General features: G+C 67.6%; 96 protein-coding genes and 1 riboswitch (2 of these 97 only partly in view). Of the genes, 69 read left to right on the top strand and 27 right to left on the bottom strand.

Annotated features, from left to right (window positions below; all coding sequences use genetic code 11):
* Positions 1-159 carry the 3' portion of a MarR family winged helix-turn-helix transcriptional regulator gene (locus E3O46_RS10930; protein ID WP_134561687.1) on the top strand. Its footprint begins 300 nt before the window's first position, so 159 of the gene's 459 nt are visible here — the last part of the coding sequence; its start codon lies off the left edge, out of view; it ends in the stop codon at positions 157-159.
* A gap of 89 nt (positions 160-248) precedes the next feature.
* On the opposite strand, the gene E3O46_RS10925 is transcribed toward E3O46_RS10930, so the two are convergent.
* Entirely contained in the window at positions 249-1739 is a 1491-nt protein-coding gene (locus E3O46_RS10925) for a helix-turn-helix transcriptional regulator (protein WP_134446713.1), read from the bottom strand.
* A gap of 141 nt (positions 1740-1880) precedes the next feature.
* Here E3O46_RS10925 and aceA point away from each other — a divergent pair, with 141 nt between their 5' ends.
* The 3 genes from aceA to E3O46_RS10910 all read left to right on the top strand — a co-directional run bounded on the left by aceA (position 1881) and on the right by E3O46_RS10910 (position 5632).
* Positions 1881-3212, top strand: a complete 1332-nt coding sequence (gene aceA / locus E3O46_RS10920; protein WP_134558065.1) for an isocitrate lyase — start codon at positions 1881-1883, stop codon at positions 3210-3212.
* Between the two features lie 111 nt (positions 3213-3323).
* Entirely contained in the window at positions 3324-4994 is a 1671-nt protein-coding gene (gene aceB, locus E3O46_RS10915) for a malate synthase A (protein WP_370294671.1), read from the top strand.
* A gap of 104 nt (positions 4995-5098) precedes the next feature.
* On the top strand, positions 5099-5632 hold the full coding sequence (locus E3O46_RS10910; RefSeq protein WP_198413583.1) for a GNAT family N-acetyltransferase: 534 nt from the start codon (positions 5099-5101) through the stop codon (positions 5630-5632).
* 9 nt (positions 5633-5641) lie between these two features.
* Here the strand turns inward: E3O46_RS10910 and E3O46_RS10905 are convergent, their stop codons facing one another.
* Together E3O46_RS10905 and E3O46_RS10900 are read right to left on the bottom strand one after the other, a co-directional pair.
* Positions 5642-7057 carry a cryptochrome/photolyase family protein gene (locus E3O46_RS10905; protein WP_134446717.1) on the bottom strand — a complete coding sequence of 472 codons (1416 nt, stop codon included), beginning with the start codon at positions 7055-7057 and terminating at the stop codon, positions 5642-5644.
* Positions 7054-8061, bottom strand: coding sequence for an NADP-dependent oxidoreductase (locus E3O46_RS10900; protein WP_241975176.1), 1008 nt, complete (start codon positions 8059-8061; stop codon positions 7054-7056). The genes E3O46_RS10905 and E3O46_RS10900 overlap by 4 nt, the downstream gene beginning before the upstream one ends.
* 412 nt (positions 8062-8473) lie before the next feature.
* On the opposite strand from E3O46_RS10900, the gene E3O46_RS10895 reads away from it, so the two are divergent.
* From E3O46_RS10895 to E3O46_RS10875, 5 genes are all read left to right on the top strand, one after another.
* A complete protein-coding gene (locus tag E3O46_RS10895; protein WP_134446719.1) occupies positions 8474-9037 on the top strand; it encodes an alternate-type signal peptide domain-containing protein in 564 nt (187 codons plus the stop codon).
* 203 nt (positions 9038-9240) lie between these two features.
* A complete protein-coding gene (locus E3O46_RS10890; protein ID WP_134558063.1) occupies positions 9241-9732 on the top strand; it encodes a hypothetical protein in 492 nt (163 codons plus the stop codon).
* 3 nt (positions 9733-9735) lie between these two features.
* Positions 9736-11055: an RICIN domain-containing protein gene (locus E3O46_RS10885; RefSeq protein ID WP_134446723.1), complete on the top strand. Its 1320-nt coding sequence runs from the start codon at positions 9736-9738 to the stop codon at positions 11053-11055.
* A gap of 1 nt (position 11056) precedes the next feature.
* Entirely contained in the window at positions 11057-11860 is an 804-nt protein-coding gene (locus E3O46_RS10880; protein WP_134558061.1) for an LPXTG cell wall anchor domain-containing protein, read from the top strand.
* The gene (locus E3O46_RS10875; protein ID WP_134558060.1) at positions 11857-12570 is read left to right on the top strand and encodes a signal peptidase I; all 714 of its coding nucleotides are present in this window, start codon (positions 11857-11859) and stop codon (positions 12568-12570) included. The genes E3O46_RS10880 and E3O46_RS10875 overlap by 4 nt, the downstream gene beginning before the upstream one ends.
* Here E3O46_RS10875 and E3O46_RS10870 read toward each other — a convergent pair.
* A complete protein-coding gene (locus E3O46_RS10870) occupies positions 12530-13126 on the bottom strand; it encodes a YqaJ viral recombinase family protein (protein ID WP_370361370.1) in 597 nt (198 codons plus the stop codon). The genes E3O46_RS10875 and E3O46_RS10870 overlap by 41 nt on opposite strands.
* Positions 13127-13413: 287 nt before the next feature.
* Here E3O46_RS10870 and E3O46_RS10865 point away from each other — a divergent pair, with 287 nt between their 5' ends.
* Positions 13414-14160, top strand: coding sequence for a response regulator transcription factor (locus tag E3O46_RS10865; RefSeq protein ID WP_134446731.1), 747 nt, complete (start codon positions 13414-13416; stop codon positions 14158-14160).
* A complete protein-coding gene (locus E3O46_RS10860) occupies positions 14160-15860 on the top strand; it encodes a sensor histidine kinase (protein WP_134446901.1) in 1701 nt (566 codons plus the stop codon). Before E3O46_RS10865 ends, E3O46_RS10860 begins: the two co-directional genes overlap by 1 nt.
* An 18-nt stretch (positions 15861-15878) precedes the next feature.
* Here E3O46_RS10860 and E3O46_RS10855 read toward each other — a convergent pair whose 3' ends face one another.
* On the bottom strand, positions 15879-16367 hold the full coding sequence (locus tag E3O46_RS10855; RefSeq protein WP_134561685.1) for a MarR family winged helix-turn-helix transcriptional regulator: 489 nt from the start codon (positions 16365-16367) through the stop codon (positions 15879-15881).
* A 2-nt stretch (positions 16368-16369) separates the two neighbouring features.
* On the bottom strand, positions 16370-18127 hold the full coding sequence (locus tag E3O46_RS10850) for an MDR family MFS transporter (protein WP_134561720.1): 1758 nt from the start codon (positions 18125-18127) through the stop codon (positions 16370-16372).
* 418 nt (positions 18128-18545) lie between these two features.
* On the opposite strand from E3O46_RS10850, the gene rplJ reads away from it, so the two are divergent.
* From rplJ to E3O46_RS10830, 4 genes are all read left to right on the top strand, one after another.
* Positions 18546-19067, top strand: coding sequence for a 50S ribosomal protein L10 (gene rplJ, locus E3O46_RS10845; RefSeq protein WP_134446735.1), 522 nt, complete (start codon positions 18546-18548; stop codon positions 19065-19067).
* Between the two features lie 44 nt (positions 19068-19111).
* Complete coding sequence (gene rplL / locus E3O46_RS10840; protein ID WP_134446737.1) at positions 19112-19495, top strand: 50S ribosomal protein L7/L12; 384 nt, start codon at positions 19112-19114, stop codon at positions 19493-19495.
* A 184-nt stretch (positions 19496-19679) separates the two neighbouring features.
* Entirely contained in the window at positions 19680-20195 is a 516-nt protein-coding gene (locus E3O46_RS10835; RefSeq protein ID WP_134561684.1) for a MarR family winged helix-turn-helix transcriptional regulator, read from the top strand.
* Complete coding sequence (locus E3O46_RS10830) at positions 20192-21484, top strand: MFS transporter (protein ID WP_134558057.1); 1293 nt, start codon at positions 20192-20194, stop codon at positions 21482-21484. Before E3O46_RS10835 ends, E3O46_RS10830 begins: the two co-directional genes overlap by 4 nt.
* Here E3O46_RS10830 and E3O46_RS10825 read toward each other — a convergent pair.
* A complete protein-coding gene (locus tag E3O46_RS10825; protein ID WP_134446743.1) occupies positions 21481-22518 on the bottom strand; it encodes a LacI family DNA-binding transcriptional regulator in 1038 nt (345 codons plus the stop codon). The genes E3O46_RS10830 and E3O46_RS10825 overlap by 4 nt on opposite strands.
* Before the next feature lie 365 nt (positions 22519-22883).
* On the opposite strand from E3O46_RS10825, the gene E3O46_RS10820 reads away from it, so the two are divergent.
* The 26 genes from E3O46_RS10820 (at position 22884) to nrdF (ending at position 54350) form a co-directional block, all read left to right on the top strand.
* Positions 22884-24248 (top strand): ABC transporter substrate-binding protein, encoded by a 1365-nt coding sequence (locus E3O46_RS10820; RefSeq protein WP_134446745.1) that lies wholly within the window; start codon positions 22884-22886, stop codon positions 24246-24248.
* Between the two features lie 167 nt (positions 24249-24415).
* Positions 24416-25387: a carbohydrate ABC transporter permease gene (locus tag E3O46_RS10815; protein WP_134446746.1), complete on the top strand. Its 972-nt coding sequence runs from the start codon at positions 24416-24418 to the stop codon at positions 25385-25387.
* Positions 25384-26364 carry a carbohydrate ABC transporter permease gene (locus tag E3O46_RS10810; RefSeq protein ID WP_134446748.1) on the top strand — a complete coding sequence of 327 codons (981 nt, stop codon included), beginning with the start codon at positions 25384-25386 and terminating at the stop codon, positions 26362-26364. Before E3O46_RS10815 ends, E3O46_RS10810 begins: the two co-directional genes overlap by 4 nt.
* A 154-nt stretch (positions 26365-26518) precedes the next feature.
* Positions 26519-28495 carry an ABC transporter ATP-binding protein gene (locus E3O46_RS10805; RefSeq protein WP_134558086.1) on the top strand — a complete coding sequence of 659 codons (1977 nt, stop codon included), beginning with the start codon at positions 26519-26521 and terminating at the stop codon, positions 28493-28495.
* A 150-nt stretch (positions 28496-28645) separates the two neighbouring features.
* Positions 28646-30010, top strand: coding sequence for a cystathionine beta-synthase (locus E3O46_RS10800; RefSeq protein WP_134446750.1), 1365 nt, complete (start codon positions 28646-28648; stop codon positions 30008-30010).
* A 25-nt stretch (positions 30011-30035) separates the two neighbouring features.
* On the top strand, positions 30036-31208 hold the full coding sequence (locus tag E3O46_RS10795) for a cystathionine gamma-synthase (RefSeq protein ID WP_134561683.1): 1173 nt from the start codon (positions 30036-30038) through the stop codon (positions 31206-31208).
* Positions 31209-31312: 104 nt separating this feature from the next.
* On the top strand, positions 31313-32686 hold the full coding sequence (locus E3O46_RS10790; protein WP_134561682.1) for an APC family permease: 1374 nt from the start codon (positions 31313-31315) through the stop codon (positions 32684-32686).
* A complete protein-coding gene (locus E3O46_RS10785) occupies positions 32683-33375 on the top strand; it encodes a cyclase family protein (protein WP_134446756.1) in 693 nt (230 codons plus the stop codon). The genes E3O46_RS10790 and E3O46_RS10785 overlap by 4 nt, the downstream gene beginning before the upstream one ends.
* A gap of 100 nt (positions 33376-33475) precedes the next feature.
* Positions 33476-34498 carry a LacI family DNA-binding transcriptional regulator gene (locus E3O46_RS10780; protein WP_134446758.1) on the top strand — a complete coding sequence of 341 codons (1023 nt, stop codon included), beginning with the start codon at positions 33476-33478 and terminating at the stop codon, positions 34496-34498.
* 192 nt (positions 34499-34690) lie between these two features.
* Positions 34691-34822 (top strand): hypothetical protein, encoded by a 132-nt coding sequence (locus tag E3O46_RS18870; RefSeq protein ID WP_255454105.1) that lies wholly within the window; start codon positions 34691-34693, stop codon positions 34820-34822.
* Positions 34819-35529 (top strand): L-ribulose-5-phosphate 4-epimerase, encoded by a 711-nt coding sequence (locus E3O46_RS10775; RefSeq protein WP_134446760.1) that lies wholly within the window; start codon positions 34819-34821, stop codon positions 35527-35529. Before E3O46_RS18870 ends, E3O46_RS10775 begins: the two co-directional genes overlap by 4 nt.
* A gap of 215 nt (positions 35530-35744) precedes the next feature.
* Positions 35745-36869, top strand: coding sequence for a multiple monosaccharide ABC transporter substrate-binding protein (gene chvE, locus E3O46_RS10770; RefSeq protein ID WP_134446762.1), 1125 nt, complete (start codon positions 35745-35747; stop codon positions 36867-36869).
* Between the two features lie 134 nt (positions 36870-37003).
* Complete coding sequence (gene mmsA / locus E3O46_RS10765; RefSeq protein ID WP_370294730.1) at positions 37004-38524, top strand: multiple monosaccharide ABC transporter ATP-binding protein; 1521 nt, start codon at positions 37004-37006, stop codon at positions 38522-38524.
* Positions 38521-39702: a multiple monosaccharide ABC transporter permease gene (mmsB, locus tag E3O46_RS10760; RefSeq protein ID WP_134561681.1), complete on the top strand. Its 1182-nt coding sequence runs from the start codon at positions 38521-38523 to the stop codon at positions 39700-39702. Before mmsA (E3O46_RS10765) ends, mmsB (E3O46_RS10760) begins: the two co-directional genes overlap by 4 nt.
* 185 nt (positions 39703-39887) lie before the next feature.
* Entirely contained in the window at positions 39888-41474 is a 1587-nt protein-coding gene (gene mmsA, locus E3O46_RS10755) for a multiple monosaccharide ABC transporter ATP-binding protein (RefSeq protein WP_277612974.1), read from the top strand.
* The gene (gene mmsB / locus E3O46_RS10750) at positions 41474-42799 is read left to right on the top strand and encodes a multiple monosaccharide ABC transporter permease (RefSeq protein ID WP_134558054.1); all 1326 of its coding nucleotides are present in this window, start codon (positions 41474-41476) and stop codon (positions 42797-42799) included. The genes mmsA (E3O46_RS10755) and mmsB (E3O46_RS10750) overlap by 1 nt, the downstream gene beginning before the upstream one ends.
* Positions 42800-42891: 92 nt before the next feature.
* Positions 42892-43983, top strand: a complete 1092-nt coding sequence (locus tag E3O46_RS10745; RefSeq protein WP_134558053.1) for a substrate-binding domain-containing protein — start codon at positions 42892-42894, stop codon at positions 43981-43983.
* Between the two features lie 265 nt (positions 43984-44248).
* Complete coding sequence (locus E3O46_RS10740) at positions 44249-45235, top strand: ABC transporter substrate-binding protein (protein WP_134561680.1); 987 nt, start codon at positions 44249-44251, stop codon at positions 45233-45235.
* 118 nt (positions 45236-45353) lie between these two features.
* Positions 45354-46904, top strand: coding sequence for a sugar ABC transporter ATP-binding protein (locus E3O46_RS10735; RefSeq protein WP_134446773.1), 1551 nt, complete (start codon positions 45354-45356; stop codon positions 46902-46904).
* 5 nt (positions 46905-46909) lie between these two features.
* Entirely contained in the window at positions 46910-47950 is a 1041-nt protein-coding gene (locus E3O46_RS10730; protein WP_166791059.1) for an ABC transporter permease, read from the top strand.
* Positions 47947-48966, top strand: coding sequence for a galactofuranose ABC transporter, permease protein YjfF (yjfF, locus tag E3O46_RS10725; RefSeq protein WP_134446775.1), 1020 nt, complete (start codon positions 47947-47949; stop codon positions 48964-48966). The genes E3O46_RS10730 and yjfF overlap by 4 nt, the downstream gene beginning before the upstream one ends.
* A gap of 96 nt (positions 48967-49062) precedes the next feature.
* A complete protein-coding gene (locus tag E3O46_RS10720) occupies positions 49063-50097 on the top strand; it encodes a LacI family DNA-binding transcriptional regulator (RefSeq protein WP_134446777.1) in 1035 nt (344 codons plus the stop codon).
* Positions 50098-50443: 346 nt separating this feature from the next.
* Complete coding sequence (gene nrdH, locus E3O46_RS10715) at positions 50444-50677, top strand: glutaredoxin-like protein NrdH (protein ID WP_134446781.1); 234 nt, start codon at positions 50444-50446, stop codon at positions 50675-50677.
* 54 nt (positions 50678-50731) lie between these two features.
* The gene (gene nrdI, locus E3O46_RS10710; protein WP_134446783.1) at positions 50732-51136 is read left to right on the top strand and encodes a class Ib ribonucleoside-diphosphate reductase assembly flavoprotein NrdI; all 405 of its coding nucleotides are present in this window, start codon (positions 50732-50734) and stop codon (positions 51134-51136) included.
* A gap of 32 nt (positions 51137-51168) precedes the next feature.
* Entirely contained in the window at positions 51169-53274 is a 2106-nt protein-coding gene (gene nrdE, locus E3O46_RS10705) for a class 1b ribonucleoside-diphosphate reductase subunit alpha (RefSeq protein ID WP_134561718.1), read from the top strand.
* Between the two features lie 101 nt (positions 53275-53375).
* Positions 53376-54350, top strand: a complete 975-nt coding sequence (nrdF, locus tag E3O46_RS10700; protein ID WP_134446785.1) for a class 1b ribonucleoside-diphosphate reductase subunit beta — start codon at positions 53376-53378, stop codon at positions 54348-54350.
* A 72-nt stretch (positions 54351-54422) separates the two neighbouring features.
* Here nrdF and E3O46_RS10695 read toward each other — a convergent pair whose 3' ends face one another.
* Positions 54423-55265: a hypothetical protein gene (locus E3O46_RS10695; protein ID WP_134561678.1), complete on the bottom strand. Its 843-nt coding sequence runs from the start codon at positions 55263-55265 to the stop codon at positions 54423-54425.
* Positions 55266-55789: 524 nt separating this feature from the next.
* Here E3O46_RS10695 and E3O46_RS10690 point away from each other — a divergent pair.
* Positions 55790-56608, top strand: coding sequence for a glycoside hydrolase family 25 domain-containing protein (locus E3O46_RS10690; RefSeq protein ID WP_134558050.1), 819 nt, complete (start codon positions 55790-55792; stop codon positions 56606-56608).
* Positions 56609-56737: 129 nt separating this feature from the next.
* On the opposite strand, the gene E3O46_RS10685 is transcribed toward E3O46_RS10690, so the two are convergent.
* Complete coding sequence (locus E3O46_RS10685) at positions 56738-57169, bottom strand: organic hydroperoxide resistance protein (RefSeq protein ID WP_134446791.1); 432 nt, start codon at positions 57167-57169, stop codon at positions 56738-56740.
* An 84-nt stretch (positions 57170-57253) separates the two neighbouring features.
* Here E3O46_RS10685 and E3O46_RS10680 point away from each other — a divergent pair, with 84 nt between their 5' ends.
* On the top strand, positions 57254-57811 hold the full coding sequence (locus E3O46_RS10680; RefSeq protein ID WP_134446793.1) for a MarR family winged helix-turn-helix transcriptional regulator: 558 nt from the start codon (positions 57254-57256) through the stop codon (positions 57809-57811).
* Between the two features lie 14 nt (positions 57812-57825).
* Here E3O46_RS10680 and E3O46_RS10675 read toward each other — a convergent pair whose 3' ends face one another.
* Positions 57826-58710, bottom strand: a complete 885-nt coding sequence (locus tag E3O46_RS10675; RefSeq protein WP_134446795.1) for a hypothetical protein — start codon at positions 58708-58710, stop codon at positions 57826-57828.
* Between the two features lie 157 nt (positions 58711-58867).
* Here E3O46_RS10675 and E3O46_RS10670 point away from each other — a divergent pair, with 157 nt between their 5' ends.
* Positions 58868-59344, top strand: a complete 477-nt coding sequence (locus tag E3O46_RS10670; RefSeq protein ID WP_134446797.1) for a universal stress protein — start codon at positions 58868-58870, stop codon at positions 59342-59344.
* Between the two features lie 7 nt (positions 59345-59351).
* Here E3O46_RS10670 and E3O46_RS10665 read toward each other — a convergent pair whose 3' ends face one another.
* On the bottom strand, positions 59352-60434 hold the full coding sequence (locus E3O46_RS10665) for a LacI family DNA-binding transcriptional regulator (RefSeq protein WP_134446799.1): 1083 nt from the start codon (positions 60432-60434) through the stop codon (positions 59352-59354).
* Positions 60435-60580: 146 nt separating this feature from the next.
* Between E3O46_RS10665 and E3O46_RS10660 the strand changes: the two genes are divergently transcribed.
* Genes E3O46_RS10660 through E3O46_RS10650 form a run of 3 tightly spaced genes read left to right on the top strand, consistent with a single transcriptional unit; the run spans position 60581 to position 63471 of the window.
* On the top strand, positions 60581-61591 hold the full coding sequence (locus E3O46_RS10660; protein WP_134561677.1) for a substrate-binding domain-containing protein: 1011 nt from the start codon (positions 60581-60583) through the stop codon (positions 61589-61591).
* 42 nt (positions 61592-61633) lie between these two features.
* Positions 61634-62698, top strand: coding sequence for an ABC transporter permease (locus E3O46_RS10655; protein ID WP_134561676.1), 1065 nt, complete (start codon positions 61634-61636; stop codon positions 62696-62698).
* Positions 62698-63471: an ATP-binding cassette domain-containing protein gene (locus E3O46_RS10650; protein ID WP_134446805.1), complete on the top strand. Its 774-nt coding sequence runs from the start codon at positions 62698-62700 to the stop codon at positions 63469-63471. The genes E3O46_RS10655 and E3O46_RS10650 overlap by 1 nt, the downstream gene beginning before the upstream one ends.
* A 117-nt stretch (positions 63472-63588) precedes the next feature.
* Here the strand turns inward: E3O46_RS10650 and E3O46_RS10645 are convergent, their stop codons facing one another.
* Positions 63589-65931: a putative bifunctional diguanylate cyclase/phosphodiesterase gene (locus E3O46_RS10645; RefSeq protein ID WP_134561675.1), complete on the bottom strand. Its 2343-nt coding sequence runs from the start codon at positions 65929-65931 to the stop codon at positions 63589-63591.
* A gap of 19 nt (positions 65932-65950) precedes the next feature.
* Positions 65951-66024: riboswitch (cyclic di-GMP riboswitch) on the bottom strand.
* A gap of 97 nt (positions 66025-66121) precedes the next feature.
* Here E3O46_RS10645 and E3O46_RS10640 point away from each other — a divergent pair.
* Positions 66122-68386, top strand: a complete 2265-nt coding sequence (locus E3O46_RS10640; RefSeq protein WP_134561674.1) for a HelD family protein — start codon at positions 66122-66124, stop codon at positions 68384-68386.
* A gap of 148 nt (positions 68387-68534) precedes the next feature.
* Here E3O46_RS10640 and E3O46_RS10635 read toward each other — a convergent pair whose 3' ends face one another.
* From E3O46_RS10635 to E3O46_RS10600, 8 genes are all read right to left on the bottom strand, one after another.
* Positions 68535-68894: a CHY zinc finger protein gene (locus tag E3O46_RS10635; protein ID WP_241987388.1), complete on the bottom strand. Its 360-nt coding sequence runs from the start codon at positions 68892-68894 to the stop codon at positions 68535-68537.
* 10 nt (positions 68895-68904) lie between these two features.
* Positions 68905-69792 (bottom strand): DsbA family protein, encoded by an 888-nt coding sequence (locus E3O46_RS10630; RefSeq protein ID WP_134446811.1) that lies wholly within the window; start codon positions 69790-69792, stop codon positions 68905-68907.
* 103 nt (positions 69793-69895) lie between these two features.
* A complete protein-coding gene (locus E3O46_RS10625; protein ID WP_134561673.1) occupies positions 69896-71281 on the bottom strand; it encodes a GNAT family N-acetyltransferase in 1386 nt (461 codons plus the stop codon).
* 33 nt (positions 71282-71314) lie between these two features.
* Complete coding sequence (locus tag E3O46_RS10620; RefSeq protein WP_134561672.1) at positions 71315-71950, bottom strand: LacI family DNA-binding transcriptional regulator; 636 nt, start codon at positions 71948-71950, stop codon at positions 71315-71317.
* 202 nt (positions 71951-72152) lie between these two features.
* Positions 72153-73658 carry an arabinosylfuranosidase ArfA gene (gene arfA / locus E3O46_RS10615; RefSeq protein WP_134561671.1) on the bottom strand — a complete coding sequence of 502 codons (1506 nt, stop codon included), beginning with the start codon at positions 73656-73658 and terminating at the stop codon, positions 72153-72155.
* Between the two features lie 48 nt (positions 73659-73706).
* On the bottom strand, positions 73707-74627 hold the full coding sequence (locus E3O46_RS10610; protein WP_134446819.1) for a carbohydrate ABC transporter permease: 921 nt from the start codon (positions 74625-74627) through the stop codon (positions 73707-73709).
* A complete protein-coding gene (locus E3O46_RS10605) occupies positions 74624-75583 on the bottom strand; it encodes a carbohydrate ABC transporter permease (protein WP_134446821.1) in 960 nt (319 codons plus the stop codon). The genes E3O46_RS10610 and E3O46_RS10605 overlap by 4 nt, the downstream gene beginning before the upstream one ends.
* A gap of 65 nt (positions 75584-75648) precedes the next feature.
* Entirely contained in the window at positions 75649-76962 is a 1314-nt protein-coding gene (locus E3O46_RS10600; protein WP_166787286.1) for an ABC transporter substrate-binding protein, read from the bottom strand.
* Positions 76963-77230: 268 nt separating this feature from the next.
* On the opposite strand from E3O46_RS10600, the gene E3O46_RS10595 reads away from it, so the two are divergent.
* Together E3O46_RS10595 and E3O46_RS10590 are read left to right on the top strand one after the other, a co-directional pair.
* Complete coding sequence (locus E3O46_RS10595; RefSeq protein ID WP_134561670.1) at positions 77231-78289, top strand: LacI family DNA-binding transcriptional regulator; 1059 nt, start codon at positions 77231-77233, stop codon at positions 78287-78289.
* Positions 78286-79233: an aldose 1-epimerase family protein gene (locus E3O46_RS10590; RefSeq protein WP_134558042.1), complete on the top strand. Its 948-nt coding sequence runs from the start codon at positions 78286-78288 to the stop codon at positions 79231-79233. Before E3O46_RS10595 ends, E3O46_RS10590 begins: the two co-directional genes overlap by 4 nt.
* Positions 79234-79265: 32 nt before the next feature.
* Here the strand turns inward: E3O46_RS10590 and E3O46_RS10585 are convergent, their stop codons facing one another.
* The 6 genes from E3O46_RS10585 to E3O46_RS10560 all read right to left on the bottom strand — a co-directional run bounded on the left by E3O46_RS10585 (position 79266) and on the right by E3O46_RS10560 (position 87688).
* Positions 79266-80774, bottom strand: a complete 1509-nt coding sequence (locus E3O46_RS10585) for a xylulokinase (RefSeq protein WP_134561669.1) — start codon at positions 80772-80774, stop codon at positions 79266-79268.
* Positions 80775-80914: 140 nt separating this feature from the next.
* On the bottom strand, positions 80915-82108 hold the full coding sequence (gene xylA / locus E3O46_RS10580; RefSeq protein WP_134446831.1) for a xylose isomerase: 1194 nt from the start codon (positions 82106-82108) through the stop codon (positions 80915-80917).
* 127 nt (positions 82109-82235) lie between these two features.
* On the bottom strand, positions 82236-84632 hold the full coding sequence (locus tag E3O46_RS10575; RefSeq protein ID WP_134561668.1) for a beta-xylosidase/alpha-l-arabinosidase: 2397 nt from the start codon (positions 84630-84632) through the stop codon (positions 82236-82238).
* A 2-nt stretch (positions 84633-84634) separates the two neighbouring features.
* On the bottom strand, positions 84635-85453 hold the full coding sequence (locus tag E3O46_RS10570; protein WP_134561667.1) for a carbohydrate ABC transporter permease: 819 nt from the start codon (positions 85451-85453) through the stop codon (positions 84635-84637).
* Positions 85453-86370 (bottom strand): carbohydrate ABC transporter permease, encoded by a 918-nt coding sequence (locus E3O46_RS10565; RefSeq protein WP_134558039.1) that lies wholly within the window; start codon positions 86368-86370, stop codon positions 85453-85455. The genes E3O46_RS10570 and E3O46_RS10565 overlap by 1 nt, the downstream gene beginning before the upstream one ends.
* A 10-nt stretch (positions 86371-86380) precedes the next feature.
* Positions 86381-87688, bottom strand: a complete 1308-nt coding sequence (locus E3O46_RS10560; RefSeq protein ID WP_134561666.1) for an ABC transporter substrate-binding protein — start codon at positions 87686-87688, stop codon at positions 86381-86383.
* Positions 87689-87823: 135 nt separating this feature from the next.
* Between E3O46_RS10560 and E3O46_RS10555 the strand changes: the two genes are divergently transcribed.
* Positions 87824-88852, top strand: a complete 1029-nt coding sequence (locus tag E3O46_RS10555) for a LacI family DNA-binding transcriptional regulator (RefSeq protein WP_134446841.1) — start codon at positions 87824-87826, stop codon at positions 88850-88852.
* Positions 88853-88945: 93 nt separating this feature from the next.
* Here the strand turns inward: E3O46_RS10555 and E3O46_RS10550 are convergent, their stop codons facing one another.
* Positions 88946-90535 carry a glycoside hydrolase family 43 protein gene (locus E3O46_RS10550; RefSeq protein WP_241987387.1) on the bottom strand — a complete coding sequence of 530 codons (1590 nt, stop codon included), beginning with the start codon at positions 90533-90535 and terminating at the stop codon, positions 88946-88948.
* 158 nt (positions 90536-90693) lie between these two features.
* On the opposite strand from E3O46_RS10550, the gene E3O46_RS10545 reads away from it, so the two are divergent.
* The 18 genes from E3O46_RS10545 to E3O46_RS10460 form a co-directional block, all read left to right on the top strand.
* Positions 90694-91728 carry a LacI family DNA-binding transcriptional regulator gene (locus E3O46_RS10545; protein ID WP_134446845.1) on the top strand — a complete coding sequence of 345 codons (1035 nt, stop codon included), beginning with the start codon at positions 90694-90696 and terminating at the stop codon, positions 91726-91728.
* Between the two features lie 138 nt (positions 91729-91866).
* Complete coding sequence (locus E3O46_RS10540) at positions 91867-93150, top strand: sensor domain-containing diguanylate cyclase (protein ID WP_134561664.1); 1284 nt, start codon at positions 91867-91869, stop codon at positions 93148-93150.
* A gap of 334 nt (positions 93151-93484) precedes the next feature.
* Positions 93485-94777, top strand: coding sequence for an extracellular solute-binding protein (locus E3O46_RS10535; RefSeq protein ID WP_134446913.1), 1293 nt, complete (start codon positions 93485-93487; stop codon positions 94775-94777).
* A 116-nt stretch (positions 94778-94893) separates the two neighbouring features.
* On the top strand, positions 94894-95895 hold the full coding sequence (locus E3O46_RS10530; RefSeq protein ID WP_134561663.1) for a carbohydrate ABC transporter permease: 1002 nt from the start codon (positions 94894-94896) through the stop codon (positions 95893-95895).
* 2 nt (positions 95896-95897) lie between these two features.
* Positions 95898-96806 (top strand): carbohydrate ABC transporter permease, encoded by a 909-nt coding sequence (locus tag E3O46_RS10525; protein WP_134446850.1) that lies wholly within the window; start codon positions 95898-95900, stop codon positions 96804-96806.
* Complete coding sequence (gene yicI, locus E3O46_RS10520) at positions 96806-99160, top strand: alpha-xylosidase (RefSeq protein ID WP_134561662.1); 2355 nt, start codon at positions 96806-96808, stop codon at positions 99158-99160. Before E3O46_RS10525 ends, yicI begins: the two co-directional genes overlap by 1 nt.
* Positions 99157-100602 carry a GH1 family beta-glucosidase gene (locus tag E3O46_RS10515; protein WP_134561661.1) on the top strand — a complete coding sequence of 482 codons (1446 nt, stop codon included), beginning with the start codon at positions 99157-99159 and terminating at the stop codon, positions 100600-100602. The genes yicI and E3O46_RS10515 overlap by 4 nt, the downstream gene beginning before the upstream one ends.
* Positions 100603-100958: 356 nt before the next feature.
* Entirely contained in the window at positions 100959-102080 is a 1122-nt protein-coding gene (chvE, locus tag E3O46_RS10510; RefSeq protein ID WP_134446856.1) for a multiple monosaccharide ABC transporter substrate-binding protein, read from the top strand.
* Between the two features lie 117 nt (positions 102081-102197).
* A complete protein-coding gene (mmsA, locus tag E3O46_RS10505) occupies positions 102198-103727 on the top strand; it encodes a multiple monosaccharide ABC transporter ATP-binding protein (RefSeq protein ID WP_134561660.1) in 1530 nt (509 codons plus the stop codon).
* A 6-nt stretch (positions 103728-103733) separates the two neighbouring features.
* Positions 103734-104921: a multiple monosaccharide ABC transporter permease gene (gene mmsB, locus E3O46_RS10500; protein ID WP_134446860.1), complete on the top strand. Its 1188-nt coding sequence runs from the start codon at positions 103734-103736 to the stop codon at positions 104919-104921.
* A gap of 54 nt (positions 104922-104975) precedes the next feature.
* Positions 104976-106154 (top strand): ROK family transcriptional regulator, encoded by a 1179-nt coding sequence (locus tag E3O46_RS10495; RefSeq protein WP_134561659.1) that lies wholly within the window; start codon positions 104976-104978, stop codon positions 106152-106154.
* Between the two features lie 182 nt (positions 106155-106336).
* Positions 106337-107596 (top strand): multidrug effflux MFS transporter, encoded by a 1260-nt coding sequence (locus tag E3O46_RS10490; RefSeq protein ID WP_241984983.1) that lies wholly within the window; start codon positions 106337-106339, stop codon positions 107594-107596.
* Positions 107597-107747: 151 nt separating this feature from the next.
* Positions 107748-109004, top strand: a complete 1257-nt coding sequence (locus E3O46_RS10485) for a multidrug effflux MFS transporter (RefSeq protein WP_241975172.1) — start codon at positions 107748-107750, stop codon at positions 109002-109004.
* Between the two features lie 137 nt (positions 109005-109141).
* Positions 109142-109888 (top strand): phosphatase PAP2 family protein, encoded by a 747-nt coding sequence (locus tag E3O46_RS10480; protein WP_134561658.1) that lies wholly within the window; start codon positions 109142-109144, stop codon positions 109886-109888.
* A gap of 108 nt (positions 109889-109996) precedes the next feature.
* Complete coding sequence (locus E3O46_RS10475) at positions 109997-111298, top strand: saccharopine dehydrogenase family protein (RefSeq protein WP_134561657.1); 1302 nt, start codon at positions 109997-109999, stop codon at positions 111296-111298.
* Positions 111295-112719 carry an NAD(P)/FAD-dependent oxidoreductase gene (locus E3O46_RS10470; RefSeq protein WP_134561656.1) on the top strand — a complete coding sequence of 475 codons (1425 nt, stop codon included), beginning with the start codon at positions 111295-111297 and terminating at the stop codon, positions 112717-112719. Before E3O46_RS10475 ends, E3O46_RS10470 begins: the two co-directional genes overlap by 4 nt.
* A 97-nt stretch (positions 112720-112816) precedes the next feature.
* Positions 112817-113674, top strand: coding sequence for a GNAT family N-acetyltransferase (locus E3O46_RS10465; RefSeq protein WP_134561655.1), 858 nt, complete (start codon positions 112817-112819; stop codon positions 113672-113674).
* 164 nt (positions 113675-113838) lie between these two features.
* A protein-coding gene (locus tag E3O46_RS10460; RefSeq protein WP_134561654.1) for a helicase HerA-like domain-containing protein crosses the window boundary here: on the top strand, positions 113839-115343 show its 5' portion. It continues 403 nt past the right edge of the window; the window shows 1505 of its 1908 coding nt (coding positions 1-1505); the start codon lies at positions 113839-113841; its stop codon lies beyond the right edge, outside the window.

Raw genomic sequence — 115343 nt, 5'->3', positions numbered from 1 at the left:
ACCGAGCTCACCGCGACCGGCCAGGCCCTGCTCGCGGATGTCCGCCCCCTCTACGACGACACACTCGCGACAGCCCTCGCCGAGGCCGAGGCAAAACCCGAACTGGCCCCGCTCGTCGAGGCCCTGCACCGCGTCCCCGACACCGTCCCCGTGGCATAGCTCCTGCAGATTCCGGAAGACCGGATGCCCGGCCCCGGAATTCCGCGGAACTGGCCGAGCTGGAAATCAGCAGGACGATCGGCATCCGCTCAGAGGCTGGGGGAGTGGGATTCCAGGAACTGGTAGACCTCGGTCTGGTCGACGCCGGGGAAGGTGCCGGTCGGGAGGGCGGCGAGCAGGCTCGTCGGGGTACGCGCGGCCGGCCAGGCCTGGCCCGCCCAGCGCTCGGCGAGTTCGTCGGGGGCGCTGCGGCAGCAGCTCTCGTCCGGGCAACGGGAGACGGCCCGGTTGTTCGTCTCGCGGCCGAGGAACCACTTCGTCTCCGAGAACGGCACGCCGACGCTCACCGAGTACTCACCTTCCTTCGCCTTCGCGATGCGGGAGGTGCACCAGAAGGTGCCGGACGGGGTGTCGGTGTACTGGTACCAGGGGCTGAACCGGTCGGCGACGTCGAAGACCGTGCGAGCGGTCCAGCTGCGGCAGACCGTCGTCCCTTCGACGGCGCCGAGGGCGTCGCTCGGGAACCGCACGGAGTCGTTCTCGTATGCCTTGATGATCGTGCCGGACTCGTGCACCTTCATGAAGTGCACCGGGATGCCGAGCCGGGCCGTCGCGAGGTTCGTGAACCGGTGCGCGGCCGTCTCGTAGGACACCGCGAAGGCGTCGCGGAGATCCTCCATCGAGATGTTGCGCTGCGCCTTGGCCTCGGTCAGAAGTTTCACGGCGTCGTCCTCCGGCAGCAGGATCGCCGCCGTCAGGTAGTTGGTCTCGACCCGCTGCCGGAGAAATTCCGCATAACTTGTCGGCTCCTCGTGCCCGCAGAGTGCGCTCGCGAAGGCCTGGAGGATCGGCGAGCGAGTGTCCCGGGATGCGCTCTGCTCGATCGGCAGGTAGATACGGCCGTTTCGCTTGTCGGTGACCGATCGCGTCGAGTGAGGCAGGTCCGCGACGTAGTGCAGGGAATAGCCGAGGTGCGCGGCCATGTCGGCGACGACCCGCTGCGGCACCGGCCCGCCCCGGTGGCCGACCGCGCCCAGCAGCCCGGCCGCCTGGGCCTCGAGCTCGGGGAAATAGTTGTCCCGCGCGCGCATGATGCCGCGCAGTTCCGCGTTGGCCCGCCGCGCCTCCTCTGGCGTCGCCGCCCGCTCCCGGTGCAGACGCTCGATCTCGTGGTGCAGGGTGAGGATCGTCTGCAGCGCCTCATCGCTCGTTGACCGGCCAATCCGGATGTGCGGCAGCCCGAGGGCGGTGAAGACCGGCCCCCGCTGGGCCCGTTCCACGGCGATCTCGAGGGCGGCACGCTCCGAGGGCGCCTCCGTCTTGAGCAGCTCGTCGACGGTCGTGCCGAGCGCGGTCGCGATCGTGCGCAGCATCGACAGGCGCGGCTCGCGTTTGCCGTTCTCGATCATCGACACCTGCGACGGCGCCCGCCCGACGGCGGCGGCGAGGGTGTCGAGGGTCATCCTGCGGGAACCCCGCAGTTCACGGATGCGCCGGCCGAGAGTCAGGGCGTCGATCCCGTGCTCGTCGGGTTCCGGCTGGGACAGGGCGGTGCGCAGGGAGGGATCGGCGGTGATCATCGCACCATGTTCACACGGTGCAGAACTTCACGCAAGCAGAAGAACTTCATTTCTTCTGTCATTCCAGGAGGGGTTCGGGTCGCTCAACCACCGCAGAGTAGGTGTCACAGGCAAGCAATGACGCAAACCCAAGGAGACAGCATGACCGAGAACGCAGCCCGCCCCGGCGACCAGACCCAGACCGCCGCCGAACTCGCCCTCGAGTGGGCGGCCGACGCACGCTGGAACGGTATCCGCCGCGACTACACCGCGGAGGATGTCATCAGCCTTCGCGGCTCGGTCCGCGAGGACCGCACTCTCGCCCGCCGCGGCGCCGAGAACCTCTGGAAACTCATCCACCAGAACGGCACGGCGGAGAACCCCGAGTGGGTGCGCGCCCTCGGCGCCCTCACCGGCAACCAGGCCGTGCAGCAGGTGCGCGCCGGCCTCAAGGCGATCTACCTCTCCGGATGGCAGGTCGCCGCCGACGCCAACCTGTCCGGCCAGACCTACCCCGACCAGTCGCTCTACCCCGCGAACTCCGTCCCCTCGGTCGTGCGCCGCATCAACAACGCGCTGCTCCGTGCCGACCAGATCGAGTCGAGCGAAGCAGCCGCGAACGGCGGAACCGGCACCGGCATCGACTGGCTCGCGCCGATCGTCGCCGACGCCGAGGCCGGCTTCGGCGGCCCGCTCAACGCCTACGAGCTCATGCAGTCGATGATCGAGGCCGGAGCGGCCGGCGTGCACTGGGAAGACCAGCTCGCGAGCGAGAAGAAGTGCGGCCACATGGGCGGCAAGGTCCTCGTCCCGACCGGCCAGCACATCCGCACCCTGAACGCCGCCCGTCTCGCAGCGGATGTCGCCGGCGTGCCGACGATCATCATCGCGCGCACCGACTCCCTCGCCGCCACGCTCATCACGAGCGACATCGACGAGCGCGACCAGGAGTTCCTCACCGGCGGGCGCACCGCGGAGGGCTTCTACGACACCCAGAACGGCATCGACGTCGTCATCGCCCGCGGTCTCGCATACGCGCCGTACGCCGACCTGCTCTGGGTCGAGAGCTCGGAGCCCGACCTCGAGCTCGCGCAGCGCTTCGCCGCCGAGATCCACGCGCAGTTCCCCGGCAAGAAGCTCGCATACAACTGCTCGCCCTCGTTCAACTGGAAGTCGCACCTCGACGACGCCCAGATCGAGGCGTTCCAGCGCGAGCTCGCGAAGGCAGGCTACGCCTTCCAGTTCATCACCCTCGCCGGCTTCCACGCCCTCAACCACTCGATGTTCACCCTGGCCAAGGACTACTCCGAACGCCAGATGAGCGCATACGTCGAACTCCAGGAGGCCGAATTCGCCTCCGAGGCAGACGGCTACACCGCCACCCGCCACCAGCGGGAGGTCGGCACCGGCTACTTCGACAAGATCGCCACCGCGCTCAACCCCAACAGCGCGACGCTCGCCCTCGTCGGTTCCACAGAGGCCGAGCAGTTCTAACCCGATTTACGCCCTGACCCGTCTCACCCCGAGCGGATGCGGCCACCCGGCCGGCCGCATCCGCTCACCGCCCCGAACACCTCGACCTCACCCTCCAGAAGGAGAAACCCCATGAATTCCCCCCTGGCGACGACCGACACGGTCGCCCCGACCACGAACACCGGCAGCTTCGCCATGATCCAGCCGCACCTCGAGGTCACCGGAGACCTCGGTGCCCGCTACGACGAGATCCTCACGCCCGCTGCGCTCGACTTCGTCTCCGAGCTGCACGACCGCTTCGCGGGCACCCGCCACGACCTGCTCGCGACCAGGCTACGGAAGCGCGTTGACGCCGCCAACGGGCGCGACCCCGGCTTCCTCACCGAAACGGCGCACATCCGTCGCGACCCGAGCTGGCGCGTCGCCGGCGCGGGCCCCGGCCTCGAAGACCGCCGCGTCGAGATCACCGGCCCGACGGACCGGAAGATGGCCATCAACGCGCTCAACTCCGGTGCCAAGGTCTGGCTCGCCGACCAGGAGGACGCCACGAGCCCCACCTGGGCCAACGTCATCGAGGGCCAGATCACCCTGTTCGACACCGTCCGCGGGCAGCTCGACTTCACGAGCGCAGAGGGCAAGGAGTACACCGTCACGGGAGACGCGACCGGCGCGACCCCGACGATCGTGATGCGCCCGCGCGGCTGGCACCTCGTCGAGAAGAACATCAGCTTCGTCGACCGGGCGAACCGCACGATGAGCGCCTCCGGCAGCCTCGTCGACTTCGGACTGTACTTCTTCCACAACGCCCAGCGCCTGATCGAGGGCGGCAGCGGACCGTACTTCTACCTGCCGAAGCTCGAGAGCCACCTCGAGGCCCGGCTCTGGGACGACATCTTCAGCCACTCCGAGGACGCGCTCGGCCTGCCGTACGGCACGATCCGCGCGACCGTGCTGATCGAGACGATCCAGGCCGCCTTCGAGATGGAGGAGATCCTCTACGAACTCCGCGACCACTGCGCGGGCCTCAACGCCGGCCGCTGGGACTACATCTTCAGCATCATCAAGACCTTCCGCGCCCGCGGGCGCCGGTTCGTCTTCCCCGACCGCAAGCAGATCACGATGACCGTGCCCTTCATGCGCGCGTACACCGAGCTGCTCGTCTCGACCTGCCACGGCCGCGGCGCGTATGCCATCGGCGGCATGAGCGCCTTCATCCCGAACCGGCGCGACCCGCTTGTCACGGAACGGGCACTCGAGCAGGTTGCTGCGGACAAGAAGCGCGAAGCCGGCGACGGTTTCGACGGCACCTGGGTCGCCCACCCCGACCTGATCCCGACCGCCCAGGCCGAGTTCGATGCGGTGCTCGGCGACCGGCCGAACCAGCTCGACCGCACCCGCGACGACGTCAGCGTGACCGCCGCGGAACTGCTCGACGTCGCATCCGTCGGCGGGCAGATCACCACCGCCGGCGTGCGCGACAACATCACGATCGGGCTGCGTTACATCGAGTCCTGGCTGCGCGGCGTGGGGGCCGCGGCGATCGACAACCTGATGGAGGACGCCGCGACCGCGGAGATCTCCCGCTCGCAGGTGTGGCAGTGGATCCACGACAACTCGGTCACCGCCGAGGGCGTGCGCATCGACGGACCGTGGGTGGACGGCCTGGTCGCCGAGGTGTTCGCCGGCCTGCCCCGCACTCCCGGTGACCGCTTCGACGACGCGTTGTCGGTCTTCCGCACCTCGGCGCTCGAGCCCGAGTTCCCGACCTTCCTCACCGTCGGCGCATACGCCCGCTACCTGTAGCGGTCCGTCCCACCTCCGCGAAAGCGGGTGAATCGTCGTTCTGACCGCTGGTTAGCGACGTTTCACCCGCTTTCGCGGGCCGACGGGGTCGGTAGGGTGGGGACGTGATATCGATACGAACGGCGGGGGCGGCGGATGCCGGGGTGCTCGCCGAACTCGCGGCTGCGACCTTCGCGCTCGCGTGCCCTCCTCACACGACCCACGAGGCGATCGCGGCCTTCGTGCGCGACGTTCTCTCGGAGTCGAACTTCGACGCCTACCTCGCCGACCGCGGGCGGATGCTGTTCCTCGCCGAAGACCCGGAGACCGGTCTTCCCCTCGGCTACACCATGCTGATCTTCGGCGAGCCCGGTGACCCTGAGGTGCTCGCGGCCATCGGCATCCGCCCGACCGTCGAGCTCAGCAAGTGTTACCTGCGCGCCGAAAGCCACGGGCGTGGAGCGGCCGCAGCGCTCATGACGGCGACACTCGACGCCGCGCGGGATCGCGGCGCGCGGGGCGCCTGGCTCGGGGTGAACCAGGAGAATGCCCGGGCCATCCGTTTCTACGGGAAGCACGGCTTCGCGCGGGTCGGCACCAAGCACTTCCTGGTCGGCGACCGGTTCGAGGACGACTTCGTCCTCGAACGCGCCCTCTGACCCGGCGGCTCAGGCCGAGGGAACCGGGGCGGGCGCCTTCGCGGCCTTGACGTACTCGTAGGCGGCCAGAGCCGCGCGCCGGGTCTCGCCGAGGTCGACGAGCGGAGCGGGGTAGGCAGCCGTGCCGATTTCGGGCACGTACTCGCGGATGTACTCCCCGTGCGGGTCGAACCGCGCCGCCTGCAGTTCGGGGTTGAACACCCGGAAGTAGGGTGCAGCGTCCGCGCCCGATCCGGCGACCCACTGCCAGCCGAACGGGTTGCTCGCGCCGTCGGCATCGACGAGGGTATCCCAGAACCAGCGCTCGCCCACGCGCCAGTCCACCAATAGATTCTTGGTGAGGAATGAAGCGGTGACCATGCGTACCCGGTTGTGCATACTCCCGGTCTGCCACAGTTCGCGCATCCCGGCGTCGACGAGCGGAATGCCGGTGCGGCCCTGTTGCCACGCCTCGAGCACGCGGTCATCGAGCGGGGGCCACGGGAAGCGGTCGAACTCGCGCTTGAGATTCTCGGTCGCAAGCTCGGGTGCGTGGAAGAGCACGTGATAGCTGAACTCCCGCCAGCCGAGTTCGGTGAGGAACCGCTGCGCGCTCGACGCGGTGGCGGCATCCGCCCCGCGGAGCACCCGCTGGGTGGCGTGCCAGACCTGGAACGGGCTCACTTCGCCCCAGCGAAGCCGCGGCGACAGGCGGCTCGTCGCGGTCTGGGCGGGGGCGTCCCGTTCGTCTGCGTAGCGCGCGAGCGACTCACGCAGGAACGTGTCGAGCGCCTCGGCGGCGAAAGCCTCGCCCGGCTGCCAGGCGGCACGGAGCCCGGCGGCCCAGTCCGGGCGGGTGGGCAGGAGGCCCCAGTCCTCGAGCCGGTCAGAGGGCAGTGTTCCCGACCCGTCGTCGATCGATTCCGGCGCCGGGTATGGCTCGCGCGGGGGCGGCCCGGCGACGCACGCCCGCCAGAACGGCGTGAACACCGAGTACGGGTTGCCCTGTCCCGTGCGGATCGTCCACGGCTCGAACAGCAGCGAACCGGCGAAGCTCCGGGCCTCGACGCCGTCGGCGTGCAGCCCGGCCTTGATCGCGGTATCGACCGCGCGCTCCGCAGCCCCGTAACGGCGGTTCCAGAACACGGCCCCGGCTCCCGTGGATGCCGCAAGCGTGCCGATCACATCGGCCGCCGGTCCGCGCCGGAGCAGCAGGCTCCCGCCGAGTGCCTTCAGTGATTCGCCAAGCGCATGGAGGCTGCCGTGCAGCCACCAGCAGGACGCCCCGCCGAGCGGCCGGACACCCGGGGAGTCCTCGTCGAGCACGTAGACCGCGACAATCGGCAGCCCGCGTTCGACGGCCGCGTGCAGTGCCGGGTTGTCGGCGAGGCGGAGGTCGTCGCGGAACCAGACGATCGTCGGCCCGGTGCCCGAGGCTGGGCTCACGCGCCCGTTCCCGAGACTCCGACATCGGAGATGCGGAGCACGATCTTGCCGCGGGTGTGGCCCTCTTCGATCAGGCGGTGAGCGGCCGGGCCTTCCGCGAGTTCGAAGACGTGGTCGATGTGGGGCCGCACCGCGCCGTCGTCGATCATCTTCGTGATCCAGTCCAGGGCATCCGCGTCGGCAGCGACCTTGAATCCGGTTGCCCGCACGCCGGCGGCCTCGGCGTCCGCCTGCAGGGTCGGCCAGCTGCCGCTCGGCGCATTGACGAGCACCCCGTCGGGCCGGAGGATGCGGAGCGACCGCGTGCCGGTGTCGTCGTGCACATTGCCGATCAGGTCGATCACGGAGTCGACGTCGGCGAGCACCTCGTCGAAGCGGATGCTCGTGTAGTCGATGACCTCGTCGGCGCCGAGCTGGCGCAGGAACTCGGCGTTGCGGGGCGAGCCGGTCGTGATCACGTACGCGCCGAAGGCCTTGGCGATCTGGACCGCGAAGTGGCCGACGCCGCCGCTGCCGGCGTGGATCAGCATCCGCTCGCCCGGGGTCACCTCGGCGATGTCGACGACCATTTCCCACGCGGTCAGCGCAGCGACAGGCACGGCGGCGGCTTCGATGTGGCTCAGCGTCGACGGTTTGCGGGCGACGCTCATGCTCGAGACGGCGACGTACTCGGCGTAGCTGCCCGTCGTGCGGGGGAAGCGGGTCATGCCGTAGACCTCGTCACCGGGCTGCAGAGGGAAGGCCTCGTACGGCGAGCTCACCACGATTCCGCTGAAGTCGTAGCCGAGCACGGCGGGGAATGCCGGGATTGCCGCCGCCACGCCAGAGCCGGCCCGGGTCTTCGCGTCGATCGGGTTGACGCCCGCGGCGACGACCCGCACGATGAGCTCGTCGAGTACGGGGATCGGCGTCGGCACGGTGTCCAGGTGTAATTCCCCGGCCGCGCCGGTGCGGTCGATGACGAGGGCACGCATGGTCGGGGGCACGTTCGTTGCATTTCCCATGAGTCCATTGTCTCCCGGCGGGCACCGGGTGGACAGCCTGAGAAACCGTCGGCCACCGGCCGGATTCGGTTAGCTACGTGACTCGATCTGGGGGTGCGAAAACGACGGATGTGCCTCACCTTGGGGGCTTGGAGGTCTGGATTTGCCCTGTCGCGCCGTCGTAGTCTGTCCACATAAAGGGGGACCGAAGTCCTCATTTAGGGGGACCGTTCGAGTCGAGCTCCACCGGGTGACCGGCGTGGCTTTGGCCTGTATTCGGTGACCCGTTGCCCGAGTGGAGTTTCGCGCCGCACCCGAAGTGGCGCGATCCTTCCCACCCGGGCAACGAACGAACTGTCCTTCCCACATTGGTCGGCCGAATCTCGGCCTGCAACTACCCTGATGCCCGTCGCGGCGTCGAAAAGGATCCATCATGAACAAGCTTCTCAAAGGCTCCCTCGCTGGCGCGGTCGGCGTGGCGCTCCTCCTCGGCGGTGCGGGCACCTTCGCCTCGTGGAACTCGACGGTGACCGCTGGTGGCGCTGCGACGATCGCGGCCGGCACCTTGTCCGTTACCGAGCCGACGCCCGCCGCGCCCGGAACCTGGACGAGCACGGTGGGAACGAACGCGCCGGTCCCGATCACGAGCATCGCGGCATACAAGGCAGTCCCCGGTGATGTTCTCACCTACACCAAGGTGCTCAACATTTCAGCCACAGGCGACAACCTGAAGGCGACGCTGTCCCTGAGTGGGGCCGCGATCACTGCGACGTCGTCGAGCACATTCGACACGAAGCTGGCGACGGCACTGAGCAGCAGCGCCGCCCTCACCGCCAACTTGACCGCCGTTACCGGTGGATACTCGGTCGTCAAGGGAGCGACAACCGTGACGGTCACAGCGACCATCACCTGGCCATTCGGCACCTCCGTCGACAACTCCGCCCAGGGCGGTTCCGTAAATCTCAGCAACTTCTCGGTCCTCCTGACCCAGATCTAGTCGGTCCCGCCGGTGCGTCTGGTCTCGGCCAGACGCACCGGCTTCCTAGCCTCAGAAACACTGTTGGTCGATGAATTGGGGTGCACATGTTTCCCCTCCAAACGTCTTCCCGCATGGTTCGGATCCAGTCAGTCCTTCGAAAAGGCCTGCGAGCCGCGACGCGTGTCCCCTCTTTTCGGACCATCGTCTCGACCGCGGTCTCTGTGGCGGCCGCGATCTGCCTTGCGGTCCTCGGCGCTGGTGGCTCATACGCATACCTCAATGCGAGTGCCCCGGTGTCTGCGGCCACGACCATCAAATCCGGCACCGCGACCCTGACCGTGTCCACTCTCACCCTGCCGACCAGCGTGCTCTACCCGGGCGTCACGGTCAGTGCCCCGGTCACCGTCACCAACGTCGGTAACGTTCCGCTCGCACTCCGGATCGCCGGATTCACTCCGCCGGTTCCGGCGACGACCCTCTCGGCGTCCCTGAGCATCGGCCTCTTCGTCGGTACCTGCCCGGTCGCGCCTGCCCCGACCTGGACCGCAGTCCTCAACACCACCCCGGTCGTCACGAGTCTGGGCAAGACCCTCCCCGTCGGCGGGTCCACCACCCTCTGCGTCTCCGTCACCCTGCCGCTGTCCGCCCCTGCCACGGCCCAGGGCCTCTCCGCCGCGAACTTCGGCATCGTCATCGACGGAATCCAGGCCTGAGCCATGTCCACCGTGCAGCGCCGCGCTCCTCGCATCCGTTCGCCCAAACGGATGCTGGCGCTCGCGTTCACCCTCTTCCTTACCCTGGCAGGCACGAGCGTCGCCCAGGCGAGCTGGACCGCGCCGGGGGTGACCGCAATCGCGTCCGTCACGGCCGGCAGCCTGGCCGTCACGCAGACCGGTTTCGACACGCTCGCCGTCCTGTATGACTCGAGCACGCTGTCGGTCACCAAGGTCGTGACCGTTACGAACAAGGGGAACATCCCTGCGCCGTACACGCTGACGCTGACGGCTCCCGCGACGACACTCGCGACCGGCGTCGACCTGCAGACCTGGCCCGTCGCCTCGGCGGCGTCCTGCTCGACCGGGGCGACCTCTACCAGTCCCACCGGCCAGCACTGGACCTCGGCACTGACCTTCTCCGGCAGCGGCGCGACCGCGCTCGCCGTGGGAACGTCCGCATACTTCTGCGTGCGCAGCACGATCACGCAGGCGCAACGCTTCGCACTCGTCGGTATCTCCGCAGTGCCGACCGTCACCCTCACCTCGAGCGTCGGCAACTGGGCGATCGCCCCGCTCGCCATCTACGCGACCCAGACGGTCGCGAACACCCTGACACCCGGCGCGCCCACTGCAACCACGACGGACCACACGGCGACCCTGACCTGGGCCAAACCCGCCGACACAGCAGCCATCATCACCTACCAGGTCTTCCGCAACGGGACCCTGATCGGGACGACGACGGCGCCCACGGTGACCTACACCGACACCGGGCTCGACGTCGGCACGGCGTACAGCTACACGGTCAGGGCCCTCGATGCGGCCGGCGATGCCTCGCCCCTGTCCACAGCTGCAGTCATCGCGACCGCCGGCCCCAATTCCGGGGCCTGGTACAAGGTCAAGAATGCGACGACCGGACTCTGCATCGACGGCGAGAACCAGTCGACGGCGGCCGGAACTGCGATGATCAGCTTCGGCTGCAAGTCGACCGGTTTCGACAACCAGTCCTGGAACTTCTCGAACCCTGCCGGTGTGTCTGCGGTGAAGGCGAAGTACGCCCCTCAGCTCTTCTGGGATACCGGCAGGGGCGCCGCCGCCGGCCTCGCCGCACAACTCCAGAATGCCGGGACCTCGAACCAGAGCTGGCGCATCACGGCCGTCGGGGCTGTTGGAAGCGGTACCTACCGCTTCGTGAACGACAGCGGCCAGTGTCTCGACGTCAGCGGGCAGACCACCGCAACGAACAACATCCAGCTGGAGCAACAGCCGTGCGGTGTTCTCGGGCTGGCCAGCCAGACCTTCACCATGACGTGGGTGGGCTGACATGCGCCCGAACCCGATCCGGGGTCGCCGGGTCGCGGCATCCGCCCTCGGAATCGCTGCGCTCGCCATGTCACTCGCCGTTTCGGGCGTCGCAGCGCCGGCAAGCGCCTCGGCTGGCGCCACTCCGATCGCCCCCGTCGACCTGCTCCTCAGCACCGATGGCGTGACGTTCGCGACGACGCTCAACGCCGGCCTCTTCGACGGCCTCGGCCTGCTCGTCCCGCGCGGCAGCCAGCAGGCCGCCCTCTGGGTGCGCAACCCGACCGCCGCGCCAGCCGAGGTGCGGGTGAGCGCGCACGACGTGCTGCTCCCGTCCGGCGGATACGCCGATCACATCACTCTCGCCGCGTGGAACTCCGGAACCGGCGACACCCTCACCCGCACCCTCCGCAGGCTCGATAGCTGCGCGATCGTCGTGCCCTCGCAGCCGATCGCGGCAGGCGGCACGATGAAACTCGTCGTCACGTTCACCATGGCGGATGTCTCCGGCACTGTCGACCAGGGAGCGAGCGCGAGCCTGGGCTTGCTCGTGGCGATGCGGGATGCCGTTGCCGGCCCGTTCGCGGCGTCTCCGTGTGACGATCCGGGAACGGTCGTGCCGGCATTTCCCGGCGCTCCGCCGACGCCGTTGACCCCGACCGCCACGACTCCGACGGCGTACCCGGCAGTCGTCGGCAGCGGAATCCTCGCGCACACCGGCGTCGAACCGCCCGCACCCGTGCTGGTCGTCGGCGGCCTGTTGCTCGGGATCGGCATCTTTCTCCTGCTCGCCCGCCGTCGCCGCCCTGAGGAGGACCGCGAATGACCAGCACCCAGCTTCAGTCTGCACCGGAACACTCGCCGGCACCCGCGGCATCCGTGCCCGGTGCGGCCGCGAACGAGGCCCCTGCGCCCGTCGACCCGCCCGACAAGAGCCTGCTGCACTACCTCGGGCTCGCGGTCAGCGGAGCGATCCTGCTCCTCGTGGTCGCCCTCGCGCTGCTGCTGATCGTGGTCCCCAAGGTCACGGGGTCGACCCCGCTCACCGTGCTGACCAGTTCGATGGAACCCACCCTGCCGCCCGGAACGCTCATCATCGTGCGCCCGGTCACCCCGGACGAGATCCGCATCGGCGACGTCGTCACATACCAGATCCGCTCGGGGGAGCCGGGCGTCATCACCCACCGGGTCACCGCGATCAGCTCGAGCTCCGAAGGCGGACGCACCTTCACCTTCAAGGGCGACAACAACAGCGTCGCCGATGCAGACCAGGTGCTTCCGGTACAGATCCAGGGGCGCCTCTGGTACTCCGTGCCGTGGGTCGGCTGGGTCAACAACGCCGTCAACGGCCAGAGCCGCAGCTGGATCGTGCCCATCGTCGCCGGGCTGCTGTTCGCCTACATGGGATACATGTTCGCGAGCGGCGCCGTGTCCGCGCTGCGCAAGCGCCGCCGCGCGGCCGCCGCCGTGGCCGCCGGGGCCGCGAGGATCGCGTCTACGCCCGAGCCTGCTGCGCCCGGGTCGCCATTGCGTTGAGCACGTCGATCAACTGGTTCGCGTAACCGACCAGGATCGCGATCTGGTCCTCGTCGCGTTCGATCCAGCGGCATTCCGGCTGCGACCGGATCGGCACGAAGTCCCGGTGCTGCTCCCAGACCAGCAGCGTGCGATCGGCGCCGAGTACGTACTGCTGCCACCAGACCTGCCGCATATAGGAGCGCGGGATGCTGCGCCACGCCTTGTTCGTCGTCTTGATCTCCGAGAGTTCGAGCGTCCGGGCATCCGTGCCCACGCCGTCGGGGGTCGCGAGGTGGCGGCGGTGGCCGGCGGCATGGAACAGGGTCGTGCTCGGTTCGATGCCGTAGTTGTCGAGTACCCAGGACGCGATCACGGGCTCGCGAGCGCGACCGTGGTCGGTGTAGGTGTTGCCGCCGAAGTTGCTGCCGTTCATCTTGTCGTTGGCCGCGTTCTGCACCGATTTGGGAGTGGCGAGCTTGGCGACATCCGTGGCCGTGATGCCCTGGTTGCGGGCGCGCATCCAGGCCGCCCAGTCCGTTGAGTCGGCGACGATGCGCAGCAGGTGCGGGGCGATCGCCGGCGCAGCGACTGCTGCGGTGACGGCGGCGACGGATGCTGCGGCTGCCGAGGAGACCGTGAGTGACCCTGCCGGCTCAAAAAGCGGGAGCAGGGTATCGGTCACCCTCCCCATTGTGCCAGCCGCGACCGCCGTTCCCGCCCAACCGATCCGTCGAATTGGTTGGGCGCGGGGTGCGAACGATGGGGCGGCAGGGGAGGGGCAGAGCGGGCGCGAACCCCATTCACAGGAGCGCCAAGGTCCCCGCATAGGCTTTTCATAGAAAGCTCGCGATACTGAGATCTATGAGCACACGTGAAACAGACCACTCGACCCGCGGGCCGCGTCTCCACAAGGCCGACGGAAGCCCCATTCGAGTGCTCGTCGTCGACGACGAACCCACGCTCACGGATTTGCTCTCGATGGCCCTCCGTTACGAGGGCTGGGAGGTGCGCACCGCAGGCGAGGGACGCCAGGCGCTGACCATCGCCCGCGAGTTCCGGCCGGATGCGATCGTGCTCGACATCATGCTTCCCGACATCGACGGCCTCCAGGTGCTGCAGCGCGTGCGCGCCGACGGCTATGAGACTCCCGTTCTCTTTCTGACCGCGAAGGATTCCCTCGACGACCGCATCGCCGGCCTCACCGCGGGCGGCGATGACTACGTCACCAAGCCGTTCAGCCTCGAAGAGGTCGTCGCCCGGCTGCGCGGCCTGATCCGCCGCTCGACCCTGGCCGTGTCGGACTCCGTCGACCCGCGCATCTCGGTCGGTGACCTCACCCTCGACGAGGACAGCTACGAAGTCTCCCGGGCCGGCGACGCCATCGAGCTCACCGCGACCGAATTCGAACTGCTCCGTTTCCTGATGCGCAACCCACGCCGCGTGCTGAGCAAGGCCCAGATCCTCGACCGGGTCTGGAGCTATGACTTCGGCGGCAAGTCCTCCGTCGTCGAGATCTACATTTCGTACCTGCGCAAGAAGATCGATGCGGGACGCGAGCCGATGATCCACACCGTGCGCGGTGCGGGGTACATGCTGAAAACCGCGTGATGACGCCGACCGACCGGCCGGATTCGCTCGACCCGGCTGACGCGGCTGACCCGACCCACGCGGCTGACGCGGCTGGCGTGGCTGACGTGGCCGACGTTGCCGACCGGACTGACCCGTTCGACCCGGCCGGCTCGCCCGCACGACCCGGCCCGCAGCATCCGTCACGTCGACCGCAGTGGGTCGGCCGCCCGCGGTGGCTGCGGCGTCCGCTCTGGCTGCGACCCGGACGCGCCCCCTGGACCCTGCGCCGCCGGCTCGTGCTCGCCGTCGTCGGCCTGCTCGCCCTCGTGAGCATCTCGATCGGTGTCGTGAGCGTCACCGTGCTGCGCGCCAACCTGCTCGCGGGCCTCGACCAGCAGGTGAGCTCCGCCGCCGAACGGTCGCACTCGATGCTCGAGGGCCGCCGCGACAACGACCTCGGCGCCGCGCTGCCGGTGTTCGTGCCCTCCGCGAGCGTCATCCTCAACGGCCCCGGCCAGCCGGGCACTCTCGCCCTCGTCTTCTACGATTCCACCCTCACAGCCGGCTACACCGACGACACCGGCACGATCGTCGCACTCACGGCCCACCAGGTCGACCTCCTCGTGCAGAAGGCCGATATCCTCGCGAGCCAGACCGGTACCGCGCAGCCCGTCACCGTCGACCTCGGCGGCGATGTCGGCAACTACCGGATCCTCGCAAGTTCGAGCCGCACCGGCACCCTCTCGATCGTCGGCCTCCCGCTCAGCACGGTCGACGGCACCGCGACGCAGCTCGCCATGATCATCGGCGTCGTCTCCCTCGTCGGCATCATCGTCGTCGCGATCCTCGCGATGTGGATCGTGCGCCTCGCACTTCGCCCGCTGCAGCGCGTCACGGCAACGGCCGCCCGCGTCTCGGAGCTCCCGCTCGACCGCGGCGAGGTCAGCCTCGTCGACCGGGTCCCCGCCGCGGACACCGACCCCCGCACCGAGGTCGGCCAGGTCGGCTCCGCGCTCAACCGCATGCTCGACCACGTCGACCTCGCCCTCGAGACCCGGCAGGCGAGCGAGAACAAGGTACGGCAGTTCGTCGCGGATGCGAGTCACGAGCTCCGCACGCCCCTCGCCTCGATCCGGGGTTACTCCGAGCTCACCCGGCGCTCCGGCCAGGAGCTGCCGCCGGACGCCCTGCATGCCCTCAGCCGGATCGAATCCGAGTCGGTTCGGATGACCGGGCTCGTCGAGGACCTTCTGTTGCTCGCCCGCCTCGACGAGGGCCGCGAACTCGAACACGGCACCGTCGACCTCACGAGCCTGCTCGTCGACGTCGTCAGCGATGCGCACGCGGCCGGCCGAGACCGGGTGCTCAACCTCGAGCTTCCCGATGAGCCGATCCAGGCCATTGGCGACACGCCCCGGTTGCACCAGGTCTTCACCAACCTGCTCGCGAACGCGCGCATCCACACCCCGCCGGACACGACCGTCGAGGTCGCGCTGTCCGAGCAGGACGGCCGTGCGATCGTGACCGTGACGGATGACGGCCCCGGCATCCCGGCGAACCTGCAGACGACCCTCTTCGAGCGTTTCGCCCGCGGCGACAGCTCGCGGTTCCGCGGAACCGGAAGTACCGGACTCGGCCTCGCCATCGTCCAGGCTGTCGTGACCGCGCACCAGGGAGAGGTCACGGTGTCGAGCCGGCCGGGCCGCACCGAGTTCCGAGTGTCGCTCCCGCTCGCCTGACCCGCGGCGTGGCGCGGGCTACGGGGTGTTGAGCTGGGCGAGGAGCGTGGCGAGCTGGTGCAGGTCGTCCGTCGGCCAATCGCTCAGGCGCTTGTGCACGATCGCGGTCTCACCGTTCCGTACGGCGTCGAGTTTGGCCCGTGCCAGGTCTGTGACGGCGAGGAACCGGGCGCGGCCGTCGTCCGGGTCGACTTCCGTGCGCACGAGACCGAGTTCGCAGAGCTGCTTCGCCTGGCGGCTGATCACGCTCTTGTCCACGTAGAGCGCAGCGGCGACCGCGCTCGAGTGCGTCGGCCCGTAGCGCTCGATGTGGCGCAGGAGCTTGAACGCGAACGGCTGCAGCGACGCGTCGATGAAGAGCGCGGCATCCCGCATGCTCGCCCGGATCAACCCGGCGAGCACGCTCAGCTGCTCCTCGACCTCGGCGATCGCCGTCGCCGACTCAGCGCCCGGTGCGTGCTCCCGCTCGTCGGTGTGCGTGGACGCTGTCGGAGTCCCCTGGATCATGGTCACAGACTACTGACTCTGTGCGCGCCGGGCTGGTCGTCCCGCGGCAGGTGAATCACCCCGGTCGGGTTGTTGAGCCCGGCGGGGGCGAGGCCGGCGGATGCCGCGCTCACCTCGATCAGGATGTCTTCCATCTCCTCGACCTCGGTTTCGCGCTCGGCAGCGCGCCCGGCTTTGTCCTCTGCGGCGCGCTCCGCGGCAGTCACGCCGGTGTGCCCGGCCGACGTGCCGTCCCCGGAACCTTCGCGGGCCCTGGCAATGCCCGTCTTCCGGCCGAGGGACGCGTTCGGCAGCAGGGTGACCATCACGAGGGTGATCACGGCGAGCGGGATGCCGAGAAGGAAGACCGTGCCGACGCCGGACCCGTACGCGGATTCGACGAGGGTGCGCACCGCGGCCGGGAGGTCCGCGATGCGCGGGATGGCGCCGGAGCCGAGCGCGCTCGCCGCGGCCATCTTGTCGGCGGCGCTGAGCGCGCCGACGCCGTCGGTGATGTGCTGCGCGACCGCCGTGCCGAGCACGGAGCCGAGCACCGAGACGCCGATCGTTCCACCGAGGCTGCGGAAGAAGGTGACGCTGCTCGTGGCGACGCCGAGGTGCCTGACCTCGATCGAGTTCTGCACGACGAGCACGAGGTTCTGCATCAGCATGCCGAGGCCGGAGCCGAGCACGAACATGTAGACGCCGACGAGCACGAGATCGGTCCGGTAGTCGAGGGTCCCGAGGAACAGCAAGCCGACGATCACGAGCGCTCCGCCCGAGACCATGATCGCCTTCCACTTGCCCGTGCGGCTGATCAGGGTGCCGAACGTGACCGAACAGATCAGGTAGCCGCCCATCATCGGGATGGTCAGCAGGCCGGACTGGGTCGGCGTGGCTCCCCGGGCGAGCTGCATGTACTGGCTGAGGAAGACGGAGGTGCCGAACATGGACACGCCGACCGAGATGCTCGCGATCACCGCGAGGGTGAAGGTGCGGTTCTTGAACAGGGTGAGCGGGATGATCGGCTCGCTGACCTTGAACTCCACGAACACCGCGGCGACGAGCAGCACGACAGCGCCGCCGACCATCAGGAACGAGGGCACGGATGCCCACTCGAACTGGGTGCCGGCGATGGTCACCCAGATCATCAGGAGCGACATGCCCGCAGTGATGAGGATCGCGCCGAGGTAGTCGATCTTGACGACCCGCTTGACCCTGGCCGGGAGGTGCAGGGTGCGCTGCAGCAGGATGATCGCAAGGATCGCGACGGGCAGTGCGATAAAGAAGTTCCAGCGCCAGCCGAAGGCGTCCGTCACGACACCGCCGAGGAGCGGACCGCCCACGGTGCCGAGGGCGAGGACCGCGCCGAAGAGACCGGCATAGCGGCCGCGGTCACGGGGGCTGATGATGTCGGCCATGATGATCTGGCTGAGCGCGGCGAGGCCGCCGGCGCCGAGGCCCTGCAGCACCCGGAAGCTGATCAGGGTGCCGGTGTTCTGCGAGAAGCCCGCGAGTGCGGAACCGAGGACGAACACCACGAGGGAGAGCTGGATGAGCAGCTTGCGGTCGAAGAGGTCGGCGAACTTGCCCCAGATCGGCGTGCTCACGGTCGTCGCGAGCAGGGTCGCCGTGACGACCCAGGTGTATGCGGACTGGTCACCGTGCAGGTCGGAGAGGATGAGCGGCAGCGACGTGCTGACGACGGTCCCGGCGAGGATCGAGACGAACATGCCCATCAGCAGGCCGGAGAGGGCCTCGAGTACCTGCCGCTTCGACATCGGCGTGTCCGAGTCGCGGTGGGGGAGGGGCTGCCGGTCCTGCGGGTTCTGCGGTGGAGCGGTACGAACGGATGAAACGCGAGACATGAAACTCCTGGGGCGTGTAATTGACAAGCATCAACTATATCTCGATAGTGGACTCAGGTCAACTACCTATGCCGTTCCGCTCACGGGCTGAGGGGCGGATGCCGCGATTTGCGCCCGCCAGCGGCATCCGTTACAGTGAACGAAGCCAAAGACCGCCGGTTGTCGCTGCCCAGTAATGGACGGTGACCGAAGGTTCACTCATGTGAACAGCCCGCGCAGGAATCGAAGTTCAGTTTCAGTTCGCAAGGACTGCTCAGCTCCGGCGCTTGCGCTGGGGCTTTTTTCATGTCTGCGCCCCGGGCTACCGGCACATGAAACCAAGAGGAGCGCCATGGCGAACAAGGAAGCAACGGTCGCCGAGCTGACGGAGAAATTCCAGAGCTCGACCGCCGTTCTGCTCACCGAGTACCGCGGTCTCACTGTTGCGCAGCTCAAGACGCTGCGCGTTTCCATCAGTGCGGACGCCACGTACGCCGTGGTAAAGAACACGCTCACCAAGATTGCGGCCAACAACGCCGGCATCACGTCGTTTGACGACGAACTCGCCGGCCCGTCCGCCATCGCCTTCGTGCACGGAGACCCCGTCGCCGTCGCGAAGACCCTGCGTGCCTTTACCAAGGCAAACCCTCTCCTGGTAGTGAAGGGTGGTTACTTCGACGGTAGCCCGCTCACTGCCGAAGAGGTAGGCAAGCTCGCCGACCTCGAGTCCCGTGAAGTGCTGCTGGCCAAGCTGGCCGGCGCGTTCAAGGCCTCGCTGTTCGGAGCCGCATATCTGTTCAACGCACCGCTTTCGAAGGCTGTTCGCACCATCGAAGCACTGCGTGAGAAGCAGGAGTCCGCGAACCAGGCATAGGCCTGCTAGCGGTGAGTAACTAAGAAACTATAGGGAGAATAATCATGGCAAAGCTTTCCACCGAAGAATTGCTCGAACAGTTCAAGGGCCTGACCCTCATCGAGCTTTCCGAGTTCGTCAAGGCGTTCGAGGAGACCTTCGAGGTCACCGCAGCAGCCCCCGTCGCCGTCGCCGGTGCCGCTGGCCCCGCCGCCGCCGTTGAAGAGGTCGAAGAGCAGAGCGCCTTCGACGTCATCCTCGAGTCCGTTGGCGACAAGAAGATCCAGGTCATCAAGGTTGTGCGCGAGCTCACCAGCCTGGGCCTCGGCGAGGCCAAGGCCGTTGTCGATGGCGCGCCGAAGGCCGTCCTCGAGGGCGTCACGAAGGAAGCCGCCGAAAAGGGCAAGGCTTCCCTCGAGGCCGCCGGCGCCACCGTCACCCTCAAGTAGTCGGGCCCCCCAGGGGGTTCACTCGAGGTCGACAGGCGTCAGCCGTTCGATTCGCAACACGCCGAGGGCGTCGCATCCACTGGATGCGGCGCCCTCTGCTGTTTAATCCGACCGAACCCGGGCGCGGGCCGATGTCCATAGCCGGGCTATGGACATAGATAGCCAAGCTATGTACAGTGGGGGAATGCCTTCTGACCTTCCCGCACTCCTCGGTGACCTGATCACCGTGAACCACCGGCTCACCCGGGTCGCCGCCCACGCCGCGGACAGCCGGGAGTCGCCGGCCGTCTGGCGCACCCTGAGCGTGCTCCGCCAGCTCGGCCCGATCCGCCTCGGCGAGATCGCCGCCCGCAGCCGCATCTCGCAGCCGACCGCGACCAAGCTCGTCGCACACCTCGTCGAACGCGGCTGGGCCGCCCGTCTCGCCGACCCGCTCGACGCCCGCGTCACGAGCACCGTGATCACTGCTGCCGGCAACGCAGCGCTCTCCGCCTGGCGCAGCGAACTCGCCGAAGCCCTCCTGCCGATGTTCGACGGGCTGGCGGATGCCGAGCTCGCCACGATCCGCAACGCCGTCGACATCCTGCGCGAACGCCTCGACGGCAGCGAGGTGCCCGTGGAGCGGGTGCCCACCGCGGCCGTCACTACGGCACGTGTGCCTGCGTCTGAGCCTGGCCGTCCGGCCGGAGCCCGCGCATGAGCCGCGTGACCGCGCTGGCGGAACACGGAACCCCTGCCGCAACCGACGTGCAGGGACGACGGGAAGGCGCCGGCAGCATCCTGCACCAGCCGACCGCGGTCTGGGCCGTCGCCTTCGCGTGCGTGATCGCGTTCATGGGCATCGGCCTCGTCGACCCGATCCTGCCTGCGATCGCCCGCGACCTCGCCGCGAGCCCGACCCAGACCGAGATGCTCTTCACGAGCTACCTCGTGATCACCGGGATCGCGATGTTCTTCACGAGCTGGCTGTCCAGCAGGATCGGCGCCAAGCGCACCCTGCTGATCGGCCTCGCGCTCATCATCGTGTTCGCGCTCGCCGCCGGCCTGTCGCAGAACGTCGAGACCATCATCGGCTTCCGCGCCGGCTGGGGCCTCGGCAACGCCCTCTTCATCTCGACCGCGCTCGCGACCATCGTCGGCGCGGCATCCGGAGGCACGTCCTCGGCGATCATCCTCTACGAGGCGGCCCTCGGGCTCGGCATCGCGATCGGCCCGCTCATCGGCGGGCTGCTCGGCAGCATCAGCTGGCGAGGGCCCTTCTTCGGCAGTACGGCGCTGATGGCGATCGGCTTCGTGGCGATCATCGTGATGCTGAAGAAGGAGCCGCAGAAGCCCGCGCCGATCCGGCTGTCAGCACCCTTCCGGGCGCTCGCCCGGCCGGGGCTCGGCATCCTCGCGAGCGCGGCCCTGTTCTACAACATCGGCTTCTTCGTGCTGCTCGCGTACACGCCGTTCGCGCTCGTGCCGCTCGGCCTGGGCAGTGCGATCACCCTCGGCCTGGTCTTCTTCGGCTGGGGCATCTCGCTCGCCGTCACCTCGGTCTGGGTCGCCCCGCTCCTGACCAGGCGGATGCGCCGCAGCCGGGTGCTCTGGCTCGTGCTGCCCCTGCTCGCCCTCGACCTCGCGGCAGCGGGCGTGCTGATCGGCTCGGCCACCGGTGTCGTCACGTGCGTCATCGTCGGCGGGCTGCTGCTCGGCGTGCTCAACACCGTGCTCACCGAATCCGTGATGGAGGCGACCGACCTGCCGCGCCCGGTAGCGTCCTCGGCCTATTCGGGCGTGCGGTTCCTCGGCGGGGCGATCGCGCCGCCTGCCGCAACCCTGCTCGCGGAGTTCTTCGGGCCGGCGGTCCCGTTCTACGCCGGGGCGGCATCCGTCCTCGTGGCCGTCGCGATTCTCGTGCTCGGCCACCGCCACCTCGCCCGTGCTGACGGTGCGATGGAGGACGAGCTCGAAGAGGCAGAGGCGATCGGCGCCGGAGACAGCTAACTGCGTGGCCGGTGCGGGCCGCTCGTGCTCGACCGGATCACGAGGTTCGTCGGCAGCACCGTGAGGTATCCGTCTTCCTCGAGCCTCGCGTCCGCGTCCGTCGGGCGCGCGAGTTCGGTCAGGAGCGCGCTCACGGCGAGGCGTCCCTGCCTGCGTGGATGCTGCTCCAGGGTCGTGAGGCGGAACATGTCCGCGTACGGATGCCCGTCGATGCCGATCACGGACAGCTCGGCCGGCACCTGGATGCCGAGTTCCCGCGCCGCGACGATGACGCCGATGGCGATTTCGTCGCTCGCGGCGAAGATCGCGGTCGGACGGGTACGCGGGTCGCCGAGCACGGACAACCCCACCTCGTAGCCGCCGGGCATGCTGAATTCGCAGGGGTAGAAGCATCGGTCCGTCGAGCGGCCTGCGTCGCGCATGGCGGAGTAGAAGCCACTCAGGCGCTGGCTGTGCACCCGGAAGTCCATCTCGTCGATCGGATCTCCGCCGACGTGCACGACGTCGACGTGGCCGAGGCCGAGCAGGTGTTCGGTCGCGAGCCGCGCTGTCGCGACATCGTCGATCGCGATCGTGTGCACGTCCCTGATCGGCCCGCCGATGCCGATCAACGGCCTCCCGAGGCGGTGAAGTCGATCGACCTCCGCCTCGCTCAAGGCGACGCCGACAGAGATGACCCCGTCGAACCGCTTGCGAGCGAGGAAGTACTCGAAGACGCTGTCGCGTTCGGCGGACGCTGCCGGGAGGTTGTAGAGCGTCATGTCGTAGCCCTCTGCGAGCAGGGCCTGTTCCAGGCTCTCGAGCACCTCGGAGAAGAACCACCGGCTGATGAACGGGATGATCACGCCGACGTTCTTCGTGCGCCCGGTCACGAGGCTCGCGGCGTTCGGCGAGGCGACGTAGCCGATCTCCCTCGCGGCCGCGACGACCCGGAGCCGCGTCGCCTCCGAAACGTAACCGCGACCGCTGAGTGCGCGGGATGCCGTCGCTTTTGCAACGCCTGCGAGGCGTGCCACGTCGGCGATTGCGCTCACGACTCGTCCTCCTTTGGATCGGTAACGAAAGAGTAGCGCTCCTTTCGCTGTTACTGGAACCGGTTCCAGCAGAAAAGGCTGAACTGTGACACTTTTAATGCCCGCGTGTGCGTGGTCGCGCGATCATCGCCGGAATCTTTGCGATTTCGTGACAAAGATTGTCTTGCCAATCCCGCTGACCTCCCGTAGTTTGTGATGTGGAACCGGTTCCTTACTTACGAAGGCAGGGGAATCGGATACCCGGCACGATCCCGTATTGCAGTTCTTGATTCCCGCAGTACATTCCCGCAACACAGTCCCGCATCACATTTCGGTACGTGAACCGCATAGCTCGCGTACCCGCATCACTCAATGAGGAGAAACGCATGAGCGTGAAGCAGCACCGCCGGCTCTACCTGCCGCTGGCCACCGCGGCCGTGGTCGGACTCGCCCTGACCGGATGCACAGGCGACATCGCCGCATCCAGTTCGTCGTCGTCCAACTGTGCCGACTACGCGTCCTACGGGACGTTCAAGGACAGCCCCGAGGTCAAGATCGGTGGCACCATCCAGGACGTCGAGGCCGATCGCCTCGTCAATTCCTGGGCCGACTTCCAGTCCTGCACGGGCATCAAGGTCACCTACCAGGGCACGAAGGAATTCGAAGCCCAGATCGCGGTGCTCGCCGAGGGTGGCAACGCTCCCGACATCGGCATCATCCCGCAGCCGGGCCTCTTCAACAAGCTCGCTGCTGCCGGCTTCCTCAAGAAGGCGCCGGCCGCCGTCGAGGCGAACGTCGACAAGTGGTGGTCGAAGGACTGGAAGGGCTACGGCACCGCAGCTGACGGCACCTTCTACGCCGCCCCGCTGATGGCGAGCGTCAAGGGCTACGTCTGGTACTCGCCTGCGGAATTCAAGGCCAAGGGCTACGAAATCCCGAAGACCCTCGATGAACTGACCGCACTCACCGCGAAGATCGCGGCCGACGGCGACCACAAGCCGTGGTGTGCCGGTGTCGGATCAGGTGACGCAACCGGCTGGCCGGGAACCGACTGGGTCGAGGACTACGTGCTTCGCCAGGCCGGCGCGGACACCTACGACAAGTGGGTCACGCACAAGATCCCGTTCAACGACCCCGCCATCGTGAAGGCGTTCGACTCCGTCGGTGCGATCCTCAAGAACCCGGACGACGTCAACGGTGGTCTCGGCGATGTCTCGTCGATCATCTCCACGCAGTTCGGCGACGCGGGCCTCCCGATCCTCGACGGTAAGTGCTCCCTGCACCACCAGGCCTCGTTCTACGAGGGCTTCTGGAAGAAGGCGGACGGCTCCGCGGTGACGGTTTCCCCCACGGGCGATGTCTACGCGTTCCTGCTTCCCCCGGTCAAGGCCGGCGGCGACCAGGCGGTCACCGGTGGCGGCGAGCTCGTCGGAGCCTTCAAGACGAGCGACGCGATCACCGCGACGCTCACCTACCTGTCCAGTGACACCTGGGCGAACAACCGGGTCAAGGAGGGCGGCGTGATCAGCGCCAACACCGGCCTCGACCCCGCGAACGCCTCGAGCGACCTGCTCAAGCAGAGCATCACCATCCTGCAGGACCCGAAGACGGTGTTCCGTTTCGACGGTTCCGACCTGATGCCCGGTGCCGTCGGCACCGACTCGTTCTGGAAGGGCATCGTGTCCTGGCTGAGCGGCGACAGCAGCCAGAAGGTCACGGACACCATTGAGGCGAGCTGGCCGAAGAGCTAGTTCCCCGGGGCATCCGCTAGCGGATGCCCCAACCGGGGCGGGGCCTGCCGAGAAGTCGGCGGGCCCCGCCACCCGCCTCCCGCACGACCGCACCACCTGCACCACCCACAAGACCTCCACGCGACCCCTCGCACGACCGCTTCGCGCACGATTGAAGGGACCGGCCAATGACGACCGCAGACTTACTCGGAAAGATAATCCAGGTAGTGGGGGCACTGGCAGCGTTCGCGCTTGTCATCGGTCTCCTGCTTTTCCTGATAGACAGGGCGCCCAAACGCGGGCGCGACTATTGGCAGCTGACTTTCTTCATCGCGCCCGCCCTCCTCCTGCTGCTTGCCGGTTTGATCTACCCGGCATTCCGCACCTCCCTCCTGGCGTTCACCAACAGTTCGGGTGCCTATGTCGGCGCCGAGAACTTCGTCTGGATGTTCACCCAGCCGGCTGCTTTGATCACCCTGGGCAACACCCTGATCTGGGTTGTCGTCGTGCCGACGATCTCAACGGCCATCGGCCTCGGCTACGCGGTCTTCATCGACAAGTCCCGGGGAGAGAAATACTTCAAGGCCCTCGTCTTCATGCCGATGGCGATCTCCTTCGTCGGTGCCGGAATCATCTGGCGCTTCATCTACGACTACAAGTCGGGAGGAAGCGACCAGATCGGCCTCCTGAACCAGATCGTGGTCTGGCTCGGCGGCCAGCCGGTGCAGTGGCTCCAGACCTCGCCGATCAACACCTTCCTCCTGATCATCGTGATGATCTGGATCCAGACCGGATTCGCCATGGTCATCCTCTCTGCAGCCATCAAGGGGGTCCCGACCGAGCAGATCGAGGCCGCCGAACTCGACGGAACCAACGCCTGGCAGCGGTTCACCAACGTGACGATCCCCGGCATCCGCGGCTCGCTCGTCGTCGTGATCACGACTATCTCGATCGCCACCCTCAAAGTCTTCGACATCGTGCGCACGATGACCGCCGGTAACTTCAACACGAGCGTCATCGCCAACGAGATGTACACGCAGGCATTCCGAGCCGGTGAGCAGGGCCGTGGCGCTGCGCTCGCGATCGTGCTGTTCCTGATGGTGCTGCCGATTGTCATCTACAACGTACGAATCATGCGCAAGCAGAGGGAGATCCGATGAGCGACAACGTAGTCGACCTGCCCATCGTCGGCACCAAGAAGAATGCCCTCGAGGTCGTCACCGTCGGCACCAAGTCGGCCAGGGTGAAACGGCGCCTCACGTCGCGCACGGCGACGGTCGTGTCGCTCGTCATCGCGATCCTGTGGACGCTGCCGACCTTCGGCCTGTTCGTGTCCTCCTTCCGGCCCGCCGGGCTGATCACCACGACGGGGTGGTGGACCATCCTGCAGAACCCGGGCTTCACGCTCGACAACTACAAGGAGGTGCTGCTCTCCACCTCGCAGTCCTCCCCGCAGCTCGGCGCGTACTTCGTGAACTCCCTCGCGATCGCGATCCCCGCCACGATCTTCCCCCTCGTGATCGCCTCGATGGCCGCGTACGCCTTTGCCTGGATCAAGTTCAAGGGCAGTGGCGCACTCTTCGTGCTCGTGTTCGCACTGCAGATCGTGCCCCTGCAGCTCGCGCTGATCCCGCTGCTCCAGATGTTCACCGCGATCCTGAAGCCCGGGCAGGAGGCGCTGCACCAGCTGATCCCGATGATCCCGGCGCAGAACTACCTGCCGGTCTGGATCGCGCACACGATCTTCGCGCTGCCGCTGGCGATCTTCCTGCTGCACAACTTCATCTCCGAGATCCCGAGCGAGGTCATCGAGGCAGCCCGTGTCGACGGCGCCAGCCACGGCCAGGTCTTCTTCCGGATCGTGCTGCCGCTCGCGGTGCCCGCGCTCGCGTCCTTCGCGATCTTCCAGTTCCTCTGGGTCTGGAACGACCTGCTCGTCGCCCTGATCTTCTCGGGCGGCACGCCGGATGTCGCCCCGCTCACGCAGCGCCTGGCCGAACTCACCGGTACCCGAGGGCAGGACTGGCAGCGCCTCACGGCCGCGGCCTTCGTGTCCCTGATCGTGCCGCTCATCGTGTTCTTCAGCCTGCAGCGTTACTTCGTGCGCGGCCTGCTGGCCGGCTCGACGAAGGGCTGACCAGGCCCGGGCATCCGCTCGAACAACACCTGTGCCCGTAACGGACACCTGTGCCCCGCGCAACGGGAACAGGTGTCCGGAGCGGGCACAGTTGCGTGCCCTGCAGGCGAGCGGATGCCGCTGCGGCGACGTTTAGGCTGGCTTCATGAGTGCAATGCACGGCCACGGTGGCGGGTCGGCCCCCTCCGGCCGGCCTGGACAGTACGGACGCCCGCGCGGGCGGATCAGCGGCGGTGACCCCGTCGCCCAGCGCGCCGAGAACGCCGAAGCACCGCGGATACCGAACCTCCTCGGCAGGATTGCCGCGCTGTTCGCGCCGCACCGCACCGCGCTCACTGTCACCGTCGTGCTCGTGATCATCAGCGCCGCGCTCTCGGTGGTCCCGCCTCTGCTCGTGCAGCGCGCATTCGACGAGGGCCTGTTCCCGCCGGGGGGAGAGCCCAACCTGCCCCGCCTCGCGACCCTCGTCGGGCTCATGATCGCGATCTACCTCGGTTCCCAGCTGCTCGGGGTGTGGCAGACCTGGCTCACCGCGAGTGTCGGCAACACCGTGATGGGCGCCCTGCGCGTGCGACTGTTCACTCACCTGCAGGCCATGGAGCTGAGCTTCTTCACCCGCACCAAGACCGGGATCATCCAGTCGCGGCTGCAGAACGACGTCGGCGGCGTCGCGAGCGTGCTCACGAACACCATCTCGAGCCTGCTCGGCAACGCCGTCACCGTGATCGCCGCGTTCGTCGCGATGCTCCTGCTCGACTGGCAGCTCACGATCGTCGCCCTGATCCTGATGCCGATCCTCGTGATCGCCCAGCGCCGCGTCGGCCAGGTCCGCGCCCGGATCGCGGCGAAGACCCAGGAATCGCTCTCCGACATGACCGCGATCACGCAGGAGACTCTGAGCGTCTCCGGGATTCTGCTCTCCAAGAGCTTCACCAGGCAGCAGGCCGAGATCGGCCGCTACTCGGACGAGAACGACAACCAGGTACGACTGCAGGTCAGCCAGCAGATGAGCGGCCAGTGGTTCTTCGCCATGGTCAGTATTTTCCTCTCGAGCATCCCCGCGATCGTCTACCTGGTCGCCGGCCTGCTGATGAGCAACGGTTCCGCCGACATCACCGCAGGCACGATCGTCGCGTTCACGACCGTGCAGTCCCGGCTGCTGTTCCCCCTGCTCGGCCTGATGCGGGTCGCACTCGACCTGCAGACCTCGAGCGCCCTCTTCGCGCGGATCTTCCAGTACCTCGACCTCGTCCCGGCGATCCAGGATTCCCCGGAGGCTCTCGCGGTGCCCGAGACCGGCCCCGCCACCGGTCGCGTCGAATTCGATGCCGTCACGTTCGCCTATCCGGATGCCGCCGGTGAGTCCCGGCCCACCCTCGACCAGGTCTCGTTCACGATCGAGCCCGGCCAGTTCGCCGCGTTCGTCGGGCCGTCCGGCGCCGGGAAGACGACCGTCTCCTACCTGATCCCCCGCTTCTACGAGGCGACGGAAGGGCGAGTCCTGTTCGGCGGCATCGACGTGCGCGATCTCGCCCAGCAGTCCCTCGTCTCCCACATCGGCATTGTGAGCCAGGAGACCTACCTCTTCCACGCGACGATCGCCGAGAACCTCCGCTATGCGAAACCGGATGCCACGGCGGACGAACTCGAGGCCGCCGCCCGGTCCGCGAGCATCCACGACACGATCGCGTCCTTCCCCGCCGGCTACGACACGGTCGTCGGCGAGCGCGGGTACCGGCTCTCCGGCGGCGAAAAGCAGCGTATCGCCATCGCCAGGGTGCTCCTGAAGAACCCGGAAGTGCTCATCCTCGACGAGGCGACGAGCGCCCTCGACGCCATCTCCGAGCGCGTCGTGCAGGCGGCACTCGACACCGCGTCCCGCGGCCGCACCACGATCGCGATCGCCCACCGACTCTCGACGATCGTCGCGGCCGACGTGATCTTCGTCGTCGACGGCGGCCGGATCGTCGAGAGCGGGACCCACGGCGGCCTGCTCGACGCGAACGGCGTCTACGCGCGGCTCTACTCCGAGCAGGTCGCGAGCCCGGGCGCCGTCTCGGGTGCTGTCCCGGCCGTGGCACCGAGCGCCCCTGTGATTCCGCCCCGCCCGCTCACCGACGAGCGGTACTAGAGTTGGAGGGTGCTCGTCCGTCTGAAGTGTCCGTGTTGTCCGGGTCGCTGACCGACCCCTGACGCCCCACCCCGATCACTCCTCGCCCGTCCCGTGCGTGAGCCCCAGGCCGCGCGGTGACATTCACGACACCTCGACGAAGGATCTTCCATGAAGATTGCAGACACCATCCTCGACCTCATCGGCAACACGCCGCTGGTCAAACTCAACAAGGTCACCGAGGGGATCGGCGCGACCGTGCTGGTCAAACTCGAGTACTTCAACCCGGGCGGCTCCGCGAAGGACCGGATCGCCACCCGAATCATCGATGCCGCCGAACGTGACGGCCTGCTGCTGCCCGGCGGAACCATCGTCGAACCCACGTCCGGCAACACCGGCGTCGGCCTCGCCCTCGTCGCGCAGCAGCGCGGCTACCGGTGCGTGTTCGTGCTGCCGGACAAGGTCGGCGAGGACAAGCGCAACGTGCTCACCGCGTACGGCGCCGAGGTCGTCGTGACCCCGACATCCGTCGCGCCCGACGACCCGGAGTCGTACTACAGCGTCTCCGACCGGCTCGCCAGGGAGATCCCCGGCGCCTTCAAGCCCAACCAGTACGCCAATCCGAACGGGCCGCTCAGCCACTACGAGTCGACAGGTCCGGAGATCTGGCGCGACACCGACGGCACCGTCACCCACTTCGTCGCGGGCGTCGGCACCGGCGGAACGATCACCGGCACCGGGCGGTACCTCCGCGAGGTCTCCGGCGACACGGTGCGCATCATCGGCGCGGACCCGGAAGGCTCGGTCTACTCCGGCGGCACCGGCAGGCCCTACCTCGTTGAAGGCGTCGGCGAGGACTTCTGGCCTGCGGCGTACGACCCCGCCGTCGTGCACGAGGTCATCGCCGTCTCCGACGCCGAATCCTTCGCCATGACCAGGCGCCTCGCACTCGAAGAGGGCATCCTCGTCGGCGGTTCGAGCGGCATGGCCGTGGTCGCGGCCCTTCGCGCCGCGGCGACCCTCCCGGCCGACGCCGTCGTCGTCGTGCTGCTGCCCGACGGCGGTCGCGGCTACCTCGGCAAGATCTTCAACGACAAGTGGATGCGCAGCTACGGCTTCAGCAACGCCCCGGCCGGGCACACCGTGGCAGACCTCCTCGAGAGCAAGACCGGCACCCTGCCTGCCTTCGTCTACGTGCACCCGATCGACACCGTGCGCGACGCGATCGAGGCCATGACGGTGTCGAGCGTCTCCCAGCTGCTCGTGTTGACCGCCAAGCCACCGGTCGTGATGGGCGAGGTGCTCGGCGCGATCGACGAGCGCCACTTGATGGAGCTCGTCTTCTCCGGCGAGGCGAAACTCACCGACAAGATCAGCGCCTACGTCGGCGATTCCCTGCCGATGATCGGCGTCAACGAACCCGTCGCGTCCGCCCGTGCCGCCTTCGCCCACGACGATGCCCTCCTCGTCACCGCCGATGGCAAGCCCCTCGGCGTCATCACCCGCCACGACCTCCTCACCTACCTCAGCGCCTGAGCGCCCACCACCAAAGGACCCACGGATGCCCAGCACCCCGAACTTCGACACCCTCGCCATCCACGCCGGACAGGAATTCGACCCGACGACCGGAGCCGTCATCCCGCCGATCTACCTGACCTCGACCTATGTGCAGGAGAGCATCGGCCATCTGCGCGGCGGCTACGAATACAGCCGCGGCGGGAACCCGACGCGCACCGTGCTCGAGACCCTGCTCGCCGCCCTCGAGGGTGGCGCGCACGGCCTGTCGTTCGCGAGCGGCCTCGCCGCGGAGGACACCATCCTGCGTGCCCTGCTCGCACCCGGCGATCATATCGTGCTCGGCAACGACGTCTACGGCGGAACGCACCGCCTGATCAACACGGTGCACGGCGCGGTCGGCATCCGCAACACGACCGTCGACCTGTCCGATCTCGCCGCCGTCGAGGCCGCGATCATTCCCGCTGAAACGAAGATCCTCTGGGTCGAGACGCCGAGCAACCCCCTCATGAAGATCAGCGACATCGAGGCGCTCGCCACGCTCGGGCACCGTTTCGGCGTCACCGTGATCGTCGACAACACGTTTGCGAGCCCCGCCCTGCAGCATCCGCTGGCGTTCGGCGCCGACGTCGTCGTGCACTCGACCACCAAGTACCTCGGCGGTCACTCCGACGTGCTCGGCGGGGCCCTCGTGATCAATGACGATGCGCTCTACCAGAAGGCGCAGTTCCTGCAGTTCGCCACAGGACCCGTCTCCGCACCCCTCGACGCCTGGCTCACCGTGCGCGGCATCAAGACCCTCTCGGTGCGGATGGACCGGCACTGCTCCAACGCGCAGGCGATCGCCGAACACCTCGACGGCCATCCAGCCCTCGAAGCCGTCTACTTCCCCGGCCTGCCGAACCACCCCGGCCACGAGCTCGCCAAACGCCAGATGAGCGGCTTCGGCGGCATGCTCTCGATCGCGTTCGCCGGCGGGGCCGCCGCTGCCCGCGCCTTCGCCGAGTCCACGAAGCTCTTCCAGCTCGCCGAGTCCCTCGGTGGCGTCGAGTCCCTCGTGAACTACCCCGCCGAGATGACGCACGCCTCGGTGCGTGGAACGGAACTCGAGGTCGCAGACAACATCATCCGCCTCTCCGTCGGTATCGAGGACAAGGCCGACCTGATCGCCGACCTCGACGCTGCCCTCGCCGCCGTCGCCCACCTCACCCGCCCCTAACGGATTCGGCTGCGGCCGGTGCGGGCCGCAAGTTGGCAGGAATTCGACGGAGTGTGTCACGTCTGCCATTTCGCCGGGGCATGGTCGTCCGGCAGCATAGGACCATGACCCAGCCGACGGATGCCCCCGTGAGCCCCGCCCCCACCGGCTCCGGGAGTCTGGGCCTGCTGCAGGGCACCGCGCTGTACATCGCCGCGGTCCTCGGCACCGGGATCCTGGTGCTGCCCGGACTCACGGCCGCTGCGGCAGGGCCGGCCTCCCTGCTCGCGGTTCTGATCGTCTTCGTGCTGTCCATCCCGCTCGCGGGCACGTTCGCCGCCCTCGCCGCCCGATACCCGGACCCCGGCGGCGTGGCGAGCTACGTCCGCACGGCCCTCGGCCAGACGTGGGCGCGGATGACCGGCTACTGGTTCTTCTTCGGCGTCGGCTTCGGCGCCCCGGTCGTCGCCATGCTCGGCGCGGAATACGTCGTCGCGATCCTCGGGGTGGAGCAGGCCGCCGTACCGATCGTCGCCCTCCTGATCCTTGTTCCACCGTTCGTGTCCAACTACCTCGGTGTCCGGGTCTCCGGAGCCGTTCAGCTCATCCTCACCGGAGCGCTGCTCGTCATCGTCATCGGGGTCGTCACCGTCGCCTTCCCCGCCGCAGAGCCCGGAAACTTCCAGCCGTTCCTGACTCACGGCTGGACCGGCGTCGGCGCCGCCGTCAGCCTGTTCGTCTGGGCCTTCGCCGGCTGGGAGGTCGGCACCCACATCGCGGGGGAGTTCCGCAATCCCCGCCGCGTCATCCCGGCGGCGACGGCGATCGCGCTCGTGGTCGTGGGCGCGGCCTACCTCGCGCTGCAGTACGTGACGGTCGCCGTCCTCGGCGGCGCTGCGGGAACGGGCGCCGTCCCCCTGCTCGCCCTCGTCGCCCAGGCGCCCGGCGGCGTCGGCCCGGTCTCGGTCGCGGTGATCGCAGCGATCGTCGCCCTCGGGGTGCTCAACGTGTACCTGGGCGCGTTCGCCAAGCTCGGCGCCTCGCTCGGTCGCGACGGCGATCTCCCGCTCTGGCTCGCCCGCGGCGTCGAATCGGGCGGCGTCCCGCGCCGCAGCCTCTCCGTGGTCGCCGTGCTCACCGGTGGGTACTTCACGATCATGGTGACGCAGCACCTGCCCCTGTCGGTCTTCATCCTGATCCACACGAGCTCCATGGTCGCGATCTACACTCTCGGCATGATCGCCGCCGTGCGCCTCCTGGACCGCTACAGCCTCGGCTGGTGGCTCGCAGCGGTCAGCGTGGCCCTCACCGGCGCGCTGCTCGTGCTCGCGGGCCCGAACCTCCTCGTTCCCGCCGTGCTCGCCCTCGTCGCCGTCGTCATCGGCCGGGTCAAGAAGCGCCGGACGAACCCCCTGCGCTCCCGTACACCCGAACATTCGCCCGGAAGCGCTCGCTCAACACGTCCCCGCCCAACCCGAACCGCCCAGGAGAACACATGACCGTCGCCCGTGCCCGCCTGATCGATCTCAGCCACACCATCCGGGCGGGCCTCGTGACGTACCCGGGGCTGCCGGCTCCCGTGATCGAGCCCTTCCTCACCCGTGCCGCCTCGCGCTCGGCCTACGCGCCCGGCACCGAATTCACCATGGACGTGATCACCCTGATCGGCAACACGGGCACGTATCTCGACAGTCCGTACCACCGGTACGAGGGTGGAACGGATCTCGCCGGCCTCGACCTCGATACCCTCGTCGACCTCCCCGCCGAGGTATTCCATCTGACGGATGCTGCGGCCCGTGGCATTCCCGCAGCGGCATTCGCCGAGCGAGGCTCCGGCCTGGCCGGTTCGGCCGTGTTGATCCACACCGGCTGGGACCGCCACTTCGGCACCCCGGAGTACAGGGCGGGGGCTCCCTTCCTGGCCGAAGACGCCGTCGGGTTCCTCGTCGGTGCCGGCGTCGCCCTCGTCGGGATCGACTCGCTCAACATCGACGACACCGAGGGGAGTGGGGAGAGGCCCGCCCATTCGGCCCTGCTCGCTGCCGGCATCCACGTCGTCGAGCACCTCACCGGGCTGGGGGACGTACCGGCCTCCGGCGGGACGTTCTCGGCGGTACCTCCGAAGATCGAGGGCTTCGGCACTTTCCCGGTGCGGGCATTCGCGCGGGTACCCGGCCCGGTCGGCTGAGGCCGGATTCCCGCTATGTGACGGTCACATCGCGCCTCCCCGGCGGTGCATACTGGGGGTGCGTAATTTCTTTGTGACCGTGCTCATAGACGAGGCCCCGATGACTGCTGAACTGCCCACTGGTCGGGCTCCCAGCATCCGGGACGTTGCACGCCTCGCCGGAGTCTCGCATCAGACGGTGTCGCGAGTACTCAACAATCACCCGAGCATCCGAGATTCGACCAAGGCCCGCGTGCTGCAGGTGATCGAGGAGCTCCAATACCGACCCAACCGGGCGGCCAGGGCGCTGTCGAGGGGGCGATCGCGCACGATCGGCGTGCTGTCGGCCTCCGGGGCCCAGTACGGCCCCGCGAGCAGCATCGCCGCGATCCAGGATGCGGCGCGGGAGGCGGGCTATTACGTCAACACCGCGAACCTGACCTCGGTCGACACTGTCTCGATCGAAGCGGCACTCGACCACCTGATGTACCAGTCGGTCGAGGGGATCGTGGTCATCGCCCCCCAGGTCCGCGTCTTCGACGTCCTCGAACAGCTCTCGATCGAGGTGCCGTATGTCACACTCCAGTCGACGGGCCGGCCCAATGACCACGCACTCTCCGTCGACCAGATCCACGGTGCACGACTGGCCACACGGCATCTCATCGACCTCGGGCACCGGCGCATCTTCCACCTCGCCGGGCCGCAGGACTGGATCGAGGCCGAGGCGCGGATGCGCGGGTTCCTGGAGGAAATGGGGGCGATGGACGTGCCGACGACCGCCCCGATCCTCGGGGACTGGACGGCGGACTTCGGCTATCACGCCGGGCGCGAACTGTTGCGGCAACGCGACTTCACCGCCATTTTCTCCTCGAACGACCAGATGGCGCTCGGGATCATGCACGCGGTCAGGGATGCGGGGCTCGACATCCCACGGGATGTGAGCATCGTCGGGTTCGACGATATTCCGGAGGCGCCACACTTCTGGCCGCCGCTCACGACCGTGCGCCAGGACTTCGCGGAACTGGGCCGCCGGTGCATCGCCCTCCTGCTCGGCACCATCGCCGGTGACGACCCGGACAAGTTCCGCGCACCGATCATTCCCGAGCTCATCGTCCGTGGCTCCACAGGGCCCCCTGCCTTCTGAATCCGGCGCGTTTCGGGTGGTTACCAAAACGCAACCAGCCACTTTTTCGCCCTGACTTGACAAGGACGCCCACTGCGGGCGTAGTGTGAGCACAGCGATTGTGACCGTTCACATTTCGTGACAATGTAAGTACGCACGTGAGTACGCAGACGGCCATGGCCTCAGCACCGCATGACAAAGGAGTCGAATTTCGTGATCGAGAACGCACAGGCCGCGCCCGCAGCCGACGCATCCGCCGAGATCTCTGTCATCGGAGGCGATCGCCGACCGAACGCCCTCACGCGCGGTGCGGGTATCTCCACCGGTACGGTGGCGTTCGCATGAGCACCTACGGACCCCAGATCGAGGTCGCGATCGCTCGCATCCGCGCCGATGTCGCCGACCTCCACGCCGAACTCACCCGCAACGGCCTCGTGGTCTGGACCGGCGGCAACGTCTCCGGCCGCGTCCCGGGCGCAGACCTCTTCGTGATCAAGCCGAGCGGCGTCGACTACGCCGACCTCGCCCCGGAGAACATGATCCTGTGCGACCTCGACGGCGCAGTGATCCCCGGCACCCCCGGCTCGGACCGTTCCCCGTCGAGCGACACCGCCGCCCACGCCTACGTCTACCGCAACATGCCCGAGATCGGCGGTGTCGTGCACACGCACTCCACCTACGCGACCGCCTGGGCCGCCCGCGGTGAGGAGATCCCCTGCGTGATCACGGCCATGGCCGACGAGTTCGGCGGCCCGATCCCGATCGGCACCTTCGCGATCATCGGTGACGACACGATCGGCCGCGGCATCGTCGCGGCCCTCACGGGACACCGGTCCCGGGCCGTCCTGATGCAGAACCACGGCCCCTTCACGATCGGCAAGGACGCCAGGGACGCGGTCAAGGCCGCGGTCATGGTCGAAGACGTCGCCCGCACCGTGCACATCGCCCGCCAGGGCGGAGCACTCATCCCGATCCCGCAGGCCGCGATCGACTCCCTCTACAACCGCTATCAGAACGTCTACGGACAAGCGCCGCAAGGAGCACTGAAGTGATGCCCGCTCTCTCCACCACTCTCGACCCCCACGATTTCGCCGCGATTGCTCGCACCGAGCTTCTCGTGACCGATAAGACCACCACCCTTCGGGATTTCACCCGCTAGGTGCGTTGGAACCAGGCCTACTACCGACTGGCACAAGGCCTGTAATCACATAGCAGCACCAATACAACTGCCATCAGAGTTGATAACAGATCCACGAAAGGTAATTCAGTGAAGACAAGTAAGGTCCTCGCAGGCATCGCTGCCATTGGACTCGCACTCTCCCTCGCTGCCTGCTCCGGCGGGCGTGGCGACACAGCCACCACCACCGCTGCAGCGGGCGCCAACGCCGGTGCACTTGTCGGCGTCGCAATGCCCACCAAGTCCAGCGAGCGCTGGATCAAGGACGGCGACGCTGTCAAGGCCTCCCTCGAGAAGCTCGGCTACAAGGTCGACCTCGAATACGGCGAAGACAAGATCCCCACCCAGGTCCAGCAGATCAGCAACATGCTGACGAAGGGCGCGAAGATCCTCATCATCGCGTCGATCGACGGCACCGCGCTCAGCGACCAGCTTGACCAGGCCGCAGCGGCCGGCGTCAAGGTCATCGCGTACGACCGCCTGATCAACGGCAACAAGAACGTCGACTACTACACCACGTTCGACAACAACGAGGTCGGCGTGCTGCAGGCCACGAGCCTGCTCACCGGACTCGGCGTGCTGGACAAGGACGGCAAGGACACCGGCAAGACCGGCCCGTTCAACGTCGAACTCTTCGGCGGCAGCCCCGACGACAACAACGCCACGTTCTTCTTCAACGGCGCCATCTCCGTCCTGCAGCCGTACATCGACAAGGGCGTCATCGTCGTCAAGAGCGGCCAGGTCAGCTTCACCCAGGTCGCCACCCTGCGTTGGGACCCGGCGACCGCCCAGAAGCGGATGCAGAACCTCATCGCGAGCACCTACTCCGACGGCTCCAAGGTCGACGGCGTGCTCTCCCCGTATGACGGTCTCTCCATCGGCATCATCTCGGCTCTGACGAGCTCGGGATACGCCACCGACAAGCTCCCGATCATCACCGGTCAGGACTCCGAGGCCGCTTCGGTCAAGTCGATCATCGCCGGCCAGCAGTACTCCTCCATCTACAAGGACACGCGCCAGCTCGGCGACGAGGCCGTGAAGATGGCTGACGACCTGCTCAACGGCAAGACCCCCGAGGTCAACGACACGAAGAGCTACAACAACAAGGTCAAGGTCGTCCCGACCTTCCTGTTCGCTCCGCAGGTCGTTACCAAGGACAACTACAAGGCCCTGCTCGTCGACACCGGTTACTACACCGAGGCCGACCTCAAGTAGGTTCTTCGCTCCACCGGCAGTGGCGGCGGGTCACCCCGCCGCCACTGCCAGCACCGAAAGCACCAGCACCACAACCACCACCCACCCTCTCTCCACCGGAAGAAGAAGTAACGGTGACAACGAATATTCTCGAGATGCGCAGCATCACGAAAACCTTTCCCGGAGTGAAAGCCCTCCAGGACGTTTCCCTCGCGGTGAAGCGAGGCCACATCCACGCGATTTGCGGTGAAAACGGTGCAGGAAAGTCCACCTTGATGAAGGTGCTCTCCGGCGTCTACCCGCACGGCACATACGAGGGCGAGATCGTCTTCGAAAATGAGCCGGTCGCCTTTAAATCCATCAATGACTCCGAGGCCTCAGGCGTCGTCATCATCCACCAGGAGCTGGCGCTGAGCCCGTTCCTCTCCATCGCCGAGAACATCTTCCTCGGCAACGAGCAGCAGAACAACGGCTGGATCGACTGGAACAAGACCAACATGGAGGCAGCCAAGCTGCTCGCCAGGGTCGGTCTCAAGGACAACCCGATCACCAAGATCCGCGACATCGGCGTCGGCAAGCAGCAGCTCGTGGAAATCGCGAAGGCCCTGTCCAAGGAGGTCAAACTCCTGATCCTGGACGAGCCGACCGCAGCACTCAACGACGAGGACTCCGCGCACCTGCTCGACCTGATGAAGCACCTCAAGGGCCAGGGCGTCACCTCGATCATGATCAGCCACAAGCTGAACGAGATCAAGGCCATCGCCGACGAGGTCACCATCATCCGTGACGGCAAGCTCATCGAGACGCTCGACATGCACACCGATGACATCTCCGAGGAGCGCATCATCAAGGGCATGGTCGGCCGCGACCTCGGCAGCCGCTACCCCGACCACACGCCGAACATCGGTGAGGAACTCCTCCGGGTCGAAGACTGGAACGTCTACCACCCGCTCGACCACCAGCGCCGGGTTGTCAAGGACGCGAACATCACCGTCAGGGCCGGCGAGATCGTCGGCATCGCCGGGCTGATGGGCGCGGGCAGGACCGAGCTCGCGATGAGCGTCTTCGGCCACAGCTACGGGCACAACATCTCCGGCACCGTGTACAAGAACGGCGTCAAGATCAACACGAGCACGGTAGCGAACGCCATCGATCACGGCCTGGCGTACGCAACCGAGGATCGCAAGCGGTACGGTCTCAACCTGATCGAGGACATCAAACGCAACATCTCCACGGTGGGCATGCACAAGATCGCCAAGCGCGGCTGGGTGGACTCCAACCAGGAGATCGTCGTCGCAGAGGGCTACCGCAAGAGCATGAACATCAAGGCTCCGACGGTTGAGGCCCTCGCCGGGAAGCTCTCCGGCGGAAACCAGCAGAAGGTCGTGCTGTCCAAGTGGATGTTCTCCGACCCGGATGTCCTCATCCTCGACGAGCCCACCCGCGGCATCGACGTCGGCGCCAAGTATGAGATCTACGGAATCATCAACCGCCTCGCCGACGCAGGCAAGGGCGTCATCGTGATCTCGTCCGAACTGCCGGAACTGATCGGCATCTGCGACCGGATCTACACCATCTTCGAAGGCCGGATCACGGCGGACGTCGCCCGCGGGCAGACGACGGCCGAATTCCTTATGCAAAACATGACCCAGGAAAGGGACAAGGACAAGCGATGAGCGTGTTCAGATCTTCACTTAATTACCTCGCCGGCCAGCTGCGGCAAATCGGCCTGTTCATCGCCCTGATCGCGATCGTGATCTTCTTCCAGGTGGCCACCAACGGCATCACCCTGAAGCCGATCAACGTCACGAACCTGATCGTGCAGAACAGCTACATCCTGATCCTCGCCGTCGGCATGGTCATGGTCATCATCGCCGGCCACATCGACCTCTCGGTCGGTTCGGTCGTCGCCTTCGTCGGCGCCATGTCCGGCGTGATGATCACGCAGTGGAATGTGCCGTGGTGGCTCGCGATCATCCTGTGCCTCGGTGTCGGCGCCCTCGTGGGAATGTGGCAGGGCTTCTGGATCGCCTACTTCGGGATACCGGCCTTCATCGTGACCTTGGCCGGTATGCTCACCTTCCGTGGGCTCACCCAGATAGCACTGCAGAACAAGCAGATCTCGCCGTTCCCCGACGAATTCCGCGCCCTCGGCAGCGGATTCCTCCCCGACCTCGGCGGCGGAACCAGTGCTGTCGAACCGCTGACCCTCGGTATCGGCATCATTGCGACGCTCTTCCTGGTGCTCAAGGGCATCCGCCAGCGCCGTGCCCGCGCGAAGTACGACGTCGAAGACGAGCCGTTCGCCTGGTTCCTCACCAAGCTGGTGTTCACCGCAGCGATGATCCTCGGCATCACGTACCTGCTCGCGAGCTACCGTGGCACGCCCATCGTCCTGATCGTCCTCGGCGTCCTGATCGTCGTCTACGCATCCGTGATGTCGAACAGCGTCTTCGGCCGCCACATCTACGCCATCGGTGGCAACCTGAACGCCGCTGCACTGTCGGGCATCAAGACCAAGCGCGTCACCTTCATGCTCTTCGTGAACATGGGCGTCATCTCGGCACTCGCCGGGCTCGTCTTCACCGCCCAGCTCAACCTCGCCAACCCGAAGGCCGGTGACGGCTTCGAACTCGACGCCATCGCCGCCGTCTTCATCGGTGGCGCCGCGGTCACCGGTGGTATCGGTACCGTCACCGGCGCCATCATCGGTGGTTTCATCATCGGGCTGCTGAACAACGGCATGTCGATCCTCGGTGTCGGAACGGAGTACCAGCAGCTCATCAAGGGCCTGGTGCTGCTCGGTGCCGTCGCGTTCGACGTGTACAACAAGCGTCGCTCCGGCGGTCGCTGACCCGCACAAACACGCGAGAGCGGGCCGGTCGTCTTCGGACGACCGGCCCGCTTTTTTGCGCCTGCGATCTGCCTTTTGTGTATCCGATCAGCCGTTACCCAAGCGTGACACGTCGCGGCAGCAGGGAGCCTGTTGCTCGCGGCCACTGCCGGTTACTATCTGTGGCATCTGGCGCAAGGAGCACAATGATGTCCACCCAGCACGTCATGAACGACGAGCCCGTCCGCGCGGACGGGCCGGTCATTCTGGAAATGCGATCGATCACGAAGGAGTTCCCCGGGGTCAAGGCCCTGTCCGACGTGTCCCTCACCGTGAAGGCAGGGGAGATCCACGCCATCTGCGGTGAGAACGGCGCAGGCAAATCCACCCTCATGAAAGTGCTCTCCGGGGTGTACCCGTACGGGACCTATGACGGCGACATCGTCTACCAGGGCAGGACCGTGCATTTCCGGGACATCCGCTCGAGCGAGGAAGCCGGGATCGCGATCATCCACCAGGAACTCGCGCTGATCCCCGAGCTGTCCATCACCGAGAACATCTTCCTCGGCAACGAGCCGACCCGGTGGGGCGCGATCGACTGGATCACGGCCAAGAAGACCGCCCTCGAACTGCTCGCGCGGGTCGGGCTCCGCGAAGATCCGGACACCCTGATCAAGAACATCGGCGTCGGCAAGCAGCAACTCGTGGAGATCGCCAAGGCGCTCAGTAAGTCGGTCAAGCTCCTGATCCTCGACGAGCCGACCGCGGCGCTCAACGAGGCAGACTCGCAGCACCTGCTCGACCTGATCCGGGGTCTCAAAGGCAAGGGGATCACGTCGATCATGATCTCCCACAAGCTCAACGAGATCGAACAGGTCGCCGACTCCATCACGATCATCCGTGACGGGAAGACGATCGAGACCCTCGACGCCGTGCGGGACGGGGTCAACGAGGACCGCATCATCCGCGGCATGGTCGGCAGGAGCCTCGAGAGCCGCTTCCCCGACCATGTCCCGAGGATCGGAGAGGTGTTCTTCGAGGTCAGGGACTGGAACGTGCAGCATCCGCAGGTCACGGAGCGGATGGTGGTCAAGAACTCGAGCCTCACCGTGCGGCGCGGGGAGATCGTCGGCATCGCCGGGCTCATGGGAGCCGGCCGCACCGAACTCGCGATGAGTATTTTCGGCCGGTCCTACGGCACCTTCCTCTCCGGACGGATGTTCAAGGACGGCAAGGAGATCGAACTGAGGAACGTGGCAGAGGCCATCGACCACGGACTCGCCTATGTGAGTGAAGACCGCAAGGCGCTCGGCCTCAACCTGCTCGACGACGTGAAGCGTTTGATCGTGTCCGCGAAGCTCTCCAAGATCTCGGCCGGTCCCGTCGTCAACGACGGCAAGGAGTACTCGATCGCGGAGGGCTACCGCACGAGCCTCCGGATCAAGACGCCGACGGTCGATTCCGGGGTCAGCAAGCTCTCCGGCGGCAACCAGCAGAAGGTCGTCCTCGCCAAGTGGATGTTCACGGACCCCGACCTGCTCATCCTCGACGAACCCACCCGGGGCATCGACGTCGGCGCCAAGTACGAGATCTACGGCATCATCCAGAACCTCGCGGCGCAGGGGAAGGGCGTCATCCTGATCTCCTCGGAACTCCCTGAGCTCCTGGGGCTCGCCGACCGCATCTACACGGTCTTCGAGGGTGCGATCACGGACTGCATCCCCGCGGCGGAGGCCGACCCGGAGACCCTGATGAAGAGCATGACGAGCGCCAGAAAGAAGGTTCGCAGCTGATGACTACCGAGACCACGACCACGAGCGAGGCGCGCAGCGCGCGGAAGCTGTTCGGCGGGGGAAACCTGCGTCAGTTCGGCATCCTCTTCAGCCTGATCGCGATCATCCTGCTCTTCCAGTACCTCACCAACGGCCTGACCCTGTCCTCAGGCAACCTGATCAACCTCGTCAGCCAGTACTCGTACATCCTGATCCTCGCCATCGGGATGGTGATCGTGATCATCGCCGGGCACATCGACCTGTCCGTCGGGTCCGTCGCCGCGTTCGTGGGCATCGTCGTCGCAACCTCGATGAAGGACTGGAACCTGCCCTGGCCTCTCGCCATCCTCTTCGGCCTCTTCGTGGGCATGCTGATCGGGGCGTGGCAGGGTTGGTGGGTCGCCTTCGTCGGAGTGCCGGCCTTCATCGTCACCCTCGCCGGCATGCTCATCTTCCGCGGCGGCAACCAGCTGATCGGCAACGCGAACACGGTGCCCGTCCCCCCTGGCTTCACCACCATCGGCTCCGGGTATCTTCCGGAGGTGGGGCCGTACACCGGGTACAACAACCTCACCCTCCTGCTCGGGCTCATCATTGTGATCGCCGTGATCTGGCGGGAGATCCGGGCGCGCCGCGTGCAGCGGATCATGGGTTCGACGCCGTCCCCGCTCTGGGCGAGCGTCGTCAAGGTCGTGCTGCTCAATGCGGTCGTCGTCTACGCGTCCTTCCTCTTCGCGGGCGGCCGCACCGGAACGAGCTTCCCGGTCTCCGGGATCATCCTCGGGGTGCTCGTGCTCGTGTACTCGTTCGTCACCCGGAACACGATCTTCGGCCGTCACGTCTACGCGGTCGGCGGAAACAAGCTCGCCGCCGAACTCTCCGGCGTCAAGTCCCGCCGGATCAACTTCCTCGTGATGATGAACATGTCGATCCTGGCCGCCCTCGCCGGCATGATCTTCGTCGCCCGCTCGGTCGCTTCCGGACCGCAGGACGGGCTGAGCTGGGAGCTCGACGCCATCGCCGCCGTCTTCATCGGCGGTGCGGCGGTCTCCGGCGGAATCGGCACGGTCACGGGCTCCATCATCGGCGGTCTCGTGATGGCCGTGCTCAACAACGGGCTCCAGCTCCTCGGTGTCGGAAGCGACCGGGTGCAGATCATCAAGGGTCTCGTGCTTCTCCTCGCCGTGGGGGTGGATGTCTGGAACAAGAAACAGGGCCGGCCGTCGATCCTCGGGTTCATGACCCGGAACCGGAAGACCACCCCGGCTCCGGACGAAGCGCCGATGGTCGTCCCCGACTCCGGGACGCCGGACACGGCCAGACCGCCGGCGAGCATGCCCTCCTGATCCGCGGCATCCGCATGACCTCTCCCGATCTCGCTCCACACCCTGCACAGCACAATCCCTGCTCCACCACATTGAGTAGAAAGCGATCGAACATGCGAAAACTCCTTGCGACTACAGCGCTCGCCGCCGTAGCCCTGATGGCACTCTCCGGGTGTTCCACCCGCACCGACACCACGGGCGGTTCCACAGCGGCCGCCGGATTCCCGGCGGACTCGGTGATCGGCGTCGCGCTTCCCTCGAAGACCTCTGAGAACTGGGTCCTCGCCGGAGGCCTCTTCGAAGACGGCCTCAAGACGGCCGGGTTCAAGGGCGACGTGCAGTACGCCGGCGCCTCGACGACGGTCAAAGACCAGCAGGACCAGATCTCGGCGATGGTCACCAACGGCGCCAAGGTCATCATCATCGGCGCGGCAGACGGCGGCCAGCTCGGCACCCAGGTGAAGGCGGCGAAGGACGCGGGTGCGACGGTCATCGCCTACGACCGGCTGATCCTCAACACGCCGGACGTGGACTACTACGTGGCGTACGACAACTTCAAGGTCGGTGAGCTCCAGGGCCAGGCCCTCCTCGATGGGCTCGCTTCCCGGAAGGCAGCCGGGCCGTACAACATCGAGCTCTTCTCCGGTTCCTCCGACGATGCCAACTCCGCGGTCTTCTTCAACGGCGCGATGAGCATCCTCCAGCCGAAGATCGACGACGGCACCCTCGTCGTCGCCTCCGGCCAGACCGACATCAAGCAGACGGCGACCGCCGGCTGGAAGGCCGAGAACGCGCAGAGCCGGATGGACTCGCTCCTGACCAGCACCTACGGGGACAAGGCCCTCGATGGCGTGCTCTCCCCGAACGACACCCTGGCGCGGGCGATCATCACCTCGGTGAAGGCAGCAGGCAAGCCCATCCCGATCGTGACCGGCCAGGACTCCGAGGTGGAGTCGGTCAAGTCGATCATGGCCGGTGAGCAGTACTCCACGATCAACAAGGACACCCGCCTGCTCGTCGCCCAGGCCATCAAGATGGCGCAGGCGTTGCAGAAGGGCGAGGCCGTCGACGTGAACGACACCAAGTCGTACGACAACGGCGTCAAGATCGTTCCCGCCTACCTGTTGCCTCCGGTCATCGTGACGAAGGCCAACGCGGCAGAGGCCTACGCGAACGATCCCAAGCTCTCGCCGCTCACCAAGTAACAGATATCGCATCATCCGGCGGAGCCGGCCCCGGCCAGGGGTCGGCTCCGCTTGCATGAGGGGCCTCGGTTATGAGCGTTCACAATCGCCGAACGGATGCCGGGGATCCCCGCTTCACAGGAGATAGAAAAGATATCGGGAGGGCTTGTGAACGCGCGCTTGTGAGCGCTAACATTTCGACATCGACCAGAACGACCTGGTCGCCCGGCACCGAGACACGCAGCAGAATGTTCCGCCGGGACGCTAAACAAGGAGGTTTAGTCACATGATCAGGAAGATGATCGGAGCGGTCGCCGTCGGCGCCTTTCTCCTGGCCCTCACGGGATGTTCCACTGCCGCAGACACCAGCTCGACGGGCGCTGCGAAGGCGCCGGGCGACATCGTCGTCGGCTTCGCCCAGGTCGGCGCGGAGAGCGGCTGGCGGACCGCGAACACGAAGGACATCCAGGATGCGTTCGCCGCGTCCGGAATGCAGCTCAAGTTCTCGGATGCGCAACAGAAGCAGGAGAACCAGATCAAGGCCATCCGCTCGTACATCACCCAGGGCGTCGACGTCATCGCGTTCTCTCCCGTCGTAGAGACCGGCTGGGACGCGGTCCTGAAGGAAGCAAAGGACGCCGGGATTCCGGTCGTCCTCACGGACCGTGCCGTCGACTCGAAGGACGACAGCCTCTACGTGAGCTTCCTCGGTTCCGACTTCATCAAGGAAGGCGAGAAGGCCGGCCAGTGGGTCGTCGACGAGTACAAGAACCAGACAGATCCCGTCAAGATCATCCAGCTCGAGGGCACGACGGGCGCGGCTCCCGCCATCGACCGTGCGGAGGGCTTCGCGGACGTCATCAAGGCCGATCCGAAGTTCCAGATCGTCGCATCGCAGACCGGCGACTTCACGAGGGCGGGCGGAAAGCAGGTCACCGAGGCGCTCCTGAAGTCCAACCCGGACGCCACCCTGATCTTCGCCCACAACGACGACATGGGCCTCGGCGCGATCGAGGCCGTCGAAGCGGCGGGCAAGGTGCCGGGGAAGGACATCAAGATCGTCACCATCGACGCGGTGAAGGACGGCATGCAGGCGCTCTCCGACGGCAAGATCAACTTCATCGTCGAGTGCTCTCCGCTTCTCGGCAAGCAGCTGGTCGACATCGTCAAGAAGGTCGTCGCGGGGGAGAGCGTCGAGAAGCGCATCCTGACGGAGGAGACGACCTTCACCCAGGAGCAGGCGACTGCCGCATTTCCCACCCGTCAGTACTGAGCGGATCCGGTACCGCTTCGCCGGTCTCCGGCGGCTCGAATCGGCAGGCCATCCGGCCGGCCGGTCCCTGCCGCCGGGAGCCGGCATCCGCTCGCACGACGATGAAGAGAGAACGTGAATGAACGCACAGGCCCCCGTCGTCGAGATGACGAACATCTCGATCTCCTTCCCCGGCGTCAAGGCCCTCGACGGGGTGAACTTCCGGATGTTCCCCGGCGAGGTGCACTCGCTGCTCGGGGAGAACGGTGCAGGCAAGTCGACCCTGATCAAGGCGCTGACCGGTGTCTATGCGATCGACAGCGGCCCGGCCGACAGTGGCGAGATCCTGCTCGCCGGCAACCGGGTCTCGTTCGCGGGCCCCGCCCAGGCCCAGAATGCCGGGATCAGCACCGTCTATCAGGAGGTGAACCTGCTCGGAAACCTGAGCGTCGCTGAGAACATCATGCTCGGTCGGGAACCCCGCCGGTTCGGCGGCATCGATTGGCGGGCCACCCGGCGTCGGGCTGTGGAACTCCTCCGCGGCCTGCACCTCGACATCGATCCCGGTTCACTGCTCGGTTCGCACTCGCTCGCTGTCCAGCAGCTCGTCGCGATCGCCAGGGCCATCGACGTCAACGCGAAGGTCCTGATCCTCGACGAGCCGACGTCGAGCCTCGACGCCGACGAAGTCGCCGAACTCTTCCGGGTGATCCGCGAGCTCAAGGCCGAGGGCGTCGCGATCCTCTTCGTCTCCCACTTCCTCGACCAGGTCTATGAGATCTCGGACCGCCTCACGGTACTTCGGAACGGCAAACTCGTCGGCGAATACCGCACGGCAGAGATCCTGCGCCTCGACCTCGTGCAGAAGATGATCGGCAAGGAACTCGCGATCCTCGACGCCCTCGAGCGGCGGATCGTCGAGCCGGGAGGCGGGGAAGACGACGAAGTGCCCCTTCTGGCCGCGACGGCGCTCGGGCGCAAGGGGTCCATCGCGCCGGTCGACCTCCGGGTCTACACCGGCGAGGTCGTCGGGCTCGCCGGTCTCCTGGGCTCCGGGCGCACCGAGCTCGCCAGGATCCTCTCCGGCATCGACCGACCGGACTCCGGGGAACTGGTGATCGACGGCACGCCGCACCGGTTCCGAACTCCTCGTTCCGCCCTCGCGCGGGGAGTCGCCTACTCCTCGGAGAACCGCCGCGCCGAGGGCATCGTCGAGGACCTCACCGTGCGGGACAACATCGTGCTCGCGCTGCAGGCCGACCGCGGCTGGTTCCATCCGATCTCTCGGAAGCGCCGCGACGAGCTCGCGGTCAGCTACATCCAGGCCCTGAACATCCGGCCGGCCAACCCGGACGCCATCGTCAGGAACCTCTCCGGAGGCAACCAGCAGAAGGTGTTGCTGGCCAGGTGGCTCGCCGTCGCGCCGCGGCTGCTGATCCTCGATGAACCGACAAGGGGCATCGATGTGGGCGCGAAGGCCGAGATCCAGAAACTCGTGGTCAACCTCGCCGAAAACGGGATGTCGGTGCTGTTCATCTCGGCGGAACTCGAGGAGGTGCTGCGCCTCAGCAGCAGGATCGCGATCATGAGGGACCGCAGGCTCGTCGCCGACATCGTCAATGACGACCTGACCGTTGACAGCCTCCTGGCCATCATCGCCGACGGTGAACTGACGGCGGTGGAACGATGAACCGGATGTTCTCGAGCCGCTTGTTCTGGCCGGTGGTGATGCTGCTCGTCCTGTTCACCATCAACCTCGTCGCCTTCCCCGGCTTCTTCAGCCTCGAGGTCAAGAACGGGCACCTCTTCGGCAGCCTCGTGGACATCGCCCGCAACGGCGCGCCGACCCTCATCATCGCGGTCGGAATGACTCTCGTCATCGCGACGCGTGGGATCGACCTCTCCGTGGGCGCCGTGTGCGCGATCGCCGGTGCCGTGGCCTGCTCGATCATCCTCGGTTCCCCGGAACCGGGCAGCATCGGCACGGTCGCGGTCGCCGTGATCGCCGCGCTCCTGATCGCCCTCGTCCTCGGCCTGTGGAACGGGTTCCTGGTCGCCGTGCTCGGGATCCAGCCCATCATCGCGACCCTGATCCTGATGACCGCCGGGCGCGGCGCGGCGATGCTCATCACGGAGGGCCAGATCCTCACCGTGAACAGTCCTCCCTTCAAGGTCATCGGGTCCGGATTCGTCCTCGGCATCCCGGTTTCCGTCGTCATCGCGGCCGTCATCTTTGCCGCAGCCGCCCTGCTCACCCGGCGCACGGCCCTCGGGCTCCTGATCGAATCGGTCGGAATCAATCCGGAGGCGAGCAGGCAGGCCGGCGTCCGGTCGCGGGGCCTCTTGATCACCGTGTACACCTTCTCGGCATTCGCGGCCGCCATCGCCGGCCTCATCCTGACCTCGAACCAGACGGCGGCCGATGCCAACAACACCGGCCTCTTCATCGAACTGGATGCGATCCTCGCGGTGGTGATCGGAGGAACCTCTCTCGCAGGCGGCCGGTACTCACTCCTCGGCACCCTCGTCGGCGCCCTCGTCATCCAGACCCTCGTCACAACGGTGTACACGGTCGGCATCCCACCCATCGCGACGATGGTCTTCAAGGCCGCGGTCGTGACGGCCGTCTGCCTGCTGCAGTCGCCAACGACGAACGCCACGTTCGGCCGCTGGCGCCGGTCACTCGGCCGGGGACGTCCGGGCACCCGAACCGCCGAAAGGGCGTCCGTCTCATGAGCATCGACACCTCCTCCGCGCCCGTCGACGCGGGCCGCCGACTGCTCGGCCGGGTCTCGTCCGCGTTCACGAGCCCGAAGTACGGCCCCGTCCTCGTGACCCTCGTGCTGCTCATCGCCATCTTCGCGATCGGTGGCAGCCGCTATCGTGGCTTCGTTTCCGGGCCCGTGATCCTCAACCTGTTCGTCGACAACGCCTACCTGATCGTGCTGGCGGTCGGGATGACGTTCGTGATCCTGACCGGGGGCATCGACCTGTCGGTCGGGGCCGTCCTCGCCCTGTCGACCATGATCGCCGCGAGCCTGCTCCAGTCCGGCTGGTCTGCCTCGGTCGTGATCCCGCTCATCCTCGTGCTGACATCGGTGCTCGGACTCCTGGTCGGACTCATGATTCACATCTTCAAGATCCAGCCGTTCATCGCGACCCTCGCCGCGATGTTCCTCGCCAGGGGACTCTGCTACGTGATCAGCAAGGACTCGATCTCGATCACCGACCCGGTCTTCGTCAGCCTCGCGCAGACCAGGATCTCGTTCGGCGGTCGCATGAGCATCACGGCGAGCGTCGTGATCGCCCTTCTTGTGGTCCTGGTCGCGTTCCTCGTGCTGCACTACTCCCGGCTGGGCCGCACCGTCTACGCGATCGGCGGCGGGGAACAGTCGGGCATGCTGATGGGACTGCCGGTGGCCAGGACCAAGGTGCTCGTCTACGTGATCAGCGGATTCTGCTCCGGCCTTGCCGGGGTGCTCTTCACCTTCTATACGCTTTCGGGATACAGCCTCACGGCGGTCGGCACCGAACTCGACGCGATCGCCGCGGTCGTGATCGGCGGGACCCTGCTCACGGGTGGGTACGGCTTCGTGCTCGGCTCTGTGCTCGGCGTGCTCGTGCTCGGCACGATCCAGACGATCATCACCTTCGAAGGCACCCTCAGCTCGTGGTGGACCCGGATCTTCATCGGCGGGCTCCTCCTCGTCTTCATCGTCCTTCAGAAGGTCCTGACGGCACGCCGTCGATAACGCGTCCGGCGAGAGCGTGTCGGCCACGGCACCCGCGCGTGAGCCAGAATAAGGGGACAGAGAGACGATGCGTTGAACACGCATCGGTGGGAGCCAATGAGCCTGGTGAGCAAGGACGATGAGAAGGCGCGCGTCGCCAACATCTTCGACGTCGCGCGGCTGGCCGGCGTCTCGCACCAGACGGTCTCCCGGGTGCTCAACGACCTTCCCAATGTGCGCCCCGCGACACGGGAACGTGTCGAGAACGCGATCAAGCAGCTCCGCTACCGGCCGTCACCCGCTGCGCGCGCCCTCGTCACCCGCCGCTCCCGGACGATCGGCCTGATCACAACAGGAGGACCGGACTACGGACCCTCGAGCACCGTCCTGCGGTTCAACGAGGCGGCGAGGGACGCCCGGTACGCGGTGAGCATGGCGAGCATGCTCGAGTCGGACCCGGAGTCGTTGCGTTCCGCCGTTGAGCTCCTCCTGCGGCAGAACGTCGAGGCGATCGTGCTGATCGCGGCGCACCGCAGCGCCCTCGAGGCCGTCAGGGGCATCGAACTCGGGGTGCCCCTCATCGCGGTGGAGTCGAGCGGCCGCGGCGGATTCCACCGGGTCGGCGTCGACAACTACCGCGGTGCGCGGATCGCCGTCACGCACCTCGCCGAACTCGGCCACACCAATATCGTGCACCTCGCCGGACCGGCCGACTCCGTCGACGCCATCGAACGAGCCAGGGGCTGGCGTGACGAACTGGGCGACCGCGGCCTCATCGCGAGGGAACCGCTGATCGGCGACTGGTCGCCTGCGAGCGGGTTCCGCCTCGGCATGGACCTGATCGAATCCGGCGCCTATGGCGACTTCACGGCCGTGTTCGCCGGCAACGACCAGATGGCACTCGGACTCATCCACGCCCTCGTCCGCAACGGACTCGCCGTGCCGGACCGCGTGAGCGTCATCGGGTTCGACGATATCCCCGAGGCCGCGTTCTTCTCCCCGACACTGACGACCATGCGCCAGGACTTCGACGAACTCGGCCGCAACATCCTGAGCACCCTCCTCGCCGTGCTCGAGGACGAGGAGGCGCCCGACCTGCCGAGCTCGGTCCCTGAACTCGTCGTCCGCGAGTCGTCCGCCCCGCGCGCCTAGCCGCTCCCGGCGGCGACACGCCCGCGGTGAGTTATCCACAGAGGTGCGAATGCTGATTCTGCAGGATGTGGATAACCCGGCGATTTCCGCGGGAAAGCGGGCCTCCGAATGCGCCAGCCTGTTGACAACATCACGAATGTCGGTGGATAACTACATAATTGTAATTACCGCATGTAGTGGCCATTCCCATTGGGAGGCACTACATGTAGTATTGATCTCCAGCACAGCAACGCCGCAACACCCGTGACATCCCGCGTTTCGCAGGGCCGCATCGCACTTGCACAGTCGTACTGGCGCACTCACTTCTGAACCACTACTCTTCTGAACCACGAGAAAGGCCTTCCACATGGCAATCACGGTTTACACCAAGCCCTCCTGCGTGCAGTGCACAGCCACCTACCGGGCCCTCGACAACAAGGGCATCGAGTACGAAGTGCTCGACCTCTCCGTCGACGAGAACGCCCTCGAGGCCGTCAAAGCACTCGGCTACCTGCAGGCGCCCGTCGTCATCACCGACGAGGACCACTGGTCCGGCTTCCGCCCGGACAAGATCAACGAACTCGCCGCACGTCTCGCCTGAGCGGTCTGCGCTACGGGACTGAAGCACGCGGTTCGAGAGTGAGGCCGGCATCCAATGGCTGAGATCGTCTATTTCTCCAGCACCTCGGGGAACACCCAGAGGTTCGTGGAGAAACTCGGCCGGCCTGCCGCACGCATCCCGTTGTACGCGCGCGACGAGCCGCTCCGGGCGACGGAGCCCTATGTGCTCGTCGTGCCGACCTATGGCGGCGGCGAGGCCAGGGGAGCTGTGCCGAAGCAGGTCATCCGCTTCCTGAACGACGAGCACAACCGGTCGCTCATCCGCGGCGTGATCGGCGCGGGCAACATGAACTTCGGCACGGCATTCTGCATCGCGGGGGACATCATCGCGGCCAAGTGCAACGTGCCGCATATGTATCGATTTGAAGTATTGGGAACTCCGGATGATGTGCGCATCGTTCACGACGGATTGGAATCATTTTGGAAGCAACAGCCGTGAAAGTAGCCCCGCACGCGCAGGTCGCGCTGGCGATGGACTATCACTCCCTCAATGCCATGCTCAACCTCTATGGGCCGAACGGGGAAATCCAGTTCGATAAGGACAGGGAGGCGGCCCGTGAGTTCTTCCTGCAGCACGTCAACCAGAACACGGTGTTCTTCCACTCCCTCCGGGAACGCCTCGACTACCTGGTCGAGAAGGAATACTACGAGCAGGCCGTGCTCGACCAGTACTCCTTCGAATTCATCACGAGGCTCAACGACCTCGCGTACTCGAAGAAGTTCCGCTTCCAGACCTTCCTCGGTGCGTTCAAGTACTACACGTCGTACACGCTCAAGACCTTCGACGGCAACCGGTACCTCGAGCGTTTCGAAGACCGCGTCGTCATGACCGCACTCGGCCTCGCCCAGGGCGACGAGAAGCTCGCGACCGGCCTCGTCGAGGAGATCATCGCCGGCCGTTTCCAGCCCGCAACGCCGACGTTCCTGAACTCGGGCAAGGCGCAGCGCGGCGAACTCGTCTCCTGCTTCCTGCTCCGCATCGAAGACAACATGGAGTCGATCGCCCGCGGCATCAACTCCTCGCTCCAGCTCTCCAAGCGCGGCGGCGGCGTCGCGCTGCTGCTCAGCAACATCCGTGAGTCCGGCGCCCCGATCAAGCAGATCGAGAACCAGTCGAGCGGCATCATCCCCGTGATGAAGCTCCTCGAAGACTCCTTCAGCTACGCGAACCAGCTCGGTGCCCGCCAGGGTGCCGGCGCCGTGTACCTGCACGCGCACCACCCCGACATCATGCGCTTCCTCGACACCAAGCGTGAGAACGCCGACGAGAAGGTGCGGATCAAGACCCTGTCGCTCGGCGTCGTCATCCCCGACATCACCTTCGAGCTCGCCAAGAAGGACGAGGACATGTACCTGTTCTCGCCCTACGACGTCGAGCGCGTCTACGGTGTGCCCTTCGCCGACATCTCCGTGAGCGAGAAGTACCACGAGATGGTCGACGACCCGCGGATCAAGAAGTCCAAGATGAAGGCGCGCGACTTCTTCCAGACCCTCGCGGAGATCCAGTTCGAGTCCGGCTACCCGTACATCATGTTCGAGGACACCGTCAACGCGGCGAACCCGATCAAGGGCCGCATCAACATGTCGAACCTGTGCTCGGAGATCCTCCAGGTCAACACACCGACCACGTACAACGAAGACCTGTCCTACGACACCATCGGCAAGGACATCTCCTGCAACCTCGGGTCGATGAACATCGCCCTGTCGATGGACTCGCCGGACTTCGGCAAGACCGTCGAAACCGCGATCCGTGGCCTCAACTCGGTCTCCGAGCAGAGCCACATCGCCTCGGTTCGTTCGATCGAAGACGGCAACGACAAGTCGCACGCGATCGGCCTCGGCCAGATGAACCTGCACGGCTACCTCGCCCGCGAGCGGGTGTACTACGGCAGCGAAGAAGCGATCGACTTCACGAACATCTACTTCTACACGGTGCTGTTCCACGCCCTCCGCGCCTCGAACACCCTCGCCATCGAACGCGGCCACGCGTTCGCCGGCTTCGAGGACTCGACGTATGCCTCCGGCGCATTCTTCGACAAGTACACCGACCAGGCGTGGGTCCCGTCCACCGCCCGCGGCGCCGAGCTGTTCGAGAAGGCCGGGGTGCGCATCCCGACCCAGGCCGACTGGGCCGAGCTGAAGGCATCCGTCATCGAACACGGCATCTACAACCAGAACCTGCAGGCCGTGCCGCCGACCGGGTCGATCTCCTACATCAACAACTCGACCTCGTCGATCCACCCGATCGCCTCGAAAATCGAGATCCGCAAGGAAGGCAAGCTCGGCCGCGTCTACTACCCGGCCCCGTTCATGACGAACGACAACCTGGACTTCTACCAGGACGCCTACGAGATCGGTGCGGAGAAGATCATCGACACCTACGCCGCGGCAACGCAGCACGTCGACCAGGGTCTCTCGCTCACGCTCTTCTTCAAGGACACCGCGACGACCCGCGACATCAACAAGGCGCAGATCTACGCGTGGCGCAAGGACATCAAGACCATCTACTACATCCGTCTCCGCCAGATGGCCCTCGAGGGGACCGAGGTCGACGGCTGCGTCTCGTGCATGCTCTAAGCACAGCACCGCTTCATCTACTGTGGATGCTGTAATCACAGTGCACGCTGACTCGTCCGATACCGGCCGAAGACTGAGACATGCCGAAAAAGGAACACGAAATGATTGACAAGCTCAAGCTCATCTCGCATGTCGATGCGATCAACTGGAACAAGATCGAAGATGAGAAAGACGTCGACGTCTGGAACCGGCTGACCAACAACTTCTGGCTGCCGGAGAAGATCCCGCTGTCGAACGACGTGCAGTCCTGGAACCAGCTCACCCCGGTCGAGCAGCAGCTCACCCTGCGCGTGTTCACCGGCCTGACCCTGCTCGACACGATCCAGGGCACCGTCGGCGCCGTCTCGCTGATCCCCGACTCGATCACCCCGCACGAAGAGGCCGTCTACACGAACATCGCGTTCATGGAGTCCGTGCACGCCAAGAGCTACTCGTCGATCTTCTCCACCCTGAGCAACACCAAGGACATCGACGAGGCGTTCCGCTGGTCGACGGAGAACGTCAACCTGCAGCGCAAGGCCTCGATCGTGATGGACTACTACCAGGGCGACGACCCGCTCAAGCGCAAGGTCGCCTCGGTGCTGCTCGAGTCGTTCCTGTTCTACTCGGGCTTCTACCTGCCGATGTGGTTCTCCAGCCGCGCCCGCCTGACCAACACGGCCGACCTCATCCGCCTGATCATCCGTGACGAAGCGGTGCACGGCTACTACATCGGCTACAAGTTCCAGAAGGGCCTCGAGGCGGCGACGCAGGAGCGTCGCGACGAGATCAAGGACTACGCGTTCAACCTCGTCTTCGAGCTCTACGAGAACGAGGTGCAGTACACCCAGGACCTCTACGACACCGTCGGCCTGACCGAGGACGTCAAGAAGTTCCTGCACTACAACGCCAACAAGGCCCTGATGAACCTCGGCTACGAGGCCATCTTCCCCAAGGAGGTGTGCGACGTGAACCCGGCGATCCTGTCCGCGCTCTCGCCGAACGCCGACGAGAACCACGACTTCTTCTCCGGGTCGGGCTCCTCGTACGTGATCGGCAAGGCCGTCAACACGGAAGACGCCGACTGGGACTTCTAGCCCTGGACCGGTAGGACGGCGGAAGGCCGGGAGCGCACTGCGCCCCCGGCCTTCCTCGTTCGTTCCGGCCGGCTAGTGGGCGGCCGTGGCGTCGGCGTGGCCCGAAGCGTCGTGCCCCGTGTCCTGCGCTGCGCCGTGTGCCAGGTGCTTGGCGATCTTCTGGATCTCCGGGCCGTAGGTCCCGGTCCCGGCGTCGGTGGCGATCTGCTGGGCAGCGGCATCCTGCTGCTCCGCCGGCAGTGCCTTGAGCGCGGTCAGGGCGCTCTGCAGCTCGACCGGGAGCTTGTCGAACAGGGCGGGGTTGTCGACAAGGCTCAGGGCGAGCTTGGTGACGGCGGGACCCGCGTCCGTGGTGTCCGTCGCGGTGTCGGCGCCGGCGCCGGGGGTGCCGGCGTCGAGGCTGCCCTCGAGCGCTGCGTGCAGGGCGGCGCGCAGCGGATGCTCCGGGTCAGCCTGGATCGCAACGGCGAGCGCCTGCGCCTGCTCGCCATAGTTCCCGGCGAGAGCCGACGTGGCGATGAATTCGGCGGCGGCGGTGCGGTCCCCGTCCGAGGCCTGCGTGAGGGTGGTCAGGTCGGCCTGCAGATTCGCAGGCAGGCTCGCAAAGAGCTCGGCGTGATCGGAGATCGTCGCGGCGACCTTCTGGGCCTTCTCGCCGAAGTCCCGTCCGTGCGCGAGGTCCCCGCGCAGCTCGTGCGCGACGGAGCTGAAGAACGAGGCGCCCGGGGTAGCGGGGGCGGATGCCGACGGGGTCGACGGGGTGCCCGGTTCGGCGGTTCCGCCCAACGGGCTGGCCGTTGCTCCCTGCATGCCGGTGCCGAGCAGGGCACCCGCGGCGAGCACGGAGGCGGCGCCGATCGTGAGGCGCTTCTTTCGAGAGGTGGCGGTAGCCGAGGAGTTCTTGTTCTGGGTCACAGTTATTCCTTTCGATTGCGTGCGGCCGACGGTGGGTGCAATCCAGGGCGGGCCCGGATGGCGAACCGATGCCGGCAGCACGTGGCGAGTCTAGGCAGCCGGGTCGGCCAGACCCTCCGTGTCTGCTGGGTGCCCGGCCCGGGAGACGGATGAGTGCTGCCAGGACTTCCCGCCCGATGCCGGCCGTCGTCCGGCAGGCATCCAGGGTCAGGTTGCCGCTCTCACCGGGCGTTTCCGGGGCCGGTCCAAGCGCGCGACTCTCCGTGGATGGCGACACCGGGTCCGGTCCCGGCGGTGCAGGAATTACGCTCTCGGCTCAGTCGGCGGCCGCAGCGTGTCCCTCGTTGGGGGACTAGTGCTCAACGTGAGGATGTGTCACCATAGACAGAATATCTCATTGCCTGGTTCCACCCGTTGAGTCTGACGAACAGTCAGCTCCGGCGACGTACGCGCGACACTGAAGTGATTTGACACTGGAGTTACCGGGTTCAGCACCACGATCTGGTACTTCGGAGTCCCCTTAAATGAACAAGAATCACCTGGCGGCAGCGCTTGCGCTTTCGCTGGCTATACTCGGCCTCATCGCCCCCACGAACGTTTCTTCCGCCCAGGCGGCGACGCCGTCGTCCGTCAAGGTCGTCGACTCCGCGAACATCATCACGGACCCGGCCTGGTTCACACAGGCGTACAACGAGGGTATCCGTCTCTACGTGATGCACTCGACCGCGTGGGGCAGCTGCGCCCCCTGGGAGCACACACAGGCCCAGCTGAAGATGGCGCTCGACGCCGGCCTCAAGATCGCCGTCTACACCCGGGATGCGACGTGCTGGCAGGGCGGGATCGCCGCGGCCGGCCCGTACCAGTCGCAACTGCAGTTCTTCGCCCTCGACGTCGAGACCGGCAGCTCGCCGGTCACCCGCGCGATGGTCGACGGGGTGCGTGCGATGGGTGTGCGGCCGGTGATCTACAGCGGTTCGGGGATGTGGCCGAGCATCATGAACAACAGCGGCGCCTTCGCCGACGTGCCGCTCTGGGACACCAATGCCGGTGCAGTGAACTACAGCGGCTGGCTCGCCGACACGGGCGCGCCCGCTGCGGTGTCATACGGCGGCTGGAACACCGCCGCGAATCCGCGGATCGGCGTGCAGCAGAAGTTCGAGCACAACCTGAACGGCGTCCTCGTCGACCTGAACTCGTTCGACGCGACCTTCCTCGGCCTCGGTGCCACGGCGCCCGTGGCGCCCGTGGTCGTGGCGCCTGCGCCGACGCCGACGGCCACTCTCACCCCGACTCCGACTCCCACGCCGGCGCCGGCGAAGGTTCGGATCCACCACCGGCGCTGACGCGCGCATCCGCTCGCCCGCCGGACCGAGCGCGGGCGTTCCGCCGCCACGCGGGTGGTCGACCACCCGCGCAACGGCGGAAGACCCGCGCTCGGCGATGCGCTCGGGGCGCGGGGGTGCGGCGGGGGGTCAGTCCTCGTCGGGGATGACGACGAGAGTCACCGGGATGTTTCCGCGCGTGGCGCGGGAGTACGGGCAGACCTGGTGGGCCGCCTCGAGCATCTCCTGGGCGACGACGGGGTCGACGCCGGGCAGCTGGGCCTCGATCGTGACCTCGAAGTCGAAGCCGGTGGCCATTCCGCCGACGAGGTGCACCTCGAGCGAGACGGCGGAGTCGGTGACGTTGACCTTGCGCTGGCGGGCGACGCCCTTGAGCGCGTTGTGGAAGCACGCCGCCCAGCCGCTCGCGAAGAGCTGCTCGGGGTTCGTGCCCGCGCCGCCGTCGCCGCCCATTTCGGCCGGAATGGACAGGTCGAGGTCGAGCTTGTTGTCGCTCGTGACGACCTTGCCCGTTCGTCCGCCCCAGGAAGTGGCGGATGCGGTGTAGACGGCGGTGCTCATTGTGTCTTCTTTCGTGGTGGGCGGGGCAGACTGGGGGTGGCCCTTGTGGAAGTGCTTCGTATTCGAAACAACTAGGAGCGAGTCGTGAGTATTCCCCCATCGGGCGGTGCGAATCCGGGCGATCCTGAGCGGATCGGCGCGGCCCCGAGTGTGTCGCCCGCGGAGATGCGCGCCTGGGCGGCCATCGTCGAGACCGCGAACATCGTGCAGTTCGCCGCAGACCGCCAGTTGCGGGATGCCGTGGGCCTGACCCTTGCCCAGTTCGAGATCCTGCTCCGGCTCCTCGAGGCGCCAGAGGGGCGGTTGCGGATGACCGACATCGCGGACGCGCTGACGGTGTCCCGCAGCGGGCTCACTTACCAGGTCGCCCGGCTCGAGGCCCTCGGGCTCGTGGAGCGACGCCCGTCACCCGGCGACGAACGTTCCGTCATCGCGCACATCACCGCAGCGGGCCGGGCGGCACTCGCCGCCGGCGGACCGGGATACGTCACGCTCGTGCGTGAGATGCTCTTCGACCGCATCGGGCCGGAGGAACTCGCGACGGTCACCGAGATCCTCGGCGACGTGCGCGCGCAGCTGCGGTCACGTCCGAAGCGGTCGGCGTTCCGGCGTTCCCGCGGCGCTGCCGCTGCGGGGGATTGACCTCCCGGCGCCGCTCACGCCGTCGGGATCAGCTCGGTGCGGGGGCACGGCTGCCCGCCGACGAGATTGAGGCAGGAGGCGAACACGGAGGGGTACGGTTCACTCAGCGAGGATCCGAACCAGGTGTTGTAGAACAGCCAGAAATTCAGGTTTCCGTGCGTCGAGCATCCGCCGCCGTCGCCGTTCGTGTCGGCGAGTGCCGCGGCATCCGGCTGGTACGGGGTGTAGTTGTACAGGTTCGCCGTGGCCTGGTTGCGGATCTGAACCGTAGCCGCGCCGCACGCGGCGTCTGGGTTGTACGCGACGCTGACCGCGCCGACCTTGTAGGCGCGTTCGGGCTCCTGGGTGTACTGCCGGAACTGCCACGCGGCCCGGTAGACCTGGTTGAAGAAGCCGAAGTACTCCGCGGCGCAGTCGGCGGTATCCGGGCAGCCGTAGCCCGTCGCCCGCAGGTAGCCGGATGCGCTGGGCCGGGTCAGCAGGGACTGTTCCTTCTGCAGCAGCACGAGGAGAACCCGCGGGCTGATCGTGCAGGCCTCGGCGACCTTCTCGATGATCGTGCTCGCACGCTCGTTCGGCTCGCCCGCGTACGCAGCGCAGTGTCCGGGGCCCTGCGCGGGTTCGGACACGGTCGACTCGCGGTACTCCCAGAGGCACGGCGACTCGTCGCGTCGCACACAGTTCCGGCCTTCCAGGAAGGACTGCACCTCGTCGGTCGTCATCGCATTGGGGTTGAAGAAGTTGTAGTCACTGATCAGGGCGCCGGCGTCGAAGACGGCGGGATCGGAGGGCGCCGTCCGCGGCACGACGACCGAGCGCACGAGGAAGCCGCCGGCCACGATCGCGGCGACCGTCGCGACGGCGATGAGGATTCGTCGCTGGGAGGCGCGGAGAGGCATGACTCCACCCTAACCGGGCCCGGCAAACGATCGGGGCCGGAGAGGTGCCAGCGCCAGGGCTGACGCGGGGCTGACGGTGCGGGCTGGCCGCGACGGTTCTTCTCGCGGTCGGGGGTGTTTTCCGTCGCGCCCCCTTTGCCGGGAGTAGCGTGGGAGCATGTCAGGCATCGATGCAGACCAGTCTCCAGCTCCCACCGGCAGTATCGTCGTCGGGCACGACGGCTCCGACTATGCGAACCATGCGCTCGCGGTCGCCCTCGACCTCGCCGGGCCGCTCGGCGCATCCGTCGTCGTCGTCCGGGCCTGGTCGATCGACACCGCTCCACGCCCGGCCGACTGGAAGTTCGGCTACGTTTCGCCCCTCACCGACTACGCCGGCGCGGTACGGGAGAAGCTCGAGGCCGATGCCGGGCCGATCGCGGCGCAGCATCCGGGAGTGCCCGTCGAGTACCGGGCGGCGTACGCGACGCCGCTCAGCTGCCTGATCAGCGTTTCCCGCGGCGCACGGATGCTGGTGGTCGGCTCCCGCGGGCGCGGCGGCCTCGCCGGGATGCTGCTCGGGTCGGTCAGTGAACAGTGTGTGCGACACGCGGACTGCCCTGTGCTCGTGGTGCGGCCCGGCGTACCGGCCTGAGCGGCCCCTAGCGTCCGGCCGCGGGGCTCCTGAGGTCGGCGACCGACGCCCGGGGGATGAGTTCCGTCGGGAGTTGGATGTCCTCGACCGGCTGACCCGGTGACTCGATCTCGGCCACGAGCCGTTCGACGGCGAGCTCTCCGAGTTGCTCGACCGGGCGCGCGACGACGGTGATCCCCGGGACCATGTATGCCGCCCACGGGCTGTCGTCGACCGTGACCAGAGACACTTCGCGTCCGATCGCGAGCCCCCGCGAACCCGCGACCTTGAGCACGGACAGCGCCATGTCGTTGTTGGAGGTGAAGATGACCGTGGGTGGGGAGGCCAGGTCGAGCATCTCTGCGACCGCGGCCTCCGATGACTCGGGGACGTCTTCGCTGAAATGCCAGACCTGGTCTTCGGGAGGGATGCCCGCGTCGGCCGCTCCGGCGGCGAAACCATCGGCACGGTCCCTGACGCTCGAGATCAGTGCGGGGGGCCGTGCGGTGGTCTGGCCTGCGATGTTCGCGGCCGTGATCAGGAAGCCGAGCCGGGCGTGCCCGAGGCCGACGGCATTGCGGACCGCCTCCCGCGTGCCGGTGAAGTCGTCAGTCGTGACCGTGGTGACGCCGAGATCGTCCAGGCGACGGTCGGCGAGCACGAGCGGGCGTCCGCCCAGGTTTCCGGCCTCGAGGTGCTCGCTGTGGCCGATTGCGGAGGGGAACACGATGAGGCCGTCGACCTGCTTCTCGAGCAGGGTTTCGATGGCCCCTCGCTCTACGTCCGGGTCCTCGTCGGTGTTGCTGATCAGGACCTGGTACCCGCGTTTTCGCGCGGCATCGACGATGGACTTGGTGGCGCGGTCGAAGAATGCGTTCGTGAAGTCTGCGATGACCACGAGTCCGATCGTGCTGGTCGACCCGGCGCGCATGGCCCTGGCGAGTTCATTGGGGCGGTAGCCGATCTCGTCTGCTGCGCGACGGACGCGTTCCACGGTGGCTGCGGACGTGCGCCCATACCCGGAGAGGGCCCGGGAGGCGGTGGCGCGGGAGACGCCGGCGTGCTCTGCGACGTCGATGATCGTCGGAGCGTGACTTCGTCGTTCAACCATGAACAATCCTCGTAATCGAAACGTTACCGAACAGGCTTGCGCCGCGGTGCTGTGTGCTGCAATCTTATACAAGTTTGCGAGAACGATCTCGCAAACGGCGTGTGCAGTCGCAATTGCAGTGCACCTATGTGTCAAAGGAGACCTCCATGAAGCGTTCGTTCCGAGCGATCACCACCGTCGGCGTCGTAGCCGCATTCGCCATGTCATTGGCCGCGTGCTCGACAACCGCGAGCACGGGAAGCGCGACCACGGCGACCGAAAAGAAGGACATCACCATCGCCTTCGTGATGGGCGCAGAGTCCGACCCGTTCTTCCAGGCCATGAAGGTCGGCGCCGAGGAGGAGGCCAAGGCCCAGGGCGTCAAGCTCATCTGGCAGGGCGACCCGGCCAAGTACTCCGCCGAAACGCAGATCCCGATCGTCGACGCCGTGCTCGCCCAGCAGCCCACCGGCCTCGTGCTCGTCCCGACCGACCCGAAGGCCCTGCAGGCCTCGGTTGCCAAGGCCACAGCGGCCGGCATCCCCGTCGTCAACGTCGACACCCACGTCTCCGACCTCAAGGACGTCGTCAGCTTCATCACCGGCGACAACGCCGACGGCGGTTCCAAGGCCGCCGACGCGCTCGCGACCCAGATCGGCTACAAGTCCGGCGGCTCGTACAAGGTCGTCGTCGGACTCACCAGTGCCACCGCCACGACCAACGTGAGCCGCCTCGACGGCTTCAAGGCCCAGGTCGCCGCGAAGTACCCCGGCGTGGAAATCGTCGACGTCGCCTACTCCGAGTCCAACCCGGAGACGGCTGCCACGAACGTGAGCAACTGGCTGACCAAGTACCCGGACCTGAACGGCATCTTCGCGATCGACGGCACGAACGCCTCCGGCGCGGCCGCCGCGCTCGAGTCGAAGGGCCTCAGCGGCAAGATCGGCCTCGTCGGCTACGACGCATACCCGGACAACGTCGCCAAGATCAAGTCGGGCATCTTCACTGCCCTCGTCGCCCAGGACCCGGCCGCCGAGGCTCGCCTGGCCATCAAGACCCTCGTCGAATTCATCAACACCGGCAAGACGGCGACCGAGCACGAGGTCGTCATCCCCAACGTCGTCCTCGACTCCAAGACCTCTGACGCTGACTTCGCCAAGTACACCTACGTCAAGTAACTGACGCTTCCCGTACTTCACGAAAAGAGCCAGGGAGTCATCATGACCAACAGCAATCAAACCACTGCGCGGAAACCGGGCGTTCCGGCGGAACAGAAGCCGGTTCCGCTCGCTCTCACGGCGCGGATCAGCACCCTCGCGTCGAACCAGAGCACCATCCTGATCGGCGTGATGGTCCTCCTCGTCGTCGTCTTCTCGGTGCTGGAGCCCAAGTTCTTCTCCGCACTGACCGCCAGCAACATCCTCACAGACTGGGGATCGGTCGTCCTGATTGCAGTTGGCCAGACCTTCGTCGTGATCAGCGGTGGAATCGACCTCTCGGTCGGGGCCGTCATCGGTCTCAGCGGAGTCGTGTCGGCCTGGACGATGGCGAACGTCCTCAAGGTCGACCAGACGGTGTCCGGCTCGGACGCGTCGGGCCCGCTCCTCATCGGCACCCTGGTGTCGGTGGGAGTGGGGCTCCTCGTGGGCCTGACCAACGCCTTCCTGATCAACAAGCTCCGGATCGTCCCGTTCATCGCGACCCTGTCGACGATGGGGGCCGCCCTCGGGCTCTCCGTGATCATCTCGAGCGGGCAGCCCATCGGCTCGGCCAACAACTTCGACCTCATCGCCGCGATGGACCCGAAGGTGAACCCGTTGTCGTGGGCCTTGATCGTCGTGATCGTCGTGGTGACCATCGCCGGCCTGTTCCTGCACAAGGCGCGGTTCGGCCTCTACACCTACGCGATCGGCTCGAACACCTTCGCTGCCCGCGGCGCGGGCATCAACGTCGAACGACACCTGACGTTGGTCTACGCGCTCTCCGGGGCCCTGGCGGGCCTCGCCGGGATGTACGTCTACCTGCGCCTCGGTGCCGGCTCGCCGTCATCGGGAACGGGGCGTGAACTCGACGCCATCGCCGCGGTCGTCATCGGCGGCGCATCCCTGATGGGGGGCATCGGCCGGATCTGGGGCACCGTGCTCGGTGCGCTCATCCTCTTCACGGTGCAGTCCGGCCTGATCATGGTCGGCGTCGCACCCGACTGGAAGAAGGTCGTCGTGGCCATCCTGATCGCCGCGGCCGTCGCTGCGCAGACGCTGCAGAGCAAGAACGGAAGAAAATAATGACCGGCGAAGTGATCTACGAAGTCAAGAACGTCTCCAAGCGCTACGGGTCGGTCGTCGCCCTCGATGGTGCGAGCCTCAAGCTGCACGCCGGCGAGGTGCTCGGCCTGGTCGGCGACAACGGCGCGGGCAAGTCGACGCTCGTCAAGGTCCTCTCGGGGGCTCACCAGCCCAACGGCGGGAAGATCTACCTCGACGGCGTCGAGCGCACCTGGGGTTCGCCCCGGGAGGCGCTCGAGGCCGGCGTCGAAACCCTCTACCAGGACTCGGGGCTCGCCCCGCACCTGACGGTGTCGCAGAACGTGTTCCTCGGCCGGGAGAAGACCGTCAAGGGAATCTTCGGCACGATGGGCTTCCTGGCCCGCAAGGAGATGGAGCACGACGCCCACGAGGACCTCGAGCGCGTCGGGATCGCCGTTCCGGCATCCGACCGCCCGGTGTCCCAGCTTTCCGGCGGTCAGCGCCAGGCCGTGGCGATCGGCCGCGCCGTGGCGTGGGCGCGCCGTGTGATCATCCTCGACGAGCCGACCAACCACCTCGGTGCACGGCAGGCCGGCGAGGTGCTGCATGTCATCAAGGCCGCGAAGGCGAAGGGGCTCGGCGTGATCTTCATCTCGCACACCCTGCCTCATGTGCTCGAGGTCACCGACCGGGTCGTCGTGCTGCGGCTCGGCAAGATCGTCATGGATGCCCCCACCTCGGAATTCGACGGGGATCGCCTGATCGGTGTGCTCACCGGAACCATCCAGACGGTCAGGGTCGAGGGCGACTGACCCGCCGGTCGGACGCTCCGGGAAGCAAACGAAGCAGCCCCCTGGCGGCGCACTGCAGACACTCGCAGTGCTCCGCCCGGGGGCCGTCTTCGTGTCCTGAGACCGTGCGCGCTGGTCTCAGACGCTCGTGCGGAGCAAACCCCCGACATCCGTTTCCGCCCCGCCCGCTGCGGCGCGATTGGCCTCCAGCCAGGCGGTCAGGTCGGCGGCGGACAGGGGACGCGAATAGAGGTAGCCCTGCACCCCACCCGTGCCGAGGGCCTCGAGGAGACGTTGCTGGTCAAGCCGCTCAACGCCCTCTGCGACCGTCGCGACGCCGAGCTGGGCGCACAGCCGAACGATCGCCTCGATGACGGAGCGGTCGAAGGGATTGGACACCGCGCCGGCGACGAAACTCATGTCGATCTTCACGATGTCGACGGGGAGCGCGCGCAATGACGTCAGGGAGGCATAGCCCGTGCCGAAGTCGTCGATTGCGATCCCGACGCCGAGCGCTCCGATCGCGCGGAGGCGACCGATCGCGGCGGGGGAGTCCAGTACGACGGTCTCGGTGAGTTCGATGATGAGATCCTTCGCGAGGGTCCCGGTGTCGGCCAGGCAGCCGATGATCGAGTCGACGAACCCCTCGCAGTCGAGCTCGTGGGCCGAAACGTTCACGTGCACGGCCATCGGCGCTCCAGGATTGGCCGTCCGCCATGCCGCGGCGTCGAGGCAGGCGCGTCGCATCACGAAAGCGCCGATACCGATGATCGCTCCGGTCCGCTCGGCGATGTCGATGAAGTCGCCGGGGAAGAGCAGGCCGCGTTCCGGGTGTTGCCAGCGGACGAGGGCCTCGACGGCGGTGCACTGCAGCCCGGGGAGATCGAGGATGGGCTGGTAGTGCACGACGAGCTCGTCGGCGGCCGCCGCGGCCGCGAGCTGCCATTCGAAGGTGACCCTGGGATTGTCCACGCGGAGGAGGCCAGGCTCGAAGACCTGGACGCGGTTCTTGCCATTGGCCTTCGCCGCGTACATCGCCACGTCCGCCTGGTGCACCAGATCCTCGATGTCGATCCCTGCTGCTGCTGTGGCGATGCCGATGCTGACGCCGACCTGCGCGGTGTTCCGCTCGAGGGTCACCGGTTCGGCAATCGACCTGCCCAGGGCTGTGGCGATGCAGAGGGCATCGGAATCACTCTTGCCGGCCAGGATGATGGCGAACTCGTCGCCACCGAGCCTGGCGCAGATGGCATTGCTCCCGGTGTTTGACCGCATCCGCTCGGCGACCTCGATGAGGAGTTCGTTTCCGGCCCGGTGTCCGAGAAGGTCGTTGACGTCCTTGAAATCGTCGAGATCGAGGAAGAAGATGTGGACGCCGCTGGCATCGTCTACCGTGCCCAGGATCGCGGTGAGCTTGGCCATGAACGACGCACGGTTGTTGAGACCGGTAAGCGGGTCCGAACTGACCTGGACCGTGAGCTCCCCCTGGACCGTACTGTTGCGGAGGGCGAGCGAGACCTGGTTGGAGAGCGCCCGGACCGAAACGAGGGCCTCCGCCGGGATCGTGCCGGGGGCTCCCACAAGAATCCACGTATTCGCCTGGGCATTCGAGGCGAGGCAGGCCCACGCCAGGGGGGTGCCGACGGCTGCATCGAGTGGGAGGGAGTCGACGTCGGTCGCGCTGGCGTCTTTTCCATTGGAGGCAGACGTGATGACGGTGCCGGGCAGTTGCGCAGGCAGCGAGTCGAACTGGCCGGTCGCGCCGTCGACGCGCAGGACAGGGCCGTCGCGCATGACCCGCAGGACGCGCAGTCCGGGGGTGGCGAGGCAGAGTTCCTGCGTCGCAGCCCAGCCGATGACCAAGATATCCGCCTCGTCGATGACTCCGAGGAGCAGGGTTCCAGTCGCCGAAAGCTCACGGTCGCGTCGCATCGACTGTTCGCGGGAGACCAGCACCATGCTCAGTTGCCGCACGATCACGACGGTGAGGAACAGGGTCGGAATAGTGCCGAGCACCACCACCGGTGGCGTCATCGCTGCGGACCCGTTGACCGGAACCCACAGCACGACCGTGATGACGAGTGCAAGCGAATACAGCGAGCAGCGGATGAATGACCTCGCCGTGGAACCGTAGAGTCCGCGCAACCAGATGGCCCCGAACATGACCCCGAGGACGATCATCGGGTCGGGCAGTGTCAGTGCGAGCGCCACGAACGCGACGAAGTCGATCAGGTCGAGTGCGAGCGGAATCCTTCTGAGGATGAACGCGGAACACCACGAGGCGATCAGGGCGACCGCGGCCGTGAGCGCGACCAGGAGAACTCCGTTGGTGTCCGAGGCGACGATGATCGGAACGGTGAGCAGAACTGAGGCCACCGCGAACCACGTGAAGAGCCACCGGGTGCCCTCCGTCATGCAATCCGGGCGGCGGAACGGATTCCATAGCGCGGTGAAGAAGTGGTGTTGTTGTATCGCGGTCATGCGAGGCCGGGTCCTGTCAGTGTGTAGGCCGGCGAACCCGAAGGTCCCGTGCCTTTGCGACCCCGCCTTTCGACGGGTGTGCCTGTATGAGACCGCAATATTTGAAGCGTTTTCACACAGGGCCAGCCTAGCCTCCGCGTTGGGGGGGGCCTGGCCGGAAGGAGCACCCATCCGTGTCGGGTAAACTCGAATGTCGGATTTGAGGGGTGTTTCGGTGGTCGACCTGGAGCTTGAACGGGAACAGAACTACGTGGCAACGCTGTACGCGCGTCTGGACGCGCTGCAGCGGGAGGCCGAGGACCAGCTGACGGCGGTGCGGTTGCTCGACGTCGGCGGAAATCATCAGACCCGCTCCGAGCGGGACACCTTTGCGCGCCTCTACGAGGACCGGATCGTGCAGTTGCGGGAGATCGACGACCGGCTGGCGTTCGGCCGGCTCGAACTGGCCGCGGACGACGCGAGCGGCGACTCCGTGTTCCGCTACATCGGCAGGGTCGGGCTGCGCGACGAAGACTTGCAGCCGATGCTGCTCGACTGGCGGGTGCCGCAGGCGAGCGCGTTCTACCAGGCGACGGCCGCGACCCCGCTGGGAGCCAGGGCCAGGCGCCACCTGCAGTCCAGGGGGCGGACCATCATCCGGATCGAGGACGAGATCCTCGACGCCGAACGCCTCGGCGGAGAACCCTCAGAACATCAGGGGGAGGGAGCGTTGCTCTCCGCGCTGACCGCCCAGCGCACCGGGCACATGCCCGACATCGTCGCGACCATCCAGGCGGAACAGGACCGGATCATCCGCTCTGACCTCGCCGGAGTGCTCGTCGTCCAGGGCGGGCCGGGCACGGGGAAGACCGCCGTCGCGCTGCACCGTGCGGCGTACCTGCTCTACACGCATCGCCATCGCCTGAAGCACAACGGGGTGCTCATCGTGGGGCCGTCCCGCTCGTTCCTGCAGTACATCGAGGCGGTGCTGCCGTCGCTCGGCGAGACCGGGGTGGTTCTCTCAAGCGTGGGGCAGCTGTACCCGGGCGTCGAGGCGACCCGCGAGGACGTCCCCGCCGTCGCGGCGCTCAAGGGCCAGGCTTTCATGGCCGCGCTCATCGCCCATGCGGTGCGCTCCCGGCAGCGGATCCCGGTGGGGACCCGTCAGCTCGAGGTCAACGGCGACAAGATCACCCTGGCCCCGCAGCTCGTGGCGAACGCGATCGCCAAGGCGCGCGAGGGCGGCAAGCCGCACAACCTCGCGAGGGTCACCTTCGTGAAGACCGCGATCGGCGCGCTCGCGCGCGACTGGCTGCGCCAGCTGCAGCAGGGCGGCGCCTCGATGGACGAGTCCGACCTGCCGATGCTGCGCGAAGACCTGCGGCTCGCCCAGGACGTGCGCGTCGCGCTCAACACCGCGTGGCTGCCGCTCACCCCCGAGAAGCTCGTGCAGGATCTCTACGCACGCCCGCAATGGCTCGCCGAGCTCACCCCGGGCTGGAGTGCGGAGCAGAGGGCGCTCCTGCACCGGGCCAGGGACGCCGAGTTCACGATCGCCGATATCCCGCTGCTCGATGAGGCGGCCGAGCACCTCGGCGAGTACAACGTCGTCGACGCCGTCCAGAAGCGCGAGCAGAAGGAACAGCGCAAACGCGACATCGAGAATGCCGAACTCGCAATCGCGAACATGGACGTGAAGGGTCTCGTCAACGCGCGCGCCCTGGCAGACAACTTCGCCGAGCTCGGCGACCGGGCCACGACCGCCGAGCGTGCGGCCGTCGACCGCACCTGGACATACGGCCACGTCGTCGTCGACGAGGCGCAGGAACTCTCGCCGATGCAGTGGCGGCTGCTGCTGCGCCGGGGGCCGCGCCGGTCGTTCACGGTCGTCGGCGATATCGCGCAGGCCGCATCCGCCTCAGCATCCGGCAGCTGGAAGGAGGCGCTCGCGCCCATCCTCGACGCCTCCCTCGAGGCCGGGCGCTGGCGCCTCGAGGAACTGACCGTGAACTATCGCACACCCCGCCAGATCGCGACCGCCGCCGAGGAGATGGCGATCGCGCACGGGCTGCCGGTGACGCCCTCGCGGGCGGTTCGCGCGAGTGAGTGGCCGATAACCGTCGAAGCGGATGTCGCGGCAGCGGTTCACCGCGAGCGCGCGCTGCGTGCGGGCGGTACCCTCGCCGTGATCGCTGCCGATGCGGCGCTTGAGGCCGTCGGGGCGGAGCTCTCGGCGGAGTTCGGGGACCGTGTAGGTCTCGGCGCCCTCGGGCTCGGCAGGGAGATCGCACTCCTTGGGCCTCGCGACGCGAAGGGCCTCGAGTTCGACGCCGTGATCGTCGTGGATCCCGCAGGCATCGTGGCCGCCTCGGAGCGCGGGGCCGGATCGCTGTACGTCGCCATGACCCGCGCGACGCAGCGTCTCTACCTCGTCGCCGACCTGAACTCCGCGCTGCCCGCCGGCCTCACCCGCTGACCCTCGCCCGCTGAGCCTCACCTTCGCGCGGCTCGTGAAGTTCCGCGAGAGTGCACTTTTGGCCCTTAAACCACGGGTTTAAGGGCCAAAAGTGCGCTCTCGCGGAAGGGACGGGACGGGACCGCGCCGGGCGGGCGAGGCGGCGGGGTCAGGGGCTGGGAGCCTCGAAGTAGAGGTGGGCGTGCGCCCGGCATCCGTCGTTGAAGGGCGCCGCGCAGTGCGGGCAGCGTGTCGCGGCACGGTAGTCGGTGATGCTCAGGGTTCGGCGGCAGGCTCCGCAGAGGATCGCCTGCTCCGCCCAGAGCGCGACCGGCCACTGCCGCGCGGCATGATCGGCCGCGGCGGCGTGGCAGAGGTGGCAGGGGTAGAACCGGCGGCAGCAGTAGAACCGGATCGCGACGACATCCGCCGCCGTGTTGTAGTGAACGCACCGCGTCTCGTCGTCGACGGTCTCGCCGAACACCTCGAGGTCGGTCGTGCCCAGCTGTTTTCGGCCCGGTGGCTGCACCAGCGGCCGCCTACTTCTTGGCGGCTGCGGTGACCTGGTCCTGGACGAAGGTGGAGAACACCGTCGCGTCGGTCAGGGAGCCGGTGTAGGCGACGCCGTTGACGAGCACGGTCGGGGTTCCGGCGACCTTGGTGAGGGTCGTCGAGTTGGGCAGCGGGCCGGCGAGGGCGCGCTTGGTCGCATTGCCGACCCAGGACTTGAAGGCACCGTCAGTGATGCACTTCGTGATGCCGGCGTCCGTGGCTCCCGCGGTCGTGACCAGGCTCACAAGTTCCTGATCCGTCAGGCCGGCGGTGCTCTCAGCGGGTTGCTGGGCGAACAGGGCGGCGTTGACGGCCGGGAATGCGGCGGGCTGGTAGTTGGCCACGCACACGGCGGCGTTCGCTGCCCGGGTCGAGTACTTCGTCCCGGCCGAGTTGGCGTCGAGGATGGAGATCGGGTGGTACTCGAGCGTCGCGTTGCCCGCGGTGACCCAGGAGTTGATCGCGGTGCCGTTGGTGGTCTCGAACTGGCCGCAATAGGGGCACAGGTAATCGGCGTAGACGACGATGTTCGCAGTGCTCGTGAGCTTGGTCTGGTCGGTCGCGACCGGCGTGGCGTCCGCGGCGAGGGCGGCCGTCGGGACGGCGGTGATGGTCGTTCCGTCGCCGGTGAGCAGGACCCCATCGCTGGCCATGTTCAGCGGGCCGGCGGCCGCGGGGCCGTTGCTGTTCACGATGACGAGGGCGACGACGACGGCGATCGCAACCAGTCCGGCACCGATGCCGCCTCGCAGGAACAGCTTGTTTCGCTTGTCCTTCTTCTGCTGGGCTTCACGCATCAAGCGGGCGCTCTCCCGTGCCGCATCGCGGCGGTCCTTCTTCGGGGGCGTGCCTTTGCCGGGGAGGTTGCTGTTCATAGACCCTGTACACCGTTTCGTCGCGAGTGACTTATCGAATCTAGGTTAGGCCGTCCACCTCCACGCCCCGTGCCATCGGGCTGGGAGCCAGCTGTGAGGAGGGTTAGAACCAGGTGCTGAGGTGCGGCGGCTGCCCTGAGCGGAATGCGGCGTCGACCTGCGTCGCGGCATCCTCCGTGTGCTCGGTGACTCTGCCGGCGCGGCTCAGCACGACGGCGCTCGGGCCGCCCAGGTACAGGGCGGAGAGGGCGGCGACCGAGAGGCTGAGGTGGGCCGCTCCCGCCGGGGTGGCCTCGGCCGCGGCGAGCGGATGCGCCGAGCCGGCACCGTCTGGAGAGACAGTGAGCAGGAACTCGCCCCCTGCGATGCCGAGGTCGTCGGAGACATCGAGGAGGAAGACGCCGGGTGCGGCGTATCGGCGGTGCTCGAGTGCGGCAGGCACGTCGAGGAGGCGCAGCCAGAGGTGGTCGCGTTCGGCGGAGGCGCGCACGGCCCGCGGGTTCTCGAGCTGCCAGACGAGGGGCTCCGCGGTACTCCGGAGCGGGGCGGAGACCTCTCCGATGAGGTCGAGGTCGAGCAGGAAGCGCCAGAGTGCTGTGTATGCCGCGTCGGTCGCCGCGACCAGGTCGACGACGTCGAGCCGACCAGGGTAGGCGTCGCCCTCGAGCGTGACGCTGTAGACCGCGAATCCCTTCGGTCGGCCGGTCGGGTCGTCGAAGCGCACCGTCTGCCGCGTCGGGGTGGCGGCGGTCGTCGGGGTCGGGGCTGCCGCCTCGGACGGCTCGGCCAACGCGGGGGTCGTGAGTCCGAGGATCTGGTCCCAGAGGCTGTCGCGACGGTCGACGTCACCGGCGCCGCGCCTTCTGGCGGCTTCGAAGATCGCCGGGGCGTCGTGGCGCAGCGATTCGGGGGAGACGAAGTGCAGCCGCCCCATGTCCGTCGGGGCTGCCGGGGCCGGCCGGGCGTCGCCGGTGGTGATGGTGATGCTTGCCTGGTGCGCGGCCGGCCCGAACCCGTATCGCGCGTAGATAGTGGCCTCCGACACGGTGAGCATGGCGAGTGGCAGGCCGAGCCCGTGCGCGGTGCGGAGCTCGGCGGTGAGCAGGGCGCGGGCGAGGCCTCTGCGGCGGTGCGTCGGCGAGACGGTGACCGAGCTGATCGCCCAGGCGGGCAGCGTGCCGCCGCCGGGGACGCTCAGGCCCATCGGCCAGGACCGCACCGTCGCGACCGGGGTGAGCGGATCGGCAGCGGTCGCGTCGAGGACGGCCGTCACGCGATCCCCTGCGGTGTTCGCCAGGCGGCGGACAAGTTCGTTGTCGTCGGGCGCGCCCTCGTGGAAGCCGCGCGCTGTCGCGCGGTGCCAGTATCGCCGGGCCTCGGTGTCTGCGGCGTCGATCAGGCGCAGTTCGAGGCCGCCGATCGCGAGCACGGCCGCCGATTCCTCGTCGATGGGCGTGCGTGCGAAGTCGGGTGCCGTGTAGTCGTTCACGGCCCTACTGTACTGGCCGGGGACCGGCCGGAGTCAGCTCGCGACGGTCGCGGCTGGCGTCCCGGGCCCGGGGACCGGAGGGACGAGCGCTCGTGCGACGGCCGCGCGGCCGACGGCGGCGAGGGACTCCGGCCCCGCCTCGGAGCCGATCTCGCCGCGTGGCACGGTCGCGAAGCCGAGGGAACGCTCGCCGAGTACGATCACCCGGCCACCGCCGGCCTCGAAGGAGCGCAGCTCGTCCGTGAGCGGAGTGCCGTCCGTGTCATCGGGGGACGGCGGTCCGGCGAGGATCAGGATCCGGGGGCGCTGCCCGCGCAGGGATCGGACGAGTGCGAGTTCACGGTCGGGGTCGCCGGCCGTGACGGTCACCGTGACGGTGAGTCCGGCATCCGCTGCCGCGTCGATCACGCCGGATGCCAGGAATGCGTCGCGCGGGTCCGCGATGTCGGTGACGACAAGGGCGACCGTCCGGGTGCTTCCCGTGGCAACGGCCTGCGCCGAGAGGTTGGGAGTGTAGCCGAGCTGGGCGGCGGCCGTGAAGACCCGGTCGCGGTAGTCCCCGTTGACGGTGCGGGTGCTGCCGTTCAGGGCACGCGACGCGGTGGCGAGGGACACGCCAGCCGCGGTGGCCACGTCGAGCAGGGTGGGTAGCCTGGATGACGGACTCATCGGTCCATCCCCTTCCTGGGGACTGGCGGGCCGGTTCGCGGTTCGGGTCGCGGTTCGGCAGGTGCTTGTCATTGTGGCACGCCGGGCGCGGGGAAGGCGTGTGCGGGCCTGAGACTCTCCTGCGGAACCGGGAATTCCCCCCGGTTGCGGGGCGACCGGGGGGAATTCTGCCTGCCGGCAGTGGCTGCCGGGCGTTCGGAACCTAGTTCAGCGCGAGTGCCGACCAGGAGACCGGCGGCAGGATGACGGTGAGGACCCCTTCGGTGAGCAGCACGCCGTCGAGGGGCTTCAGGCCGACCCGATTCTGGTCGGCGAGTGTGTTCCTGGCGTAGGCATCCGCATCGTGCAGGGTGACCGCTTCGGTGAGGAGCGTCGCGTCGAGGCCGGAGACGTCGATCGACACCTCGATCGACTCCGTCTGGCTGCGGTTCACGAGGAAGACGGCGGATGCGCCCGTCTCGGCATCGAAGGTCGCGACGGCGTCGACGAGGGGCGCTGCACCGTAGAGGGCCGTGTCATAGGTCCCGGCATCGATCCGGGGCTTCAGCACGACGCCGCGGGCGAGCCTCGAGGTCACCGAGAACGGGAAGAACGTGGTCTGGCGCCAGCTCGCCCCGCCCGGCTCGGTCATGATCGGCGCGATGACGTTGACGAGCTGTGCGAGAGAAGCGGATCCGACCCTGTCGTGGTTCTGCAGGAGCGTGATCAGCAGGTTGCCGAGCACGACGGCGTCGGCGACGGAGTAGACGTCCTCGAGCTGCCGCGGCGCGTGGCGCCACTCCTCGTTGACCTCCTCCGAGGCCTGGTGCTCGTCGAGGTACCAGATGTTCCACTCGTCGAAGGAGAGCTGGATGGTCTTCTCGCTGCGGAGCTTGTACTTGACGTGGTCCGCCGTGGCCTTCACCGTCTCGATGAAATAGGTCATCTCGAGGGAGGACGCGAGGTACGAAGCGAGGTCTCCCTTGCGCTCCTGGTAATAGGCGTGGCAGGAGACGTAGTCGACGTACTCGTAGCTGTGCTCGAGCACGACCCGCTCCCACTCCCCGAAGGTCGGCATCGCAGAACCGGAGGAGCCGCAGACGACGAGCTCGAGGCCCTTGTCCGCGGTCTTCATGGCGGATGCGGTGCGAGCCGCGATCTTCCCGTAGTCGTCGGCAGACATATGGCCGATCTGCCAGGGTCCGTCCATCTCGTTGCCGAGGCACCACATCCGGATGTCGTACGGCTCGACCGCGCCGTTCCGGATTCGTTGCTCGCTGAGCGCGGTCCCGTCGGGCTGGTTGGCGTATTCGAGAAGGTCGAGGGCGGCGTCGATGCCGCGGGTGCCGAGGTTGACGGCCATCATCAGCTCGGAGTCCGTCAGGGCGCACCAGCGGGCGAACTCCTCGAGGCCGACCTGGTTGCTCTCGAGCGAGTGCCAGGCGAGGTCTCGGCGCACCGGTCGGTCCGCGCGCGGTCCGACGCCGTCCTCCCACTTGTACCCGGAGACGAAGTTGCCGCCGGGGTAGCGGATGGTCGTCGAGCCGAGCTCCTTGACGAGGTCGACGACGTCGAGCCGGAACCCGTCGGCGTTGGCGGTCGGGTGGCCGGGTTCATAGATGCCGTCATACACGCACCGGCCGAGATGTTCGACGAAGGAACCGAAGATCCGGCGGTTGATGGGTGCCACGACGGCTGAGCGGTCGATGACGATTGTTGCCTGTGTCACGCGAGGAAAGTCCTTTGGAATCGAGATGAGTGGAAGAGGTGCGGATGCTTACTTGACGCTGCCGAGGGAGAGCCCGCCCTGCCAGTACTTCTGCAGCGTGAGGAAGGCGATGATGAGCGGGATCACGGAGACCAGTGCTCCGACGATGACGATGGTCCAGAGCGACTGCCCGCCGGTGTTGACGCCGGCCTGGGTCTGCAGGGCGCCGAGCCCGACGGTGACGGGGAACAGGTTCGGGTTGGAGAACATCACGAGCGGCAGGAAATAGTTGTTCCAGGTGCCGACGACGCTGAGCAGCAGCACGGTGACGAGGGCCGGGCGGAGCAGGGGGAGTGCGACGCGGAAGAAGATCCGCAACTCGCCGGCCCCGTCCATCCTTGCGGCGTCGATCATCTCGTCCGGGATCGCATCCTGGGTGTAGACCCGCATCAGGTAAACGCCGAAGGGATTGAGCATGGACGGCAGGATCACCGCCCACATCGTGTTCGTCAGGTGGGTCGCGCTGAACATCACGAACATCGGGATGACGAGGGCCGTCGCGGGGACCATGACCGAACCGAGCACCAGGGCGAAGAACGGGGTGCGCCCGGCGAAGCGGTACTGCGCGAAGCCGTAGCCGGCGAGCACCGAGATGACGGTCGCGCCGATGCCGCCGGTGAGGGCGTAGAGGAACGAGTTGCCGAGCCAGTGCCAGTACAGCCCGTTCGAGTACGTGAACAACAGCTGGATGTTGTCGATCAGGTTGAACTTCCCGAACCAGAGCGGGCTGGTGTCGCCGCTGAAGAGCGTCGCCTGGTCCTTGGTGCTCGCGACGATGAGCCACCAGAACGGAAGCGCGAAATAGAGGATGAGGCCGACGAGGACGAGGTGCGGCAGGACGCGACGCCCGCCGGCCCGGCTGGCCTCGCGGGAGGCATGGGACCGCCGCTTCTCCGGTCGCGGTGAGGTGGTCGAAACGAGCACGGTCATGAGTTCAGTCCGCTCTTTTTACGGGTGAAGTGCAGGAAGATATAGGAGCCCACGAAGACGACGAGCCCGAGGGCGAACGAGATCGCCGAGGCGTAGTTGAATTGCGAATAGGAGAACGCGAGCGTGTATGCGTAGATGTTCGGCGTGTACGAGGCGGTGATCGATCCCGACGCCATGCTCCGCAGGATCTGGGGCTCCGTGAAGAACTGCAGGGTTCCGATCAGGGCGAAGACCAGGATCAGGACGAGCGAGGACGAGATCATCGGGATCTTGATCCGGAGCGCGGTCTGCCAGGCGTTGGCGCCGTCGATCTTGGCCGCCTCATAGATCGAGGTGTCGATGCCCTGGAGCGCCGCGTAGATGATGATCATGTAGTAGCCGGCCCACTGCCAGGTCACGACGTTCACGAGGCTGCCGAAGATGTTGTCCGGCGACAGCAACTGCGGCGCGTTGAGGCCGAACCAGCCGGCGACCTCTGCGGCGGGGCCGAAGCTCGGGCTGTAGAGGAAGCCCCACATCAGGGCGCCGATCACGGCGGGAACCGCGTAGGGAACGAAGATCATCAGCCGTGAGAACTTGGAGAACCGGCTCGTGATCGAGTCGAGCAGCAGGGCAGCGCCGAGCGAGACGAGCATCTGGATCGGGATCAGGATGATCGAAAACCGCACGACGAGCCAGACACCCTCGAGGAAGAGAGGATCGGTGAAGGCCTTGGCGTAGTTGTCGAGGCCGACCCAGTGCGTGCCCGTTGCCACGGTCTTGTTCTGCAGACTGAGGATGAAGGCGTAGACGAGGGGCGTGAGGAGGAAGAGCACCAGGAAGACGGCGAAGGGGGCCACGAAGAGCCACCCCCAGCGTGCACGCCGGGCGCTGACGCCCGATCCGAGCCGGCCGGGTTTTTTCAGGAAAGCACGGTCCGGGGTGACGGAGCGTCTCTCGATGGTTGAGGACAACATTGTTCCTTTCCAGGGGCCGGGTGGTCGGCCGGTGCGTGAGCCCGGCCGACCACCGTGGGTCCGGGTTATTTGACCGTGTACCCCTGTGAGGTCGCGTACTCCGTGACGGCCTTCTGGTACGTCGCGAGGGCATCCGCCGGCGTGGCGGCACCGCTCGAGACCGAGTTGACGGCCTCGGTGAGCTTGTCGTACGCGAGGTTCTGGAACGGGCTGACCTGGAAGCCGCTGTAGTCGTTCGCGGCGGCGAGGAAGACGTCCTTGTTGATCTGCTGGCCGCCGAAGAAGTCGTAGGCGCGATCGGTGAAGTACGAGGAGGTCAGGATCGGCTTCCAGAGCGGGAAGAGTGCGGCCTTTTCAATGCCGAGCTTCCAGGCCTCTTCGGTTCCGAAGATGTCCTTCGCGACGGTCGCGGCGGCATCCTTGTCCTTGGCCTGGCTCGTCACAGAGAAGGCCGATCCGCCGATGTTGACCTGCTTGGGCGTTTCGCCTGCCCACTGCGGGATCGGGGCAGCCTGCCAGACGGCACCGCTCTCGGCGCCGGTGAACCCGGCGAGGTAGCCGGGCAGCCAGGCCGCCGCGATCGTCGAAGCGTATGTGCCGTCGACGAGGTGCGTGTTGTAGTCGGTCGTCGACGCGTCCTCTGTGCCGACAAGGCCCTTGGAGACCAGGTCCTGCCAGTAGGTGAGGACCTTGAGGCTCGCGGCGTCGTTCAGGTCGACCGTGACGTTCGTTCCGTCGACGGTATAGGGAATCGAGCCGGCCTGCGCGAAGAGCGCCTGCTGGTATGCCCGGCCATTGCCGGCGAAGTCGGTGATCATCGAGGTCGATCCGGCATCCTTGAGGGCCTGCGCGGCGGCCGCGTATTCTTCCCAGGTCGTCGGAACCGCGATGCCGTACTTGTCGAAGATGTCCTTGCGATAGAGCATGCCGACCGGTCCGCCGTCGACGGGGATGGCGTAGACGCCTGCCCCGCTGGACTCGTCGGCCCAGGCGCCCTCGGAGTAGTTCTGCTTGATGTCGGCCGTGTAACTCGTCAGGTCGGCGAGGGCGTCCCGCGGGATGTAGCTCTGCACGACCTCGGTCTCGAGCATGATGACATCGGGAGCACCCGAGCCGGCCTCGATGGCCGTCGAGAACTTGGTGTACTCGTCATTGCCCGCACCGACGTTGGTCCAGCAGACCTGCACCTTGTCATGCGTGTTGTTGAACAGGTCGACGACCGATTCGAATTCGGGATACCACGCCCAGACGTTGACCACGGTTGCGGCAGAGTTGACGATCTTGTTTTGGCAGCTTGCTTCGGCCGCCCCGGTTGAGCAGCCGCTGAGCGTTGCGGCGAGCATGATGGCGACGCCCCCCGTTGCCAGAATCTTTTTCACTTGTGTTGGTCCATTCCCGGTGTGCAGACACCCTTGTCTCGGTATTGGCGACGGGATCCGCTGAGCCGATCGCATCGTTTACATCGTTGTAAGTAAACGATGTAACTAGATTCTGTCGAGGCGGACATCGATTTGTCAAGCGGTCTGACCCAGATCGTCACAGGCTGCCGTGATCAGGCCGGATCCCGCCCACCGCCTGCCATACAACGTTGTACTATGCGAGGAGACGAACGCTGCTGCGAACGTCGCCCGAATCGGAAGGGGCTCCATGGCGGCAACACTGCACGATGTGGCACAAATCGCCGGAGTCTCGATCAAGACCGTCTCCAACGTGATCAACGATCACCCCCACATTCGCCCCGCCACCAAACAGCGGGTGCTCGAGGCCATCGCCGAGCTCGACTACCACCCCAATCTCTCGGCACGCAGCCTGCGTTCCGGACGGACGGGCATGATCGGCCTCGCCCTCCCCGAGTTGTCCCTGAGCTACTTCGCCGAGCTCGCGGATGCCGTGATCCGCTCGGCGGAGCGCCATGGCGTCACCGTCCTGATCGAACAGACCGGGGGAGACCGGGACCGGGAGATCGGCCTGCTCTCGAGCCCCCGGCGCCAGCTCACCGACGGCCTGATCTTCAGCCCTCTCGGCATGGGCAACGACGACGCGGACTTCCTGCGGGTCGGCTACCCGCTCGTGCTGCTCGGGGAGCGGATCTTCAAAGGGCCGACCGACCACGTCACGATGCGCAACGTCGATGCCGCGAGGGCGGCGACCGAACACCTGATCCGGCGGGGACGGCGCCGGATCGCGGTGGTCGGTGCGCACGAGGGCGAAGTGATCGGCTCGGCCGGCCTGCGCCTGCGCGGGTACCGGGAGGCCCTCGAGGCCGCCGGAATTCCCTTCGACCCCGCCCTGATCGGGTTCACGACCCTGTGGCACCGCTCGAACGGCGCCACAGCGACGCGGGAGCTGCTCGCCTCCGGCGTGGAGTTCGACGCCGTGTTCGGACTCAACGACACCCTGGCCCTCGGCGCCATGCGCGTGCTCCAGCAGGCTGGGCTGCGCATCCCGGAGGACGTGGCGCTGATGGGCTTCGACGATCTCGACGAGACCCGGTACAGCCTTCCGACGCTCTCGACGGTCGATCCCGGGAGGGCAGAGATCGCCGAGACCGCCGTGCGGGTGCTGCTCGAACGGATCAATGCCACCGCCCCGGAGGCGCCGAGAGAGTTCCTGGCCGACTTCCGGGTGATCGAGCGTGAGTCCTCGGGATCGCGCGAACCGGTGACCGTGCCCGGGGCATCCGAAGAGCGAGGACAGGAATCATGACGAGCGAGACCACGACGGCGGGACCCAACCCTGCGCCGAGCGGCGAGCAGTACGAGATCGCGGGACACGGCTACCGCGCGGTCGTGACCGAGATCGGCGCGTGCCTGCGCCTGCTGCAGTACGAGGGGCGCGACCTGGTCGTGAGCTTTGACCGGGACGAGGCCATGGTCGGCTTCCGGGGCGCTCTCGCGGCACCCTGGCCCAACCGGATCGCGGACGGTCGCTACCCGGTAGACGGAGTGGCCGTGCACGTGCCGGTCAACGAGCCGTCGCGGGACTGCGCGCTGCACGGGCTCGTGTTCGACCGGGCCTGGCGGCTGCTCGCGCAGGCTCCCGGCGAGGTCGTGCTCGGACTCAGGCTGCCCGCCGGTCCCGGCTATCCTTTCCAGCTCGACTTCACGGCCCGGTACGCGCTCGCCGCGGATGGACTGACGACCACGATCGAGGTGTGCAACTCCGGAGCGGGCACCGCGCCGTATGGCGTGTGCCCGCATCCGTACCTGCGCGCGGGGGATTCCCCGCTGGACAGCTGGACGCTCAGGCTTCCGGCCGACCGGTTCCTCGAGGTCACACCGGACCGGCTGCTGCCGGTCGGAGTCGTCGACGTCGCGGCCGGCGACGGTGCCTTCGACTTCCGGGAGCCCCGGGTGCTGGGTGCGACGGAGATCGATCACGCGTTCACGGGCATCATCCAGGACTCCGGCGGGCGCGCGACACTCGAACTGCGGGAGGCCGACGGACGCGGTGTGGCCATGAGCTTCGGGCCGGAATGCCCGTGGCTGCAGGTGCACACCGCGGACCTGCCGCTCCCAGGGGTCACCCGGCTCGGCCTCGCGGTGGAGCCGATGACGTGCCCTCCTGACGCGTTCAACTCCGGCATCGACCTCGTTCGTCTGGCGCCAGGAGACACCCACGAGGCGAGCTGGCGGATCAGCGCGCTCTGACCCGGCAGGCGGGGTGGGTCGGAGCAGGTGGGTCAGACGCGGTGGGCGGCGTACTGCGAGCGGATCACGGGGCGGAAGTCGATCGCCGGCTCCGCCGCGAGCGAGATGCGCCACTCCGGTCGCGCTCCCGTCAGCGCCCACGCCGCCTGCACGGCTGCGCCGTCGGCGACATACTCGCCAGGGGCCGGAACGACGACGGGGTTGTCGAAGAGCTGCGCCGCGATGCCGCGGACGGCCGGGTTCTGCGCCGCGCCGCCGATCAGGAGCACCCGGGAGACGACGACACCCTGGCCGCGCACGGCCTCGAGGCCGTCGGCGAGCCCGCAGAGCAGGCCTTCGATCGCCGCGCGGGCGAGGTTCGGCCGGGTGGTCGAGGCGAGGGTGAGCCCGAAGAGGGTCGCGGTCGCGTTGGGCAGGTTCGGGGTGCGCTCGCCTTCGAAATAGGGCTGGAGCACGAGGCCGTTCGCGCCGGCCTCCGCCTCGAGGGCGAGTCGGCCGAGCTCGTCGTGGTCCACGCCGAGGAGTCCGCGCACCGCGTCGAGCACGCGCGCGGCGTTGAGCGTCGCGACGAGCGGAAGGAAGAGCCCGCTCGCGTCGGCGAACCCCGCGACCGTGCCCGTGGCATCCGTTGCCGGGGTCGCGGTCACCGCGAAGACGGTGCCGCTCGTGCCGATCGATACGATGACGTCGCCGTCGCCCGCTCCGAGGCCGAGGGCGGCGCCCGCGTTGTCGCCGGCGCCGACGCCGACGACGATGCCGGCGGGTACCCAATTCGACGGGGATTCCAGGTCGGTGAACGATGCACTGGTCGTCTCAGGTGTCGAATCGGCACGATCTCCGTCGAATTCGTCAGGGGAGGCGAGGCTGAGTGCGACCGTCTCTCCGGCGATCTCACCCGGGCCGAGCACGCGCGGCAGCACGGCCGCGTGCCCGAGGGCGCGCTCGAAGAGGTCGAGGTCGTACTCGCCCGTGATCGGCGACCAGTAGCCGGTGCCGCTCACATCGGAGCGGTCCGTGGTCAGCGCCGTCAGGTCGGGGCCGAGAGGGCTCTCGTCGGCCGGGCCGAAGCCGCGCAGCCGCCAGGTGAGCCAGTCATGGGGGAGCGCGACCGCGGCGACGCGCGCGGCGTTGCCCGGTTCGGCGTCGCGCAGCCAGCGCAGCTTCGTCGCTGTGAACGACGCGACCGGCACGAGGCCGGTGCGCTGGGCGTATTCGGCGGCGCCGACCTCGTCGATCAGCTCTGCGGCTGCGGGGGCGCTACGGGTGTCGTTCCAGAGCAGAGCCGGGCGGATAACGCGGCCGTCGATGTCGAGGACGACCATGCCGTGCTGCTGGGCCGCGATCGAGATCGCTGCGACATCGCCCAGTCCGCCGGCGTCGGCGACGGCGGCCTGCAGGGCCTCCCACCACTTCTGTGGGTCGACCTCGGTCCCCTCCGGATGCACGGCGCGACCGCTGCGAACGAGCGCACCGGTTTCCGTGTCACGAACGACGACCTTGCAACTTTGGGTCGAGGAATCGACTCCGGCAACCAGTGACATGACTACATTCTCCGCTTCGAGAGGGGGTGGGGTGCGAGTGAGGACGTGCGGGCGCGGCGTGCGCGAACGCGCCCCGGCCGGTTTGTCCCGCCCCCCAGATGAGCGTGACACGCCGGCCGGGGCGCGCAGGTGATGCTGTGCTAGTTGCGGGCGCCGAGCAGGTGCTCGAGGGCCAGCTGCTGCAGGCGAACGAAGCCGAAGCCCTTGCCGCCGAAGTACGCGTCGGTGTCGAAGTCTTCGTAGGAGGCGCGGTCGGCGAGCAGGTCGTCGTAGGTCTCGCCTTCGCCGAGGGTCGGCAGCGCGAGGTCGGGCACCTTGGCCGCGGCGAGCATCTGCTGCACCTCGGGGTCGGCGCGGAAGGACGCGGCGCGTTCCTTGAGCAGCAGGTACGTCTGGATGTTGGCCCTGGCGGAGTCCCAGACGCCCGTGATGTCCTCGGTGCGGCTCGGCTTGTAGTCGAAGTGGCGAGGGCCCTCGTAGGTCTGGCCACCGTTCGGGCCGCCGTTTTCGAGCAGGTCGACGAGAGCGAAGGCGTTGTGCAGGTCGCCGTGGCCGAAGACGAGGTCCTGGTCGTACTTGATGCCGCGCTGGCCGTTGAGGTCGATGTGGAAGAGCTTGCCCTGGTACAGCGCCTGGGCGATGCCGGCGGCGAAGTTGAGCCCGGCCATCTGCTCGTGGCCGACCTCGGGGTTCACGCCGACCAATTCGGGGCGCTCGAGGGTCGTGATGAACGCCATCGCGTGACCGATCGTCGGCAGCAGGATGTCGCCGCGGGGTTCGTTCGGCTTGGGCTCGATCGCGAAGCGAATGTCGTAGCCCTTGTCGGTGACGTAGTCGCCGAGCAGGTTGACGGCTTCGCGGTAGCGGGAGAGGGCCGAGCGGATGTCCTTGGCCGAGTCGTACTCCGCGCCTTCGCGCCCGCCCCACATCACGAAGGTCTTCGCGCCGAGTTCGGCCGCGAGGTCGAGGTTGCGCAGCACCTTGCGGAGGGCGAAGCGGCGGACGCTGCGGTCGTTCGAGGTGAAGCCGCCGTCCTTGAAGACGGGCTCGCTGAACAGGTTCGTCGTGATCATCGGAATGATCAGGCCGGTGTCTGCACACGCCTGCTTGACGCGGTCGATCTGCGACTGGCGCTTCTCTTCCGTGCAGCCGAACGGGAACAGGTCGTTGTCGTGGAAGGTCAGGCCGTACGCCCCGATTTTCGCCAGGTTCTCCACGGCGTCGACGACGTCGAGCGGCGGACGAGTCGGCCCACCGAAGGGGTCAGCGCCGTTGTAGCCGATGGTCCAGAGGCCAAAGGAGAATTTGTCTGCGGGGGTGGGCGTGATGGCCATGAGGTTCCTTGTCTGTCAGCGACGTTGATGATTTGTTGTATCTATAAACATATTAGGGGAAAAGCGGATGCCGCGCTACCGTCATCCGGCAATCGGTGCGACCGGAACGGGCCGGTCGGGCGGGGCTTCAGCGCGGGGCGACGGTCGCCGCGGCCACGAGGGCGCGGGTGTGGTCGACGGTGCGCACGGGCCCGGTGAGCCGCAGGTTGAGGGGTGCGGCGACGAGCGCGCTCGAGTGCCCGAGCCGCAGCTCGAGAGCACCGGGTTCGACGATGCGGTCGCCGTCCCTGCCCGTGAACGCGGACAGGTCGGCGTGCACCGTGAACTCGACGCGTGCGCTCGCACCCGCATCCAGCTCGACCCGCGCGTAGCCGATCAGCCGGTTCACCGGGCGCACGACCGAGGCGACCGGGTCGTGCAGGTAGAGCTGCACCACGTCGGCCCCTGCGAGGGCACCCGCGTTCGTGACCGTGAGCGTGACCGTCGTTGCGGCATCCGTGGTCATCGAGGCCGCGCCGATCGCGGCATCGGTCCACTCGAATCGGCTGTAGCCGAGACCGTGGCCGAAGGGGAAGCGTGCGGTCGGGTCGAGGTTGGAGACCTCGTTCCGGCTCCCGAGCGGCGCGGCGAGGTACCCGCCTGGCTGGCCGCCCGCGTGGTTCGGTACGCTCACGGGCAGCCGGCCGGACGGGTTGACCCGGCCGCTGATCACGCCCGCGAGTGCCCCGGCGCCCTCCTCGCCGGGGAAGAACGACTGCAACACGGCCGCTGACCGTTCGGGTGCATCGTGCAGGAAGTAAGGGCGTCCGGCGACGAGCACGGTCACGACGGGGGTTCCGCTCGTGAGGACCGCGTCGAGCAGCCGCCACTGCCGACCGGGCAGTTCGAGCGACTCGGCGTCGCAGCCCTCCCCGCTGGTCCCGCGCCCGAACAGTCCGGGCCGGTCGCCGAGCACGATGATCACGAGGTCGGCGTCGGCTGCGGCACGTGCCGCTGGCGCGATGCCGGCCTCGTCGGTCCCATCGACGGTGACGCCGGGCGAGTATGTCACGGTCGCCAGGGGGTACTCAGTGCGAACTGCTTCGAGCACGGTGCGGATTTCGATTCCGATCGGCACCTCGGGGTGCAGGGTGCCGACGTGGCCGGGGAACGAATAGCAGCCGAGCAGGTTGAGCGCGTCGTCGGCATTGGGGCCGACGACCGCGATCCGCAGCGGTGAGCCGGTGGATGCCGGCGCGAGCGGCAGCAGGCCGTCGTTCGTCAGCAGCACAACCGATTGTTCGGCGATCCGGCGCGCGACGCTCCGGCTCGCGGCGGGATCAAGATCGACCCGCCCGCGCACGGCCTCGACGTCGGCGAGGTCGGTCTCGGTCCAGCCGGCCGGGAGCGGCGACCAGTCGGCGTCGAGCAGGCCGAGGTCGAGCTTCTGCAGCAGCACGCGCCGGGCTGCGCGGTCGATGTAGCCGGTCGGGAGCCGGCCGGCCTCGATCTCGGCGAGGAGCGGTTCCGCGAAGGTCTTGACGGTCGGCAGCTCAACGTCGACGCCGGCGCGGAGGGCCTGCACCGCGGCATCCCCCCAGGTCTCGGCGATCGCGTGCAGGGTCTTCAGGAAGGCGATGCCGAAGTAGTCGGCGACGACCGTTCCGGTGAAGCCCCAGGTGTCGCGGAGGAGCCCGGTGAGCAGGGTCGGGTCTGCGGCGGTCGGCACGCCGTCGATGTCGGTGTACGCGTGCATCACGGAGCGGACCCCGCTCTCGCGCACCGCCATTTCGAACGGCGGGACGAGCACGTCGTTGAATTCGCGGCGGCCGATCGAGACGGGGGCGAGGTTGCGGCCGGCCTTCGATGCGGAGTAACCGATGAAGTGTTTGAGGGTCGCGACGATGCCGGCGGACTCGAGACCGCGCACATAGGCGGTCGCGATGGTGCCGACGAGGATCGGGTCCTCTCCGATGGTCTCCTCGACGCGGCCCCAGCGGGCGTCGCGTACGACGTCGAGAACGGGGGCGAGGCCCTGGTGCACCCCGACGGAGCGCATGCTCGCGCCGATCCGGCCCGACATCTCCTGCACGAGGCCGGGGTTGAAGGTCGCGCCCCAGGCCAGCGGCACCGGGTATGCGGTCGCGCCCCACGCGGTGAAGCCGGCGAGGCACTCCTCGTGGGCGAGGGCGGGGATGCCGAAGCGGCCGGCCGCGACGATGCGACGCTGGCTGCGCGCGAGGGAGACGACGCCGACGGCGGCGTCGACGGGCCCGGAGCCGAACGGCCGGGTCAGCTGGCCGAGGCCGTGCGGCAGGAGGGCGTCGAGGTCGAGGACGTCCTCCATGTCGTGCTGGTACGGGGCGACGCCGCCGCCGTCGTTGGAGGCGCCGACCCAGACTCCGTAGAGCTGGGCGACCTTCTCGCGCAGGGTCATCGCGGCGAGGAGGGTGTCGACGCGCTCGGCGGGGGAGCGCGCGGTGTCCTGCCAGGCGTGCGGCGCTGCATCCACCGAGGAAGGGGCTGGGGAGAGTGTGTCGGTCATGATTACTTGCCTCCGACGCCCATGAGGCCCTGAACAAGGGCGCGCCGGGCGAATAGGTACACGAAGAGAACCGGGAGTATCGAGAGCAGCACGGCCGCCATCAGCCCCGGAATGTTGACACCGTACTGCGACTGGAAGTCGAACAGTCCGAGGGTGATCACCTTGGTCGAGGCCGACTGGGTCAGGATCAGGGGGAAAAGGAAGCCGTTCCAGGCCTGCAGCGCGGAGAAGACGATGATCGTCGAGATGCCGCTCTTGGAGAGGGGAAGCACGAGCTGGAAGAAGCTGCGCATCGGCGTCGCACCGTCCATGGCCATGGCCTCGTAGAGCTCCGGGGTGATGTCGCGCATGCTGCCGGTCAGGATCAGGGTGCAGATCGGCAGGCAGAACGCCGCCGTCGGCAGGATGATGCCGATCAGGCTGTCGTAGAGCCCGGCGACCGAGATCAGGTAGAAGATCGGCACGATGACGGCCTGGGCCGGGATCGCGAGTCCGAGCAGGAAGGTGCGGAAGATCAGCGAGATGCCCCGGCTGCGGCTGCGGACGACCGCGTAGGAGAGCGGTGGGACGACGAGCACGACGATCGCGACGACGCTCACCGTGACGATGACGGTGTTCCACACGTAGGTGAGGAACCCGCCCGTGACGAGGGCGCCGAAATTGTCGAGGGTGAACGAGCTCGGCAGAGACAACGGGCCGGCGGATGCGTAGCCCTGCTGCGTCTGGATCGTCGCCGTGACCATGACGTAGATCGGGACGAGGACGATCAGGAGCCAGATGATGCTGCCGGCCCCGGCGAAGTAATTCGGTCTGGGCTTCATCAGATGCCTTCCTGGGCGCTGTTCATCTTGTCGTAGCCGGTCGCCCTGACCATGATGAGCGAGATGGCCGTCGCGATGACCACGAGGACGAGCGCGATCGCGCTGCCGACGCCGAAGTCGAAGGACTGGAACGCCTTCCGGTACATGTAGTACGGCGTGATGGTGGTGTCGGTGCCCGGCCCGCCCTTGGTCAGGATGAGCACGGTGTCGAAGGTGGTGAGGCCGCCGACGACCATCAGGATGCCGGAGGTCACGATGGTGTTGCGCAGCTGCGGCAGGGTGATGCTGAAGAACTTGCGCATCGTGCCTGCGCCGTCGATCTCGGCGGCCTGGTAGAGCACGGGCGGGACCGACCGGGCAGCGCCCTGGTAGAGCAGGGTGTGCAGCGGGGTGAACTGCCACGCGCCGACGAAGGTCAGCACGGCGATCGCGCCGGCCTGGCTGCCGAGCAGGTTGCCGTCGCCGCCGAAGATCCCGGCCAGCTGGCCGGGGATGCCGAAGTTCGGGTCGAGCAGGGCCCGCCAGAGCACCGAGACGGCCGCGGAGGAGAGCAGCAGCGGGATGAAGTAGATCGCGGAGAGGACGGCGCGGTTCTTCTGCTGTCCCGCAGCCCAGACGCCGAGCAGGATGCTGAGCGGGGTCTGGATGACGACGCCGAGCAGGGTGAGCAGGGCGCTCAGCCAGAGGCTCTGCATCATGACCTTGTCGCCGAGGAGCTTGTTCCAGTTGTCGAGCCCGTTGAACTCGGGAGAGCCGAGGCCGCTCCAGCTCGTGAAGGACATCACCGCGACGCCGATGAGGGGGACGATCGCGAAGAGGGCGAAGAAGATTGTGGCGGGGAGGGCCCAGGCGAAGCCCGGGCGGCCCACGTTGGGGCCGCCCGAGTGCCGTGAGCGCCCGGTGGTTGGACGCTTCATGGTCAGTTACCTAGAGTGCCTGCATCGCGGAGATGAAGCCGGCGACGTCGAGCTTGCCGGTGAAGAACTGCGAGACCGCGGTCTTCATGTCGGCGGATGCCGACTGGGGGTAAGCCTGGTCCCAGGAGAGCTGGAACGCGGGTGCGTCCTTGACCAGGTTGAACTGGAAGGTCGCGTATGCCGGGTCGGCGGCCTGGTCGAGGAACTTCTCGGTCGTGGTCGTCGTGGGGAGGTTGCCGATGCCGAGCTGGGCCTGGACGAACTCGTCGGAGTACATCAGCTTCAGGAAGTCGCGGGCGGTGTCCGGGTAGCGGGTGGCCTTGATGACCGAGTAGTAGTTGTTCGTGTTGCCGACGAGGTCGGCGCCGTCACCCTTGCCATCGGCGATCGACGGGAAGCCGGTGTAGCCGAGGTTGGCTTCGGTCCACGCCTTGTCCGCGGTCTGCTGGGTGGAGTACTCCCACGAGCCCATGAGCTCGAAGGCGGCCTTGCCGGTGCGGAGCAGAGCGGGCGAGCCGCCGTCGACGAAGCTCACGGAGTCGAAGTTGGTGCCGAAGGCGCCCGCGTCGATGAGGGACTTGAGCTTGGTGAGTGCTGCCTTGCCGTCGGCGGAGTCCCAGACGGTGGTGTCGCCGCCGATGGCCTTCGTGAGGAGGTCGGGGCCGGCGACACGGTCGAAGAGGTACTCGAACCACATCAGGGTCGGCCACTGGTCGGCGCCGCCGAGGGCGATCGGGGTGATGCCCTTCGCCGTGAGGACCTTGACGTCGGCGAGCAGGTCGTCCCACGTCTTCGGGGCGGTGATTCCCGCATCCGTCAGGACCTGCTTGTTGTTGAACAGGATGACCGGCTGGGTGCCGCGCATCGGGATGCCGTACGGCACGCCGTCGATCGCGGCGGCGTTGAAGACCGAGGGCAGGAAGCTCGACTCGAGGGCCGGGTCCGACTTGATCATGTCGGTGAGGGGGAGGAGGAGGTTGGCCTTCACGAACGGCTGGATGCTGCCGCCGCCCCAGTTGAAGAAGACGTCGGGCGCCGCGTCGGTGCTGATGATCGTCTGGAGCTTCTGCTGGTAATTGGCGCCGGGGATCCTGTCGAGGATGACCTGGACCTTGGAGGTGGCGTTGAATTTGTCGACCATGGCCTGCTCGACGGTGTTGCCCGCGTCTCCGTAGACGGCGACGTGGATGACATTCTCCGGACGGTTGCTGTTGGCTGTGCTGCCTGATGCGCCGGAGCACGCGGAGAGCGTGACTCCCAACGCGATTACTGCGGATGCGGCGACGGCTCGTTTGAGCCACCTGCTCGTGTTCGACATTGAACGCCTCTCGAAAGTTTCGGCGAAGTTGCCGAAAGTGATTAGGATGACTGGAGTCTATGGCGCAGGGTTTGTTGCGTCAAGCGACAAACCAAACGGATGCACGGAGCCGAGGCTTCGGGGAAGAATGAGGCCATGTCGATCGTCGAAGAAAGCCGGGAGAGTCCGGACCGCGTGACCCTGTCGGCGATCGCCGCGCTCGCGGCCGTGTCGCTCTCCACCGTGTCCAAGGTGCTCAACGGCCGCGGCGACGTCGCCCCGGCGACGCGCACCCGGGTCGAAGAGCTGCTCTCCCGCAACGGGTACAGCCGCCGCGGCGACGCCGCAGCTTCCGCGCCGTTGCTCGAGCTCGTCTTCCACGAGCTCGAGAGCGTCTGGGCGATCGAGATCATCCGCGGGGTCGAGCGCGTCGCGCGGGCGAACGGGCTCAGCATCGTCCTCACCGAGAGCGGCGACAGGCACGCGCCGTCCGTGGAATGGATCGACGGCGTGATCGCCCGCAATCCGGTCGGCGTGATCCTGGTCTTCTCGGACCTCTCAGGGGAGCAGAAGCAGAAGCTCGCGACCCGCGGTATCCCCTTCGTGGTCGTCGACCCGGCGGGGGAGCCGACCCCGGACGTTCCCTCGATCGGCTCGGCGAACTGGTCGGGCGGCCTCGCGGCGACCCGGCACCTCATCGACCTCGGGCACACCCGGATCGGCATGATCGGGGGTCCGGTCGACATGCTGTGTTCGGTCGCGCGGATCGGCGGGTACCGTGCCGCGCTCGAAGCGGCCGGAATCGCCTACGACTCCTCCCTCGTGCTCGACGGTGACTTCCACCCGGAGGGGGCCCGGGTGCGCGCGGTCGAGCTGCTCGACCGGCCGGACCGGCCGACCGCCATTTTCGCGGGGAGCGACCTCCAGGCCATGGGCGTGTACGAGGCGGCCAGGGCGCTGGGGCTGCTCATCCCTGCCGATCTCTCGGTCGTCGGCTACGACGACCTCCCCCTCGCCCGGTGGGTCGGGCCGCCGCTCACGACGATCCGGCAGCCGCTCACCGAGATGGCGGAGGCCGCGGCGAATCTCGCGGTCAGCATGCGGCATTCCCCTGGCGGCACCGTGCAGCGGATGGATCTTGCGACGAGCCTCGTCACGCGGCACAGCACGGCCCCTCTCGCCTGACTCCCAACCGATTCGACGGACTCTTCTGGTCCATTTCGCGGGGGAGCGGGTGTGAAGGGCTTTCCGGGCAGAATCCCCGTCGAATCGGTTCGGTCAGGGCGTGGCGGATGCCGTCGGCACGTAGTCGAAGCCGGTGACCGTGACCGGGTGGCCGGGCTCGCCGCTCACGAAGGGCCCGACGACGGTGCCCACGAAGCCGCCGGCGCGCTCGGTCGTCAGGAGGGCGGCATCCGTCACGGCGACGACGCGCGTCTCGCCGGCGACCGTGACCGTGAAAGCGACCCCCGCCGCAGACAGCTCCGCGGTGAGGTCGAGCAGGGAGCCCGGTGCGACGGGGTCGAGCGGCACGCTGCCGAGGACCGTGTCAGCCCCGTCCGCGCGCGCGATCGCGGTCGCAGTCCAGCCGGCCGGCGCGTGCGCGAGCTCGATGCGCAGGCCGAAGTTCTCGCTCTGCCGCAGGGCGAGCCCGGCCGTGACCCCGGGGTACGGCAGCACCAGGCGGAGACCGGCCCGCACGTCGGGATGCCGCAACCGGTACCCCAGGAACGCGGCCGGCGTCCTCGTCGCGGGTCGTGGCGCCGATGTCGACCCGGCCGGGTCCGGGGCCGGCGGCGCAGGAGGCTCGAGGTGCAACTCTGCCGCAGAGGTGTGCGCTCCCGGCACCGGCCCGCGCACGCCGAGCCAGTGCGCCGCGAGCGGCCCGACCGGGAATGTGTCATGCAGTTCGGCCGGGGTCGGCGCATCCGCGCTCGTGAACGGTGTGCTTCCGCGCTCGCCGAGCCGGCCTGCACCCGGGTTGACCACGGGCCAGCCGGACTCCCAGGCGACGGGCGCGAGGAAGGTCTCCCGTCCGAGCACGTGCCCGCCCGCGCGGCTGCGCACGCCGAGGGCGAGGGCCCACCAGGAGCCGTCCCCTGCCTCGACGAGGTCGGCGTGCCCGACGTTCTGCACGCTCGCGGTGGCTCCCAGCTGGCGGTGGCTGAGGATCGGGTTGCCGGGGTTCCCGACGTATGGGCCCGTGACGGACCGGGAGCGGGCGACCGAGACGGCGTGGTTCCGTTCGGTGCCGCCCTCGGCGGCGAGGAGGTAGATCCACCCGTCGTGCGCGAAGAGGTGCGGGCCCTCCGCCCACACCGCCCCGGCAACCGCGCCATTCCAGAGGATGTGCTCCTGGCCGAAGAGTCGCCCGGCGACCGGGTCGAGCTCGCGGAGCCAGATCTCGGTCTGGCCGGGGTATGCGCCGGGTTCGACGAGGCGGCAGCCGGCCCACCAGACCCTGCCCTCGTGGAAGAAGACCGTCGGATCGATGCCGCGCGCGCCCTCGAGGAACACCGGATCGGACCAGGGCCCGGCCGGGTCGGTCGTGGTGAGGAAGAACGACGCGTCCGCCGCGCCGCCGACGACGGTGCAGGCGAGGAAGAAAAGACCGTCGTGATGGCGCAGGGTCGGCGCGTAGAGGCCGCCGGAGTCCGGCACCCCGGCGAGGTCGAGCAGGCCGGCCTGCCCGGTGCGGTCGATCGCGTGGCCGAGGGGTGTCCAGGTGACGAGGTCGGTGCTCGAGTGCAGTGGGAGACCGGGGAAGTACTCGAACGACGAATTGGCGAGGTAGAAGGTGTCGCCGACCCGGCAGACCGAGGGATCGGGGTACATTCCGGGCAGGACCGGATTCGCGAAGACCGTCATGCTTGACCACCCTAGTGACCGGACCGTCGGCATCCGTGACCCCTGACCCGTTTAAGTCGATTCTCACAACAAATCCGGGACGGGGTGGTTCTGGTCCGTTGGTTCATGGGTCAGACTGTGCGACAAGACATTTATTATCGGGAAGCGAGGTCGGCGCCATGGCGAGCATCCACGATGTTGCGCGGGTTGCCGGTGTCTCGATCAGCACGGTGTCCTACGCGCTGTCCGGCAAGCGGTCGATCGCGGCATCCACGCGCGTGCGCGTCCTCGATGCCGTGGAGAGTCTCGGCTATCGTCCGAACGCGGGGGCCAGGATGCTCGCGGGCACCCGCACCAACATCTTCGCCCTCACGGCGCCTTTTCACGCGGACACCTATGCGCCGGCCCACATGGCCTTCGTGCTCGCGGTCGCGCAAGCCGCCCGCGAACACGACTACGACGTGCTGCTGCTCACCCAGGACGAGGCGACGAGCGGACTGCGCCGGGTGGCGTCGAGCAGCCTCGTCGACGGCATCATCGTGCTCGACGTCGCGGGCGATGACGACAGGGTCGCGGTCATCCGCGAGCTCGGCGTGCCGGCGACCTTCATCGGGATTCCCCGGGATGCTGCCGGTCTCGTCTGCGTCGACCTCGACTTCGAGGCCGCTGCGGCGCTCGCGGTCGAGAAGCTGGTGGCAGCCGGGCACCGGTCGATCGGCCTGATCGGGCACTCTCCCGGCGTCTATGCCCGCGGCTCGAATTTCCCGCCCCGGTTCCGCGACGGTTTCTTCGCGGCCGCTGCGGCCCACGGGGTCGAGACGGCGTTCGTGATGCCCGAACGGGACGGCCCGAGCGTCCGGATCGCCCTCGATGCGCTCTTCGCGGAGCGCCCGGACATGACGGCGCTCGTCCTCCATGCCGAGGAGAGCATACACACCGCGGTTCTGGACGTGCTGCGGGAACGCGGCCTGCGGGTGCCGCGGGATCTCTCCGTGCTTGCGGCCTGCGCGAGCTTCGAGACCGATCACTTCGAGCCTCCGCTCGACACGATTCCGCTCGTCGCCGCCGACTCCTGCTGGCGCGCGGTCACGCTCGCGATCGAGCAGGTGAGCGGTCCGATCGAACCCCGTATCGAGCTCGTCCCTCCGCGTTTCTACGAGCGCGGCTCGATCGCACCGCCGCCGGATCGGCCAGGGGCCTCCCCGCGATCCTGACCCGCTCCCGACCCGGGAAGCCGGGTCCCACCACCGGATCTTCTCCGGGAACGGTGGGGAACGCTCCGGGACCTGTACCCTCCAAGTGGGGGAGCTTCGACGGGTTCCCGTGGTCGCATTCCTCGGGCAAAGGTGACGATGGACGACTACGAGGCACTCGTGGCAGAACGGGACCTCCTGCGAACCGCAATCGACCGGATCCCCGCCCTGATCGGGCACTGGAACAACGACCTCCGTTGCGACCTCGCCAACACCGCGTACGGCATGCTGCTCGGCGGCGACGCCGCGGCAATGCGCGGCCGGCATATCAGCGAGGTGCTCGGCGCCGAGCTCTACGCGAGCAACTTTCCCATGGTGCGTGGTGCACTCGACGGAATCCCGCAGCATTTCGACCGGACCCTCGTCGACGCCGGTGGCGTGACGCGCCACCTGCAGGTCGACTACCAGCCCGACATCGCCGGAGGCTTCTTCGTGCAGGTTGCCGACGTCTCCGAGCGGATGGCGGCGCAGCAACGTCTCGGGGAAGTGCTCGAATTCCAGAACGCCGTCCTCGAGACCACCCCCGACCTGATCACGGTGTTCGACCTTGACGAGGAGAAGCTTCTCTGGGCGTCGAAGTCCCTGAGCGAGACCTACGGCTACAGCGTCGAGGGCCTGTCGGATCCCGCGGAGCGGGACCGCGCCGTTCCAAGCGAAGACCGGGGCATCTACCGCGCTGCCCAGGAGCGAGTGCGGCTGGCCCTCGATCACGAGGTCGTGCACTGCCGGCACCGGATGGTGACCGCCGACGGGCGCAGCCTGTGGGTCGAGCGCGGACTCACCCCGTTCAAGCGCAACGTCGAGGGCCGCGTCACGCAATACCTGAGTGTGTCGCGCGACATCACGGGACTCGTCCACGCAGAGCGCCAGCTCGACAGGGCCGCGAACCACGACGACCTGACCGGCCTGGCCAATCGCCGGCAGTTCATTTCGGCCCTCGAGGAGGCCGTCGGCCGGGAGTCCGGTGAGGTGGCGCTGGTCTACTGCGACCTCGACGACTTCAAGTCCATCAACGACCGGCATGGTCACGCCGTCGGCGACACCGTGCTCTGCCTGGTCGCCGAGCGACTGAGTGCCGTAGTCCGGCCCAGCGACCTCGTCGCGCGCCTCGGCGGAGATGAATTCGTCATCCTGATCACCGGCGGGATTCCCGAGGCGTCCGCCCTCGTCGAGCGCATCACCGAGCGGATGCGCCCCGTGTTCCCGATCGGAGACCTCACGCTCGCCGTCCGGGCCAGCATCGGCGTGGCCATCGGGGCCCCCGGCGCGAGCGCGGAGGATCTGTTCGCGCGGGCGGACGCCGACATGTACCGGATGAAGCCGGGTACCCCGCGGCGCGCTCTCCGTGCGCGGGTGCGCCGCGCCGCCGTCGGTCGTCGATGACGTCCCTGAGGTGTCGCATATCGATGTTCAACCCGCGTGTGAACCTCGATATGCGACACCTCAGGTGGAGGATCCGGGGGATCGCGGCCGGGCCGGATGCTCGCGCGACGCGGATATGTTGCGAATATCAACAAACAACTTGTGCCCGCATCCGCAGGCCCCTATGCTTCAAAGCGACCCACTGTCGAAGCGTTTCGGCGGGCGATAAGCACAGCAATTATCGAAGCGTTTCGATTCGCTCGCGCTCGGGTCGTCATCGGCGACAGGAATCGGTGTCGCCACTACAAGGAGGTAGAAAGTGAGATTAGGAAAGCGCGCCCTCGCTGTCGTCGCAATGACGGCAGCAGCGGCACTCTTGACCGGCTGCGCAAGCGGTTCAACCGGCGGATCCACGAGCGCCAGCTCGGCTGGCCCCGTCGACGGCACGGGGAAGACCCTGACGCTCTGGGACTTCGAGTCCGATACCAGTGCGATGGGAATCGCCTGGAACGAGGCGATCAAGGTCTTCGAGAAGGAGACCGGCGCGAAGGTGAAGTTCGAAGCGAAGAGCTTCGAGCAGATCCGTTCGACCGCGAGCCAGGTCCTCAACTCCGACCAGGCCCCCGACATCCTCGAGTACAACAAGGGCAACGCCACCGCCGGCCTGCTCGCAAGCCAGGGGCTGCTCAGCAACCTCGACGACTACGTCAGCCAGTACGGCTGGGACGCGAAGCTCGCCCCCTCCCTGCAGACCACCGCCAAGTATGACGAAAACGGCATCATGGGCTCCGGCTCCTGGTACGGCGTTCCGAACTACGGCGAATTCGTCGAGGCCTATTACAACAAGGACATGTTCGCGAAGTACAACGTCGCGATCCCGACCACGCAGGCCGAGTTCGAAGCCGCACTGAAAACCTTCAAGGACGCCGGGATCACCCCGCTGGCGGAGTCGGCAGCCGAGTACCCGCTCGGCCAGCTCTGGTACCAGCTTGCGCTGACCAAGGCAGACCGCAGCTTCGTCAACGACTACCAGCTCTACACCGGTGACGTCGACTGGCAGGGCAAGGAACTGACCTACGCGACCAACACCATCAAGGACTGGACCGACAAGGGCTACATCTCCAAGGACGCCACCGGGACCAAGGCAGAGGATGCCGGCACCGCGTTCATCGCTGGGACGAACCCGATCTTCTTCTCCGGCAGCTGGTGGTACAACCGCTTCACGACAGAGATCAAGGGCTTCGATTTCGGCACCTTCCTCTACCCCGGCGCCACGATGTCTCCCGGATCCAGCGGAAACATGTGGGTCGTCCCCGAGAAGGCCAAGAACAAGGACCTCGCCGCCGCATTCATCGACATCACGATGCGCCCGGAGATCCAGGCCCTGATCGGCAACAACGGTGGCGTCCCCGTCGCCGCGAACGCCTCGGACATCACGGACCCGAAGAGCCAGGAACTGATTGCCAACTTCAACACGCTCACCGCGCGCGACGGCATCGGCTTCTACCCCGACTGGCCCACCCCGACCTTCTACGACCAGCTGAACGCCGGCCTGCAGGAGCTCATGAACGGCACCAAGTCGTCCAAGGACGTCCTGACCGAACTCGGCACCGAATACAACGACGGCATCAAGGACATCAAGAAGTAGTCCGCCGCGGGTCGCGCCTCCCCGGCGCGACCCGCACCCCCCTCTTCCTGCCGCGCAGGCCCGGCGTCGTGGCTGCGCGGCAGACCCCTGAACTGAAGAAAGGCAAGGCGATGGTTATGACAGCCCCGCTGGCCACTGAGACAACCGAATCGCACCCGCCCCGGCCGGGCAAGCCTGCGGGCAAGCGCGTTCGCCGCGCACCCGTGCAGAGCCTCATCCCCGGTGCGGGCGGCAAGGGTTTCTGGCTCTACCTGGTGCCGGGCCTGCTCCTGCTCACCATCATCGTCCTGGTTCCGCTGGGCTGGAACTTCTTCCTGACCTTCACCAAGTACCGCGGTATCAAGCCTCCGGTCTGGATCGGCCTGGACAACTGGACCAAGCTCTTCGGCGACGACGTGTTCTGGACCTCGTTCGGGAACTCGATCGCCATGATCGTGGCCATGGTCGTCGTCCCGACCCTGCTCGGCCTCGTGCTCGCGGCCATGCTCTTCGACCTCGTCGGCAAGAAGTTCGGCGGCAAGATCGCAAGCTTCCTCCGCGCCACCTACTACCTCCCGCAGATCCTGCCGACCGTGATCGCGGCGATCGTGATCGGCTGGATCCTCCGCCCGGAGAAAGGTGCCCTCAACCAGGTGCTCGGCGCCATCGGACTCAGCGGCCTCGAACACAACTGGCTCGGCAGCCCGGACACCGCGATGGCCTGCATCATGGTCATCATGATCTGGGTCCAGCTCGGCTACCCGATCGTGATCTTCATGGCCGCCCTCCAGCGCGTCGACCCGGAACTCTACGAGGCTGCGGAGCTCGACGGCGCCAACTGGTTCCAGCGGTTCCGCGCCATCACCGTCGGCATCATCCGCCCGGAGATCTTCGTCGTGACCCTGACCTGCACGATCGCAGCCCTCAAGGTGTTCGGCCCGATCTACGCACTGACCCGCGGCGGGCCGGGCACATCGACCATGGTGCCGAGCTACTACTCCTACAGCGAGTTCTTCCAGAACCAGCAGGTCGGCTACGGCGCAACGATCGCAACCGCCCTGACCGTCGTGGTCGCCATCGTCGCGATCATCTTCATCACTTTCCAGACCCGGCTCGAGCGCCAGGACGAGGAGCGCTAGCCATGACTACCCTGACCGACAAGATCCGTCCCCGCCGCGATTCCGGCGCCCCGGAACCCAAGCCGCTCAAGCTGCCCAAGGTGCACACCCGCAAGACCACCGGCGACTGGGTCATCCTGTTCATCGCCATCATCATCGGCCTGTTCATCGCGATCCCGTTCGTGATGATCGTGATCAACTCCTTCAAGTCTCCGGCCGACTACAACAGCTCCGGCCCCCTTGCCCTGCCGAGCAACCTCTACTTCGACGGCATCATCAACTTCTGGACCAGGGTCAACTTCCCGGAGAAGCTCTGGAACAGCGTCGTCATCTCGAGTGTCGTCGCCGTGGCCGCCGTGCTGCTGTCGATGTTCAACGCCTACGCGATCGGGATCGGCCGCATCCGCGGTCGGACCTGGATCGTCGTCCTCATCCTGCTCGCCAACATGGTGCCGCAGGAGGCCCTGCTCTACCCGCTCTACTTCATGTTCAAGCAGGTCGGCCTCTACGACAACATCTGGGCCGTCATCATCATCTTCACGGTCATCCAGAGCGCCTTCGGCACCTACCTGCTGTCGAGCGTCTACGGAACCTTCCCGAAGGAACTCCTCGAGGCGGCCTCCCTCGACGGCGCGAGCCGCTGGCAGATCCTCTGGCGCGTCGTCTACCCGATCAGCCGGTCGACCCTCGCGGTGCTCCTGATCTTCTTCTTCATCTGGACCTGGAACGAATTCCTGATCCCGTTGACGTTCCTGGTCAGCAACGCGAACCAGACGGTCCCGGTCGCGATCAGCGTGCTGCAGGGCGATCGCCTGATGGACGTCACCACCACGAGCGCATCCGCATTGCTCGGCCTGCTGCCGACGCTCGTCTTCTTCCTCATCTTCCAGCGCACGCTGACGCGTGGCATTACCGCAGGAGCAGTCAAGTAATGAAGTTCACCGATGGATTCTGGCACGTGCGACCCGGCGTCACGCCGCTCTATGCGCAGGAGGCGTACGACCTCGAGGTCGTGCCCTGCGCGACGGGTGACGGCAACGCACTGCGGATCGACGCCCCCACCAAGGTCATCGCCCACCGCGGCGACGTGCTCAACCGTGCCCTGCTCTCGGTGACGCTGTCCTCCCCGCTGCCCGGCGTGATCCGGGTGCGGGTGGCCAAGAACACCGGCGGAGCCACGGAGCCCGGGTTCGAGCTCGACGGCGCCGTCACCGGCAGCGGCATCGTGTCCGTCGACGCGGACGGTGGGACGGTCACGAGCGGCCCCCTGACCGCGCGCATCGACAGGGGGAGCCCCTGGAGCCTCCGCTTCGAGGCCGACGGGCGCACCCTGACCGAGAGCGGGCCGAAATCGATCGGCTACCTGCAGCTCGCCGACGGCGCGCCGATCGCGGCGGAACCCACCGGGGTCTCCGGCGTCACGGAGACCGGGCTCGCCGCCGCATCCGCTTACGTGCACGCGCGGCTCGGGCTCGGCGTCGGCGAACTCGTCTACGGTCTCGGCGAACGCTTCGGCCCTCTCGTGAAGAACGGCCAGACCATCGACATCTGGAACGCCGACGGCGGCACCTCGAGCGAGCAGTCCTACAAGAACATCCCGTTCTACCTCACCAACCGGGGCTACGGCGTGCTCGTCAACCACGCAGAGCACGTCTCCTTCGAGGTCGGCACCGAGTCGGTCGAACAGGTGCAGTTCTCCGTCGCCGGAGAGTACCTCGAATACTTCGTGATCTACGGGCCGACGCCCAAGGACGTGCTCGGCCGCTACACGGAGCTGACCGGGCGCCCGGCCCAGGTGCCGGCCTGGTCGTACGGCCTCTGGTTGTCGACCTCGTTCACGACCCAGTACGACGAGGCGACGGTCAACTCCTTCATCGACGGCATGGCCGAACGCGACCTGCCGCTCTCGGTCTTCCACTTCGACTGCTTCTGGATGCGCGAATTCAACTGGACCGACTTCGAGTGGGACCCGCGGGTGTTCCCGGACCCCGAGGGGATGCTCGCCCGCCTGCACGGCAAGAACCTGCACGTGAGCGCCTGGATCAACCCGTACATCGCCCAGCGCGCCCCGATCTTCGCCGAGGCCCAGGCGGCCGGCTACCTCGTGAAGAGGGTTGACGGCTCCGTCTGGCAGTGGGACTTCTGGCAGGCAGGCATGGGCCTCGTCGACTTCACCAACCCGGATGCCGTCACCTGGTTCCAGGGCAAGCTGCGGCACCTGCTCGACCAGGGCGTCGACGCCATCAAGACCGACTTCGGCGAGCGGATCCCGCTCGACGTGGTCTGGCACGACGGTTCAAGCCCGGAGCGGATGCACAACTGGTACACCCAGCTCTACAACGCCGCCGTGTTCGAGGTGCTCCAGGAGCACCACGGCGTCGGCGACGCCGTTCTGTTCGCGCGATCCGCGACCGTCGGCGGCCAGAAGCAGCCGGTGCACTGGGGCGGGGACAACTCCTCGAGCTACGAGTCGATGGCGGAGACGCTGCGCGGCGGGCTCTCGCTCGCCCTCTCGGGCTTCGGGTTCTGGAGCCACGACATCGGCGGCTTCGAGGGCATGCCCAATGCGGCCGTGCTCAAGCGCTGGCTCGCCTTCGGCCTGATGTCGAGCCACTCCCGCCTGCACGGCTCCACGAGCTACCGGGTGCCGTGGCTCTTCGACGACGGCACGGAGGAACCGGGCCAGAGCGCCGTCGACGTCACCCGTCGCTTCACGAAGCTCAAGCTCTCGCTGATGCCCTACCTGTACCAGGTCGGCCTCGAGGCGCACCGCACCGGCATCCCCTTCATGCGACCGATGCAGATCGAATTCGCCGGCGACCCCGCGGTCGACTATCTCGACCGCCAGTACCTGCTCGGCCACGACCTGCTCGTCGCTCCCGTCTTCAGCGAGGCCGGCGACGTGTCGTACTACCTCCCCGCCGGGACGTGGACGAACTACCTGACCGGCGAGACCGCGGCCGGACCGGCCTGGCGCCGCGAGACCCACACGTTCGACAGTATTCCGTTGTGGGTGCGGGAGGGTGCTGTGCTCGCGACGGGCGCCAGGGACGACCGGCCGGACTACGACTACACCGATGACGTCCTGATCACGGTCTATCCCGGCGGCGACGCCACCAGGACCGTGCTCGTGTCGGATCCGCTCGGCGATTCCGTCGTGACCTTTACGATTGTGGAAGACGGCGACGGGGTCACGGTGCAGAGTGACTCGGACGCCGCGTTCCGCGCCAGGCGCGCGGGAGGCGACACCTCAGCATCCGCGAATCGAAAGGCCACCCTCTCATGACCGATTCCCGCCAGGGCAACCCGGACTACCGCGACTCGGGGCTGGAGTTCCCCGCCGGATTCGTGTTCGGTTCGGCGACGGCCGCGTACCAGATCGAGGGTGCCTTCGATGAGGATGGCCGCGGCCCGTCGATCTGGGACACCTTCAGCCACACGCCCGGCGCGATCCTGAACGGTGACACCGGCGACAAGGCGAGCGACCACTATCACCACCTCGAGGAAGACCTCGACCTGATGCAGCGGCTGGGCCTGCACGCGTACCGGTTCTCGATCTCGTGGTCCCGGATCCAGCCCACCGGCCGCGGCCCGGTCAACGAGAAGGGCCTCGCGTTCTACGAGCGGCTCGTCGACGGGCTGCTCGAGCGCGGCATTCGTCCGATCGCGACGCTCTACCACTGGGACCTCCCGCAGGCCCTGGAGGACGAGGGCGGCTGGACCAACCGCGAGACCGCGTACGCGTTCGCCGAGTACGCGCGGATCATGGGCGCGGCTCTCGGCGACCGGATCGACACCTGGACGACGCTCAACGAGCCGTGGTGCTCCGCGTACCTGGGCTACGGCTCCGGGGCGCACGCGCCCGGTCGAACCGACGGTGCGGAGGCGTTGACCGCGGTCCACCACCTCAACCTCGCGCACGGGCTCGCGATCACGGAACTCCGGAAGGTCGTCACGAACGAACCGGACTTCTCGATCACGCTCAACCTGCACGTCGTGCGAGGCGAGGGCCCCGGTGGGCCAGAGGCCGTTCGGCAGATCGACGGCCTCGGCAACCGGGTCTTCCTCGGCCCGTTGCTGAAGGGCGAGTACCCGGCGGATGTCCTCGCCGACACCGCAGCGATCACCGACTGGTCCTTCGTGCGGCCCGGCGACACCGAGATCATCCACCAGCCGATCGACGTGCTCGGCGTCAACTACTACTCGACCACGCGAGTGCGGCTCTGGGACGGCGAGGCCCCGCGCCAGAGCGCCGACGGCCACAAGGACGCCGCCGGCTCTCCCTGGCCCGGCGCCGACCGGGTAGAATTCGTGCAGCAGGCCGGCCCGTACACCGATATGGGCTGGAACATCGAGCCCGCGGGCCTCGAGGAACTGCTCGTGTCGCTCAGCGAGGAATTCCCGGACCAGCCGCTCATGATCACCGAGAACGGCGCAGCCTTCCCGGACACCCTCGTGCAGGAAGCGGACGGCCCCGCCGTGCACGACCCGCTGCGCACCGACTACCTGCAGCGGCACTTCACCGCCGCACACCGGGCCCTCGCGCGCGGCGTCGACCTGCGCGGGTACCAGGTCTGGTCGTTCATGGACAACTTCGAGTGGGCCTATGGCTACTCGATGCGGTTCGGCATCGTCTACGTGGACTACGACACCGAGGTGCGCACCCCCAAGGACAGTGCCCTCTGGTACGCGAAGCTCGTCGCCACGGGAATCATCCCCGCCGCCTGATCCCCGGAGGCTGATCCCGCCGCCTGATCCCGCTACCTTTCCGGTCGAGAGTGCCCGTTTCCGCGGTCGCTCTCGACCGGAAGGGTCACTCTGGCGCGCCGGGAAAACCGTGCACGCGCACGGTTTTGCGGTTTGGTGCAACAAATTCGGTTCCGGCCCTGAATTCTCACGTTGTAATTGCCAGATCTGCGTCCCTGGCCCAAAAGAGGGGGTGACTCGGGGCCGAATCCTGTTATATGTTGGATGCGTCAACATAAGCGCGTGTCGCCATGTTGATGACAGCGTTACAAGGGGGTAATGGTGGTTTTCCTGCCGCCTCCTCGTGCGATCACAGCATTCAGAGCAGAAAGCAGATCATGACGAAAACCAAGAGGCTGTTCACGATTGTCGCTACGGGGGCCGTTGCGCTCTCGCTCGCGGCGTGTTCAACGGCCACCACATCAGGGACCGGAAGCACCACGGCAGCAATCGCGGACTGCAACGTCGGCATCTCGATGCCCACGAGAAGCCTCGAGCGCTGGATCAACGACGGCGAAGGCCTCAAGACCAAGCTCGAAGGGGCCGGCTGCACCGTCGACCTTCAGTACGCCGACAACAAGACCGACCAGCAGATCAGCCAGATCCAGAACCAGGTCGCCGGCGGGGCCAAGATCCTCGTCGTCGCAGCGATCGACGGCAAGGTACTCGCACCGGCACTCGCCGACGCGAAGAAGCAGGACGCCACGGTCATCGCCTACGACCGCCTGATCAACGGGACCGCCGACGTCGACTACTACGCGACGTTCGACAACTACAAGGTCGGCCAGCTCCAGGGGCAGTTCATCGAGAAGGAACTCGGCCTCAAGGACGGCAAGGGTCCGTTCAACCTCGAGCCCTTCGCCGGCAGCCCCGACGACAACAACGCCAAGTTCTTCTTCTCCGGCGCATGGGACGTGCTCCTGCCCTACGTGACGAGCGGCCAGCTGGTCGTCCCGAGCGGCAAGGCTCCGAAGACGAACGACGCGTGGACCACGATCGGAATCCAGGGCTGGGCGTCCGACAAGGCACAGGCCGAGATGGACAACCGGCTCTCCTCGTTCTACGGCAACGGCGCCAAGGTCAACGTCGTGCTCTCCCCGAACGACAGCCTCGCGGTCGGCATCGAAGCCTCCCTGAAGTCGGCCGGCTACACCGCAGGCACCGACTACCCGATCATCACGGGCCAGGACGCGGACAAGGCGAACGTCAAGGCCATCCTCGCGGGCACCCAGTCGATGACCGTCTGGAAGGACACCCGTACCCTGGGCGCCCAGGTCTTCACGATGATCCAGTCGATCGCGGCCGGCACAACGGTCGAGGTGAACGACACCAAGACGTACGACAACGGCAAGAAGGTCGTCCCGTCCTACCTGCTGGCCCCTGAGGTCGTCACGAAGGACCTCGTGCAGACGAAGCTCATCGATTCCGGGTTCATCAAGGCATCGGACGTCGGCCTCTAAGCCGTACCGAAGAAACCGAATTCCGTACCGACTGCGGTGGTGGCGGGGCCCTGGGCTTCGCCACCACCGTGGTCGGTACGCACCCGAACGACGTATTCGCTGACAGGAGCGACACACATGAACGGTCCGATTCTTCGGATGATCGACATCGGGAAAGACTTCAGCGGGGTCAAAGCCCTCGACTCAGTCACCCTCGAAGTCGAGCGCGGCAAGGTGCACGGCATCTGCGGTGAGAACGGCGCAGGCAAGTCGACGCTGATGAAGGTGCTGAGCGGCGTCTACCCGCACGGCAGCTACGACGGCACGATCGAATTCGAGGGGGAAGAGGCCCAGTTCAGATCGATCAACGACAGCGAAGCGGTCGGGATCGTCATCATCCACCAGGAACTCGCGCTCAGCCCGTACCTCTCGATCGCGGAGAACATCTTCCTCGGCAACGAGAACGCCACCCGCGGCGTCATCGACTGGAACAAGACCAACCTCGAGGCCGCGAGCCTGCTCGCCCGGGTCGGTCTCGACGAGAACCCGGCCACGAAGGTGCTCGAGCTGGGCGTCGGCAAGCAGCAGCTCGTGGAGATCGCCAAGGCGTTGTCGAAGCGGGTCAAGCTCCTGATCCTCGACGAGCCGACCGCGGCTCTCAACGACGAAGACTCCGACCACCTGCTCGACCTGATCGAGCACCTGCGGGGCCAGGGCATCACGAGCATCATCATCTCCCACAAGCTCAAGGAGATCCGCCGGATCGCGGACACGGTGACCGTGATCCGGGACGGCAAGACGATCGAGACGATCGACATGCACGGTCCCGACGCGACCCAGGCCCGCATCATCCGCTCGATGGTCGGCCGCGACCTCAACAGCATGTTCCCGCCCAGGGACCCGAAGATCGGCGCAGAGATCCTCCGGGTCGAGGACTGGAACGCGTACCACCCGGTGGACACCGGCAGGAAGATCGTCGACAACGCCTCGTTCACCGTGCACGCGGGCGAGGTCGTCGGCTTCGCCGGGCTGATGGGCGCGGGCCGCACCGAACTGGCCATGAGCATCTTCGGACGCTCGTACGGCACCAACATCACCGGCCGGGTCTTCAAGAACGGCACCGAGATCTCGGTGCGCACGGTCGACGAAGCCATCCGCAACGGAATCGCGTACGCGACGGAGGACCGCAAGAAATACGGGCTCAACCTGATCGGCGACATCACCGTGAACGTCTCGGCGGCGGCGCTGGCGACCCTCGCCCGGTTCGGCGTGATCGACCGCCACCGCGAGTACAAGGTCGCGGACGACTACCGCAGGCGGATGAACATCAAGGCGCCGAGCGTCTCGTCGATCACCGGCCAGCTCTCCGGCGGCAACCAGCAGAAGGTCGTGCTGTCGAAGTGGGTCTTCACCGGCCCCGACGTGCTCTTCCTCGACGAACCGACCAGAGGCATCGACGTCGGCGCCAAGTACGAGATCTACGGCATCATCAACGAGCTCGCCGCGGCAGGAAAGGCCGTCGTCGTCATCTCCTCCGAACTACCGGAGCTTCTCGGCATCTCCGATCGCATCTACGCGATCTCCGAGGGTCGCATCACAGGCGAAGTCGCCGCGAAGGATGCCACCCAGGAAAGCCTCATGCACCTCATGACTGCGGGAAAGGACTAGACCGCAATGACCACCACCACCCCAGCCACGCGCAAGCCCCGGCTGGCCATCAACTTCCGCCAGTACGGCATTCTCGCCGCGCTCGTCGTCATCATCGTTCTGTTCGAAGTGCTCACGAAGGGCCGGCTGCTGCTGCCCGGCAACGTGAACAACCTCATCCAGCAGAACGCCTACGTGTTGATCCTCGCGATCGGCATGGTCGTCGTGATCATCGCCGGCCACATCGACCTCTCGGTCGGCTCCGTCGTCGCCATGGTCGGTGCGGTCTCGGCCATCGCGACGAACCAATGGGGCTTCCCGTGGTGGGCGGCCGTGTTGCTCGCCCTCGTCGTGGGTGCGGTCGTGGGCGCCTGGCAGGGCTTCTGGATCGCCTTCGTCGGAATCCCCGCCTTCATCGTGACCCTCGCCGGCATGCTGATCTTTCGCGGCCTCACGCTCGTCCTGCTGACCGGTGGCACGATCAGCGGGCTGCCGGACTCCTTCACGGCGATCGGCGCCGGTTGGTTGCCCGGAGTGCTGGGTGAGCTCGGCGGACGGGACACCCTGACTCTCGCCCTCGGCGCCATCACCTGCATCGCCCTCGTCGCGCAGCAGCTGCGCACCCGTGCGACCCTGCGGCGCCTCGAGCTGCCCATGGAGTCCGTCGTGCAGATGGCCGTCAAGTCCGGCATTGCGGTCATCGCGATCATGTGGCTGGCCTGGCTTCTCTCCGGTTACCGCGGCACCCCGATCATCCTGATCGTCCTCGCCGTCCTGATTCTCGGCTACACGTTCATGCTGAACCAGACCGTCTTCGGCCGTCACGTCTACGCGATCGGCGGCAACCTCTTCGCCGCCATGATGAGCGGCGTGAAGACCAAATGGGTCAACTTCTACGTCTTCGTCAACATGGGCGTGCTCGCCGGACTCGCCGGCGTGGACAGCACGGCCCGCGCAGGCGGCGCCGTGGCTTCGGCAGGGCAGAACTACGAACTGGACGCCATCGCCGCGGTCTTCATCGGCGGCGCAGCCGTTCAGGGCGGCGTGGGAACGGTCGTCGGAGCCATCGTCGGTGGCCTCGTGATGGGTGTCCTGAACATGGGACTGTCGATCCTCTCGGTGGATGCCGCGTGGCAGATGGCCATCAAGGGTCTCGTCCTCCTGCTCGCGGTCGCGTTCGACATCTTCAACAAGCGGCGCAGCGGCGGACGCTGACTCCGGGGCGCGGGCGGTAGCCTTGTGCAACACGCGCGGACGGAGGAGTACCAGGTGCAGGGCAACAACCACGACGACATCCGTCGGCACAACCTGTCGGTCATTCTGCGCCTCGTCCACCGCAACGGGCCCACCTCCCGCGCCCAGCTGACCCGCCTCACCGGGCTGAACCGGTCGACCATCGCCGCCCTCGTCGGCGAGCTCGCCCAGCTCGGCCTCGCGGGGGAGCGGGACCCGGACTCGACGAACCAGGTCGGCCGGCCGAGCCCCATCGTGCACGTGGCCGCCGCGGTCGTCGCCCTCGCCGTGAACCCCGAGATCGACGCGGTCACGATCGGGATCGTGGGCCTCGACGGCACCGTGCACCGCCGCATCCGCTACCCGACCGAGCACACCCCGAGCCCGACGGAGGCCGTCAACATCGCCGCAGCCGTCATCGACGGGATGCGCGGCGAGCTCGAGGCCCGGTTTCGGGTCGTCGGCATCGGTGTCGCCGTTCCGGGCCTCGTGCGCGCCCACGACGGGCTCGTCCGGCTCGCCCCGCACCTCGGCTGGGTCGACGAACCGCTCACGGACATGCTCGAGCAGGCCACCGGGTTTCCCGTCGTGGCCGCGAACGACGCGAGCCTCGGGGCGCTCGCCGAACGCTACTTCGGCGCGGGCAAGGGCATCACCGACCTGATCTACCTGAACGGCGGGGCAAGCGGCATCGGCGGCGGCATGATCGTCGGCGGCCTGCCCGTCGGCGGCGTCGCCGGCTATGCGGGCGAGTTCGGCCACACCCGCGTGAGTGGAAGCTCCCGCGTCGACTCCGCGGGGATCACGGGAACGCTCGAGGCCGAAGTGAGCCGGGAGGAACTGCTCGCGGTGCTCGGACTCTCCGGCTCCGGCGCGGACGCCGACGAACTCGAACGCGCCCTGCTCTCGACGGAATCCGCCGAGGTCCAGGCCGAGGTGCACCGCCAGCTCGACTTCCTCGCGGTCGCGCTCGGCGGGGCGATCAACATCCTCAACCCGCAGCTCGTCGTACTCGGCGGCTTCCTCGGCGCGCTCTTCAACGCGGATCCCGAACGCCTCCGCGCGGCCGTCGGTACCTGGTCGCTGCCGTCCTCCTTCGGGAGCGTGCGGATCACCGCGGCGGAACTGGGATCGAACCTGTTGATGATCGGTGCAGCGGAGCTCGCCTTCGAGGGCATCCTCGCCGACCCGAACGGGTTCGGCGTCTCCGACTGATCCGTCCGGCGTGTCGCGGTCCGGCGGGAATAGCCGGAGGGGCGCCCGCCTTGGCACCAGTGGGCGAGAGTGTCTTTCGTCGTGTGCACCCGGGCGCACGACAGGCGCGGTGACCGTCCGGCCTGCACCCAGCATGCGTCCCAGCGCCAGCCCCCAGCACCCACAGTGAGGACACGTCCGCCGTGAGCACCGCCACCGCCCCCATTTCCGTCGTCCGGCATCCCGGAGATGCCCTGACCCGGCCGCAGCGCCTGGTCTACGTGCTCGTGCTCGGAGCCCTCACCGCGCTCGGCCCGTTCACGATCGACCTCTACCTGCCCGCGTTCCCCACGCTCGAGAGCGAACTCGGCGTCTCCGCTGCGGCCATCCAGCTCACCCTGACCGGGACCATGATCGGCTTCGGCTTCGGCCAGCTCGTCGTCGGGCCGTGGAGCGACCGGGTCGGTCGGCGCCTGCCTCTGCTCCTCGCGACCGGGTTCCATATCCTTGCCAGCGTCGGCGCCGCACTGTCCCAGGACATCGTCTGGCTCGGCGTCTTCCGGGTGCTGATGGGCTTCGGCGCGGCGGCGGGCGCGGTCGTCGCCCTCGCGATGGTGCGTGACCTGTTCGGCGGCAAGCCGCTCGTGCGGATGCTGTCCCGGCTCGCCCTGGTCAGCGGGCTCGCCCCCGTGCTCGCCCCGGTGATCGGGTCGCAGCTCCTCCTCGTGATGAGCTGGCGCGGCATCTTCTGGGTGCTCGCCGGCTACGGCGTCGTCGTCGTGGTGGCTGTCGCGTTCCTGATCGTCGAAACCCTCCCGACGCTGGAACGCCACGCCTCCGGGCACAACACACTCGCCCAGCGCTACCGGGCCGTGCTCGGCGACCGCACCTTCGTCGGGGTCGCGATCATCGGAGCGATGACCTTCACCGGGCTGTTCTCCTACCTCTCCGCCTCGCCCTTCCTGTTCCAGCAGGTGTACGCGTTCAGCCCGCAGCAGTACGGGGTGCTGTTCGCGGTGAACTCGCTCGGCATCGTCGCGGGCGTGCAGCTCTCCTCTGTGCTGATGCACCGTTTCAACGTCGCCCCGCAGTGGATCATCGCCGTATCGACGATCGTGCTGCTCACGGCGGCGATGGCGATCCTCGTGCTCGACCGCGCCGGCGCCGGCCTCTGGGGCACCCTCGTTCCGCTCTGGGTGTTCATCGCCGCGTGCGGCTTCACCTTCCCGTCGGCGCAGGTGATCGCGCTGGATGCGCACGGTCACGAGGCCGGGACCGCCGCGTCGCTGCTCGGCGCGGCCAACTTCGGGGTCGCGGGGCTGATCTCCCCGATCGTCGGACTGCTCGGGGTGGGCACCGCCGTGCCGATGTCCGCGGTCATGGGCGTGACGGCCGTTGTCTCGATCGTCGTGCTGTGGACCCTCGTGCGGCCGCGGTCGCTCGGGACGCTCGACGCGGCCTGAACCGCGCGGCCCGCGCCGGGCGCGACGTAGGCTGGACGCAGGTGCGACCTGGCACCCTGGGGACTCTCGATGCAGCCGGACCCGGCCCGCGGCATCCTGACTCGCGGGAAACCGAGCAAAGGACCCCGCCCTGACCACCGAATCACTGACCGTGATCACCGCCGCAGACCTGCGGGCGACCGGGAGGCACCCGGGTGATGCGCTGTCCCGCGGGCAGCGGCTCGTCTACGTACTCATTCTCGGCGCGCTCACGGCGCTCGGCCCGTTCACGATCGACCTGTATCTTCCCGCGTTCCCGACACTGCAGAGCGAGCTCGGCGTCTCGGCGGCCGCCATCCAGCTCACCCTGACCGGCACCATGGTCGGGTTCGGGCTCGGCCAGCTCATCGTCGGGCCGTGGAGCGACAAGGTCGGCCGCCGACTGCCGCTCATGCTCGCGGCCGGCTTCCACATTGCGAGCAGCGTCGGCGCCGCGCTCTCGCCCGACATCGTCTGGCTCGGTGTCTTCCGCGTGCTGATGGGCTTCGGCGCCGCGGCGGGCGTCGTCGTCGCCCTCGCCATGGTGCGCGACCTGTTCGGCGGCAAGCCGCTCGTGCGGATGCTGTCCCGACTGGCCCTGATCAGCGGACTCGCGCCCGTGGTCGCTCCTGTTCTCGGCTCGCAGCTGCTGCTCGTGATGAACTGGCGCGGCATCTTCATCGTTCTCGCCGGGTACGGCGCTGTCGTGATCGCCGCGGTCGCCATCTGGATCGTCGAGACCCGGCCGGTGAACGAGCGCCACCACGCCGGGCACAGCACCCTCGGCCAGCGTTACCGGGCGGTGCTCGGCGACCGCACCTTCGTCGGCGTCGCGATCGTCGGCGCGATGACCTTCACCGGGCTGTTCTCCTACCTGTCGGCATCGTCGTTCCTGTTCCAGCAGGTCTATGCGTTCACGCCGCAGCAATACGGGGTGCTGTTCGCGGCGAACTCCCTCGGCATCGTCGTCGGGGTGCAGACGAGCTCCCGGCTGATGCACCGCCACAACGTCGCCCCGCAGTGGATCCTGGCCTGCTCGACCGCCGCGCTCGCCGTGTTCGCGACCCTGATGCTCGTGCTCGGCCTCGTCGACGCCGGGCTCTGGGGCGTGATCGTGCCGCTCTGGTTCTTCATCGCGGCGTGCGGATTCACCTTCCCCTCCGTGCAGGTGATCGCGCTCAACGCGCATCCGCACGAAGCGGGCACGGCGGCGTCCCTCCTCGGGGCGGGCAACTACGGGCTCGCGGGTCTCGTCTCGCCGGTCGTCGGGATGCTCGGGGTCTCGACCGCGGTGCCGATGGCCGCGGTCATGCTCGGGACCGCGCTCGCCTCGGTGTGCTCCCTGTGGTTCGTGTTGCGCCCGCGGACGGTCCCGCGCCTCGCCCACTGAGCGCGCCCGCCGGGCAGCTGCGGCCGGTGCGGACAACTGCGGCCGGTGCGGACGACTGTGGCTCGCGCACGGGCAACAGGTGTCCGTGGCGGGAACGGGTGCGGGGGTCCGCCCCGAGGTCGGCCTAACATGGCCTGATGGACGATGACAGCGCCCGCGCACCCGAGCCAGACCCTGCACCCGCCGTCGCCCCGGAAACCGCGGCGGCCCCGGCGGCCCGACGCGTCGCCCGGCGCTGGCCTCTCCTCAGCGGTCTCGTGGCGGTACTCCTTGCCGCGGGCCTCGGCGCCCTGATCGTCTTTCGCGACAACGGGAATCCGCTCGTTATCGACACCGAGTGGATGGCCGAGATCATCGAGCACCGGGCGCCGATCTGGGAGTACGCCTCGCTCGTGATGAACTTCCTCGGCGCGGGAATCGCCGGGGTCGTGATCATCCCGGTCCTGATCCTGGTGGGACTGCTCCTGCTGAAACGTCCCTGGGCGGCGGGCTACTTCCTGGTGGCAACGATCGTCAGTTCCGGGCTCGTGCAACTTCTCAAGAACCTGTTCGGCCGCGCCCGCCCTCAGGACATGCTGGTCACCAGCGATTTCGGTTCATTCCCCTCCGGGCATGTAGCGAATGCGGCGACGATGGTCGTCTGCCTCGCCCTGATCTTCCCGAAAGTGTGGGTCTGGGTGGCCGGCGCGGTCTGGGCCGTCGCGATGATGGTCAGCCGCACCTACCTCGGCGCGCACTGGCTCACCGACACCATCGGCGGCCTGCTGCTCGGCATCGGCGTCGCCGTGCTGCTCTGGGCGCCCCTCGCCGCGAAACTGGACGGCGAGCGCCGGCTGGCCCGCCGGCATCCGCCCGCCCCAGAACCGGTTCGGCACCCCTTGTGAGGCTTGTGTACCCGGGACGGGTGTTTCGGGCCGTTTGAGGTGAAAATTCCGTCGAATTGGTCGGGATGCGGGGCAGACAACGGCGGATGAGCGCGGTAGCGTCATCGAATGAGAATCCTCCTTGTCGGGGCGGGCGGCGTCGGAGACGCGTTCGCGAAGATCATCGCCCGCCGGTCGTTCTTCGAGCGGGTGATCGTGAGTGACTACGACATCGGCCGGGCGGAACGGACGATCGCCGCCGTCGCAGCGAAGTACGGTGACGAGAGCGCGGCCCGGTTCACAGCGGCCCAGATCGATGCGGGGGATCCGGACCGCGTCGCATCGGTCGCTCGGGAACACGGCGCGACGCACGTGATGAACGCGGTCGAGCCGAAGTTCGTGCCGAGCGTGTTCGCCGGGGCGCTCGCCGCAGGCTGCGACTACCTCGACATGGCGGCGAGCCTTTCCGAACCGCACCCGACCGACCCGTACCACGAGACCGGCGTCAAGCTCGGCGATGACCAGTTCGCGCTCGCCGCAGACTGGGAGACCGCCGGGCGGCTCGCCCTCGTCGGGATGGGCGTCGAGCCGGGGCTGTCCGACGTGTTCGCCCGGTACGCCGCAGACCACCTGTTCAGCGAGATCGACGAGCTCGGCACCCGCGACGGCGCCAATCTCGTCGTGCGCGACGAGTCCGGTGCCGAGATCTTCGCGCCCTCGTTCAGCATCTGGACCACGATCGAGGAGTGCCTGAACCCGCCGGTGATCTTCGAGAAGGACCGCGGCTGGTTCACGACGCAGCCGTTCAGCGAACCGGAGATCTTCGACTTCCCGGAGGGGATCGGCCCGGTCGAGTGCGTGAACGTCGAGCACGAAGAGGTGTTGCTGATGCCGCGCTGGCTCGACGCGAAGCGGGTCACCTTCAAGTACGGGCTTGGTGAGGAGTTCATCGGCGTGTTGCAGACCCTGCACCGCCTCGGCCTCGACAGCGTGACCCCGGTGCGGGTGCGCAGTGAGTCCGGGCCCGTGTGGGTCGCGCCCCGCGACGTCGTCGCGGCGAGCCTGCCCGACCCGGCCACGATCGGACCCCGGATGACCGGGAAGACCTGCGCCGGGGTCTGGGTCACGGGCACAGGGGTCGACGGGGAGCCGCGCGAGGTGTACCTGTACCACGTGAGCGACAACGAGTGGACGATGCGCGAGTACGACGCCCAGTGCGTGGTCTGGCAGACCGCCCTCAACCCGGTGATCGCCCTCGAACTGCTCGCGACCGGCGCCTGGAGCGGACTCGGTGTGCTCGGTCCCGAGGCGTTCGACGCGAAACCGTTCCTCGACCTGATGAGCGCGAGCGAGGAATCCGGTGGATATGGCGAGCCCTGGGGGATGGAAGACCGGCTGGTGCGGCCCGCTTCCGCGGCCGGCCCGGCATGATCAACGGCGAGGTCTCGTTCTGGTGGAACCAGCTCGGCCGGCCGACGCAGCGTCCGCCGCTACCCGGTGCTCTCCGCGCCGACGTCTGCATCGTCGGCGCCGGCTACACCGGACTCTGGACCGCCTACTACCTGAAGAAGGCGGCGCCCGGCCTGCGCATCGTGATCCTCGAGCAGCGTTTCGCCGGTTACGGGGCCTCCGGGCGGAACGGCGGCTGGCTGACGAACTCGATCACGGGAGGACGCGAGCAGTATGTCGCCACCCACGGGCGGGACTCCGCGGCCCGGTTCCAGACCGCGATGAACGACACCGTCGACGAGGTGATCCGGGTCGCCGCCGCCGAGGGCATCGACGCCGACATCGTCAAGGGCGGCGAGTTCACCGTTGCGTGCGAAGTGCCCCAGCAGCGGCGGCTCGAGGCGAGCGCCCGGGCCGAACAGGAGTGGGCGGAAACGGATGTCGAGCTCCTGACGGCTGCGGAGGCATCCGCTCGCGTGAACGTCGTCGGAGCCACGGGAGCGATGTGGCACCCGCACTGCGCTCGCATCCACCCGGCGAAACTCGCCGCCGGACTCGCCGGGGTCGTCGAGGCACTCGGCGTCGAGATCTACGAGGACACCACCGTGACCGAGATCACGCCGCACCGCGCGGTCACGGCGCGCGGGGTCGTCGCCGCCGACGTCGTCGTGCGGGCGACCGAAGGCTTCACCGCGGGACTGCGCGGCCTGCACCGGGCCTGGCTGCCGATGAACTCGTCGCTGATCGCGACGTCGCCGCTCGCGCCGGCGGTCTGGGAGAGCATCGGCTGGGACGCTTGCGAGACCCTCGGCGATATGGCGCACGCCTACATGTACGCCCAGCGCACCGCCGACGACCGCATCGCGATCGGCGGCCGCGGGGTGCCGTACCGGTTCGGGTCGCGGACGGACTCCGACGGGCGCACCCCTGCGGGCACGGTCGACGCGCTGCGCGGCATCCTCAACCGGTTCTTCCCCGCGACGACAGGGGTGACGATCGACCACGCCTGGTCCGGCGTGCTCGGGGTTCCTCGGGACTGGGCCGCGACGGTCGGCCTCGACCCGGCGACCGGGCTCGCCTGGGCGGGCGGGTACGTCGGAACCGGGGTCGCGACCACGAACCTGGCCGGGCGCACGCTGACCGAGCTGATCCTCGCGCGGGCCGCCGGGAACGCACCGGGCGGTGCGGCCGGTGGTGCGGCCGGTGCTGCGGCCGCGCTGAGTGAGCTGCCCTGGGTCAACCATCGGGTGCGGAACTGGGAGCCCGAGCCGCTGCGCTGGCTTGCGGTGACCGGGCTGTATCGCGCGTACGGGATCGCGGACCGCGCCGAGCACGGCGGCCGCCGCACGACGACCTCGCCGCTCGCGACGATCGCCGATCGCGTCTCGGGCCGAGGCCACTGAACCGATTCGACGGAGTTCTTGGGTGTCGAACGCGTGGGAGCGCGGTCGCGGCGGACGCCCTGGGTCGGGCCGGCCGCGGATGTGGTCTACTCGAGGCATGAACGTTCCGCCGGCGCCCCGTGCGCCCGATGCTTCCGCCGAAACTTCCGCCGAGACCCTCGTGGCCGCATACCGGGTCGCGCTGGCCGCGGCCGACGCGGCCGCGGTGAGCGTGCGTGCGGCGCGCCCCGAAGACCTGCCCGCGGTCGTCGCGCTCTTCGAGCGCACCTGGGGTGCCGGACGCAGCCCGGACGCCTCTCTCCTGCGCGCCCTCGACCACGCCGGTAACACGGTGCTCGTCGCCACGAGTGACGCCGATGCTGCACCCGCGTTCGTCGGGGCCGCACTCGGCTTCCTCGGCTGGACGGGCGGCATCCACCTGCACTCGCACATGACGGCCGTCGCCCCCGGGCTGCGCGGCGGCGGGGTCGGCTACGCGCTCAAGCTCTTCCAGCGCGCGGTCTGCCTCGAGCACGGCGTCGACGAGATGCGCTGGACCTTCGACCCGCTGATCCGCCGCAACGCGCACTTCAACCTCGTGAAACTCGGGGCAGAGGTGACCGACTTCCACCCCGACTTCTACGGGCGACTCGACGACGCGATCAGCGGCAGCGACCGCAGCGACCGGTTCGAGGTGCGCTGGCGCCTCGACTCGCGTCGGGTGCGTGCGGCGCTCGCCGGTTCCCCGCGGCCGCAGTGGAGCAGCGCCGAACCGACCCGCGACGGGCTGCCCGCCCCAGAACCCCTGCGGCTCGACCCTGACTTCGAGCGACTCCGCGACGACGCACCGGATGCCGCGGCCCGGCAACGCACCGACTCCCGCGTCGTGTTCGCCGAGGCCTTCTCCCGCGGCCTCCGGCCCGAACTCGCCGGCGACTCCTGGGTGTTCACCTCCCGCCCCGCAGACCCCGCCTGACCCGCCTCGCCCCGCCCTATCTCCCCCCGACACGCCGCCCTTCGTGCGCGTGTGTTCCGCGAGAGCGCACTTGTGGCCCTTAAACCCGAGGTTTAAGGGCCACAAGTGCGCTCTCGCGGCCGGGATTTTGGCGCACGGATCGCGTGTGGGACTAGGATCGCGCCATGAATCCGAGCGACGCCGCCGATCACCTGTCCGAACTCCAGGCCGCAGCCGAGGCCGCGGTCGCCGCGGCCCGCCAGGCGCAGGCCGACGCCGAAGCCGCCCTCGCGAGAGTGCAGGCTGCGGCCGTTCAGGAGCAGGCGGATGCCGCGACGGCGACCGCCCAGACCGGGTCCGGCCCGGCGGCACCGGTGCCGGCACCCGCGGCACCCGCGGCACCTGCGGCGCCCGCGGCACACGCAACACCGCTCACGGCCGCCCAGGTCGACGTGATCCGGGCCGGCTACGCCTTCAGCGGGCCGGCGCTCGAGATGGGGGCCCTCGTCAACGGCGACGCCCTCGCCGACGTGCCGATCCGGATCCCGCTCGCGATGACCAACCGGCACGGCCTCGTCGCCGGCGCCACCGGAACCGGCAAGACCCGCACCCTGCAGGTGCTCGCCGAGCAGCTCTCCGCGCACGGCGTGCCCGTGTTCGCCGCCGACATCAAGGGCGACCTGTCCGGGGTCGCGACCGCGGGCGTGCCGAACGACAAGCTGCTCGCCCGCACCCGCGGCATCGGGCAGGGCTGGGCCGGCCAGGCCGCCCCGACCGAGTACTTCTCCCTCGGCGGCACCGGCCGCGGTGTACCGGTGCGCGCGACCGTCGCCGGGTTCGGCCCGCTGCTCCTCAGCAAGGTCCTCGGCCTCAACGACACCCAGGAGTCCAGCCTCGGCCTCGTCTTCCACTACGCCGACCAGGCCGGCCTGCCGCTGCTCGACCTCACCGACCTGCGCGCGGTCCTGAGCTTCCTGACGAGCCCGGCAGGCAAAGCCGAGCTCGCCGGGCTCGGCGGACTGTCCCCGGCGACCGTCGGCGTGATCCTCCGCGAGCTGATCACCTTCGCCGACCAGGGCGCCGACGTGTTCTTCGGCGAGCCCGAGATCGACACCCGGGAGTTCCTCCGCACCGCGCCGGACGGCCGCGGCGTGATCAGCCTGCTCGAGGTGCCCGGCGTGCAGAACCAGCCAGCGCTCTTCTCGACGTTCCTGATGTGGCTCCTCGCCGACCTCTACAACGACCTGCCAGAGGTCGGCGACCTCGACAAGCCCAAGCTCGTGTTCTTCTTCGACGAGGCGCACCTGCTCTTCGCGAACGCCTCCAAGGACTTCCTCGCGTCGATCACCCAGACCGTTCGGCTCATCCGCTCGAAGGGAGTCGGCATCTTCTTCGTCACCCAGACCCCCAAGGACGTGCCCGGCGATGTGCTCGCCCAGCTCGGCTCCCGTGTGCAGCACCAGCTGCGGGCCTTCACCCCGGACGACGCCAAGGCGTTGCGGGCGACCGTCTCGACGTTCCCGAACTCCGGTTACGACCTCGAAGAGGTGCTCACCGGGCTCGGAACCGGCGAGGCGATCGTGACGGTGATGAACGAGAAGGGCGCCCCGAGTCCCGTGGCCTGGACGCGACTGCGCGCGCCGCAGGGGTCGATGTCTCCGACTGCGGATGCCGCGATCGAGTCGGCCGT

The organism is Cryobacterium glucosi (genome assembly GCF_004402235.1).
Classification (GTDB): domain Bacteria; phylum Actinomycetota; class Actinomycetes; order Actinomycetales; family Microbacteriaceae; genus Cryobacterium; species Cryobacterium glucosi.
This window is presented reverse-complemented; position numbering and strand designations above follow the sequence as displayed.

Bases quoted from the DNA above. Each gene is read 5' to 3' on its own strand.
- E3O46_RS10925 (WP_134446713.1), bottom strand. From the start codon at position 1,739: ATGATCACCGCCGATCCCTCCCTGCGCACCGCCCTGTCCCAGCCGGAA.
- aceA (WP_134558065.1), top strand. From the start codon at position 1,881: ATGACCGAGAACGCAGCCCGCCCCGGCGACCAGACCCAGACCGCCGCC.
- aceB (WP_370294671.1), top strand. From the start codon at position 3,324: ATGAATTCCCCCCTGGCGACGACCGACACGGTCGCCCCGACCACGAAC.
- E3O46_RS10900 (WP_241975176.1), bottom strand. From the start codon at position 8,061: ATGGGAAATGCAACGAACGTGCCCCCGACCATGCGTGCCCTCGTCATC.
- E3O46_RS10895 (WP_134446719.1), top strand. From the start codon at position 8,474: ATGAACAAGCTTCTCAAAGGCTCCCTCGCTGGCGCGGTCGGCGTGGCG.
- E3O46_RS10885 (WP_134446723.1), top strand. From the start codon at position 9,736: ATGTCCACCGTGCAGCGCCGCGCTCCTCGCATCCGTTCGCCCAAACGG.
- E3O46_RS10880 (WP_134558061.1), top strand. From the start codon at position 11,057: ATGCGCCCGAACCCGATCCGGGGTCGCCGGGTCGCGGCATCCGCCCTC.
- E3O46_RS10875 (WP_134558060.1), top strand. From the start codon at position 11,857: ATGACCAGCACCCAGCTTCAGTCTGCACCGGAACACTCGCCGGCACCC.
- E3O46_RS10865 (WP_134446731.1), top strand. From the start codon at position 13,414: ATGAGCACACGTGAAACAGACCACTCGACCCGCGGGCCGCGTCTCCAC.
- E3O46_RS10860 (WP_134446901.1), top strand. From the start codon at position 14,160: ATGACGCCGACCGACCGGCCGGATTCGCTCGACCCGGCTGACGCGGCT.
- E3O46_RS10855 (WP_134561685.1), bottom strand. From the start codon at position 16,367: ATGATCCAGGGGACTCCGACAGCGTCCACGCACACCGACGAGCGGGAG.
- E3O46_RS10850 (WP_134561720.1), bottom strand. From the start codon at position 18,127: ATGTCGAAGCGGCAGGTACTCGAGGCCCTCTCCGGCCTGCTGATGGGC.
- rplJ (WP_134446735.1), top strand. From the start codon at position 18,546: ATGGCGAACAAGGAAGCAACGGTCGCCGAGCTGACGGAGAAATTCCAG.
- rplL (WP_134446737.1), top strand. From the start codon at position 19,112: ATGGCAAAGCTTTCCACCGAAGAATTGCTCGAACAGTTCAAGGGCCTG.
- E3O46_RS10835 (WP_134561684.1), top strand. From the start codon at position 19,680: ATGCCTTCTGACCTTCCCGCACTCCTCGGTGACCTGATCACCGTGAAC.
- E3O46_RS10830 (WP_134558057.1), top strand. From the start codon at position 20,192: ATGAGCCGCGTGACCGCGCTGGCGGAACACGGAACCCCTGCCGCAACC.
- E3O46_RS10820 (WP_134446745.1), top strand. From the start codon at position 22,884: ATGAGCGTGAAGCAGCACCGCCGGCTCTACCTGCCGCTGGCCACCGCG.
- E3O46_RS10815 (WP_134446746.1), top strand. From the start codon at position 24,416: ATGACGACCGCAGACTTACTCGGAAAGATAATCCAGGTAGTGGGGGCA.
- E3O46_RS10810 (WP_134446748.1), top strand. From the start codon at position 25,384: ATGAGCGACAACGTAGTCGACCTGCCCATCGTCGGCACCAAGAAGAAT.
- E3O46_RS10805 (WP_134558086.1), top strand. From the start codon at position 26,519: ATGCACGGCCACGGTGGCGGGTCGGCCCCCTCCGGCCGGCCTGGACAG.
- E3O46_RS10800 (WP_134446750.1), top strand. From the start codon at position 28,646: ATGAAGATTGCAGACACCATCCTCGACCTCATCGGCAACACGCCGCTG.
- E3O46_RS10795 (WP_134561683.1), top strand. From the start codon at position 30,036: ATGCCCAGCACCCCGAACTTCGACACCCTCGCCATCCACGCCGGACAG.
- E3O46_RS10790 (WP_134561682.1), top strand. From the start codon at position 31,313: ATGACCCAGCCGACGGATGCCCCCGTGAGCCCCGCCCCCACCGGCTCC.
- E3O46_RS10785 (WP_134446756.1), top strand. From the start codon at position 32,683: ATGACCGTCGCCCGTGCCCGCCTGATCGATCTCAGCCACACCATCCGG.
- E3O46_RS10780 (WP_134446758.1), top strand. From the start codon at position 33,476: ATGACTGCTGAACTGCCCACTGGTCGGGCTCCCAGCATCCGGGACGTT.
- E3O46_RS10775 (WP_134446760.1), top strand. From the start codon at position 34,819: ATGAGCACCTACGGACCCCAGATCGAGGTCGCGATCGCTCGCATCCGC.
- mmsA (WP_370294730.1), top strand. From the start codon at position 37,004: ATGCGCAGCATCACGAAAACCTTTCCCGGAGTGAAAGCCCTCCAGGAC.
- mmsB (WP_134561681.1), top strand. From the start codon at position 38,521: ATGAGCGTGTTCAGATCTTCACTTAATTACCTCGCCGGCCAGCTGCGG.
- mmsA (WP_277612974.1), top strand. From the start codon at position 39,888: ATGATGTCCACCCAGCACGTCATGAACGACGAGCCCGTCCGCGCGGAC.
- mmsB (WP_134558054.1), top strand. From the start codon at position 41,474: ATGACTACCGAGACCACGACCACGAGCGAGGCGCGCAGCGCGCGGAAG.
- E3O46_RS10745 (WP_134558053.1), top strand. From the start codon at position 42,892: ATGCGAAAACTCCTTGCGACTACAGCGCTCGCCGCCGTAGCCCTGATG.
- E3O46_RS10740 (WP_134561680.1), top strand. From the start codon at position 44,249: ATGATCAGGAAGATGATCGGAGCGGTCGCCGTCGGCGCCTTTCTCCTG.
- E3O46_RS10735 (WP_134446773.1), top strand. From the start codon at position 45,354: ATGAACGCACAGGCCCCCGTCGTCGAGATGACGAACATCTCGATCTCC.
- E3O46_RS10730 (WP_166791059.1), top strand. From the start codon at position 46,910: ATGTTCTCGAGCCGCTTGTTCTGGCCGGTGGTGATGCTGCTCGTCCTG.
- yjfF (WP_134446775.1), top strand. From the start codon at position 47,947: ATGAGCATCGACACCTCCTCCGCGCCCGTCGACGCGGGCCGCCGACTG.
- E3O46_RS10720 (WP_134446777.1), top strand. From the start codon at position 49,063: ATGAGCCTGGTGAGCAAGGACGATGAGAAGGCGCGCGTCGCCAACATC.
- nrdH (WP_134446781.1), top strand. From the start codon at position 50,444: ATGGCAATCACGGTTTACACCAAGCCCTCCTGCGTGCAGTGCACAGCC.
- nrdI (WP_134446783.1), top strand. From the start codon at position 50,732: ATGGCTGAGATCGTCTATTTCTCCAGCACCTCGGGGAACACCCAGAGG.
- nrdE (WP_134561718.1), top strand. From the start codon at position 51,169: ATGGACTATCACTCCCTCAATGCCATGCTCAACCTCTATGGGCCGAAC.
- nrdF (WP_134446785.1), top strand. From the start codon at position 53,376: ATGATTGACAAGCTCAAGCTCATCTCGCATGTCGATGCGATCAACTGG.
- E3O46_RS10690 (WP_134558050.1), top strand. From the start codon at position 55,790: ATGAACAAGAATCACCTGGCGGCAGCGCTTGCGCTTTCGCTGGCTATA.
- E3O46_RS10685 (WP_134446791.1), bottom strand. From the start codon at position 57,169: ATGAGCACCGCCGTCTACACCGCATCCGCCACTTCCTGGGGCGGACGA.
- E3O46_RS10675 (WP_134446795.1), bottom strand. From the start codon at position 58,710: ATGCCTCTCCGCGCCTCCCAGCGACGAATCCTCATCGCCGTCGCGACG.
- E3O46_RS10670 (WP_134446797.1), top strand. From the start codon at position 58,868: ATGTCAGGCATCGATGCAGACCAGTCTCCAGCTCCCACCGGCAGTATC.
- E3O46_RS10665 (WP_134446799.1), bottom strand. From the start codon at position 60,434: ATGGTTGAACGACGAAGTCACGCTCCGACGATCATCGACGTCGCAGAG.
- E3O46_RS10660 (WP_134561677.1), top strand. From the start codon at position 60,581: ATGAAGCGTTCGTTCCGAGCGATCACCACCGTCGGCGTCGTAGCCGCA.
- E3O46_RS10655 (WP_134561676.1), top strand. From the start codon at position 61,634: ATGACCAACAGCAATCAAACCACTGCGCGGAAACCGGGCGTTCCGGCG.
- E3O46_RS10650 (WP_134446805.1), top strand. From the start codon at position 62,698: ATGACCGGCGAAGTGATCTACGAAGTCAAGAACGTCTCCAAGCGCTAC.
- E3O46_RS10645 (WP_134561675.1), bottom strand. From the start codon at position 65,931: ATGACCGCGATACAACAACACCACTTCTTCACCGCGCTATGGAATCCG.
- E3O46_RS10640 (WP_134561674.1), top strand. From the start codon at position 66,122: ATGTCGGATTTGAGGGGTGTTTCGGTGGTCGACCTGGAGCTTGAACGG.
- E3O46_RS10630 (WP_134446811.1), bottom strand. From the start codon at position 69,792: ATGAACAGCAACCTCCCCGGCAAAGGCACGCCCCCGAAGAAGGACCGC.
- E3O46_RS10620 (WP_134561672.1), bottom strand. From the start codon at position 71,950: ATGAGTCCGTCATCCAGGCTACCCACCCTGCTCGACGTGGCCACCGCG.
- E3O46_RS10610 (WP_134446819.1), bottom strand. From the start codon at position 74,627: ATGACCGTGCTCGTTTCGACCACCTCACCGCGACCGGAGAAGCGGCGG.
- E3O46_RS10605 (WP_134446821.1), bottom strand. From the start codon at position 75,583: ATGTTGTCCTCAACCATCGAGAGACGCTCCGTCACCCCGGACCGTGCT.
- E3O46_RS10595 (WP_134561670.1), top strand. From the start codon at position 77,231: ATGGCGGCAACACTGCACGATGTGGCACAAATCGCCGGAGTCTCGATC.
- E3O46_RS10590 (WP_134558042.1), top strand. From the start codon at position 78,286: ATGACGAGCGAGACCACGACGGCGGGACCCAACCCTGCGCCGAGCGGC.
- E3O46_RS10585 (WP_134561669.1), bottom strand. From the start codon at position 80,774: ATGTCACTGGTTGCCGGAGTCGATTCCTCGACCCAAAGTTGCAAGGTC.
- xylA (WP_134446831.1), bottom strand. From the start codon at position 82,108: ATGGCCATCACGCCCACCCCCGCAGACAAATTCTCCTTTGGCCTCTGG.
- E3O46_RS10575 (WP_134561668.1), bottom strand. From the start codon at position 84,632: ATGACCGACACACTCTCCCCAGCCCCTTCCTCGGTGGATGCAGCGCCG.
- E3O46_RS10570 (WP_134561667.1), bottom strand. From the start codon at position 85,453: ATGAAGCCCAGACCGAATTACTTCGCCGGGGCCGGCAGCATCATCTGG.
- E3O46_RS10565 (WP_134558039.1), bottom strand. From the start codon at position 86,370: ATGAAGCGTCCAACCACCGGGCGCTCACGGCACTCGGGCGGCCCCAAC.
- E3O46_RS10560 (WP_134561666.1), bottom strand. From the start codon at position 87,688: ATGTCGAACACGAGCAGGTGGCTCAAACGAGCCGTCGCCGCATCCGCA.
- E3O46_RS10555 (WP_134446841.1), top strand. From the start codon at position 87,824: ATGTCGATCGTCGAAGAAAGCCGGGAGAGTCCGGACCGCGTGACCCTG.
- E3O46_RS10550 (WP_241987387.1), bottom strand. From the start codon at position 90,535: ATGACGGTCTTCGCGAATCCGGTCCTGCCCGGAATGTACCCCGATCCC.
- E3O46_RS10545 (WP_134446845.1), top strand. From the start codon at position 90,694: ATGGCGAGCATCCACGATGTTGCGCGGGTTGCCGGTGTCTCGATCAGC.
- E3O46_RS10540 (WP_134561664.1), top strand. From the start codon at position 91,867: ATGGACGACTACGAGGCACTCGTGGCAGAACGGGACCTCCTGCGAACC.
- E3O46_RS10535 (WP_134446913.1), top strand. From the start codon at position 93,485: ATGACGGCAGCAGCGGCACTCTTGACCGGCTGCGCAAGCGGTTCAACC.
- E3O46_RS10530 (WP_134561663.1), top strand. From the start codon at position 94,894: ATGACAGCCCCGCTGGCCACTGAGACAACCGAATCGCACCCGCCCCGG.
- E3O46_RS10525 (WP_134446850.1), top strand. From the start codon at position 95,898: ATGACTACCCTGACCGACAAGATCCGTCCCCGCCGCGATTCCGGCGCC.
- yicI (WP_134561662.1), top strand. From the start codon at position 96,806: ATGAAGTTCACCGATGGATTCTGGCACGTGCGACCCGGCGTCACGCCG.
- E3O46_RS10515 (WP_134561661.1), top strand. From the start codon at position 99,157: ATGACCGATTCCCGCCAGGGCAACCCGGACTACCGCGACTCGGGGCTG.
- chvE (WP_134446856.1), top strand. From the start codon at position 100,959: ATGACGAAAACCAAGAGGCTGTTCACGATTGTCGCTACGGGGGCCGTT.
- mmsA (WP_134561660.1), top strand. From the start codon at position 102,198: ATGAACGGTCCGATTCTTCGGATGATCGACATCGGGAAAGACTTCAGC.
- mmsB (WP_134446860.1), top strand. From the start codon at position 103,734: ATGACCACCACCACCCCAGCCACGCGCAAGCCCCGGCTGGCCATCAAC.
- E3O46_RS10480 (WP_134561658.1), top strand. From the start codon at position 109,142: ATGGACGATGACAGCGCCCGCGCACCCGAGCCAGACCCTGCACCCGCC.
- E3O46_RS10475 (WP_134561657.1), top strand. From the start codon at position 109,997: ATGAGAATCCTCCTTGTCGGGGCGGGCGGCGTCGGAGACGCGTTCGCG.
- E3O46_RS10470 (WP_134561656.1), top strand. From the start codon at position 111,295: ATGATCAACGGCGAGGTCTCGTTCTGGTGGAACCAGCTCGGCCGGCCG.
- E3O46_RS10465 (WP_134561655.1), top strand. From the start codon at position 112,817: ATGAACGTTCCGCCGGCGCCCCGTGCGCCCGATGCTTCCGCCGAAACT.